Here is a 115,343-nt window from a genome sequence, read left to right on the forward strand (position 1 = left end):
AAAGGGATCAAACTGGAAGGGGCCCGGGTCGTGGTCCAGGGATTCGGTAATGCAGGCAGCTTCCTCGCAAAGTTCATGCATGATGCAGGCGCCAAAATAATCGGAATCTCCGATGCATACGGCGGTCTGCATGATGAGGAAGGATTGGATATTGATTATCTGTTGGATAGGAGGGACAGTTTTGGTACAGTCACCAAATTGTTCAATAACACAATCACAAATCAGGAATTACTTGAACTTGATTGTGACATCCTTGTCCCAGCCGCGATTGAAAATCAAATTACTGAACATAATGCACATAAAATCCGTGCAAGCATCGTCGTCGAGGCAGCAAACGGACCGACGACTTTGGATGCAACAAAAATCCTGACTGAAAGAGGGATATTGCTTGTACCTGATGTTCTTGCTTCATCAGGAGGTGTGACAGTATCGTACTTCGAGTGGGTTCAAAACAACCAGGGATATTACTGGACTGAAGAAGAAGTGGAAGAAAAACTGGAGAAGATACTGGTCCATTCATTCAACAATGTCTACGAAACCTCACAGACAAGACGGGTCGACATGAGACTGGCCGCCTACATGGTCGGCGTAAGAAAAATGGCCGAAGCCTGCCGCTTCAGGGGATGGATTTGATTTTAATAACCTTACAAAAAAGGATGGGGCGTCCCATTCTTTTTTTGATCTTAAATTTCTATTTTGTGATAACCAATCAGTTGCTTTGACCAATTACTGAAATTAATCCATAATGTTCATGGAGAATGTTTTTTATATTTGAGAACAAATACTATATTTTATAAATGAATGATTTTGTTTGACAGTCCCAGCTGTTGATTGGTGTAGAAGACGCAGACTCCTATGAGAAAAGCGGAAGGGCTTTTGGTCAGAGGCGGGTGGCATAAGACGAATCGGCGACGAAGGCGTTCTTTTCCTTCTTGGTCGGTTTGGCTTATGACATGGGCCTCTAAGCCCTGCAGCCAGGCAGTTATAAGTTATATCTCTTCAATGCGGGAGGCTCACGGGCTACCCGCGGAAATCGTAGTCTTCCACGGAAATCAACAGCGGTAATGAACAGACAAAGATATTTAGCAAGGAGTGCCTGAAGTTGAGAAACGAAGAATGTATCATCGTCGGCGGAGGACCATGCGGTTTATCAACGGCGATACACCTTAAACAACAAGGAATCGACCCCCTTATCATTGAAAAAGGAAACATCGTAAACGCAATATATAACTACCCTACGCATCAGACTTTCTTTTCTTCTAGTGAAAAGCTTGAGATCGGCGATGTGCCTTTCGTCATCGAAGAGCATAAACCCCGGCGTAATCAAGCACTTGTTTATTATCGCGAAGTGGCAAAAAGGAAAGATGTAAGAATCAATCGTTTTGAATTAGTCAACAAAGTCGAGAAGAAAGACGGCGGCTTCATCATCAGCACCTCCAAAGAAACGTACCGGGCAAAATACGTCATCATCGCCACAGGTTATTATGACAACCCGAATTATATGGGGATCCCGGGTGAAGATAAGGAAAAAGTCTTTCATTATTTCAAAGAAGCTCATCCTTTTTTTGACACCGACACTGTCGTGATAGGCGGAAAAAATTCAGCGGTGGATGCAGCCTTGGAGTTGAACAAAGCAGGGTCAAGAGTGACGGTGCTTTACCGGGGAAGCGAATACTCAAAAAGTGTTAAACCATGGATCCTTCCAAACTTCGATGCACTTGTGAGGAATGGGGAAGTCAAAATGGAATTCAATGCACATCTGGAAGAAATCACGGATGATGCAGTCCTCTATACGGTGAAAGGGGAAAAGAAAGAGATCAAGAATGATTTCGTCTTTGCCATGACCGGATATCACCCGGATCACAGCTTTCTTACCAAGATGGGTATATCCATCGACCGGGAGAGCGGCCGTCCGGCATTCGATCCTGATACAATGGAAACAAATGTAGAAGGTGTATATATAGCCGGAGTGATTGCGGCAGGTAATAATGCGAACGAAATATTTATAGAAAACGGCCGGCACCACGGCGGTCTGATTGCACAATCCATAATAGAGAAACAGAAATAATAAGAGGCTGGGACATAAGTGATATAGCCTAAGGAAAACCCGAATGAATTTGCTTTCTAACTGGCAAATTCAATCGGGTTTTTAGTTTACATGTTGAGTTAAGTAATAGTGCTTTCCAGCGGTTGATTGGAGTGAAAGACGAAGACTCCTGCGAGAAGCGAAGTCTTGCACGGAAATCATTAGCGGTGTTTAAGCATGCTATAAAATGTTCGTCTTTAGACGGTGTTAGCAGGATTTTGTCCGCCTCTTTTGTTTATTAGTTCTTGAAAATACGCTCCATTTCTTGAAAGTCATCTGTTTGAGACAAAGCAACCATCAGCTTTATCCGTGCTTTTTGACCGTTCAGGCCGTTAGAGAATATGACCCCTTTTTCTTTTAATTGCTTTCCCCCGCCCTCATATCCATATACATCCTGGGCGATGCCGTTGAAGCACCTTGAAACAAGGACTACAGGGATACGGCTGTTCAAAAGCTCAATGATACCGGGGACAGCTTCCGGTGGGAGATTACCCTGTCCGAGGGCCTCGATGACCACACCGTCGAACTTGAGGTCCTTTATTGCACCAAGAAGACTTGAATCCATACCTGCGTAAGCTTTGATTAGGGTAACTTTTTTTGTGATGTCACATACTTTATAGCTTTCGGAAGAGGTCGGCTGATGGTGAAATAAGATGCCTCTCTTAGTTACGATCCCGATCGGACCATATTGAGGGCTTTGAAAGGTCGAGACGTTGCTTGTGTGTGTTTTCGTCACATTCTTCGCCGAATGGATTTCATCATTCAATACAACCAGGACACCTTTATTTTTTGATAGGGGATCGGCTGCCACCCGGACGGATGAAATAAGATTATAAAGACCATCTGCACCGATTTCATTACTTGATCTCATGGCTCCGGTCACCACGATCGACACGGGAAGGGAAATGGTCAAATCAAGAAAATAAGCCGTTTCCTCAAGAGTGTCCGTCCCGTGTGTAATCACGACACCGTCGAATTCCTGATTTTTATATTCTGCTTCTATCAAACGTTTTATTTCATGCATATGTTCCGTTGTGATATGCGGAGAAGGAAGATGGAAGGCTTCGATTACGCGGACGTCAGCTAAATTTGCCACCATTGAGGTTTGGACAGACAATGGATTTTCCCTGCCCGGGATAACGGACCCCGTATCTTTATCTTCCATCATGGAGATGGTTCCACCCGTATGTATGACAAGCACATTTCTTTTCATGCATCTTTCCTCCTTGGATTTTGTTATTTTCTTTCCTACTTTAACATGATACGATTAAGAAAACTGAAAGAAAAGAGGACTTTTACTATGCTGGTGGTTTTATCAGCGGGAATAGCACCGGGCCTTGCTCTTCTGAGTTATTTTTATTTACGCGATGAGTATGAAGCTGAACCGGTTGCGCTAGTCTTTAAAACATTCATATACGGTGTCTTGATTACTTTTCCAATCATGTTTCTACAGTATGTATTAAAAGTGGAAGGGTTTGTCGATTCAAACTGGCTGAATGCCTATATTTCTTCTGGACTGCTGGAAGAATTTTTTAAATGGTTCATCCTCATGGTCGCCATTTTTCAACATGTTCATTTTAATGACCCGTATGACGGGATCATATATGGAGCAAGTGTTTCACTTGGGTTTGCAACAGTTGAAAACATATTATTCCTGTTGGCAAACGGGGTTGAATACGCATTCGGAAGAGCGCTCATGCCAGTCTCCAGCCATGCTCTCTTCGGTGTATTGATGGGTTATTATCTCGGCAAGGCCAAGTTTTCAATAAAGGACAACCGGCAGAAATGGCTGGTGATCTCGGTGATGGTCCCGCTTGCATTGCACGGGACATATAATTATATCTTTTTGTCTGAGAAGAACTGGATTTATTATATGATTCCATTCATGTTGTTCCTTTGGTGGCTTGGACTGAAGAAAGTCAAACATGCACACCGCCTGACTGCCAAAAAATACTCTCATTCAGAGTTGAAGAAAGAAATTCTTTAAAAGTGTTTTAGTCTAAGTAAAACCCGAACTAATTTGCGATAGATAGGGCAAATTAGTTCGGGTTTTTATTGTTTAAAGTGCATTTAGAGTTTAGCCCTTTCAAGTGAATGATTGGAGTGCAGGGCGAAGACTCATGTGGAAAGCGAAGTCTTGCACGAAAATCATTAACGGTAAAAAGAACTTCTACTGATAATGTACGTCTTTATATGGTAGCTTTTCAGTTCTGTCACAACCTCTTTTTGGGCGGAATCTATTTGTAAGTCGCTGCAAGGTCTGTCTTTGGTGCTTCTTTGCGTTTCACTTCATCAATTTTGTTGACGAACATCTGAAACACTTTTCTTTTTTCATCAAGCTCTCTTATGTATTCCTTGAGTTCACTGTATTTTTCTTCGAATGGCTTGTGATACATTTCCCGGATATTCTCGATGATTTCTTCATTCACAGTGGACTGGATGACCTGTTTGGTGATTCCGTATTTATAGGAATAGACCTTTAATTCTTTTTTCACCTCATCGTAATCCGTATTGATTTGGTCCAGTACTTCCGAAATGTCTTCTTTCCATTCATCCAGTGATTTGGCTAAATAATCTTCCATAATTGCCTCCCCCTTTATAAAAGACTCGAATGGTCCTTCCATTTATTATAACTCAGGCTGTTTACATCCCTTTTGCCGGAACATTACATTGTCTTTTCAAGAAAGGGGATTTTTTATTTTCATCTTGTATAAAATGGATGGCTCTACAAAAACTAGGGTTAATGTTAATTGAAGATATGGAGGTTAATGAATGATGAATAGCCGCATCAAATGGTTATGTACAACTGTCGTCATGGTGCTTGTCTGTTCTCTTTTAATGATTTCATCTGAAGGGGAGAAAGCGGACGCTTTTACAAATCAAGTCATTCAGCATGGAGCTACGGGTGATGATGTAATTGAGCTTCAATCCAGGCTTCAGTATATTGGCTACTACAATGGTAAAATCGATGGAGTTTTTGGCTGGGGCACTTATTGGGCATTAAGGAATTTCCAATATGAATTCGGCCTTCCAATCGATGGGTTAGCCGGTGCTGAAACGAAAGCAAAATTAGTGAAAGCATCAAAGTATAACGAGCAATTCGTAAAACAGCAGATAAACAAAGGGAATAAATTCAGTCACTACGGCGGCACGGATATGAGCAAGCAGAAAGGTGCAGGAGGTGGCGGAAAGACTTCACAGCCCCAGAAGCAGACTCCATCCAAACCGACGGCTGCAAACACACCGAATGGATATTCTCAAAATGATATCCAGATCTTGGCGAATGCCGTCTATGGCGAAGCCCGCGGGGAGCCATATGAAGGACAGGTGGCTGTAGCAGCGGTCATTTTAAATCGCATCGACAGTCCATCATTTCCGAATACAGCAGCAGGTGTGATCTTTGAGCCAGGTGCTTTCACTGCCGTTGCTGACGGACAGATCTACCTGACTCCTAATGAAAAAGCGAAGGAAGCAGTTCTGGATGCCATTAACGGATGGGATCCATCTTCAAATGCACTGTATTATTTTAACCCTGTTACCGCAACGAGTGATTGGATCTGGTCGAGACCGCAAATCAAGCAGATAGGGAAACATATATTCTGTAAATAACGAGGTGAAGGATATTGATACGCACTATTTTAATAGCTATACTCGTCATCGGCGTCGCTGGAACGGCCTTTTGGGGGTACCAGGAGCATCAGGAAAAAAATGCAATCCTGATCAACTCAGAAAACAACTATCAGCGTGCATTTCATGAACTTACTTATCAGGTTGATCTGCTGCACGATAAGATAGGAACAACTCTTGCCATGAATTCCAGAAAATCGCTGTCACCTGCCCTTGCAGATGTCTGGCGTCTTACATCCCAGGCGCATAGTGATGTGGGTCAATTACCATTAACCTTACTGCCATTTAATAAAACCGAAGAATTTTTGAGCAAAATAGGAGATTTCAGTTACCGTGTGGCGGTGAGGGACCTGGATGATAAACCGTTGACAGATAAGGAATACGCTTCATTAGAGAACCTTTACAAACAAAGTGCCGACATCCAGAAGGAATTAAGGAGGGTGCAGCATCTTGTCATCAAGAATAATCTACGATGGATGGATGTAGAGATGGCACTTGCTTCTGGCAAGGAAAAAGCCGATAACACGATCATTGACGGCTTTAAGACGGTGGAGAAGAATGTATCGGGATATGATGAAGCAAGCTTTGGATCCACTACATTTGTAAACAGTCAAAAAAGAGATGAGAATTTCAGAAAGCTAAAAGGCGAAGAAATTTCTAAGAAAGAAGCGGAGGCAATTTTAAGGAAGTATTCCGGAATCGATAAATCAAAGGAAGCTAAAGTTGCAAGCAGCGGCAAGGGATCGGAGTTCAAATTTTATAGTGTCTCCATTGGGAATGGAAAGACAGACGCGAGTATGGATATAACACAAAAAGGGGGGTATCCCATCTGGTATATCAATAACCGTGAAGTAAAAGAGGCGAAGATCAGTTTGAATAAAGCTTCTGAACAGGCAACTAAATTCCTTAAAGAAAACAAGTTCGAAAAGTTGGAGCTGTTCGAAAGTGTCCAATACGACAAACTGGGCGTATTCACCTATGTGACTCTCCTTGATGGTGTGAGGATTTACCCTGATGCAATCAAAGTGAAAGTAGCACTAGATAACGGACAAATCGTAGGGTTTGCCGCTGAGGAATATCTGAGGAACAATCACAGCCGTGAAATTCCAGAACCCGGTATCACCCTGGAAGAAGCAAAAACAAAGACAAACCCGAACTTGAAAGTCATGGAAGAAAGACAGGCTGTCATCATCAACGACTTGAACGAAGAAGTACTGTGCTATGAATTTCTTGGAATGCTCGGAAATGACACTTACAGAATCTTCATCAATGCCGACACTGGCGAAGAAGAGAAAGTGGAAAAGCTCAAAAATGCAGAACCGATTTATGAAGAAGTTGTATAAAATGAATGGGCGGTATCCTTAAATAGGGTACCGTCTTATTAATGGCAATCAACCCATGCGGATTCACGATTGCCTAAATTACAAAAAAAGTATGGAAAGGAAGTATTTTACGTGACATAATATAGGTACATCATATCAGTAGCGGGAAAGTGAGAGTAATGCGCAATGATCAAAGCCGGAACAATACTGCAGCTTGAACCTATTCATAACGATACACCCGAGAAGTACCGATGCAGGGTGGTCGAGTCGGAAGAAGACGGGATCTTCATTGATTACCCTATACATACTAAAACCGGAAAGACCATATTCATGATGAATGGCACCCAGCTTAAAGCAAGTTTCGTCTACAATGAACAGACCGTTCTAATGTTCGAGTCGGAAGTCCTGGGCAGGAAAATTTCAAAAATCCCCATGGTACATATTCACTATCCTGGTGAGGACAAACTGGTGAAAGTACAAAGGAGACAATATGTACGCGTCGAAACCAATGCGGATATCTCCCTTTATTACGGTGATGAGTACCATCCTGCTGTCACAGAGGATATCAGTGCAGGCGGTTGTGCGGTCAGGATGAACGGAATAGAAATTGAACAGGGTGCACGCATCTCGATGATCATCGTTTTGACGATGCAAACCGGGGAATGCCACTACCTCGAAATAATGGGAAGCCTTATCCGTGTATGGGAGCGGAACAATAAAAAAATTGCAAGTATACAGTTCTTGAACTTGTCAGAAACCCAGAGGCAGGTCATCATGAGATTTTGTTTTGAAAAGCAGCTGGAACTCAGAAAAAAAGGTCTCCTTGAATAAAATTCCATCATTTACACATACTTTCTCATAAAGGATTCAATATCTTGAATGACGTGCAGATTAAGAAAAGGGTGTAATTGATGAGGGCAATAGAAAGAATATTGATAAAGCTGGCTATCATACATTTTATTTTACTTCTGGCCATCCAATTTGTTTTTCACGAACTTAATATACTGCCGGAACTTCATAAGATCGTATTTTATGAAGGGGTGGAGAAAATGGAATATAGTGAAATAGTGGAAACCATATCAAACAGCAGAAGCAGGTGAAAAGTGCCTGCTGTTTTTTGTTATTAAGAGAATTGTAACCCTTTAAAAGAGAAAGTTCTTATTATGTTTGCACGATTTTATGATAGAATAGGGAAGAAATTATATGGAATTTAAGTAGGTGGATGTTTTATGAAATTACGGATTGCCATAGACGGCCCTGCGGCTGCGGGGAAGAGTACCGTCGCTAAAATTGTAGCAGGAAAGCTATCTTATCTTTATATAGATACGGGAGCCATGTACCGTTCCCTGACGTATAAAGCAATAAAGTCGAATGTGGATGTGCATGATCAGACAGAACTGACTAAACTGCTCAAAATGACTAAAATTGAATTGGAACCTTCTGAAAAAGGTCAGCTTGTATTTCTTGACGGGGAAAATGTAACGGAAGAAATCCGTCAATCAGAAGTCACAAATTCAGTTTCGCATATAGCAGTTCATCAGCAAGTCAGAGAAGAAATGGTTAAAAGACAGCAGGAACTTGCCAGTGAGGGCGGCGTGGTAATGGATGGAAGGGATATCGGCACTCATGTCATCCCAGACGCAGAAGTGAAAATATTCCTGCTCGCGAGCGTTGAGGAAAGAGCCCAAAGACGTCACGAGGAAAATGTCTCGAAAGGGTATGCGTCAGATTTAGAGAAATTGAAAGAAGAAATCGCATTGAGGGATAAAATTGATTCAGAGCGGGAAGTTGCCCCATTGAAAAAAGCAGAGGACGCCATTGAAATAGACACGACCTCCTTATCGATCAATGAAGTCGTCGACCGCATCATGTCTCTTGTGGAAAGGAAAGGGTAGACGTGAATCTTTATTCATTTGCCAAAGGTTTAGTAAAATCCATTCTTTCGCCGCTTTACCGCATTGAAGTCGTCGGCCTGGAGCATTTCCCGAAAGAAGGCGGAGTGCTGCTCTGTGCAAACCATATTGACAATCTGGATCCCCCCGTCGTCGGGATCACCGCGCCAAGGCCTGTCTCATTCATGGCAAAGGAGGAGCTCTTTAGGGTTCCGGTCCTCGGGAAAATCCTCCCCGGGGTTCATGCTTTTCCAGTAAAGAGGGGCATGAGTGACCGTGAAGCCCTGCGAAAAGGATTGAAAATATTGAAAGAGGGAAATGTTTTAGGATTGTTCCCGGAGGGTACTAGAAGTAAAACAGGGGAGATCGGTAAAGGTCTTGCCGGCGCCGGATTTTTTGCATTGCGATCCGACGCAAAAGTGGTACCCTGTGCAATCATCGGTCCTTACAAGCCGTTCAGAAAACTCAAAGTGGTATACGGACCGCCCGTCCCGATGGAGGAAATCAAGGAACAGAAACTCAATGCTGAGAAAACAACGGACATCATCATGGAGCATATTGCCAGCCTTATGAAATGATCGACCGGACTTTCTTGCTTGACAAATAGTTCTATTTATTAGAAGTTAATAGAAAGAATAATTTATTTAAATTGTGTAAAAATTCACAAAAATAAAATCTTTGCAGTCATGGATTAAGGAGGAGTACATAATGGAAGACATGAATGGAATTGAAGTGAAAAATCTCGAGATTGGTGAAAAAGTCAAAGGAACCGTTACCAAGGTCGAAGAAAAACAAGTCCTTGTTGATGTTAAAGATAGTAAGGTGGATGGCATCATTCCAATTAGTGAACTCTCAAGCCTTCACATTGAAAAAGCATCTGATGTAGTGAGTGAAGGGGATGTACTGGAGTTAATCGTGACAAAAGTGGAAGAGGAACTGCTTGTCCTTTCCAAGCGTAAAGTCGATGCTGAAAAAGCATGGGAAGAAATGAAAGGCCGCTTTGAAGCCGGAGAAGTATTTGAAGCCGAAGTAAAAGACGTCGTTAAAGGCGGTCTGGTCGTCGATCTTGGAGTCAGGGGATTTGTCCCGGCATCATTGGTGGAAGATCACTATGTGGAAGATTTCTCAGACTACAAGGATAAGGTCCTTACATTCAAGATTGTGGAATTGGATCAGGATAAGAACCGTCTGATCCTGTCTCATCGCGCAGTGGTTGAAGCTGAAAAACAAGAACAGAAGAAACAGCTTCTTACCGACATCGAATCCGGTGCGGTCCTCGAGGGTACTGTTCAGCGAATCACTGATTTCGGCGCATTCGTTGATATCGGCGGAGTTGACGGCCTGGTGCATATTTCCCAGCTGTCCCACGAACACGTAGAGAAGCCGTCGGACGTGGTGACTGAAGGACAAAAAGTCCAGGTGAAAGTACTGAGTGTGGATCGTGATAATGAAAGAATTTCATTATCGATTAAAGAAACACTTCCTGGGCCTTGGAGTGATATTTCTGAAAAAGCCCCTAAAGGAAGCGTACTGGACGGAGTAGTCAAACGATTGGTATCCTACGGTGCATTTGTAGAGGTATTTCCGGGTGTTGAAGGATTGGTGCATATTTCGCAAATTTCCCATAAACATATCGGTACGCCTCATGAAGTATTAAAAGAGGACCAATCGGTTAAAGTAAAAGTATTGGATGTCAACGAATCTGAACAACGACTTTCTCTTAGCATAAAAGCTTTGGAAGAGAAAGAAGAAGAAGTGACAGATTATGAAATGCCTGAAGAAAATACAGGCTTCCAATTAGGTGAAATGATTGGAGATAAATTAAAGGATCTTAAATAAAAATGGTGATGGACTTTGACTAGAGCTCAACGAAAACGGGATCATATTAATTATGCCCTTACAACAGGGCAACAGAATAAGACGGGCTTTGAAGACATAAAGTTTGTTCATCAAAGCCTTCCGGATGCAACCCTTGATGATACCCGTCTCCAGTCCCGAATTGGCGAACTTTCTTTAAGTTCGCCAATTTTTGTGAATGCCATGACAGGCGGAGGCGGGGAATATACATCAAAAATCAATGCTGAGTTATCTCTGTTGGCCAGGGAAACCGGGATTGGACTGGCTGTAGGTTCACAAATGTCTGCTTTGAAGGACCCGTCTGAACGAAAAACGTATGAAATAGTAAGAAAGAACAATCCTGACGGCATCATATTTGCCAACCTTGGCAGTGAAGCGTCAGTACAGCAGGCAATCGATGCAGTGGAGATGATTGAAGCAGATGCCCTTCAAGTTCATCTGAACGTCATTCAGGAATTGACTATGCCCGAAGGAGACCGTGATTTTAAGGGGGCGCTTGAACGAATTCACACGATTGCCGATCGGTTAAGTGTCCCGGTCATCGTGAAAGAAACTGGATTTGGGATCAGTAAGGAAGCTGCAATGACTCTTTCAGGTACTTCCATTTCGGCTATAGATGTCGGGGGTTACGGCGGAACGAACTTTTCTAAAATTGAAAATCAACGCCGGCAAAGGATGCTGAGTTATTTTGATGACTGGGGTATACCAACGGCTGCATCCATTGCTGAAGCCCATTCGGTTTCCGGTCTCCCGATTCTTGCTTCGGGAGGTATTCGGAACAGCCTGGAAATTGTAAAAGCCTTGAGTCTGGGTGCCTGCTCTGTCGGAATGGCCGGAGCCATTTTGAAGTGCATCGTGGATAAGGGTCTTGAGGCCACGATAGAAGAAGTAAATGATCTTCACACTGATATACAATACCTTATGTGTGCATTAGGCTGCATGAGGACTGAAGACTTGCAAAAGGTGCCTCTTATTTTAACAGGAGAGTTGTATCATTGGCTGGCCGTAAGGGGATTGGATCCCGAAAAGTATAGTAATCGACAATTCAATGCTTGATGAAATTGTCTGGGACAAAAGAATATAATCTAAGTAAACCCGAATTAATTTGCATGAGATGAGGCAAATTAATTCGGGTTTTTTATTTGTTCTTTGGATATCTCAGGAGTTTGCTCATCCCAGCGGTTGGAGTGCAAGATGAAGACTCCTATCAGAAATGCGGAAGGGCTTTGCCAGAGGCGTGTGGCATAAGGCGAATCGGCCTGGAAGGCGTTCTTTGCCTTCTTTGCCGGTTTGACTTATGAATGTGCCTCTAAGCCATGCAGCTAGACAGTTGCCCCACTTGTCAAAGGAGGCTCACGGGCTACCCGCGGAAAGCGAAGTCTTGCACGGAAAGCATTAGCGTTGTTTAAAGCCCTCTAAATGTTCGTATATTTTACCTCTGCCTCTTCCTTGATTCGGCAGGGCTTTCCATCCCTGTTGCTCCTTTATTCTGAAGCTCCTGATCCCGGTCGGATTCAACCCGTCCACTTTGCTTTAATTTCTTTTCCTGACGATCTTTTCCCATATCAAACACCTCCTTTTCTTATTTTTTCAAGATTAAATTGAAACATACATGAATGATTTACATAAAGATTTTCCATAATGTAGATAATAGGAGGGAATGGGACATGGAGGGAATAATATTTCTTTGGGTTGCATGGGGATTATGGATCTACACGACTTTCATTATGGAAAAGAATGAAAAAGGCCGATTTCTATTCTCCTTCTATTTGTTGTGCTTGATTTGCTTGTTTCCGTATAGATTTTCCATATTATCGTATGAAGTACATGCAGACTATCTATTTTTGGCATTACTGGCGCTCATCTATATGCGCCGCCTGGGTCTGAGGCAGAAACTTTATATGCTGATTTGTATTTTGACCATAGCCATGTCATATGCAGGGGTAGGGCTTGTTGCCATTTATGATCCCGTCCTTATGATCATCGACCCTTATGTAATTGCTGCATTATTATCCATGAGTCTTGGGTTTATTTTTTACAGTTCCATAAATAAGATGAGAAATCTGTTCCTTTCTGTGATTTCGGGAACGTTGACAGGGGAAATATTCTTATCGGTCACGCTGCATAATATAGGGTTCAGCAAAATGATCGGTGATTATCTTTATATGGATACAGCGGCTTATATGGCATTGATGACCATCACCTGGAAGGCCGTTCATTCATTGAATGCCCTGATGAGCAGTAAACTATCATCCAATAAAGGGGAAATCAAAAATATATGAATGATTACGTAAACCCCGTCATTTTCGGGGTAGTCATCGGCACGTTAACCAGAATCTATATGCTCCGGACCGACTATAGGCAATACCCGACGTATTTGCACGGGAAGATCATACATATTGCACTCGGCTTCATCGCCGCAGGGCTTGGAACAATTGCGGTTCCTGCATTACTGGAAGAGAATTTCACGGCTATCACATTTTTGACAGTGGCTGCATCACAATTTCGTGACGTCAGGAATATGGAAAGGAATACATTGACTGAGTTGGATGCCTATGAGCTTGTACCAAGGGGGGCTACCTATATCGAAGGGATTGCGGTAGCATTTGAAAGCAGGAACTATCTGGTGATATTCACTTCCTTAATCGCTACTTTGGCCTATATAGTATTTAACTTTTATGCTGCCTTGGCAGTCAGTGTGGTCTGTATGTTAATCTCGCATAAATTAATGGCCGGGGGCAAGCTGAAAGATATCGTCCATATTGAATTCGTCCAACCGCATTTTGATGGTGCGGGACTATACGTGGATAATATTTATATCATGAATATAGGTCTTAAAGTCAGGCAGGAAGAAATCATGCGCTATGGAATGGGGTTCGTACTGAATCCTAAATCATTCGATGCAAGATCCACGATTGCAAACCTGGGGCAAAGGCAGGCCATCCTTCATGATGTGTCCACTTCATTGGGTATCTTTAAAGATTCGGGGACCCCTGCACTCACTCCTCTGGCTAAAAGAGATCTCGATGATGGAAGGGTGGCGGTGTTTGTCCTTCCTCAACATAAAGATGTGGAGAAAGCCATCGCGATCCTGGGGCAGGTTCCGACACTGGAAAATGCGATCAGGATGCCATCTGAGTCAAAAGCCATTCGAAAGGGGAGAGAAGCAGATTGAGTACCACCATTCAAAAATTCATCTTAGCCGCTGTGACAACCTCTCCTGATAGAATTCCCAGCGGAACAGCAGTATTTCATTGCAAAACGGACGAGGAACTGCAGAAGATCTGCGCTAACCTCGAAGCCATATTAGACGGGATTGCACATGAATTGGATACCGGCCTGTTTATCATTGTGAAACATTGATTGCCAGTTCATTCTTTTACTGATAAAATGTTAAAGTTAGGGGACTGACCCATAAGGGGGAATACAGCTTATGGGCCAGTCTTTATTATTAATAATTGAACCATTTGAAACAGTGGAAATGAAAAGGCTTAAAGGATAATGAATGAACCATAAGTCTATTCAAGAAAGGGTGAATAAAGTGTCCAAACCAGTTGTTGCAATCGTAGGGCGTCCGAATGTTGGTAAGTCCACGATTTTTAATAGGATTGTCGGCGAGAGAATATCGATAGTGGAAGATGTGCCCGGTGTTACAAGGGATCGTATATACAGTTCTGCTGAGTGGCTGACTCATGAATTTAATATTATAGATACCGGCGGAATCGAATTAGGCAATGAGCCGTTTCTTGATCAAATCAGGCAGCAGGCAGAGATTGCGATCGATGAAGCGGATGTCATCATATTCCTTACGAATGGCCGTGAAGGAGTAACCGCAGCCGATGAAATCGTAGCGAAGATACTATATCGTTCAAACAAGCCTGTAGTGCTTGGTGTCAATAAGATCGATAACCCGGAAATGCGTGAAATGGTGTATGATTTCTATTCCCTTGGATTCGGAGAACCTTTCCCGATTTCAGGTTCACACGGACTCGGGCTGGGGGATCTGCTGGACGAAGCCGCAAAGCATTTCAAAAAAGATGACGGGGACGAATACGGAGAAGAAGTCATTAAATTCTCCTTGATCGGCCGTCCCAATGTCGGTAAGTCTTCCCTCGTAAATGCACTACTCGGTGAAGAGCGGGTCATCGTCAGCAATGTGGCTGGTACGACAAGGGATGCGATTGATTCATCTTACACGTTTGATGGACAAGAGTATGTCATCATCGATACTGCCGGAATGCGGAAAAAAGGAAAAGTATATGAAACGACTGAAAAATACAGTGTGCTGAGGGCTTTGAGAGCGATTGAACGTTCCGACGTTGTATTGGTCGTGATAGACGGTGAAGAAGGAATCATCGAGCAGGATAAAAAAATTGCAGGATATGCACATGATGCAGGACGTGCAGTGGTAATCGTCGTCAATAAGTGGGATGCAGTTGAAAAAGATGAAAAAACGATGAACAAATGGGAACAGAACATCCGTGACCACTTCCAGTTCCTTGACTATGCACCGATCATCTTCTTATCTGCAAAAACAAAGAAGAGAATCCATACGCTTCTTCCTGTCATCAATGTGGCGAGTGAAAACCATGCATTGCGTGTACAATCCAGTGTCCTGAATGAAGTAGTAATGGATGCGGTGGCAATGAATCCAACACCGACCGATAATGGCAAAAGACTCCGTATCTACTATGCAACTCAGGTGGCAGTGAAGCCGCCGACATTTGTTGTGTTTGTGAATGACCCGGAATTAATGCATTTTTCATATGAACGATTCTTGGAAAACAGAATCCGTGATGCATTTGGATTTGAAGGAACTCCTATTCGTATTATCGCTCGTGCCAGAAAATAATAAGGTAGGTGTATCAAATGAAAAACTCTGAAAAAGTGACGGTCATTGGTGCAGGAAGCTGGGGGACGGCCCTTGCCATGGTATTGGCAGACAACGGGCTTGAAGTAAGGCTATGGGGACATAAAGCAGATCAAATCCAGGAAATCAACGAACATCATACAAATCATAAGTACCTAAAGGATGTGAAACTTCCTGAGAGTATCATCGGCTATGCAGATATGAAGGAATCTCTTGATGGTATCCAGACGGTTATTTTAGCGGTTCCCACCAAAGCGATCAGACAGGTGCTGGGCCAGATCCAGGAAGTGCAGGCGAATCCTTTGACGGTTGTGCATGTGAGTAAGGGGATCGAGCCCGACAGCCTTCTGCGCATATCAGAAATCATCGAGGATGAAATGAATCCGGATAACCTGCGCTCTGTCGTCGTCCTTTCCGGACCGAGTCATGCGGAAGAAGTGAGTCTAAGGCACCCGACGACCGTGACGGTATCAGCAAAGGATATGAAATACGCAGAAGAAGTCCAGGATCTTTTCATGAACCAGAATTTTAGAGTGTACACAAATCCCGATATGCTTGGTGTTGAAATTGGAGGCGCATTGAAGAATATTATTGCTCTTGCTGCCGGCATCACCGATGGCTTGGGGTATGGAGATAATGCGAAGGCAGCCCTCATCACCAGGGGGCTCGCTGAAATCGCCCGCTTAGGCACAAAAATGGGTGCCAACCCGCTCACCTTCTCCGGTTTGACAGGTATTGGTGATTTAATTGTTACATGCACAAGTGTTCATTCGAGAAACTGGAGGGCAGGTAATATGCTCGGTAAGGGGCATAAACTCCAGGAAGTGCTTGATAATATGGGCATGGTGGTGGAAGGCGTCCGTACAACGAAAGCAGGACATCAGCTTGCCCAAAAATTCGAAGTGAAAATGCCGATCACGAATGCACTGTACGACGTATTGTTCAATAATGTAGAAGCGAAAGAAGCGGTCGATCATTTAATGTCACGAGGAAAGACAAATGAAATGGAAGATTTGGTGAATATTCTGGGCGAACGCTCATAGACCGATAAAAATCTTGCAAGAATAGGCATTAGAGGATGCGAAAGGTTCTTACCGTGCATACACTGTGATGAATATATACAGCTTTGCCTATGGATGGGTAGGTCTCTTTCAGTCTTAAGAGCAGCTCATGACTTTGGCTCGGCCTTTGGCCCGGGTCCGGAGATCATGGGTCGCTCTTCTTTTATGTGCGTTCATCTTTCGTACATTTTATTGAACAAATGCCGTTTCGGATTTGACTTGTGATATAATACATTCGATAACAGGAGGGATGTACCATGACTTCTATGATGAAAATGTGGATTTCATTTGCTTCAATGGGATCTATGTTCCTTGCAATCATAATGATTTATTTCAGCCGGTATAAAATTAAACCGAAATTCATTCGCTTTATTACTGCTTTTGTGGCTTACATACTGATGATAGCAGGCGGACTCATGATGATTTATATTGTATTCAGCGGACCAACCTACTAGCTTAAGAAAGGAAGTTTTGCAGATTGAAACGTATAGTTTTAACCGGAATGATCCTTGTGCTCACTATGACCGTCCTTTCCGGCTGTCTTTACCCTGAAAAAGAGCTCAATCAGAATCAGATCCCTTATGATGCACAGGTGAAAGCTGTTCAAGAAGCAGTGGAGCAATACCAGGACGCCAATAGCGGGCTGCTCCCGATCAAGACAAGGGATAAGGATACCCCGATCTATCAAAAATATCCGATTGATTTCAGGAAGTTATCCCCACAATACTTATCAGAGATTCCTGGAAATGCATTTGAGAACGGGGGGATCTTTCAATATGTCCTGCTGGATGTAGAAGAAAATCCAACCGTGAAGATATTCGATCTACGAATGGCGGAAAAAATAAGGGAAATCAAAATCAGAATCAACGCCCAGGGCTATCCCCCTTTTAAAGAACAGGTGGCCCACAACGTTTATAAATTGAATTATGAAGAAATAGGAATGGATAAAGAAGTATATGTCGACAGCCCCTATTCAAATAAGAAGCTTCCGCTTGTGATAAATGGGAGCGGGGAGATTTTCGTGGATTATTCGATGGATTTATATGAAAAGCTTCAATCCACGAACAAAACAATTCAAGAAGGAACCGATATCCGTACTCTGCTGACAGAGGACTCCTTGTTTGTTCCAGCCTATTCCCTTCCTTATACCATTGATGAAAAGAATGAACCTGTCTTTATGACAAAATAGGCATAACCCTTTTCCTGCAAAATATATTGTAGGAGAAGGGTTATTATTTTATGTCATCCTTTGTAGGGAGTTTTCATCAACTTCAACTGAACATAATTGCTGCGACATAATAAATTTAATTCTTAGTCATAAGGAGGTAAAAAAATCATATTAATAGTCATAAGTCATTAGGACAACATCATAAATATAGAATGTGAGGCAGAATACACGGATGAAACATCCCTGGAATATAAGATGGGAGGGAATCTCTTGGAAAGAGTCGATCTATTCAAAGACATTGCTGAAAGAACAGGCGGAGATATTTATTTAGGTGTGGTGGGAGCAGTAAGAACAGGTAAATCAACCTTCATCAAGAAGTTTATGGAGCTTGTTGTCCTTCCTAATATTGCAAGTGAAACAGAACGTGCAAGAGCGCAGGACGAACTGCCGCAAAGTGCTGCAGGAAAGACGATCATGACGACAGAACCGAAATTCGTCCCTAACCAGGCAGTATCGGTGCATGTGGACGAGGGGCTTGAAGTGAATGTGAGATTGGTAGATTGTGTAGGTTACACGGTGCCGGGGGCGAAAGGATACGAGGATGAAAATGGTCCCAGAATGATCAATACACCTTGGTACGAAGAGCCTATCCCGTTTCATGAAGCAGCCGAAATCGGTACCAGAAAAGTAATACAGGAGCATTCAACGATCGGCGTGGTGGTCACCACTGATGGTTCGATCGGGGAAATAGGAAGAAGCGACTATATCGAAGCTGAGGAAAGAGTCATCGAGGAACTGAAGGAAGTCGGTAAACCCTTCATTATGGTGATCAACTCCGCTAGGCCGCATGCGACAGAGACAGAAGAGCTGAGAGTGAAGCTGCAGGAAAAATATGACATACCAGTCCTTGCGATGAGTGTGGAAAGTATGAGGGATTCAGATGTACTGAATGTTCTTCGTGAAGCTTTGTTTGAATTCCCGGTATTAGAAGTGAATGTGAATTTACCGAGCTGGGTGATGGTGCTGAAAGAAGAACATTGGCTGAGACAGACCTATCAGGAAGCTGTTAAAGAAACGGTCAAGGATATTAAACGTCTTCGTGACGTGGACCGGGTCGTCCATTATTTCAGCGAATATGAGCATATTGAACGTGCCGGACTTGCAGGAATCGATATGGGTCAGGGTGTAGCCGAGATCGATTTATATGCACCGGATGAACTGTATGATGAAGTGCTGAAAGAAATTGTAGGCGTTGAAATCCGAGGCAAGGATCACCTGCTTGAATTGATGCAGGATTTCGCACATGCCAAAGCAGAATATGACCAGATTTCAGATGCGCTGAGAATGGTTAAACAGACAGGTTACGGAATCGCTGCGCCTTCTCTGAACGACATGAGTCTGGATGAACCGGAAATCATACGTCAGGGATCAAGATTCGGTGTAAGCCTCAAGGCCGTTGCACCTTCCATCCACATGATCAAAGTGGATGTTCAATCAAAATTCGAGCCGATCATCGGCACCGAAAAACAAAGTGAAGAACTCGTCCGGTACCTGATGCAGGATTTTGAAGACGATCCACTTTCGATTTGGAACTCCGATATATTCGGAAGAAGCCTGAGCTCCATCGTAAGAGAAGGCATCTCAGCCAAACTGTCGCTAATGCCTGAAAATGCCCGTTACAAACTGAAAGACACACTGGAAAGAATCATCAACGAAGGCTCCGGCGGCCTCATAGCCATCATCCTATAACCTTTCTGGACTCTCTTAGGAGGGTCTTTTTTTGTGTGAGAATTTTTTTGAAACAAGGGTTTTAGTCGAAAGACAAATAGTTATGTTTGAATTCTGTTGATTAGTGGTAACAACATTGACTACACGGAGTGGATTGTAGCGGAAGGCATTTGACTCCGACGGGAAATAGAGGAAAAGTCGAGACTTGTCCAGCTCCAGGGCTTAGAGGCACATGTCATAAGTCAAACCGGCCAAGAAGGCAAAGAACGCCTTCGTGACCGATTCGCCTTATGCCACACGCCTCTGACCGAAGCCCTTCCGCTTTTCTAATCCGTAGGTGGAACGCCGAGGAGGCTCGACTTCCTCCCCGCGGAAAGCAAATGCCTGCAGCGGAAAGGAACGGTCAATGTTCAAACTCCCATTTTTCATGTTTTTTTGTCCGATAGTAAAAGAGAATGTTTAACCGCCCAAAAGAATGGGAACTGTTTAAGAGCAATGTATAGAGGAAGCGCTTAAGAATCTTCAAGAAATAGCAATATAAAGGCAAAAAGAGGGGATTCTATTACATTTATGTATCAAATAAGAAAAGATTCCCATTAATTCTTGAATTATTCTTGCTAAGCACAATCTATTGTGATAATCTTTTAACAGAATTGTTGTTGAATATTGATTCAGCAACGTTTTCAAGCGTTTTTCTGTACTTTATGTATAGAATCCGCTAAAGTTGTTTACTAATGATATTAAAGTAAATGAATCATGACTGAGACATTTCCTTGGGAGGAGGTGAATGGCATGAACAAGACAGAATTAATCAATGCTGTTGCAGAAGCTGCTGAGCTATCTAAGAAGGACGCTACTAAAGCGGTTGACGCTGTTTTCGATACAATTCAAGAATCACTTGCAAACGGTGATAAAGTACAATTAATCGGATTCGGTAACTTCGAAGTACGTGAGCGTGCAGCCCGTAAAGGTCGCAACCCACAAACAGGTGAAGAAATCGAAATCTCAGCTAGCAAAGTACCTGCTTTCAAACCAGGTAAAGCGCTTAAAGAAGCTGTAAAATAATTACATACTTTGAGCGTTACGAAAGGGCCGCATAAGATGCGGCCCTTTTTTCTTTGAAAAACCTAAACTTCTAAAGCACTAAGCTTTGATGAGATTATTGGCTTATGCTAATATTAACAATGTTAGTTTATTTCTTTAGGTGATAGTAGGAGGACAGCATAATGGCAGAAGTCAACCATAGCCAGATAGAAGAAGCAGTGCGTTTAATACTTGAAGCAATAGGAGAAAATCCTAATAGAGAAGGACTTTTGGATACACCTAAGCGCGTCGCAAAAATGTATGCAGAGGTTTTTTCAGGAATAGATCACGATCCCAAGGAATATTTTGAAACTATTTTCAGTGAGGACCACGAAGAATTAGTCCTTGTCAAAGATATACCGTTTTATTCAATGTGTGAACATCATTTAGTGCCTTTCTACGGACGTGCACATGTTGCCTATATTCCACGGAATGGAAGAGTCACGGGTCTGAGCAAGCTTGCCAGGGCAGTGGAATCTGTCGCAAGGAGACCTCAGCTGCAAGAAAGGATCACTTCAACGGTTGCCGATTCCATCATGGAAACCCTTGAACCATACGGTGTCATGGTTGTCGTGGAAGCGGAACATATGTGCATGACAATGAGAGGGGTCAAGAAACCAGGCTCCAGTACAGTGACGACCGCGGTGCGGGGAACATTTAAAGAGGATTCACAAGCGCGGAACGAAGTGCTTTCATTTATCAAGAAGTAAAAGTACAGGAGTGGGATTAATGAATTCTAATGATTATGTTGTCATTAAGGCTAGTGAAGACGGCGTAAATGTAATCGGTCTTACCAGGGGCACGGACACACGCTTCCACCATTCAGAAAAGCTTGATAAAGGCGAAGTGATGATTGCTCAATTCACTGATCATACATCTGCCATCAAGGTAAGAGGGAAAGCAACGATCCTTACCAGTTATGGGGAAGTTGAAAGTGAAAATAAAAAATAGCATCTGATATGAGGGACGAACAAAGAACCATTATTCTTAGTCGTCCCCTTTGTTATATGAGAGTAAGGGAAGAAGAAATTTGAATGTAATCAGATTTGTTGATGCACGAAATACATAGAACACTTATGGGATCTTCGGCGATTCACTATTTGTGAACGTTTTATGGTATAATATTTATTGCTGAAAATTATCATGTGAAACATAGTAGAAATGGGGAAATAGGGTATGAAATTCACTGATTACAATCATCAAGCGAATATCATTCATCAATACATAGAAGACCAGCTTCACCATTCATATCTAAAGGAGTATATCGATCAGCCGCATATTGATCGTAAACGCATCAATTATTTGCTCCTTCCATTTTTGAATGAACAAAGGATGGTCACTCAACAGGAAATGAAGTGGATTTCTACTGCTATGTTTTTGCATATTGCCCTTGAGACACATGAGAAAGTAACAATTTCTGAACGGGATTCTCTTAAAGAGAGACAATTGACTGTACTTGCCGGAGTATACTTCAGCAGCCTTTATTACAGGACACTTGCTGAAACAGGGGATCTGGGGTTGATCGAGGCATTATCGAATGCGATCAAGAAAATAAATGAATGTAAAATATCAATGTACAATGAAGAGTGTTCTTCCGTAGATGAGTTGACGGAATATATAAGAATTATTGAAACTTCGATACCTGCTCATTTCTATGAGTTTTTCAATCAGAAGGACTGGATTCCCCTTCTTTCTGACACATTTTTATATAACCGTCTCATTCAAGAACGCCTGGCATTGATCAATTCAAAAGAAACCATCTTTACGGGTGCTCTTGCTTCAATACTAAGAGAATCCGAAGAACCGGTGGACCGGAGTCTCTTATTGTCAGCCGTCGACCATGCAATGGACAAGGTTCAAAAAGACATAGAAGTTCAATTACACGAAAAGAAGCCGGGTACTCCTGCTGCCAGAGAGTTGTTTGTGGAATTTCTTCCTTTCAATGAGTCTATTGCTACTACGAAATTATATGCGGAAGAAGGGTAAATGTTATGCAACAATCAAAAGAACAGAAGGTTCATGGTGTCTTTGAGAAAATCTACTCAAACTATGACAAGATGAACTCGGTAATCAGTTTCCAACAGCATAAAAAATGGCGCAAAGAGACGATGAAGCATATGAAGGTTAAAGAAGGAGCATCTGCTTTGGATGTATGCTGCGGGACGGCAGATTGGACGCTTGCACTCGGTGAGCAGGCGGGCATGAAAGGAAAAGTATTCGGATTGGATTTCAGCCAGAATATGCTGTCCATCGGAGAGGAAAAAGTAAAGTCATCTCCGCTGAATAATATTGAGCTTATCCATGGAAATGCCATGGAATTGCCATTTGAAGATAATACTTTCGATTACGTGACGATCGGATTCGGGTTAAGAAATGTTCCGGATTACCTGCAAGTGTTAAAAGAAATGAACCGTGTGTTGAAGCCTGGTGGAATGGCTGTCTGCCTTGAAACTTCACAGCCGACCATGTTTGGGTTCCGACAGCTCTACTATATGTATTTCAGATTCATCATGCCTGTCTTTGGAAGGATATTCGCAAAGAGCTTTTCTGAATATTCCTGGCTCCAGGAATCTGCAAGGGATTTTCCTGGAATGAAAGAACTGGCAGAATTGTTTGAAGAAGCCGGCTTTAAAGATATATATTTCAAGCCTTACAGCGGCGGAGTGGCTGCCATGCACGTTGGATATAAGTGATAGATAAACGCAAATTAGTAAACTGGGTGGATTAACTATGAAGCTAAACAGGATATATTCCTTTCTTAAAACAGACATAGACCAGATCGAAAAGGAACTTGAAACAGCAATCGAATCGGATTCCCGACTTTTGAATCAGGCATCCCTTCATCTTTTGCAGGCGGGCGGCAAACGGATCCGGCCCGTTTTTGTACTGCTTTCCGCGAAATTCGGAGAGTACGATATCGACTCAGTGAAAAATGCTGCCGTAGCCCTGGAGCTTATTCACATGGCTTCACTTGTTCATGATGATGTAATCGACGATGCAGAGCTGAGGAGAGGCAAGCCGACGATAAAGTCCCAGTGGGATAACAGGATAGCCATGTATACTGGAGATTATATTTTTGCCCGCGGCCTGGAATATATGACGAATATAAAGAATCCTGAAGCACATCAAATCCTTTCTCATACCATTGTGGAACTATGTAAAGGCGAAATAGCTCAGATAAAGGATAAATACCGCTGCGATCAAAATTTAAGGGATTATTTACTGAGGATAAAACGGAAGACCGCCTTATTGATAGCGGTCAGTTGTCAACTGGGTGCCATTGCATCCGGTGCTCCTGAAGAAGTACATAGAAGATTGTTCCGCTTTGGATATCATGTCGGGATGAGCTATCAAATTACAGATGACATACTGGATTTAACCGCAAGCGAAGAGGAACTCGGAAAACCTGCAGGCAGTGACTTATGGCAGGGGAATATCACACTTCCTGTTCTTTATGCCATGGAAGATCCTGCTCTTAGATCAGAAATAGAACGTGTCTCTGAAAACACTTCTGCTGAAGCAATGAAAAAAGTGATTGCTTCAATCCTTGCTTCGGATGCAATTGAACGGTCCCACCGTGTCAGCAGGATGTACCTTGATAAGGCGCTGGAAGATTTGGAGCATCTGCCTCAGAACCGGGTCAAGAAGACACTTAAGAATGTCGCAAACTTTATCGGAAAAAGAAAATATTGAGAAAATTTAAAATGGAAACGTTGCCAAAACCCCTGAACAGTGTTAATATTTTTCGTGGGACGTCCTCGGACAGACTATACATACATAATTAGGAGTGGGGAAGATGGAAAAAACGTTTTTAATGGTAAAGCCTGACGGCGTACAAAGAGGGTTAATCGGTGATATCGTTTCACGTTTCGAGAAAAAGGGCTTCCAATTAGTCGGAGCTAAGCTTATGAGCATCTCTACTGAGCTTGCTGAAGAACACTATGGTGAACATAAAGAAAGACCTTTCTTTGGAGAATTAGTCGACTTTATCACTTCCGGACCTGTATTTGCAATGGTATGGCAAGGGGAAAATGTCATCTCCACAGCACGCGGTATGATGGGGGCCACAAACCCTAAAGATGCAGCTACAGGAACGATCCGCGGAGACTTTGGCCTTACAGTAGGGAAGAACATCATCCATGGTTCTGACTCTCCTGAAAGCGCAGTCAGAGAAATCGGCTTATTCTTCAAAGAAGAAGAGCTTGTAGAATACAGCAAACTAATGAACGAATGGATCTACTGATCCCGGTTCCATAGGTACTCGAAAAGACAGGTCTGTGATGGCTTGTCTTTTTATTTTGGAAACATATTAAAATTCTGCGTCTTCGTTCGATATATCTAATATACATGAGTTTAGCTGCAGAAAGAGTGAATGGGAATATGGTAAACGATTATGGGGATTTTGTTCAGGCAATAAAAAGAAAGACCGCAATAGATCTGTCTCTTTATAAAGAAGCCCAAATGAAAAGGAGACTGACTGCTCTCTATGAAAAAAAGGGATACTCGAGCTTTCACGATTACTACAAATTAATCAGCTCGGATGAAAAGCAGATGGCGGAATTCCTCGACAGGATGACGATCAACGTATCGGAATTTTATCGGAATTATAAAAGATGGGAAGTTCTTGAAACCAATATCCTTCCCCGGCTCATTAAAGGCAAGAGGACATTGAAAGTATGGAGTGCTGCTTGTTCCACGGGGGAAGAACCCTATACACTGGCAATGCTTCTCTCTAAGTACCTGCCGCTGACAAGCCTTGACATCCTGGCGACAGATCTGGACGGGAATGCCCTGCAGCGGGCCAGGCACGCCATCTATCCCGAACGCTCGCTTGCTGAAGTGCCTCCTGAGATCAAACAAAAATATTTTACTGCCGAAGGCTCTCTTTACAAGGTGGATGACCGGATTAAGCAGGCCGTCACCTTTAAAAAGCAAAACCTCCTGGCTGATCCTTTTGATGCAGAATTCGATTTGATTGTGTGCAGGAATGTAATGATTTATTTCACTGAAGAAGCGAAAGACAGTTTGTATAAAAAGTTCAACGCTTCACTGATTAAAGAAGGGGTATTTTTCGTTGGGAGCACCGAACAGATTTTCAATCCCGGCCAATACGGATTTCAATCCGAAGATACATTTTTTTATAAAAAAGTCTGATTTAATGAACGGTGAAACAGAGGCTGCAGCAGCAATGCAGACAGCTTCGTATTTCATCGTTCTTTTTTGCATGACTCTAAACTTGCTGATTGGAAAGCGAGAGGAAATTTCAAAGTGCTGGCAAGGGGTGAAATGTTCAAATTTTTTAAACATAGTACTAGGAATGAATATTGAACTTATGTTATATTGGTACATAATTCTTTAACGAGTTGAAGGGGGAAAGTGTTATGAGATATTTAACATCAGGAGAATCTCATGGACCGCAATTGACAACAATCATCGAAGGCCTGCCTGCCGGGATGCCGCTGGAAGCGGAGGACATCAACGAAGATCTGGCAAGAAGGCAGAAAGGATATGGGCGCGGACGGAGAATGCAGATAGAGAAAGACCGCGTTTCAATCGTCGGTGGTGTAAGACACGGGTATACACTTGGATCCCCTTTGGGACTGGTAGTCGAGAATAAGGACTGGACTCATTGGACGAAGGTGATGGGAATTGAACCGCTGTCCCCGGGTGAAGAAGACGAAGTAAAAAGAAAAATTTCACGTCCAAGACCCGGCCATGCCGACCTGGTCGGAGGGATGAAATATGGACACCGTGATCTCAGGAACGTTCTGGAAAGATCTTCAGCCAGGGAAACGACCGTGCGGGTAGCTGCCGGATCCGTTGCGAAAAAGTTATTGAATCTCCTAGGTATCGAAGTTGTGGGATATGTTCTGGAAATAGGCGGTATAAAAGCAGAAAACATTAAATACGATTCCATAAATGATTTAAAAGAAAGATCTGAAAAATCTCCTGTCCGCTGCCTGGATAATGAAGCGGCTGACAAAATGATGAATCTGATAGATGAAGCAAAGCAAAATGGGGATTCCATCGGGGGAGTTGTTGAAGTGATCGTAGAGGGCATGCCGCAAGGTGTCGGAAGTTATGTTCATTACGATCGAAAGCTGGATGCAAAACTGGCACGTGCCATCATGAGCATCAATGCATTCAAAGGAGTTGAATTCGGGCTCGGATTTGAAATGGCGAGAAAACCGGGAAGCGAAGTTCATGATGAGATCCTTTGGAGCGAGGAAAAAGGCTACTACAGGAGGACGAACCGCCTTGGCGGTTTTGAAGGCGGGATGACAACCGGGATGCCGATTCATATCAAAGGTGTGATGAAACCCATCCCAACCCTCTACAAACCGCTGCAAAGCGTGGATATCGATACGAAAGAGCCGTTCAAAGCAAGTATCGAGCGATCTGACAGCTGTGCCGTCCCTGCAGCGAGTGTCGTAGCAGAAGCGGTAGTGGCATGGGAACTTGCAGAAGCCATTGCAGACCAGTTCAACAGTGATCAATTTGAAAAGCTTCAAAGGGATGTTGAGAATCTTAGAAACGAATCGAAGGAATTTTAAAATGGAAAGAATAACAGTGAAAACTCCTTCCAAGTCATATGATGTTTTTCTTGGAAATACGATGACACAGAATATCATCGATTTTATTTCCTCCAACTACCCTGGTGTTTCAACCATTTGGATCATTGCGGACATTGAAGTCCATTCTCTTTATGGAAAACAATTTGCCAATGAGCTGGAGCGGGTATTTCCGGTGACTGTCTTTGAGGCACCATCCGGCGAACAGGCTAAAAGCTTCAAAGTATACGAAGAAGCCATTTCACACGGTCTCCGGAATCATGTGGACAGGAATGCTCTCGTCATTGCGTTTGGAGGCGGTGCGATTGGTGATTTTGCAGGATTCACAGCCTCCACTTTCATGAGGGGCATCCCGTTTATCTCTGTACCTACAACGATACTGGCTCATGATAGTGCGGTTGGCGGGAAAGTGGCAATCAATCATCCATTGGGAAAAAATATGGTCGGTCAGTTTTATCAGCCTGATGGTGTATTCTTTGACTTGGATTATCTCAAGAGCCTGCCTGCCGAAGAGGTGCGGTCGGGTTATGCGGAAGTGATCAAACACGCTTTCTTGTCAGATGCAGATTTCCTGAGGGAACTTTATTCAAATTTCACATCGGTGAGCGAGCTGCGGGAAGAGTATATACTGCAATGTCTTCTCAGAGGGATCAAAGTAAAGGCGGAAATTGTTTCTCAAGACGAAAGAGAACATGGGATCAGGGCATTCCTGAATTTCGGACATACGTATGGACACGCTGTGGAAAGCGCCAGCGGATATGGAAATCGGACACATGGGGAATCGGTCATGATCGGGATGATTTATGCTTTGTACCTAAGTGGAAAATATTGCAGCTTGTCCTTCGATCTGAAGGAATTCGTCAATTGGATCATATCGATCGGATATGATTTGACGGTCCCAGATCATATTACATTCACACAACTTTTGAATAAGATGAAGAACGATAAAAAATCAAAAGACGGCATGCCGGTTTTTGTACTGTTAAAGGAAATTGGTGAGCCGGTTCTTGTGACTGTTCCTGAAGAAGGCCTGATCGCTGCAGATACTTTTATCCGCGGCTTATATAAATGGGCAGTAGAAAAGGATAAAAGGGAGAGTGAGAATGATGATGAGGGGAATCCGGGGAGCAACAACCGTTGAAGAGAATAGCGAAAAGGAAATTCTCCTTTCAACTCACGAGCTGCTGGGTGAAATGATCGCAAGTAACAGGATTGATCCCGACAAGGTGGCATCCGTTTTCATTTCGGCCACTGCAGATATTACAAGAGCATTTCCTGCCAAAGCGTTAAGGGAATTTGACGACTGGAAATATGTACCCGTGATGTGTATGCAGGAGTTGGATGTGCCGGGAGGACTGGAACGCTGTATCCGGCTGATGATCCACTATAATACGGGATGCCCCCAAAAAGATATTAAGCACATATATTTGAAGAAGGCCGTTTCGTTAAGGCCGGACTTGAGTGAATAAAGAATGGAATAATAATTAATAGTCAATTGACTCACGGATTGAAAGGAAGTTTTGTATATGCAATGGAAATCACAGTTACACAATCTCAAAGCATATCAGCCCGGGAAAACGATGGAAGACGTCAAAGAGCAATACAGTCTTGAGAAAGTGGTAAAGCTCGCATCGAATGAGAATCCTTACGGCTGTTCTCCTCAAATACAGAATTTCATCTATGATTATGCATCTTCACACGCCATCTATCCTGATGGTTACGCAAAGCGGTTACGCATGAAAGTCGCCGGCCATTTATCGGTGGAGCCCGGGCAGCTCATCTTCGGGAATGGTTCCGATGAAGTGATTCAAATCATATCCAGGGCTCTCTTGGACCCTTCGAAAAGCACCGTGATGGCTGCACCTACATTTCCGCAGTATAAACATAATGCCATTGTCGAAGGAGCAGAGGTAAGGGAAGTCCCTCTGGACGAAGAAGGCAGGCATCAGCTCTCCAAGATGCTGGACAGCATTGACGGGACTACTGCTGTCGTCTGGTTGTGTTCGCCGAATAATCCTACCGGTGAGTATATCCGTAAAGAAGAACTTCTGCATTTCCTTGACCAGGTTCCCTCAGACGTCCTGGTCGTTTTGGATGAAGCATACTATGAATATGTCACTGCTGGGGATTATTATGATTCAATCAGCCTCATTGAATCTTATCCTCAATTGGTTGTAACCCGGACCTTTTCAAAAGCATACGGGCTGGCAGGATTCAGGGTCGGCTATGGAGTTGGAAGCAGAGACGTCATAGGGAAATTGGAACCGGTCAGGGAGCCATTCAATAACAACTCCCTTGGTCAGGGGGCGGCGGCGGAGGCCATGGAAGACCAGGCTTTCATCGAGCAATGCAGAGAAAAGAACCGTGAAGGACTCCAGCAATTTTATGAGTTTTGTGAAAGCACCGGACTGAAATATATGAAATCCCAGGCGAATTTTATCCTGATTGATTTCGGACTGAGCGGCGATGAAGTATTTCAATACTTGATGAGCAAAGGTTACATTGTCCGGTCCGGCGGTGCATTGGGCTATCCTCAATCAGTGCGGATTACAGTCGGCTCCCGTGAACAAAACGAAGAATTAATCTCATTGATGAAAGAGTTTCTTGCGGTTATAAAACAATCCTGATAATTGAATGGACTCCAGCCGGAGGGTCAGCACGATTGACCTGTCCGGCTTTTTTTCCAACGTTTTCAGTCAGGATAAAGGGAGAGAATGGGAATGGAAGGCAATGTATTAATTGTAGGAATGGGACTTATCGGCGGCTCGCTTGCCCTGTGCATAAAGGAAGAGCATCCCCATGCAACGATCATTGGATACGATGTGAATCAAAAAGAATTGCGACTTGCAAAAACACTCGGTGTCATTGATGAAATGGCGCAGACCTTTGAGCAGGCTGCTGAGAAAGCGGATCTTATCATCATCTCGACACCGGTGACCCAAACGGAAAAGATAATGAAAGTCTTACATAATACGAATCTGAAACAGGGTGTCATCATTACCGATACGGGAAGTACAAAGGGACAAATCATGAAAGCAGCACGCCCGCTGAGTGAAAAGGGGATTCCCTTCATTGGAGGTCACCCGATGGCGGGATCCCATAAAAGCGGCGTGAGTGCAGCTAAGAAAATTCTGTTTGAGAATGCCTTCTATATGTTTACCCCTTCTGAGAATACAGAAGACCATGAGATTCAATCGCTTGAGAAGTGGCTGGGCGGCACACGTGCAAAATTCCTTATCGTCCCTCCGAAAGAGCACGATGAACTTACAGGGATGATCAGCCACTTTCCACATATCATCGCCGCTTCACTTGTGCACCAGGCGAAGGATTCTTCACAGGAACACCCATATTTAAGAAGGCTTGCTGCAGGCGGTTTCAGGGATATTACCAGAATCGCTTCTTCCAGCCCGGTGATGTGGAAAGACATCACCATGCAGAATAGTCAGGTCTTGATGGACATCCTGGAAAAGTGGAAAATAGAAATGGAAGAAGTCATCCATATGGTCAAAGAAAAGGATGCGGAAGTATTATATCGATATTTTTATGAGGCGAAGGTTTTCCGGGACGAGCTTCCGGTCCTGGCCAAAGGAGCCATACCGGCCTTTTATGATTTGTATATAGACGTCCCGGATTACCCGGGGGTCATTTCTGAAGTGACGGCCTATTTAGCAGAGGAAAAAATCAGTTTGACAAATATCCGTATCCTGGAAACCAGGGAGGATGTATACGGAGTTTTGGTTATCAGCTTCCAAACCATAGAAGACAGGGAAAGAGCAGTGTTTTGTCTTAAAGAAAAAACAGCATACGAATTGTTTATCGATTAGGCTCTTTTCGTATACTTTGTTGCTTCACAACCAAGAAAATACCGGAACTTTGGTATTTTCGAGTTGTCCGTCCGTCTCTTGTTGAAGGTTGAGTTCGAAAAGAGTACGTCCACAAGCTGCAATAAGGTTATAAGCCTATTTACGAAAAGCAACAATCTTTTAGAAAACAGCCATCGATTAAGGAGGAAAACCATGGACACACGTAAATTAACAAAACCATCACACGGTCTAAATGGCGAACTGCAAGTACCTGGGGATAAATCCATTTCCCATCGGGCTGTCATGTTCGGTTCTGTTGCAGAAGGTGAAACGAGGATCCATAATTTTTTAATGGGGGAAGATTGCTTAAGCACAATCGCATGCTTCAAGAGGCTGGGCGTGAAAATTGATATACAGGGTGACGAAGTACTCGTGGAAGGGAAGGGCTGGGACTCATTAACCGAGCCATCTGAAGTACTTGACACGGGTAATTCAGGGACCACGACCAGGCTGATGATGGGTCTGCTCGCAGGCAGGCCGTTTCATTCTGTCATGCTCGGCGATGAATCAATTGCGAAACGGCCCATGAAAAGGGTTACGGACCCGCTGAAGCTTTTTGGGACAAAGATCGATGGGCGTGAGGAAGGGAATTTCACCCCATTATCAATCCGGGGAGGCAGCTTGAAAGCAATCCGATACACTCTGCCCGTGGCAAGTGCGCAGGTGAAGTCCGCCATCCTGCTGGCAGGGCTTCAGGCAGAGGGTGTGACAGAGGTCATCGAACCCGAGAGAACAAGGGATCACACTGAGAAAATGATCATCGAATTCGGTGGTGAAATAGACAGGGAAGGCGATACCATCAAATTGCGGGGCGGACAGCAGTTGAAAGGGACAAGTGTATACGTGCCTGGTGACATTTCCAGTGCTGCGTTCTTTATGACAGCCGCTGCGATTGTACCCGGCAGCCGGGTAATGTTAAAGAATACAGGCCTGAATGAGACCAGAACCGGCATCATCGAGGTGATGCAAAGAATGGGCGCGAAAATGGATATAACTGAAAAAACTGGAGCGGGTGAAAGAATCGGGGATATCCTGGTCGAATTCTCGGAACTCCAGGGTACAGAAATCGGCGGTGAACTGATACCCGCCCTGATAGATGAAATCCCGGTCATTGCCCTCTTGGCAACCCAGGCACAGGGTACAACTATCATCAAAGACGCAGAAGAACTCAAGGTGAAAGAAACAAACAGAATCGACGCCGTCGTGAATGAGCTTAAGAAGCTTGGTGCGGATATAGAAGCTACGGAGGACGGGATGATCATCAAAGGGAAGAAATCCCTCCAAGGTGCAGAAGTTGATTCATGGGGGGACCACCGGATTGGGATGACGCTGGCGGTAGCCTCATTAATTACTGAATCCCCTGTATTTCTGGGAAATTCGGAAGCAATCAACATATCTTATCCGGACTTCTTTGATCACCTCGGGAAGTTAACTGATTAATCTTGTTTAAGGAAGAAGACTTGTTCTTCTTCCTTAAAATTATGTCAATGAGTCATTTCCCTTCTCCTTTATACATAGCTTGTCTATAAAGGAAGGTGGAAAGATGAGTAAGTATATCATTGAAGATGCCCTGTATGCCACTGATGAATCGAGCCGCAGAGTATCTTTCCTGGTGGAAGATGACAAGATAGCCGCGATTCGTGAAAAATTTTCTTATTACAGTCACATACGATTGAATATCTCACCTTTCATAATGACACCGTCTCATGTGATATGTGACACAAACCTCCCTGTTGACCTTGATTTTTCCTCATTCAAAACATATTTTTTGGACCACTTTATCTCAAAAGGCTGTGCAACGATCCTTACATCCTTTACCATTTCCTACGAATTTGAATTTCTGGGGAAACTGGAGGAGCGCAAAACGTCCCTTTTAAGCAGCCCGCTTGATTATACCATCGGACTTTCTGCTCCCGCACATTTGATCACACCTGAAGTAATCCGTTTATGTAAACGTAACCGGGTACCTGTCATATGGGTGGAAGTGGATGACATGGAAGCATTCCGATCAATCAAATGGGGATGGGTTAAAGGATTGCTCTATGATTATCGTATTACTTTTGTCCCCTTTTTTACGACAAATCTGGACAAAAAGCAAAAGATGAAGCATCTTAGAATGTGGCAAAAAACGATGAGTTCCGAGAATATCCCTCATTTTTCTGATGAAATGAAGCAGAAAGTCCCGATGTCTATATCACAATTGAAAAAAATTGGCATGTATCCACATAGAGGAAATTTTCTCCCTGGTGGAGAAATAAGTTATAACCTCTATATGAAAAAAGAAATGGACCAGTCACCTGACGATAGTTTGTTTCATTATGAAAGTCACGTTTTAAAATGTACAATGAATAGAGGGAAGTACCATTTTTTAAACGGCCGAACCTACTTTCATCCTGGTGCAGGTAAAGAGCTTAAGATCCAAACACCGGGTTTCTTCACCTGACAGGACCAGGTAACGACCTGAATGTACTAACATAGCTCGATAGAAAGGAAATAAATATGTCTCATAGTGAAAAAATGTTGACTTCTTTGGAAGAAGGTAATTTAGATGAAGCAAAAAAACACTTTAACGAAACACTGAAGTTTGGAAGTCATGAAGAAAAATTCAGCTTGGCTGAAGAGCTCCATCACTTGGGGTTTTTGAATGAAGCAAAGGAGCTTTATGAAAATTTACTCTTATATTATCCGGATGAGGGCGAACTGATCATAGAACTTGCGGAAGTCCTGGTCGAAATGGACAAGGAGGAAGAGGCGATAGAGCTTCTTTCACATATAGAAGAAGATGACAGTTCGTATCCCCGTGCATTGCTACTGATGGCTGATTTGTATCAGATGCAGGGTTTATTCGAAGTAAGTGAACAGAAGCTCCTTCAAGCCAAAGGCCTGCTGCCCGATGAACCTGTCATTCTATTTGGGTTAGGTGAATTATATGCGGAAACAGGCAGGTTCTTGGAAGCGATCAGATACTACACCCAGCTTGTTGATAAAGGCATCACCGAAATTGGCGGAACTTATATTCACCAGCGGCTCGCTGAAGCTTACAGTGTGGGGGGCTCCTTTGAAGAAGCCCTGGGCCATTATGAAAAAGCCATAGAAGAGCATTTGGAAATCAATACGCTTTTCGGTTTCGCTTTTACTGCATACCAGGCCGGATACTATGAAACAGCCATCGAAAAGCTTGTCTCCGTCAAGGAGCTGGATCCTGATTATCACTCGGTATATTTACTCCTTGCAAAGGCTTATGAGCATGAGGAAGAGCTCGATAAAAGCCTGGAGACGATAAGGGAAGGAATCAAGCAGGACGAGTTTAATAAAGAATTGAGTTTGTTCGGGGGAAAAATATCCCTTAAGCTTGGGTTGGATGAACAAGCAGAAGCATACCTCAGGAACTCACTGGCGCTCGACCCGGGATATCTGGAGGCGGCGCTGCTTATTAATAAGTTATTCTTCACCCAGGACCGCTTCGATGATGTGCTGGAAATTGCCGCGATGCTGGCCGCCGAGGGTGAGGAAGAACCACAGCTGGCTTGGGATCTTGCGAAGGCATATGAAGGGCTTGAACAATATAATGATGCATTAAAACAATACCGGGCTGCATATACTTATTTTAAGAATCACGAAGACTTCCTGATCGAATACGGACAATTCCTGATGGAGGAAGGTCTCAGGAAGGAAGCACTCGAAATTTATAACAGGCTGCTGGATATGGATCCTTCCAATGACGAATGGCAGGATCTCATCGAAAGACTGCAAGAATGATAATCAGCATGTGGGACACACGGTTAAGCTGTCGGAAAGTGCATTCATTCAGACTTTAAAAGAAATTAATATGGTACACGGACCTTAATTTTAATCTGGATTTCGCAGAGGAGGGAAACCAATGACCACCCCTGTTTCTGTCAACGAGAAGAAAGAATTTATCCGCTGGTTTTTAAATCGTTATCAATTGAAAAGAAGAGAATGCGTCTGGATATTGAATTATTTGATGAGCCACGATCAATTAATGAAAAAGGTTCACTTTGTAGAAGAGTCGCAATATTGTCCCAGAGGCCTGGTCATGTCGACACATTGTGTGGAGGATGTACCTTTCCGATTCTATAAGGAAAATATCATGACGACAGATGCTGAAAAATCATTTCATGATATCCGATTGAATAAAGATGAAGATATTTATATTCAATTGAATTTCAGTAAAGCGAATTCCAGTTATCAGTTTGCAGCTGTATTGGAAGAAAATCCTTTTATGCCTAAGTATCTGCTTATCAATGAAAAAGACCGGCTGCTGGCAGAACAATTCCTGGAAGATAGTCTCCATTCATTTCAGAAAAACAGGCTGCTTCAAGCGATCGATTCCGCATTGGACAGCGGAGATAAAGAAAGGTTCACTGCATTAACGGCAGAATTGAATAATCTCGTGAAAAAAGAATGAGGGTTTCCCTCATTCTTTTTTTCTGTGCGCCCGGCATGGGTGCAGTCTATAGGGTGTAAGTCCCGAGCCATGAAGGCAGTAGTAGTGGTTAGCTTAACGCAAGGGTGTCCGCGGTGACGCGGAATCTGAAGGAAGCGAGCGGCAAACCTCCGGTCTGAGGAACACGAACTTCATATAAGGCTAGGTACCATTGGATGAGTTTGCAGAACAAAACAAAGTCCTTACTGCCGAAGGTGGTACAGAGTAAATGAAGCAGATAGATGGAGGGAAAGACTGTACTCTTACCCGGGGAGGTCTGATTGGAAAGCCAAGTACACTTGGTAACCTATCTAGCAATAGATAGCTGAACAATCAGAAGTCAGCAGAGGTCATAGTACCTTACCGGCTCGAGACGGTAAGGGAAGGACTGAACAATTAGGAAGAACGAGAACTAGGCATACAATTCCTGTGTAGAAGCAGACAATCCGAAAGGACTTACTTGAAGGAGGAAGTGGTGAATCCACAGGGGACTTCATGAGGGTGGAGCAGGAATAACATAATTAGATTTCTACGTTCACGTCGAAAGGAAATATCACATGTTAATGAATCTGATTCTATCACGGGAAAACTTAATAGAAGCACTTAAACGTGTGGAAAAGAACAAAGGAAGTCACGGCATAGATGGAATGTCCGTAAAATCCCTACGAAGACATCTTTATGAGAACTGGGACACCCTTTGTGATTCTTTAAGGAAAGGTACCTATCAACCTAACCCAGTACGTCGAGTCGAAATCCCGAAACCGAACGGTGGAGTAAGGTTACTTGGAATACCTACCGTGATAGATCGTTTCATCCAACAGGCAATCGCCCAAGTTTTAACTCCGCTTTTTGACCCAACCTTCTCGGAACATAGTTATGGGTTTAGGCCAAGCCGAAGAGGCCATGACGCTGTTCGTAAAGCAAGGGGATATATAAGTGAAGGTTATAGATGGGTGATTGACATGGACTTGGAGAAGTTCTTTGACAAAGTGAATCATGACAAGTTGATGGGGATATTGGCAAGCAGAATCCAAGACCGATTGGTCTTGAAGCTAATTCGAAAATATCTCCAAGCAGGAATCATGATAAATGGTGTAGTCTACGATGCAGAAGAAGGAACACCACAAGGAGGTCCCCTGAGCCCTCTTCTTTCGAATATCCTTTTGGATAAGCTTGATAAAGAGCTAGAAAGGAGAGGTCACAAGTTTGTCCGCTACGCCGATGATTGTAATATTTACATGAAATCGAAGAAAGCTGGAGAACGAGTGATGAACTCCATTACATGCTTCATTGAGCAGAAATTAAAACTCAAAGTAAACAGAGGGAAATCAGCGGTTGACCGCCCGTGGAAACGAAAGTTCCTTGGCTTTAGCTTTACGGTTAATAAGAAACCGAAGGTTCGAATAGCCAACGAAAGTGTTAAGAGGCTAAAAGCTAAAATACGAAAGTTAACATCTCGTTCTAAACCAATCCCCATGGAAGTTAGAATTGAGAAATTGAATCAATTTCTAACGGGATGGTGTGGATATTTTGCATTAGCTGATACACCAAGTAAATTCAAAGGATTTGATGAGTGGATTAGAAGAAGACTCCGTATGATTGAATGGAAACAATGGAAGAACCCGAAGACAAGAGTAAGAAAACTCAAAAGTCTTGGCGTTCCAGACCATAAGGCATACGAATGGGGAAATTCCAGAAAGAAATTTTGGAGAATTGCCTCAAGTCCAATCTTACACAAAACCCTCGATAACTCTTACTGGAGAAATCGAGGGCTCAAAAGTCTATATCAAAGATATGAATTTCTACGTCAAACTTAATTGAACCGCCGTATACCGAACGGTATGTACGGTGGTGTGAGAGGTCGGGGGTTAGTCACCCCCTCCTACTCGATTTGGGGTCATACCTGCCATAATATTGTACATACTACAGAATAAGAGAATTTTCCTTTTATTGAAGGCACACAAAATGATATGATGGGAGGTATGAAAGAAAAGAAAAAGTGAGGGAATTTGATGAATTGGAATGTAAAAGATATTGAAGTCTTTGAAACTGAGAAAGAATACATAGATACCGCTGTGATTCCTGTTGTCCCGATTGATTTTTCACCGGAAATAAAAACGTCGGCTGCACAGACTGAATTTATTTCGCTTTTGACGTTTCACTTGGAAAGGCAGTTCAAAGGGCGCATGATCATGACTCCGGCATTCACTTATCTGATGGGCAGGACCGAAGAAAAGACAGGTGAGCTGCAGGAATGGGGGAGCCGCCTGAAAGACAGCGGGGTGAAACATGTTTTCTTCCTCACTTCAGACAGCAGTTGGAAAAAATCAGAGCAGCAGTTAAATGACCAATTGATATGGGTTCCGTCCATTCCGCTCGAACATCTGGACGAACAGTATAAGCACTCGATCATGGAAGATCAGGTGAAACAACTCCTGAACATAATTGTACAAAAATGGCAAAAAAATTCATAAAAACTTCACATTGTATCCATCTTTTAGTTTATTGAGTTATTGACCTTGTAATAAGTTTAATATATCATAGTTATGTCCTAGTTTTATATTTGTGCGAAATATGTCCGATGGACTTACCTTACGCGATAGAGGGGGGAAAAGGATGAGCAAGCAACGTGTATCTAGACGTCAATTCCTTAACTATACACTTACGGGTGTAGGCGGTTTCATGGCTGCCGGAATGCTAATGCCGATGGTTCGATTCGCTGTCGATCCAGTACTGAAGACAGAAGCAGCCGGAGACTTCATAGCGACGAAACAAAAAGTTTCAGAATTAACAAATGAGCCTGTTCGTGTCGATTATTCTTATGAACAGAAAGATGCGTGGTACACATCAGAAGTAACTCAGACTGCTTGGGTCTATAAGAACAAGGAAGGGAAAATTGTTGCTCTTTCACCGGTATGTAAGCATCTTGGATGTACGGTCAACTGGGGTGGAGACAAGAATAATCCAGAAAAGTTCTATTGCCCTTGCCATGGCGGGATGTATGAAAAGAATGGTAAGAATATTCCCGGTACACCGCCGACAGCACCGTTGGATACATATCCGACAAAAGAAAAAGACGGTATTTTATACCTTGGACAACCTGAACCAAATAAATATGTTAAGTAAGGGGGCGTAATCTGTGCTGAACAAAATCTATGACTGGGTTGACGAGCGTTTGGACATTACGCCTTTGTGGCGGGATATCGCGGATCACGAAGTTCCCGAACACGTAAACCCTGCGCACCATTTTTCTGCGTTTGTTTACTGTTTTGGCGGTCTGACATTCTTCGTAACCGTGATTCAAATCCTTTCAGGTATGTTCCTGACAATGTACTATGTACCTGATATCAAAAACGCTTGGGAATCTGTATATTATCTGCAAAATGAAGTAGCCTTCGGACAAATTGTCCGCGGGATGCACCACTGGGGAGCAAGCTTGGTAATCGTAATGATGTTCTTACATACACTGCGAGTATTCTTCCAAGGTGCATACAAGAAACCTCGTGAATTAAACTGGGTTGTTGGAGTACTTATCTTCTTTGTCATGCTGGGCCTTGGTTTCACGGGTTATTTATTACCGTGGGATATGAAAGCGCTATTTGCGACAAAGGTAGGTCTTGAGATAGCCGGTGCAACACCGTTTATCGGAGATCAGGTGAAAATGCTCCTGGCTGGAGATGCTCATATTGTCGGTGCACAGACATTGACTCGTTTCTTCGCCATTCACGTTTTCTTCCTGCCTGCTGCTCTACTTGGATTGATGGGAGCCCACTTCCTGATGATCCGTAAGCAAGGTATTTCTGGACCGCTATAAGATTCGATTGAATAAAAAACCTGAAAAACCTATTTAAAGGAGGGGGACACTATGCATCGAGGAAAAGGGATGAAGTTTGTAGGTGATTCTCGTGTACCTGTAAACAAGAAACCGAATATTCCTAAAGATTATTCGGAGTTCCCTGGGAAAACAGAAGCTTTCTGGCCGAACTTCTTACTTAAAGAATGGCTTGTAGGGGCAGTTTTCCTGATCGGTTACCTATGCTTGACGATCGCGCATCCGTCACCGCTGGAACGTATTGCCGATCCGACTGATACTGGGTATATTCCATTACCTGACTGGTATTTCTTATTCTTATACCAATTACTTAAATATACGTATGCATCCGGACCTTATAACGTAATCGGAGCGTTCGTAATTCCTGGTATTGCTTTTGGTGCGCTTCTTCTTGCACCATTCATTGACAGAGGACCTGAACGCCGTCCTGTGAAGCGTCCATTTGCTACCGGATTTATGTTATTGGCTCTTGCCGCTACGTATTTCCTGACTTGGGAATCTGTCGCTACCCATGACTGGGAAGCAGCAAAAGAACAAGGTAAGATTGTGGCAGAAGCTGAGATCGATAAAGAATCCGAAGGTTACAAAATCTTCTCAGATGAGAAAAACAGCTGTATCACTTGTCATGGAGAGAACATGACAGGAGGGGCTGCGGCACCTTCTTTGGTTGGCACCGGGTTATCACCGGATGAAATCAAAGACATCGCCAAAAACGGTAAACCGCCCGGCATGCCGGCAGGTTTATTCAAAGGAACGGATGAAGAGCTGGATAAACTGGCTGAATTCATTTCCGGTCTGAAAGCAGAATAGTATTAAAAAAGAGCCAGCAGTCGTTGGCTCTTTTTTTCTACGTAGAAATGTACCGAGAAAGGAGCAGCAATATGATTTCCTGGCTTTATCCCATATTGCGGGACAAAACATTTTTATGGATGCTTTTCATCGTCAATCTGCTTGGTACCATATACGGGTACATATGGTACATCCCGCAGTTAAAGAACACACCCGGGCAGTTTATGATCTTTGTACCTGACAGCCCTACGGCAAGCCTCTTTTTTTGCTTTGTACTTGCAGCATTTTTAATGAAGAAAAACTGGCCGATCTTCGAAGTTCTTGCCATAATCACATTATTTAAGTATGGAGTCTGGGCGGTTGTGATGAATCTGCTTACACTTTGGCTAAGCGGTGAGCTTCCCTGGGAAGGATACATGCTGATGGCTTCACATGGAGCCATGGCGGTACAGGGAATCCTGTATTCATCATTTTACCGCGTGAAAGCATGGCATATAGCGCTCGGGGCTTTATGGACTTTACATAATGATATTATTGATTATGTATACATGCAATTCCCTGTTTACTCCAAATTGTTCCTTTATATCCAAGACATCGGATACTTCACTTTCTGGTTGAGTATATGTTCAATCCTGCTTGCCTGGTATTTTACCCAAAAGACGCCGCGTTCCAGCATCACTCTCTGATATTTAATCGTTTTTTGGTCTACTCTTGTCCACCCGTTCATAGACTTTATTAGTAGTTTTAGGGGGGACAAGTATGAAATACATGAAAGCAATATTTATCATATTTTTATTCTTCTCAATACCACAGCCATCTCTAGCAGATCACGCTCCGTCTCCGGTGAATGAACTTGATGATATTGCCGACCAGGCACTTCAATTGACGAAGGCAGGGAAATATGAGGAAGCAAAGCATCTTCTGAACTATTTCTCAGAAGAATTTGCTGCCGCGAGCATGCATCAATCGTTTTCAATGGATGAATTAAGGATCTTGACGATTTCACATAACCTTGCATTAGAGGCCATCAACCAGGCAGATGCTGGGATCGAACAAAAAGTAAACGCGGTAACGAAGTTCAGACTGGTCATGGATGCGTTATCCAGCCATTATCAGCCATTATGGGTGGAAATGGAGGATCCGATCATGGAAGCCTTCAAAGGCGTGAAGACAGCTGCAGAAAATGGTAACAGCGAGCAATATCATTCAGAACTGAATATGTTCCTCGCCAAATATAATATCATCCAGCCAAGCATTAAGCTTGACATACCTGTCGAGCAGGCACAGGCACTGGATGCGAGAATTACGTACATCGACCAATACCGGCAGAAAATCCTTGAAAGCACGGAAGCGACTGCAGAATTGACGAACCTTCAGACGGACCTTGAACACCTGTTTGAAAACAAAAAAGAAGATGAAGCCGATCCTTCTCTGTGGTGGGTGATTATTTCAACAGGAAGTATCATTGTCTCTACATTATCTTATGTAGGTTGGAGAAAATATAAAGGTCAAAGGGAATCACGTGAATCAGAACGTCAAAAAAATTGACATAGCTAATATCGCAATATAAAATCTAGTTATCTGAACATCTGGAGGTTTTCGTAATGGGTTTTCTTGTATACTTCTTACTCATTGCCCTCATTCCGATCTGGGCGCAAATGCGTGTGAAAAGTACATTTAAAAAATACTCGAGAGTTGCTACGACATCGGGTATGACAGGAAGGGAAATGGCGAGAAAGATACTTGATGAAAATGGTCTGTTTGATGTGAAAGTAGTGGAAGGCAGGGGCTTCCTCAGCGATCACTATAATCCTGTGACTAAAACGGTCGCACTATCACCCGATAATTACCATGGGCATTCAGTTGCAGGTGCAGCTGTTGCAGCTCACGAAGTGGGCCACGCCATCCAGGACGCTGAAAGTTATGCGTTCCTTCGTTTCCGTCATGCTTTGGTGCCGGTTGCCAATATCGGATCTAACATGTCATGGATTTTCCTGCTGATCGGTATGTTCACTCAAATGACCGGGATGTTCCTTCTGGGTATCATCCTGATGGCAGCAGGTGTGGTCTTTCAATTAATCACCCTGCCAGTTGAATTCAATGCATCTTCCCGTGCGATGAATCAAATTGTTTCTTTGGGACTGATCCGCAATGAAGAGGAACGTCATGCCAAGAAAGTATTGAATGCAGCGGCAATGACATATGTAGCGGCAGCTGCTGTAGCGGTAATTGAATTGTTAAGGCTCGTATTGATTTTCACTGGGATGCAAGGTGAGGATTAATCACTCACATAAAGAAAGCCAGGCTGGATGCCTGGCTTTTTTGATGCTTCTTATCAATCATGGAGAGGATTTTTGTCAGCATCCAGCGTAAATCCTTCACCGAGTACGTCATGAACAACCGTAACGGATACAAAAGCATGAGGATCCACGGACGTAATGATATTCTTCAACCGGACGATTTCATTTTTCCCCACGACACAATAAAGGACCTCTCTGTCTTGTTTTGTGAATGAGCCGTGTCCCCTTAATACAGTGACGCCGCGGTCCATCTTTTCATTGATCACAGCAGCGATTGCTTCATGGTGGTCGGAGATGATCATCGCCCCGCGTGCTGAGTATGCACCTTCCTGCATAAAATCAATCACCTTCGCAGCGACAAATACTGCAACAAGTGTATACATTGCCTGCCTGTAATCCAAATACGTGATGAGGGAAGCAATGATGACCACTGCATCAAAAATGAACATCGTTTTCCCCATGCTCCATCCAACATATTTATGAACCACTCTGGCGATTATATCAACCCCGCCCGTTGTGCCGCCATATCTGAAAATGATCCCCAAGCCTATGCCAATGAAGACACCGGCAAACAGAGCGACAAGAAATAAGTCATCCTCAAGATGAATTTCCATCTGATACCGCTGAAAAATCCATAAGAATACAGATAAGCTTACCGTTCCTATAACCGTATAATAAAAGGCCTTTCTTCCAAGCAGCTTCCAGCCTAAAAAGAACAGGGGAATATTAAGTGCAAGGTTAGAATAAGAAGGATCGATATGAAATAAGAAATAAAGAATCAAAGTAATCCCGGTGAATCCTCCTTCAGCAAGTTCATTCTGCATATTGAAATGAACCAGTCCGAACGCGAAGATCGCTGCACCTAAAAGTATGAAAAATACATTTTTAAAGCGTAAACCAAGCATCCTTGTTGTCCCTCCTTCGATGGGAAGTGTCTCATAACAGAGACATTATATAGGATGGGGATTATTGTGGCAATCCTTTAAACGAATAATTTGTAAATGTGATAAGATTTAGCTAACATGATAAAAGATGATGAAGGAGTGTGTCTTTTAATATGGCAAATGAAAAATCAATGATACAGCTTCAAAAAGAAGTTGATCAATACATAAGTCAGTTCAAAGAAGGTTATTTCAGCCCCCTGGCTATGATGGCCAGATTAACAGAAGAGATGGGCGAACTTGCGCGCGAAATTAACCATTATTATGGTGAAAAGCCCAAGAAACATACAGAAAAAGAAAAAACGGTTGAAGAAGAGCTCGGTGATGTATTATTTGTCCTCATCTGTCTGGCTAATTCTTTGGATATCTCCTTGGAGGAAGCTCATGATCGGGTCATGAATAAGTTTAACACCCGCGATAAAGATCGCTGGACAAGAAAGGAAGGCGGTGGCGAAAATGGAACAAATTAATGTGGTTATTGCCGGTCCAAGGGGCAGAATGGGAAAAGAGGCAGTTGAATTGGTTCAAGATACACCTCAATTTGCATTGATGAGCGTTATAGATCATAAAGGGGAAGCAAATGTTGACGTTCCTGTCTTTAAAGACATAAAGGAATGTTTTGAGTCATCGATCCCCCATGTCTTAATTGACTTAACGACACCTGAAGTCGGCTATCATCATACGAAGACCGCACTTGAATATGGGGTCAGACCGGTTGTCGGAACCACAGGCTTCACCCAGGAAGAATTAATCGAGTTGAGGCAGTTAGCGGAATCAAAGGAACTCGGATGCATCATCGCTCCGAATTTTGCCATCGGGGCCGTCTTGATGATGAAGTTTTCCCAGATGGCAGCTAAGTACTTTGAGGATATTGAAATCATCGAACTTCATCATGATCAAAAACTTGACGCGCCGTCAGGTACAGCCGTGAAGACTGCGGAGATGATCAAAGAAGTACGTGAAGCGAAAGTGCAGGGCCATCCCGACGAAAAGGAAACCCTAAAAGGTGCTAGGGGAGCGGATATTGACGGAATGCATATCCATAGTGTCAGACTTCCCGGCTTGATTGCCCATCAGCAGGTCATGTTTGGAGCGGAGGGGCAGACCCTCACCATACGGCATGATTCATATAACAGAGCAAGCTTCATGTCGGGGGTGAAGGTATCTGTCGAAACTGTCATGAAGCTGGATACACTCGTGTATGGGTTGGAAAATATTCTGGAGTAAAGGGTGAAGCAAATGAATATCGCTTTGATTGCTCATGATAAAAAAAAGGATGACTTGATCCGCTTCGTTTTAGCATACAAGCCGATTATAGAGAAACACTCATTGTTTGCTACAGGTACGACAGGAAAGAGAATATCAGAAGAAACCGGATTATCCGTCCATCGTTTCCGCTCAGGTCCTCTGGGTGGAGATCAGGAGATAGGAGCTTATATAGCGAATGACAAAATGGATCTCATCCTGTTTTTCCGGGATCCATTGACAGCGCAGCCTCATGAACCTGATGTTTCAGCTCTTATAAGACTATGCGACGTATATTCTGTTCCATTGGCGACGAATATGGGAACAGCTGAAGTATTGGTTAAAGGGCTTGAAAGAGGGGATATTGAATGGAGAGGCGTCAAAAAGGAAAGGGAGGATTAGAGTGGCAGACGAACGAGTAGATATCCTTGCCTTTGGCGCCCATGCCGATGACGTGGAAATAGGGATGGGCGGAACACTGGCTAAATATGCAGAAGCCGGTAAAAGAATCGTCATATGTGATTTGACTGAAGCGGAGCTTTCTTCAAACGGTTCAGTTTCAATAAGGAAAAAGGAAGCACTGGCTGCGGCCGGCCATCTTGGTGTAATGGAGAGAGTGACACTGGATATACCGGACAGGGGCATCCTGCTTACCGATATACATATATCAAAAGTCGTTGAGGTCATAAGGAAATATAAACCGAAAGCGGTATTTGCTCCTTTTGAGGAAGACCGGCATCCCGATCATGGAAATGCTTCCAGGCTTGTAAGGGAGGCTTATTTTTCTTCGGGTATACGAAAATACAATCCATCTTCTCCGGTTCATAAACCTGCCAAGCTTTACTTTTATATGATCAATGGTTTTCATAAACCTCATTTTGTCATTGATATCGAGAAACATATAGAAGCGAAGCTGCAAAGCCTCCGAGCTTATGAGAGTCAATTCACAAAGGGGAAAGACGGTGTTGCCACCCCCCTGACAGATGATTACATAGAAGCGGTGGAAGCAAGGGAGAGAATGATGGGAAAAGACGCCGGAGTCCGTTATGCTGAAGGATTCTTCTCCTATAATACCCTTCTGCTGCATCAAGACTTGATAGGAGATTAAGTATGAAATTAAGAATTGGAATCACATGTTACCCTACGGTTGGGGGATCTGGAGTAGTGGCTACGGAACTTGGAAAGCTGCTCGCGGAAAAAGGCCATGAAATTCATTTCATCACTTCCAGCATCCCTTTCAGAATCAACAAAATGTACCATAATATATATTTTCACCAGGTTGAGGTCAATCAGTATTCAGTCTTTCAATACCCTCCATATGATATAGCGCTTGCCAATAAGATGGCTGAAATCATTAAGCGTGAAAATCTTGATATCCTGCATGTACATTATGCGATTCCTCATGCAGTGTGTGCCATATTGGGGAAACAGATGGCTGACAGGGACGTGAAAATTGTCACGACACTCCACGGGACGGACATAACCGTACTCGGCTATGATCCGTCACTGACAGGGGCCATTCGGTTCGGTATTGAGAAATCGGATGTCGTTACGGCTGTCTCGAACGCACTCGTCGACCAGACACATGATTTGATCCATCCTGATAAGGAGATTAAAACGGTTTATAATTTCATCGATGAACGGGTGTACAGGCCAGTTGATTCAAGTGAATTGCGTAAAGAATACGGTATAGCCCAAGGTGAGAAGGTCATCATCCACGTCTCTAACTTCAGGGGAGTCAAAAGGGTAGGAGATGTTGTAGCCTCATTCAACCTTATCCAGAAAGAAATTCCGGCAAAACTGCTCCTGGTAGGCGACGGCCCGGAAATGACCGTCGTATGCAGGCAAGTGAAAGAATTAGGTCTGAATGACCGGGTGTTGTTCCTGGGGAAACAGGATAATCTCGAAGAACTTTACTCGATAAGCCACCTGAAGCTGCTGCTTTCCGAGAAAGAGAGTTTCGGTCTCGTCGCCCTTGAAGCCATGGCGTGCGGTGTTCCTGCGATCGGTACGGAAACCGGGGGCATCCCGGAAGTGATTGAAGAAGGTTTCAACGGTTATATCTGCAAAGTGGGTGATGTAGAAGAAATTTCATCGAAAGCGATCGGCCTGCTGAGTAATGGAGAACTGCATCGTACTCTTTCTGATAATGCGCTTGAGACAGCAAGGACAAAATTCCATTCCAAGAAAATCCTGGGGCAATATGAGCAGATATACAGGGAATTAGTATAGATATTTCAATCACGTTTTTAGAGAGAAGAAGGTGTTAACATGCTGCCGAAGATATTTCAGGATGCAATCCCCCTTTTAAAGAAAATTGAACAGGCGGGCTATCAGGCCTTTTTCGTAGGAGGGTCCGTAAGGGATTACCTTCTTGGCAGGCCGATCAATGATGTGGACATTGCAACATCGGCATTTCCCGATGAAATAAAATCAATCTTCCCGCGAACAGCAGATATCGGTATCGAGCACGGGACAATTTTGGTCATCGAGAAGGAAAATGAATACGAAATCACCACATTCAGGACTGAATCAGGGTATGGCGATTTCAGGCGCCCTGATCGAGTCAAATTCATCCGGTCGCTTGAAGCTGATCTCATGCGGAGGGATTTTACCATGAACAGCATGGCTATGGATGCGGATGGTGTCATTTATGACCCATTTGATGGCCGGGACGATATCAAACAGAAATTAATCAGGACAGTGGGAGAGCCTGCAGAAAGGTTCTCCGAAGATGCCTTACGGATGCTGAGGGGTGTGCGTTTTGTGAGCCAACTCGGTTTTGAGCTTGAAACCGGCACCCGGAAGGCATTGACGGCATACTCGAATCTGCTGTCCCATATCGCCATCGAGCGGAAAACGATAGAATTTGAAAAGACCCTCAGCGGGGATTACAGGGATAAAGCGCTGGAGATTCTTATCGAGTCTGCTCTATATAAACAACTGCCGGGTCTTTCTGAAGAATCTGAAGCCATCCGTAAAATAGCCGGTCTTCCATTGGTGAAAAGATTGAGTACCGATCAAATGTGGCTGCTTTTAACAGCTGGTATGGATATTGATCCTTCTGTCTTCTTGAAAATGTGGAGGCTTCCTTCCAAGGTGGTCAAGGAACGCAATAAGGAGAAGGATATTTTATCCAGAAGAATAAAAGAAGGCTGGACGAGGGAGCTGCTCTTCCGTTCAGGTTTGGAGAGAGCGGTCAATGTTGAAAAAGTATACAACTGCATCCATTCTTTGAATTCATCCACTGAATCATTACAGGAAAAATATAAAGCACTTCCTATAAAGGATCGCAAGGAACTGAAAGTCACAGGAAATGATCTTATGAATTGGTCCGAAAAAGCCGGTGGTCCCTGGGTCAAGGAAACTCTCGAGGGTATCGAAAAGGCAATACTGAATGAAGAAATACCAAATGATCATGACACGATAAGGAGGTGGCTGGAAACATGCAATCCATCAGAAAAAAACTGATTCAGGCATTTTCAGAATCCAATGGTGAATTTCTATCAGGACAGGCTCTGGCTGAAATTGCAGGATGTTCCCGAACCGCAATATGGAAACACATCGAAGAGTTGAGAAAAGAAGGATTTAAATTGGAGGCTGTCAGGAAAAAAGGTTATCGGATCATTGATACCCCGGACAGTGTCACTGAAAACAAGATCCGCCTGGGCCTTAACACCAAGACTTTGGGACAAGCCATCCATTACGAGGAATCGGTGCCCAGTACCCAAAAGATTGCACACGATTTAGCAGGCAGCGGGGCGGTGGAAGGTACGCTTGTCATCGCTGATGAACAAACTGCCGGAAGGGGGAGGCTCATGCGTGAATGGCATTCTTCATCCGGAAACGGCATCTGGATGAGTCTGATCATGAAACCTCATCTCCCGCCGCAAAAAGCGCCGCAATTCACATTGATTACCGCTGTGGCAGTAGTGCAGGCGATTGAAGAAGTAACGGGCATGCATCCTCAAATCAAGTGGCCGAATGATATCCTGATAGATGGGAAGAAAGTTACCGGGATACTGACTGAGCTGCAGGCAGAGTCAGATAAAATAAACTCCATCATCATCGGGATCGGGATGAATGTGAATCATTCGATTGATCATTTTCCTGATGAAATCCGCCAGATTGCCACATCGCTCGCAATTGAAAAAGGGGCGCGGCTGTCCAGGGCTAAACTGGTGCAGACCGTACTCGAAAAAATGGAATCATTGTATTCACTCTATATGAAGGAAGGTTTCATACCGATCAAACTTCTGTGGGAAAGCTACGCCGTCTCGATTGGAAAGAGAATCAGGGCGCGCACGATCAATGGTACAATTGAGGGAACTGCTTTAGGAATCACTGAAGAAGGCGTACTGAAAATAGAAGATGGCGAAGGGACTATTCATAGAATCTATTCAGCGGATATCGAAGTGAATATTTAAAGGTCATCATACGGGATGAGTGAAGAAATATCTTCATACCATCCCGTTTTTTTATGTTATAATTTTGAATGGGCAGTATCGAAAGAACTGCACCCTTACAAAAGCAAGAAACATAATACTGAATAATATCTGCCTTGATCCAAATTGGACTGGGACAGAGGGTCGAAACAACAAATATAGACACTTGGGATCCTTCTGTCATTTTCAGAAGGTTTTTTTATTAGGCTGAAACAGGCCTTAGTGTTTATGAAAGTGCTTTCATATTTGTTTCGTCACCTCTGACTGCAAAGAAGGAGGAAGAAAATGAAACAGACAACTGATTTTTCAAAAATGAAACGGGAAAACGAGAAACTCACGATGCTGACGGCTTATGATTATCCAAGTGCGAAGCTGGCTGAAGAAGCAGGCATTGATTTGCTTTTGGTCGGTGACTCCCTCGGGATGGTGGTTTTAGGTTATGATTCAACAATTCCTGTCACCGTGGAGGATATGATCCATCATACGAAAGCTGTGAGAAGAGGGGCGCCCAGCACGTTCATCGTCACGGATATGCCTTTTATGACTTATCACCTTTCCAGGGAGGAAACATTGCGTACTGCGGCGCGAATCCTCCAAGATAGCGGTGCGAATGCCGTCAAGGTAGAAGGTGCCGGGGTCGTGATCGATCGGATCAAAGCGATGACGGAGGCCGGAATTCCTGTGATGGCACACTTAGGATTGACTCCTCAATCTGTAGGTGTCCTGGGAGGATACAAAGTACAGGGCAAGACTGCCCATACAGCTCAGATGCTGCTTGAAGATGCGAAAAAGTGCGAAGAAGCCGGGGCATTCTCCATTGTCCTTGAATGCGTACCCAGACAGCTGGCAAAAGAGGTAACAGATGCAGTCGGCATCCCTGTCATCGGGATCGGTGCAGGCAGCGGCACGGACGGCCAGGTCCTGGTCTTTCATGATCTCATCACGTATGGTGTCGGCAGGGTTCCGAAGTTCGTCAAACAATACAGCAACGTCGCTGAAACGATCAATGCCAGCATCGTTAACTATATAGAAGATGTAAAGGAAGGATCCTTCCCTGAAGAACAGCATTCTTTCACAATGAAGGAAGAGGAATTGCAAATGCTTTACGGGGGTAGTAAAAAGTGAAGATCATTACAAGCATGAATATACTGCGCCAAGAAATTCAAAAGCATAAAGATTCAGTCGGCTCCATCGGTTTTGTACCAACGATGGGATTCCTCCACGAAGGCCACCTCACCCTCGCAGATGAGGCAAGAAAACAAAATGAGGTTGTGGTCTTGAGCATTTTTGTGAATCCATTGCAGTTCGGTCCGGACGAAGATTTCGATCGGTATCCGAGGGATATTGACCGTGACCGGGAACTCGCAGAAAATGCAGGCGTAGACATCTTATTCATTCCGGACGCTAAAGAAATGTATCCTGATGAATTATCCGTCACCATGACAGTGCATAAGCGCATTGATGTGCTTTGCGGAAAGAAACGGGAGGGTCACTTTGACGGAGTCGTCACCATTTTGGCGAAGCTGTTTCATTTAGTACAGCCGTCAAGAGCCTATTTCGGCCTGAAGGATGCACAGCAGATTGCTGTAGTGGAAGGTATGGTTGAAGATTACTTCTTCCCTGTGGAAATCGTGAGGGTCCCTACAGTGAGGGAAGAGGACGGTCTTGCAAAGAGCTCACGTAATGTCTATCTGTCTGAAAGTGAACGAAAGGAAGCACCGGTCCTTTATAAGAGTCTTAAAGAAGCGGCGCAGATGATCGAGTCCGGGAAAATGAGTGTGGACGCTGTCGTTTTAAAGGTGAGGGACATCCTTCAAAATGAGACCTCAGGAAAAGTCGAATATGTGGAAGCTTATTCTTTTCCACAGCTCTCCCCTGTAGACGATTTGACAGGCGAAGTGATCATAGCAGTTGCAGTACAATTCGAGAAAGCAAGGTTAATTGATAACATCATCATTTTATTGAATGAAGAGGGGAAATCAGCATGTTTAGAACAATGATGAATGGTAAAATTCACAGAGCACGTGTGACAGAAGCAAACCTGGATTATGTAGGCAGCATCACAATCGATCAAGATATCCTTGATAAAGTGGATATGATGGCAAATGAAAAAGTCCAGATCGTCAACAACAACAATGGTGCAAGACTTGAGACTTATATCATACCGGGGGAAAGGGGAAGCGGCGTCATATGCCTGAACGGAGCAGCGGCCAGGCTTGTCCAAAAAGGGGATGTCGTCATCATCATTTCCTATAAACTGATAGCAGAAGAACAGGTGAAAAGCCATGTCCCTAAAGTGGCGATCATGAACGAAAACAACCAAATCGTTGAAATGATCGGCACCGAACCCGAAGCAACGGTATATTCATAACTTGGAAGTGTCCGGACAAAAGTGTTTGAGCTTCAATAAAAACGAACTAACTTGAATTTAAGACTTCAAGTTAGTTCGTTTTTATTTGATCCAATTTACATTCAGTAAGGCGCCGATTCCAGCGGTTAAGGACGAAAACTTAGTCTAGAAGAATAGCGTTGTTTCTCTTTTGGTTTTAGGTGTAGGTTGAAGTAAAAGACCTGAGATTTTTACTCAGAGGCAGATAGATAAAAGAAAAAAATCACCAATATCAGCGTGCCAATTCACAGTAAAGATTATTAACTTCTTGTCGAATTCTAATCTTCTGTTCCTATTAAGAAAAGAGAGGCTCAAGACCGAATAAATTAAGTTACAACCCATTTTTTTAGAATGAAATTGAATAAACTTATCCTTATATAAAACCGTTTGCAGCGTTTCACGGAAATCAATAGCGGTGATAAGGAAATCAAGTAAGTTGATAAGTCAAAATCGCTTCTCTATGTAGGGTTGTCATAAAATTTAACCAATATCTCTTGGAATCAACCTCTTGAGGGAGCAGATTTATTTATTATATCCAGGACTCATTTGTTAAATGATTAACCCATCATGAGATCATGAGCCTTCTGAAATAAATTGTGGTACACTTATCTAGAAATCATAGATTATTATCGAAGATGGAAATATAAAGGCAGTGAAATAACATGTACCCATTCAAATTAGTTGTAGTGGATCTTGAAACTACAGGGAACTCTCCCCGCAAAGGAGAGAAAATCATACAGATATCGGCAGTGATCATCGAAAATGGGAATATCACCGATCAATTCACCTCATTCGTTTCCCCCGGCAAGTCCATTCCTCCATTCATAGAGGAGCTTACGGGAATTAATGACGAAATGGTCAGCGGTGCACCTATGTTTGATGAGATTGCACCCAAAATCCTGGAAATATTAGATAACGGTGTGTTTGTCGCTCACAATGTAACATTCGACCTTTCTTTTTTACAGGCAGAACTTGAAGAGGCGGGCTATAACCCTTTTGCAGGCCCTGCTTTTGATACAGTTGAACTGGCCAAAATTGCTATGCCTTCAGCTGACAGCTTCAAGCTTACAGAGCTTTCAAATACACTCTCATTGAGCCATGTCAGACCGCATCAGGCTGACAGCGATGCCTATGTTACGGCTGAGATTCTGCTTCATTTCATTCAAGAACTCCATGGTCTCCCGCTTGTTACCCTTGAGAAGCTTAGGACGCTTTCAGTGCACCTCAAAAGTGACTTGTCTTTACTCTTTGATGAAATCGTTTCTCAAAAGCAAAGGCATGTCGAGGATCTCGAGTTTGGACTTGAGGTATACAGGGGTATTGCCCTTCGAACAAAAAGTGATCCTGGATCATGTTCCGATAGCTTTCATGAAATTGAATTTGATATTACGAAAAGCATGGAAAAGCATGTTTCTTCATATGAGAAAAGAAATGTACAAATTCAGATGATGAATGAAGTAAAGGAATCATTCGCTGAAGGTAAGCACCTCGTGATCGAAGCAGGTACGGGTGTCGGGAAGTCACTGGGATATTTATGGCCATCACTGCATTTTGCCAAACAGTCTGGTGAAAGAGTGGTGATCAGCACTTTTACCACCCAGCTGCAGGAACAATTGCTGCAAAAGGAAATTAAGCTTCTCGAAACAATCAGTCCATTCACGTTTCAGACAGTATTGTTGAAAGGGAAGAATCACTACATAAACTTATTCAAATTTGAACAATCACTCAGGGAAGAGGATCCCCAATATGACGTCATATTGACGAAGATGCAGATCCTGGTATGGCTGACGGGGACTGAAACCGGTGATGTCGATGAACTGAACCTTACCTCAGGCGGGCAGTTATTTTGGAACAGGCTGCGGCATGACGGGTGGCATCTTCCTCACAGTAAAGATCCCTGGGTCACGAAAGACTTTTATCTGAATGCGAGAAAACGTGCCCAGACGGCAGATATCATCATCACAAACCATTCGATGCTGCTTTCGGATATCATCAATCACGGGAATCTGATACCCGCCTTTGATTATTTAGTCATCGATGAAGCACATCATTTGGAAAAATCGGCCAGACAGCATTTGGGAATCGTGTTGGATTATCTCTCTATTAAATTCACGACTTCACAGCTCGGGACTCTTGAACAGAATCAATTATTCGAAAGACTATCCAGTCTTATGAATGCATACAAAATAGAAGGCAATCGTCATTTATTTGAAATTGATGCTTTAGTGCATCAATTTTATCAGGACCTTGAAGAAGCTATGTCTGTCCTTGCGAATGTATTCGTCAAGCATGCCAAGAAAAGAACTGGTGCCCAGAAAATACAGCTTAGAATTTCAGATGAGATGAAAAAAAGCAGGAACTGGCAGCCTGTCCATATGGCGATGGAACGGGTCATTTCAGGGATGAAGACGATAGAAAGGGAATTTCAGGATATCCTCGATTCAATAAAAAAGAAAAAGATAAAACTAAAAGACAGTGAAAAAGCGTTGGTTGAAGAGTTCTACAGCTTTTTAGTCGAATGGGATGATCTTCATCAACATTTCCGCACGGTGTTCCTTAAAGAAATGACGGATTATGTATTGTGGCTCGACGGTGATACCCGCTCGCTCCCGAACAGTCTGATCATTCAGGCCCAGCCGGTCACAGTGGCGCGGAACTTAAAGGAAGAGCTTTTTACAAAAAAGAAGAGTATTGTATTGACCTCTGCGACATTGACTGTCAGTGAATCGTTCCATTACTTCCTGAATGAAGTAGGGCTGAACACGGAGGAAATTAAACAGCTTAAGCTATCTTCCCCCTTTGATTATGCCGGGTCAGCCACTTTATTCATACCGAATGATGTACCTGAGATTCAGCAAGTTTCAAATGAAGAGTATATCGAATCCATCAGTTCTCATTTAATTGGAGTGGCCGAGGCCACTAAAGGCAGGATGCTCATTCTTTTCACTTCTTATGATATGCTGAGAAAAACGTACGAACTAATGAAGGAAAGCGGCTTGCTTGAAGATTATATCCTTATGGCCCAGGGAATCACTTCGGGGAGCAGGACAAGGCTGACGAAAAATTTCCAGCGGTTCGATAAAGCGATCCTGTTCGGCACCAGTTCTTTCTGGGAAGGGGTGGATATCCCCGGGGAAGATCTTTCATGCCTTGCACTGGTGAGACTTCCATTTTCACCGCCGGACGAACCTGTGATCCAGGCTAAATCTGAACTTCTGAAAGCACAGGGGAAAAATCCTTTTTCAGCTCATTCACTGCCTGAAGCAATTATCCGCTTCAAGCAGGGTGTGGGAAGATTGATAAGAAGAAGCAGCGACAGAGGTGTCATCATCGTGTATGACCGCCGAATTAAGACGACCCGCTACGGCAATGCTTTCATCGAATCAATTCCTTCCATGAATGTAAAAGAAGGAGATCTATACGATTTGATTGAGCTGATAGAAGATTGGTTGTAAAAAAATTGGAGACGAACCTGCCCCTATTTCAGGAGCGGGTTCGTCTTATTGTAGAATGCTTTTATTCTTCCGGTCCCTCCGTTCTGGTTAAATTCCATCCTTTAACGCAAAATAGAGGATAGATGAAAACTGGAGGCATGAATTATGAAAGGGGTAATATCCGCACTACTGCTGTTTCTTTTATTTTCACCGCCCGTTCACGGAATAAAAGTACCGGAATTGGACCTTAACCTGGCAGAAAATGAATACGCGATCAGCTTTCTTCCTTTAAAAAGCGGAGAGGTGGCCGTCCTTCATTTAGCTGCAGGTGACAATTATTTGATTAACACCGGTCCCCGCAGCCAAGTGAGAGAACTTTACTACTATCTGGATCAAATCAACATTAATGAAATAAAAGCGGTCATCATCACAGAGCAAGCTGAAATCTATGAGGATACACTTTTGAAACTCAGGAAGAAATATTCAATTGCTGAAATCATGGCAGGAGCCTCCTTTTCTGAACCGCTTATGGAAGCTGAAATGGCCGGATTGAAAAGTTTGAAAGAAGGGGATCGTTATCGGTTGTCTCCGGAACTGGATCTAGAAGTGATCCATGACGGCAATGAAAAACAGGAAGGACTTGATTTCTCGCTTACTTTCTTCAATCACCGCTTCCTTTGGCTGAGTTCACAGTCCAAGCATGCAGAAGGGGTATTCATGACCAAGCCTTTAAAAAATGTGAACATTGTCAAGATACCGCTCCACTCAAAGACAGAATGCATTTCAGACCCGCTCATCAAGCATATCGATCCCCAGACTGCACTTCTGTATCGTTCGAAAGAGAAATTGCTGAATGGTGACCTCCTTGAGGCAATCAATGAAGCGTGGATCGACCTCTACCTTACCGGCCAGCACGGCTTGATCACGATAAAATTCAACAAAAGTAATTATGAAGTACTTACCTTTGAACAAGATGACGGTGCATTCAAAGAAAAACCCAATGAAAGCTGATCCCAGGGTCAGCTTTCGATGAAAAACTATAGGGATAAAGTTTTTTGTGTTTCTGTCTACCATATCCGGCGGGAATGTTGTTATAATGTCTGTAGTGTTTAGTAAGGAGAAGAGATCATGACGGCTATGCACAACATCTTGGGAAGCGGCTGATGTGTAGAAGGAGGGTAATGCATTGGAGAGCAAAATTGAAATTCTTTCCACAGTTAAGATTTCGTACACAGACGATTTATATAAAGTAGTGGATGCCTTGAACAGGACATTGAAAAAAGATGATTACATGTTTGGTCTGGCCCTGGATCCCGAAGATCAAAGTCAGGCTGTACTGACCATTTATCGTACATAAAGAGGGTTGTAAATGAAAAAGTGGATTACAATTATTATCACTGCAGCGGTCATTCTTATTGGTATTTCGTCCATTCTTCTCTATCACAGTGCCCGAGGGCCGGTAAAGAAAGAATTTGATGAAGCGTCCACACGGGTGCTGAATGAGACAGCAATGGAAAAAATCGAGAAAACAACGATATATCACGGAGCAAAATCTTACACCGTGGTCACCGGAGAAGATAAAAATGATGAAAAAACGGTTGCATTCGTTCCTAAGAAAAAAGGGGAAATAATCGTAAGAAAATGGGCTGATGGTATTACGAAAGAACAGGCAATTAATAAACTAAAAGATGAAAAGCAGCCTGAAGAAATATTATCCGTACGATTAGGTCATGAATCCGTAGGCCCTGTATGGGAGATCACATACTTGGATAAACAGAAGAATTTAAACTATTTTTATCTTCTATTCTCTAACGGGGAATGGTGGAAAAAGATAGAAAACCTATAAGTTATTAGGAGGAACCCATCGATGAAAGTATCTTTAGCGAAAAGAGTGAGTGCACTAACACCTTCTACTACCTTGGCGATCACAGCGAAAGCGAAGGAAATGAAAGCCCAGGGTATCGATGTAATCGGTTTGGGAGCAGGTGAACCTGACTTTAATACACCGAAGCATATCATCCAGGCTGCATATGATTCACTGATAGAAGGACATACAAAATATACGCCTTCAGGTGGTACTGCCCAGCTGAAAGAAGCTGTAATCAGCAAATTCAAGCAAGATCAGAACCTGACTTACAAACCTGCAGAAATCATCGTGACAAGCGGTGCGAAGCATGCACTTTATACTTTATTTCAAGTATTGCTGGACGATGGGGATGAAGTAATCATTCCAACTCCTTATTGGGTAAGTTACCCTGAACAAGTTAAGCTTGCGGGAGGAAACCCTGTCATTGTGGAAGGAAAACAGGAAAACTCTTATAAAATCACACCTGAGCAATTGTCAGAGTCGATTACGGAAAGAACAAAAGCGGTCATCATCAATTCCCCAAGCAATCCAACCGGCATGATTTACTCTGCTGAAGAGTTGAAGGCGATCGGTCAAATCTGTTTAGAAAAAAATATCCTCATTGTTTCTGATGAAATTTATGAAAAGCTCGTTTATGACGGAAATACTCATACTTCCATTGCAGAGATTTCCGAAGAACTCAAGGAGCAGACAATCGTCATAAACGGTGTTTCAAAATCACATTCGATGACAGGCTGGAGAATCGGTTATGCTGCGGGGAATGAAACAGTCATCAAGGCAATGACGAATCTGGCAAGCCATTCAACATCGAACCCGACGACCACTTCCCAATATGGTGCCGTAGCAGCGTACATGGGAGATCAACAACCCGTGGAGGACATGAGAAAATCATTTGAGGAGCGATTGAATATCGTCTTCGAAAAGCTGAACAATATACCTGGGTTTGACTGCATCAAGCCTCAAGGTGCTTTTTATCTGTTTCCGAACGTAAAGGAAGCAGCACGCATCACTGGTTATGATAGTGTTGATCTTTTTGTTCAAGCGCTGTTAGAAGATGCAAAAGTTGCCGTCATCCCTGGTTCGGGCTTTGGTTCTGAGGATAATATCCGCTTATCCTATGCAACCAGCCTTGAATCCATGGAGCAGGCAATTGAAAGAATACATGAATTCGTTGTAAAGAAAAGTCAATAACACAACTGGGGCAGGTCGTATTTCACGTTCTGCCCTTTGCATTGGTATAAGTCTGATTCAGCCTATCTATTGCGACAATGTATCTCGAACTGTATAATATAGTACGATACATATAGCGTGTTAGTTTTTTTTGGAGGGAAAAAATCGTGAAAACAACAATTTCTCAAGTAAGTAAGTTTGTTGGTGAAGAGGTTACGATAGGTGCCTGGCTTGCCAACAAACGTTCAAGTGGTAAAATTGCATTCCTTCAGCTCCGTGATGGAACTGGATTCATTCAGGGAGTTGTAGTTAAAAGCGAAGTCGAAGAAGAAATTTTTCAAAAAGCAAAATCTCTGACTCAAGAAACGTCTTTATATGTGACAGGAGTTGTATCTGAAGATTCCCGTTCACCTTTTGGTTATGAATTACAGGTGAAATCAGTGGAGGTCATCCATGAAGCGGTGGATTATCCAATCACACCAAAAGAGCATGGTACTGAATTCCTTATGGACCACCGTCATTTATGGCTTCGTTCCCGCAAGCAGCATGCAGTGATGAAAATCCGTAATGAAATCATCAGGGCTACGTATGAATTCTTCAATCAAGAAGGGTTTGTCAAAGTCGACCCGCCAATCCTTACAGGCAGTGCTCCTGAAGGAACGACGGAATTGTTTGCAACAAAGTACTTTGACGAAGATGCCTATCTTTCTCAAAGTGGACAACTATATATGGAAGCAGCTGCCATGGCTCTTGGAAAAGTATTTTCTTTCGGGCCGACATTCAGGGCTGAAAAATCCAAAACGCGCCGTCATCTTATCGAGTTCTGGATGATTGAACCTGAAATGGCTTTCTACGATTTTAAAGACAATCTGGAAGTTCAGGAACAATATGTTTCTTATATCGTCCAATCTGTCCTTGAAAACTGTAAGCTTGAGTTGGACCGTTTGGGAAGAGATACGTCCAAATTGGAACAAATCAAAGCACCATTCCCAAGAATCACTTATGATGACGCGGTCAAGTTACTGCACGAAAAAGGATTCGACGATATCGAATGGGGAGATGATTTCGGGGCACCGCATGAGACAGCGATTGCTGAAACCTATGATAAACCTGTATTCATCACTCATTACCCGACATCCTTGAAGCCGTTTTACATGCAGCCCGACCCGGATCGTGATGATGTAGTGCTTTGTGCAGACCTTATCGCTCCTGAAGGCTACGGGGAAATCATCGGAGGTTCTGAACGGATCCACGATGCAGAACTAATGAAAAAGCGCATCGAAGAACATGAATTGGCGTCAGATGCATATAAGTGGTATCTGGAGCTGAGGGAATACGGTTCTGTCCCTCACTCAGGATTCGGTCTTGGACTTGAACGCACAGTAGCATGGATCAGCGGAGTGGAACACGTAAGAGAAACAATCCCATTCCCACGCCTCCTAAACCGTCTGTACCCATAAGAACTAAAAACAAAGCTGACTCTATTTGCAGTAATGCAAATCATAGTCAGCTTTTTCTCTTTTGCTTTTTATTCATGAATGACGAATATTTAGCATGGATTTGATTTGTATCCAGCTTTTGATTGGAGTGCAGGACGCAGACTCCTGCGGGAAAAGTAGCTAATGTGAGACCCCGCAGGAACGAAGTGACGAGGAGGCTCACGGGCTACCCGCGGAAAGCGGAGTCCTGCACGGAAATCAAAAGCGGTATTCAATGTACCTTAAGTGTTAAATAATTCTTCTGAACACATCCATATCGACATAGATAATAAGCATGATATACTTAAAGGTGAGGTGTGCCGTATATGGATTATAAACAACTAATGGTGTCCTGGATCGAAGAAGGGACACTGAATATCCCGCAATTATTACTGACAAATTATCATACCCTCGGATTAAATGAATCCGAATTTGTCCTGCTTCTTCATATCTACGGACAAATTGAAAAAGGGAACAGCTTTCCGACACCGGAGGATCTTTCGGAACATATGAGCATTTCTGCAGAATACTGTTCCTCCATCTTGAGAAAACTGATACAGCAGCAATTCCTGACGATTGATGAAGGATCTTCACCTGACGGGATCCTTTTCGAAAAATACTCGCTTGCCCCTTTATGGGAGAAGCTTGCTGACTTTGTCATCCAAACTTCGAAGATGAAACAGATGCAAAAATCAATGGAAGAAGAAGCTGACATCTATTCTATTTTCGAACAGGAATTCGGCCGTCCGCTTTCACCGCTTGAATGTGAGACACTCAGTATGTGGCTTGACCAGGATGAACATAATTCCACGATCATCAAGGCTGCACTCCGGGAAGCGGTCATTTCCGGAAAGCTGAATTTCAGATACATCGACAGGATTCTATTTGAGTGGAAAAAGAACGGTGTCAAAACGATAGAAGATGCACGCAGTCAAAGTCAAAAGTTCAGGCCGCATCAGAAACCACAGACTCAAAATGACGCTGCGGCGCCTAAGAGGAAGTCAGTACCTTTTTATAATTGGCTGGAACAATAATGTATACGTACAAAGGGACTGCACCCAAACTGGGGACAGTCCCTTTAATCGTGTATACTGAATGATAGTGCATAGTATGAGAGTGAGGAGAAGATAAAAGTGCTGAATAAAAAACAGATACATATTTGCCTGGATGAAATGAGAAAAATGTTTCCCGACGCGCATTGCGAACTGCGCCATGAAAACCCCTTCGAGTTAGTGATTGCCGTACTGCTTTCCGCTCAATGTACAGATGCGTTAGTGAATAAAGTAACGAAAGGGCTTTTTGAAAAATACAAGACACCACATGATTACCTTGAAGTCACGCTTGAAGAACTGCAGCAGGACATTCGCTCCATCGGACTTTACCGAAATAAAGCGAAGAACATACAGAAATTGTGTGAAATTCTTTTAAAGGAATATGGCGGGGAAGTACCAAAAGAACATTCAGAACTGGTCAAACTGCCGGGGGTAGGGAGGAAGACAGCCAATGTTGTCGTGTCTGTAGCCTTCGGGGAACCTGCGCTTGCAGTCGATACTCATGTAGAGAGGGTTAGTAAGAGGCTGGGTATCTGCAGATGGAAGGACAGTGTACTTGAAGTAGAGAAGACGTTGATGGGAAAGATCCCCAGAGATGAATGGTCTGAAACCCACCATCGCTTAATTTTCTTCGGAAGATACCATTGCAAGGCACAATCGCCTCAGTGTGATGTATGTCCACTCCTAGACTTATGCCGTGAGGGACAGAAGCGCATGAAGAAAAAGGAGAAGATATGACAGCCGTACGCATGATTCTCCCTGTGAAATTGTCTGATCACTTTTTCTTTGAGAAAAATGAAGTGGTATTAAATCCTGACCGATATTTGGAAGAAGGGAATTTTTTTGCTCAGGAAATACTATTTTACAGTGGGGAAGAGCGGAATGATTTTCCCTGGGATCATGAGGAACATTCAGTAAGTGAAGTTTTGGCCGCCTGGAATGAAGTGCAGGGGATGCTGAAGGAACGCTTCAAATCACGTGATGCCACTGCACAGATTGCCATGAAAAAAGGCATTGCTTTATTTTATATGATTCTGTTTTGGGGTAACTCCCATCCTGTAGTATTAAATGGATGGAAGTTGCAAATAAAGGATCTCTCTCTTAAACCGGTAAATATTGAAGAGAGACTGTCATTCATCAAGGAAAACCCTCACCTTTATCATTCCTATGTGCAGCTGGCAAGTTTATTTCAGGAACAACATAAACAGTTTGAGAAGGACAGGGCGATGCGCCATTTAAATAAGTACAAAAAATAAGGCAGCCGGGAATCTCCCGGCTGCCTTTCCTTTATTTCTATTGATTGAATAAACCAGGGGACGATTCGGTAGAAGTACCGCCGTCATTTCCAGTTCCGCCGGTTCCGTCTCCTTCACCAGTACCGCCGTCACCGCCGCCGGTACCACCTGTGCCGTCTCCTTCACCAGTACCGCCGTCACCGCCGCCGGTACCACCTGTGCCATCTCCTTCACCGGTTCCGCCGTCACCGCCGCCGGTACCATCTCCACCAGTACCGTCACCGCCTTGGTCATTTCCAGTTCCGTTGTCATCTTGACCATTGCCCGGACCATTTTCGTTTTCTTGGCCATCTTCATTTCCCTGGCCGTTTTCATTCTCTTTTTTATCATCTTTTTTATCTTCTTTTTCCCCTTTTACGTTTACATCCACGGTTGCAGGGTCACTTCGCTCGTCGCCTTTAATGGCAACCACTTCGAAAGTAAAGGTACCGGAGGATGTGATGTTTTCCACGTTCAGGCCGTTTTTATCTGTGGTCGTAAGCGTTTGTTTGTCAGCTCCATTTATCAATACGGAAACTTCAAATGTAACGCCGTCTTTTTTCTTCTTATCATAATCCCATGCAAGGGTGATCGTCTTGTCTTTTTTATTGTATTTGCCTTTCAGGCCTGTCGGAGCATCAAGTTTATCGTATTCTTTTGAAACCTTTGTCGGCTCGGTTCCTTTTACGAATAGCTCCGTGATGATCTTATCATCAGGCGTGTAGTCACTAGGCAGTCTTGCCGGATTGCTTCCTTCTTCGACCTGAACTTCCACAACACTGTCAGGTTTCTTGAAGTCGGCTGTGTCTACACCTTCATGAACATACCCCATCAAATCTTTGACGATAAATTGTGCAATGTGGCGGTCTGCCGGACTTAATGAATTTTTATTCTGCTGATCAAATCCTGTCCACACTGCTGCCGTATAATTGGTTGTATAACCGACAAACCATGAATCCGGAGCGTGTGATTTCGGAATATTGTTAGCTTCACGCGTCTTTTGATCATAGTTGGTTGTACCGGATTTTCCTGCCATCGGAAGTCCAGGGACTTTTGCATACGCCCCTGTTCCCCTTGGATGATCGATTACGCTCTTCAGCATATCTGAAATCATATAGGCTGTATATTCCTTCATTGCAGGTTTCGGTTTATCATCATGCTTAATTTCTGTTTCTCCGTCCCGGAGGACGACTTTTTTAACTGCATGAGGCTTGTTATACACACCCTCATTTCCGAATGCTGCATATGCACCGGCCATCTGTACAGAATTCATACCTGGTGAAACGGCACCGATTGATGCGGATTCATAGTAATGGTCGAAATCAAGTCCAAGTCCGTTTACGAATTCCTCGGCTTTTTCTTCACCGACTTCCTGGAATGCTTTGAGGGCCGTTACGTTTCGTGAATCCCATAACGCTTCTCTTATCGTTATGGGACCTTTATGCTGCATGTCGTAGTTGTTGATTTCAGCCCCATTTGAGTATTTATAAGGTTCATCCTTCAAGATGTGATATGTCGACCATTTCAGGTTTTCGACTGCAGGGCCGTAATCAAGCAGAGGCTTGATCGTCGAGCCGGGCTGTCGTTTTGTATCGATGGCATAATTGAAGCCCCTCTGGACGGATTCTTCAGTGTTCCGGCCGCCGCCGATTGCGCGGATCTCACCGGATTGGGTATCCATCAGTGTAATCCCTGCCTGCATGAGGGCGTCCTCTTTGTCAGGGTAGGCAAAGTCGATTGCTTCACCCGCAAGGATCTGCTCGACACGCTTTTGTGCATTGGTATCCAGGGTAGTATAGATCTTCAATCCATCAGAGAATAGGTTGAAGTCTCCCATTTTTTCGACCTCATCGATGACTGCATCGACGTAAGCAGGGTATTTATTTCCGTTTTCAGCTGCCAATTCCTCTTCGGAAACCAATCCTTCTGTAATCGGGATTTTTTGGGCTTCCTCTTTTTCTTTTTCACTGATCTTTCCATGCTGGGCCATGAGGGACAGCACAATATTCCTTCTTTTTTCAGCTTTTTCAGGATGTTTGAATGGGTTGTAATTGTTGGGACTCTGAGGCAGTCCGGCAATCAGGGCTGCTTCATGGAGCTTGATGTCATTAATTTCCTTGCCATAGTAATAGTCTGCTGCAGTCGCCATGCCGTGGATCCCTCCGGACATGTAGACCTTGTTGAAATACATCTCGAAAATTTCTTCCTTGGTGTATTCCTGCTCGAGTTTGAGGGCGAGCCATGCTTCCTGGGCTTTTCTTTTCAGTGTCTTATCAGGGCTCAGGAATGAACCTTTGATCACCTGCTGGGTTATCGTAGAGGCACCTTCCGAACCGAATCCGCCGGTGACATTGGCGATGACGGCACCTCCAAGCCGGATCAGGTCTATCCCGTTATGCTTATAGAAGCGGTTATCCTCTGTTGCAAGGACTGCATCCTGCATAACCTGCGGAATTTCATCAAAGTTGGCATATTCCCTGTTTTCCTTCCCGACAGTCGTGATCAACTCGCCGTTCATATCATAGATTTCTGATGCAACCGGGTCTTTAAGCAATTTTTCATCCAGCTTTGGGGCACTGGATGCGTAATATGCAAATAATCCTGCACCAGCCAACATACCGATGATGCCTATAATAAATAATGAAATGATTACACGTTTCACCATAGAGCCTTTTTTGGTTTTATTCGGTTTAGACTTCTGCTGGGCTAGACGCTTCTCTTCTCTTGACTTGTATTGACCAGCCATTTTGTTTCCTCGCTTTCAATCTTCTGTCTTTTTAGTATTGTCTAAGTTTTTATTTCTACTACCCATTATGAGATAAACTATAGATTATCTCATAATGGTCTATCTAAAAATATAACTGATGGACTATTTTTAAATAATCAACCCGGGGATGCAGTCCCAATGGGATCCTGAACCCGCTTTCTTCGATTTCTTCTTTCCTGATTGATTTCCTGCCACCGTCTTTCATCCGGTCCCAATAAACCTTCAATGGCTGAAAAGGGAGGAAAAATACTTCTTCCGACAGTGAAAACCTCAGCAATACGAAGGTGATGCCGTCCTGCTCATGAACACTGTCCATGTGAGTGATTTGGTGTTCATGAAAATTTTGAAGGGGGAAGGAAGTTTTATTTTTCGTTTGCTTCGCTTCAAAATCAATATATCTGCCTTTATAGACCCCGTTGTAATCAGTGGTTGACGGCTGTTTGAAATAAGCTTCCTTGATGACGGCTGCACTCCTTGCCGGATAATGGACATCCACTATTTGGACCGGAGTGGGTTTTTTATGGATGACAGCTGATCTGTGGACCAGATAATATTCGTTGGTTTCATTGATATCTTCTTCCAGTGTCATCCCGCGGTTACTGTAGGAAACCTGTTTGATTTTCGGTTTTTTAGCAGATGATTTCGAATCAGTATATTTTTTTCCATTGGGATAATGGAATTTCATGGGAATACACCTCGCAGACTAAACTATATCATAACAGAAACCACTCCATTTTGTGTGAATAATTGATTACAAATTCCTTAAGATATGACTAAAGGAGAATAAAGAAAATGGATGAATTCACTAATACCTATCGCTTTTTACCCTATATTTCAGAATTTAAACGTGACCGGGACTGGATTGATTTTTTACAAGGGTTAGTCGATTATTACAATCAAGATAATATTACAAGAACCATCGCTTATCAAAACTTTTTCCTCCTCCATCCCGAAATCAAATGGGCTTTTCTCGCATCGATGGTCTCAAGAAACGCAGGGTGGAATATGACCGATTTAGAAGGAAGGACATTTAAGGCGCTGCTGAATCCCGAAACCAGGAAGACTCTCTTTATGACATATGAACGAGCGAATTGGGCCATTTTTCAGGATGCATTCCCCCAACTTCTTATCTATCATTATTCGACGTTAAATGAAGAGAAAATGTTTCATCTTTTAAAAGAATTTCATGTGTCTGAATTTATCCAGGGAGAATGGGAACATTTTTGGGAGCGCAGGGATGGGACGAAGCTTGTCCAATCTCAAATTATTAATGAGCAAAACCTTATACAGAAGCCGGTGATCGCTCATCCTGTTTATAAAGAGAAGGTGTTCCGCTCAGGTCTTTTCTTTATTGAGGACCATCTCCATTTTTGCTCTGTCGTGTTCCCGAACAGAAACGGCGATCTCTTCGGGGCAAGTGTGCATGATTTCAGGAATGTGGATGACCGGATCAAGTTGGGGAACATCCTTTATCGAATATTGTTTCATGAAAAATATCATCCAGCATTTTATGATTTTGCCATCAATGTAACGCCAACGGGATCGAGAAGGGATTATGAAGTTTTTTGCGCACCTTACCTGGCGAGGACAAATACCCCCTCGCTCCCGGAGGTGTATGATAAAGTCACTCACCATTGGGGCATCCAGGAAGACTGGTCGAGCGCCGCTAAGTTGAGGAAGTCTTGGTATAGTGAGCCTGAAATGCCTGAGGAACCCCTGTTGACTAAATGGTTTTTCCGGAAGCAAGGACAAATGAAGAGGGTAGCGCGTCTGAAATCATTGTTTAAGAAAAAGAAAAAAACTGCCGGCAATGATTGATCCGGCAGTTTTTTCTTATGAGAGGCTGTACGTTCCGCCTGCGCTTTTGTATCATCCAGCTCCGGAGCTTAGAGGCACAGGTCATAAGGCAAACCGTCCAAGAAGGCAAAGAACGCCTTCACAGCCCATTCATCTTATGCTTGTCGGGGCTGAGCGAGCCGCCTCCGCTTTTGTTAAGTAGAAGGCCTGTTTTCGCCTTCTAGTTTTGGGTTTCCTTTTGATGCTTTGGTTTGATGCTGATTGGATTCAGTCGGCTGTTTTGTGTTTTTGTTGTTTTGAGTTTTCATTATGAACACCTCCGCTTATATTATTTGAGCTCTCATCAGTTTTATTCAGAGGCTGTCGAAAAATAATCATGCGGTTGTCCTAAATGCACTTTCTTTGACGAAACGCTTCTAGTTTTGTCAGGGGTGAAGGGAATGATTTAAAAAAGGAGAATACTTTACCTAAATCCAAAATGCCGGGGGGAAGAAATATGCTTCCAAAAGAAGATATTATGTTAAAGTTAGCTGAAATTGAGGAAAGCCTGAATCAGCTCGAACAGAGCGTGTATGACCGGGTATCAATGGAAGAGCAGGCCGAAAAATCGAAGCTGGCTGAAAAAATTGAAGAGCTCGAGGGGCGGATGGCAGCCGCGGAGAGCAGGGCGGAAACCTTCCTTAATAGGAGAGAACATTCGTTTATGACCAGAAAGCTTGAATTATCGTATAAGACATCATAAACTTACTATTATAAGTAGCATTTAATTGCTACTTTTATTTTTGTCTTACCTGCCTGGAGGTTTACTATGAAAGAGTTAATTTCTGTGACTGAAGATTTGATTGCTTTAGTCGAAAAGATGATGGATGAATACAAAAGTCGCCGGGAAACAGGGGAGAAGGGTGACTTCTATAAGGAAGTCAAGCCTTTTGCAGATGAAGTCAAAGACCGGAATGACAGGTGGAAGGAACTTTCTCTCAGCTGGATCGAAACGGAGCGGCCGAAGTATCTACACCCGCCTCAGGTCTCCAATACTTATGACAATATTGAAATGCTGTCTGTGCATTGTTTCTTTCCTGAGTCGAGTTATAACAGATTTGTCAGCCATCATCAATCCGTTCGTTATGTACTTCAAACCATTCTGGATAATCTGGTTGATGAATAAAAGGTTGGATTTTCTACACCGCTAATGATTTCCGTGCAAGACTTCGCTTTCCGCGGGTAGCCCGTGAGCCTCCTCGGCAAGCCTGCGGGAAGAAAAGCCCCGCAGCTAGACAAGTCTCACATCAGCTACTCTTCCCGCACGAGTCTTCGTCTTGCATTCCAATCAATCGCTGGAAAAATTAAAAAAAGAAAATAAAAATGCAAATAAAAAAAGCCAAACGTATTCATCAGATCGAGGAAGAATACGTTTGGCTTTTATTAGATAGGAATACATTTACCTCAGTCTCAGGACCAATCAATAATAACTTATAATGAGGGAATGGCGTGACCATAGCTCAGATTGATTTCCCTTACGAGTTCTTTATAGTTTTGCAGAGAAATTTCGTTTGAAATGTATAGTTTTTTTGTTAACATGAGGAGCTCCATGCCATCGGCTGACTGCTGCTGTTTTTGACTCTCAAACTGTTTTAACAATTCACTAAAGTTCATATGAATTCCTCCCGATAATTTCAAGTTATTATCACTCTTCATTCATTATCCTAACATAGAAAACGTTTTCTTTAAGTTATTAGAATAATGTAACTTCCGACATTTTTTGTGGTCTTTGTCGAAAGCTCTTTTCGCATACTTTGTTGCTTTACACACAAGAAAATACCGGAACTTGGGTATTTTCTGATGTCTGTACACCTGTCGTATAAACTTGAATTCGAAAAGAGCACGTCCACAAGCAACATTCAGGCTACTAGCCAATTTCCGAAAAGCAACAATCTTTTAGAAAACAGCCTTGTCGAAAGAAATTGACTTGTTTTTTCACCGTATGACCCAGACTTTCATATTGTGTAGTAACCGAAAAAATGGGAGGGGGCTAAGTATGAATTCATATCGATATCAACCTCGTTATCAGACACCGTATTTTCCTTATCCAAATCCACATCAGGCGGCCAATCAATATATGGTGCCTTTACCAAACTTGCCAATCCAGGGAGAAGGTCAGTACTATACTTCGCCAGTTCAATATTCACCGGAATCTGTGCGTCCGAACGCTCAAATGTACCAGACAGGTTATACGAATCCATATTTTGAAAATCCTCTTCAGCATGAAGAATATAATCCCTATCAGATGAAAGCGATGCAGCAGCAGGGATACGCTAATCCATATCCAAAGGCTTCCTTTATGGCGAAACCTTCCAAATCCGGAGTGGGCAGCATCATGAACTCTTTCAAGTCCCAGGATGGCTCATTCGATTTTAACAAAGCGATGAATACTGCAGGACAGATGATGGGCGCAGTAAACCAAGTCTCTTCACTTGTGAAAGGACTTGGCGGTATATTCAAGATATAAAAATATAACAAAAAGAGCAGCTGAACCAGGCTGCTCTTTATTTCTTCAGTCATTTAATTTAATCAATGCTGATTCTTTTCCCGGATTGCTTCTCCACTTTTATTTGCAGTAATCCGTCCTTGTAAGAAGCTTTAACATTTTTTTCATTTACGACTGATGGAAACGGGATGGTGCGGCTGCTTCTGTTCATCGTTTGTTTTCTTTTAATTACTTGGCTTTTTGTATTCTCCTCAGAATATAGCTCCATATTCATTACAGTGATGGTCACAAAGTTAGGGAATACCTCCAGGTTTATTTGTTCTTTTTTAACTCCAGGCAATTCTGCCGTAATCAGGTAATAGTCATCATTTTCTTTAAAATCAACAGGAAAGGAATTAAAAGGGTTCGAGGCAGAGGTGAAGAAGTCATCAATACTCTGCAGCATGCCCCTCATGGGTTTTTCATGAAAGAATTCATTCATTGACTGCATCAGATCTCCAAACCCTTTTTTCTTGGAAGGGTCGTTTGAAAAATGGCTGTGCATGGAAGGTATCTCCTTTCGGTCAGATCTTTTCATATTAATGTATGAACTGATCGTGCATTTGTGCCTATCTCACCCTTGTTTAAAAACCTGTCACCCGAGGAAAAGTAATAAGAAATTCCACAAAGGGGGAAATGGTATGCAAAAGCAGCACATTGGAGGGTTCGACCTGGCTTATCAAGACCGGGGTGAAGGGAAGGAGACAGTGATCCTGCTTCATGGATTCTGCGGAAGTTCTTCATATTGGGAGGAAGTGGTTCCTTTACTTGACTCCTGCCGGGTAATAACAGTCGATCTCAGAGGACACGGCCAATCAGGTATAAGCGACTCAGCATTCACTATTGAAGATATGGCGAAAGACATCCATTATTTCATGGATCAAAAGCAATTGGAAAATGTCTATTTATTCGGTCATTCGCTTGGCGGTTATATCACGCTCGCCTTTGCAGAGTTATATAAGGAAAAATTAAAAGGATACGGGCTCATCCATTCCACCGCTCTTGCCGACAGTGAGGCAGCAAAGAAAAATAGGCTGTCCTCCATCGAAAAGATCAAAAAAGAGGGGATGCATTCATTTGTGGATGATCTCGTCCCGAATCTTTTCAACCCTGAAAGACAAGTGGAATTAAAAGAAAAAATACAGACTGCTAAAGAGATAGGATATGAAACCAGCCCGATAGGTGCCATTCAAACCCTTAAAGCAATGAGGAACAGAACAGATCGATCGGACGTTGTGAAAAACAGCGATCTCCCTATCCTTCTTATAGCGGGAGAACATGACGGGGTCATACCGAAAGAAAAAGTATTCATCCAGGAAGCACCGCATATTCAGACTGAAACGCTTCCCGGCTCAGGCCACATGGGCCTCTTCGAAGAACCGGAAAAACTTACGTATATCTTAAAAGAATTTATTGTTAATTCCCAATAAAGACTAATTTGTTCCAGCAGTTGATTGGAGTGCAAGACGAAGACTCCTGCGGGAGATGTGGCCAATGTGAGACATGTCCAGCTGCAGGGCTTAGAGGCACATGTCATAAGCCAACTCGCCCAAGAAGGCAAAGAACGCCTTCGTGGTCAATTCGTCTTATGCCACCCGCCTCTCTTCAAAGCCCCTCCGCTTTTCTTCTCGGAGACTCACGGGTCACCCGCGGAAAGCGTAGTCTTGCACGGAAATCAACTGCGGCGTTATATAGGGTGAAAATGATAAGGGCGAAGAGATTCGTCATTTTTTATTTTTACATTCGAACATAGATTCGCTAAAATGGTCTTTAGAGGTGAAGAAGATGTTTAAGAAAAACAACCTTCAGGAACTAATAGAGAAATTCAAAAAAGACGACCAATTCAACAAACAAATCATACATTGGCATACAATAGATGAAAAACCTGCAAAGTATACAGAAATCCCTGGTATGATCGATGAAAGGATAAAGACAGCCCTGAAAGGGAGAGGGATCGAAAAGCTGTACAGCCATCAGCGTGATGCATTCCGGCTGGCGATGGAAGGGAAAAGCTTTACAGCCGTAACGCCGACCGCTTCAGGTAAGACCCTTTGCTATAACCTGCCCGTCCTGCAAACGATCATGGACGACCCGAATGCCAGGGCGCTCTATATTTTTCCGACGAAAGCCCTTGCTCAGGATCAGAAAAGCGAGCTGAATGAAATCATCTCTGAATCCGGTGCCTCCATCAATAGTTATACATACGACGGGGACACAGCGGCAAATATTAGGCAAAAAGTAAGAAAAGCCGGTCATATCGTCATCACGAACCCAGACATGCTGCATTCCGCAATCCTTCCTCATCATACAAAATGGGTCTCACTATTTGAAAACCTTAAATATGTAATAATTGATGAACTCCATATCTACAGGGGGGTATTCGGATCTCACGTGAGCAATGTAATCAGAAGGCTGAAGAGAATCTGCCGGTTTTATGGCGCTTCCCCTATATTCATCTGCACTTCTGCAACGATTGCTAATCCTAAAGAATTGTCCGAGCATCTGACGGGATCTGAAATGGAGCTGATTGATAATAATGGTGCACCAAGTGCAAAAAAGCATTTTGTCTTTTATAACCCGCCGATTGTAAATAAGCCGTTGAATATCAGACGAAGTGCCACTCTTGAGGTGAGGAGGATTGCAGGTGAACTGTTAAGGAATAAGATTCAGACCATTGTTTTCGCCCGCAGCCGGGTACGGGTGGAAATCATCCTTACCTATTTGCAGGAGTTGGTGAAGAGCCAGTTAGGTGCAAAATCGATTCGCGGATACAGAGGGGGTTATCTTCCCACTCAGAGGAGGGAAATAGAAAAAGGCCTTAGGTCGGGGGATATTTATGGAGTTGTCAGTACCAATGCTCTTGAGTTGGGTGTTGACATCGGCCAGCTTCAAGTGTGTATCATGACGGGTTATCCCGGCACGATTGCCAGTGCGTGGCAGCAGGCGGGGAGAGCCGGCAGGAGACACGGCGAATCACTCGTGATCATGGTTGCAAGCTCGAGCCCGCTCGATCAGTTCATCATTGATCATCCGGACTACTTCTTTAAGCAAACACCCGAAACAGCCAGAATCAACCCTGATAACTTGATCATCCTGATCGATCATCTTAAATGTGCAGCCTATGAACTTCCCTTTAAAGAAGGGGAACAATTCGGCCCGCATGATGTGGAGGATATTCTTGAATTTCTGGCGGAAGAGAAGCTGCTGCATAAGAATGGGGATAAATGGTATTGGATGAACGATGTTTTCCCAGCCCATAATATCAGCCTTCGATCTGCTTCTCAGGAAAATGTCATCATCATTGATCAAACCGATATTGCAGCGGTCAAAGTCATCGGGGAAATGGACCGGTTTTCTGCCATGACGCTTCTTCATGATGAGGCCATCTATCTGCACCAGGGAATTCAATATCAGGTGGAAAAACTGGATTGGGAGGAAAAGAAGGCATTTGTACGGGAAGTGGACGTCGACTACTTTACCGATGCCAACTTAGCCGTGCAGCTCAGGGTATTGGAAACAGATAAGGAAAGGAACACGGGGGCTTGCGAAACGGCATATGGTGATGTGACAGTCCAGGCCATGGCGACCATTTTCAAGAAGATCAAGTTCGATACTCACGAAAATATAGGTTCCGGGCCAATCCATCTGCCTGAGGAAGAACTACACACCAATTCGAGCTGGATATCGCTGAATGACAGTTCTTCATTTACACAGGAACGTCTTGAGGAAGGATTGATCGGTGCAGCTCAGAGTTTAAAGTCCATCATTCCGCTTTACGTCATGTGTGATCCGAGCGATATTTTTGTGGTGCCGCAGGTGAAAGCCGCGCATAATGACAAACCGACGGTCTTCATCTATGATCGCTATCCAGGGGGAATCGGCTTAAGTGAAAAAGTATACGAACAAATTGAGCAGATTCTTTCAGAAGCAAAAAGACTGATCGAAAACTGTCCGTGTCAAACGGGCTGCCCGTCCTGCATAGGGACGGAACATTCCATGAAAACGGCAAAAGCAGATACATTGAAGCTTCTTGCTTTATTCCATGGTGAAAACAGGGAGAGGGATTAAGTGTCTCTTAAAAATAAACTTAACAGAATGAAAAAACATATTGTCAGGGAAGAACCGGAAAAAGGGAAGGACACCGCATTTAAAAGTGATATCACCAGTACAGATCTGCCCTTTAAAGAAATATGGAAAGAACATGGTACCACAATGTACTTTGTGGACGATGACTTTTGCCTAGTCAGGGAAAAAAGATACCCTCTTCAATATCAGCACGGAAAATATAAGTTCCAAGATCTTTTAAAGGCAGTTGACGCATGGCAGAATTTCAGCGGCACTCATCCATTATCATGTAAAGGACTTTCTCCCGGGGACCTGTTTTTCTTTGATACAGAAACGACCGGTTTGGGAGGGGGAGTCGGCAATACGATTTTCCTTCTCGGACATGGCAGGGTAGAAGGGGATGAAGTGGTTGTCACCCAGCACTTCCTTCCACGTCCAGGCAGCGAAATCCCACTTTATCACAGCTTCTTGAAGACAGTGGATTATAATGCTCTTGTCACCTATAACGGCAAGGCCTTTGATTGGCCGCAGGTCAGGACCAGGCACACGCTGATCAAAGAGCATGTGCCTAAACTCCCGTCATTCGGACACTTCGATCTATATCACGGCTCCAGAAGGCTTTTTAAGCATAAAATGGAGTCGGTAAAACTGATTAATGTGGAAAGAAAAGTACTGGGGTTTGAAAGAGTGGATGATGTACCCGGATACCTTGCACCGATGATTTATTTTGACTTTATTGAAAGAAAGGATCCACAAGGTATCTTGAGAGTCATGGAACATAATGAACTCGACATTCTCTCGTTGATCAGCTTATACACCCATTTGACTTTTCAGCTGCTCGAGGTATCAGAGGATTCCACGGAGCAGGAAACCTTCGAGGCAGGAAGATGGCTTGAATATACAGGAAATGCGGATATGGCGAAAGAGCGGTTCGAACATATCGTGAACGACAGAGAAGAAACACACCATGATTCCATTCATCATCTTGCGTTCCACTATAAAAAAGAAAAGGATTTTGATAAGGCGGCATCATTATGGGAAGGAATAGTAAGGAAGTGTCCGCTCAGGATGAAAGCAGTCGTGCTTGAAGAATTGGCAAAAATCTATGAACATAAACACAGGGACTATGTGTCGGCCCTAAAGAAGTGCCGGGAACTTGAAACGGTTTTAAATGAATTTTGCAAGGACGAAGGGGTAAAGGAAAAAAGGCTGCAAAAGCTTTATACCAGGATAAACCGCATTACTTTAAAGGCTGACAGGAAGAATTTATCTTGACTTGTAACTCTTTCATTAAACTAGTAAAATATCGAAAAAATATGGTTCATTCTTCTTATTTATATATTGAGAATTTTCACAAGTAGATGTAAAATGAATAATTGTGTGGAAATTATTTATGTTTAGATAGGATGATGAAAATGTACCGTGCAATATTAGTTTTATTCTTTGTCGTCATAGGTTTAACTGCATTTTTCTTTTCGAACTACTCCGAGACTTTATACAGCTTCATGTAACGGGAAACAAAGGATCACATTCTTTGCTAAATGAGCGTATTCCCAAATATTTAAAAATAGGTATTTTCATTAGTACATGTTCTCCACCCCTTTCATAGGCTATTAATGTATCGAAAACATGATGAAAGGAGAACATGACTATGTTTTGTAGACCAAGACCTAGACCCTGCAACGTGCTTCCTGCAGTTGTGCACCCAACAAAAAACTGCGTAAACCAAACGTTCACCACTTATGAGGTGCCGCATATCCATCCGCAGCATACAACTACAGTAAACAATATCCAATATCAGCACAAACATTACTTCCCTCAAACCCAATCCGCAGTGGACAGTGTGACCAATCAGCAATTCAATTGCGGAGGAGGGCAAGGAGGACCAGGATTTGGCCCAGGTGGACCTGGAGGACCAGGATTTGGACCGCGCCCGCGTCCGCCGTTCGGACCATACTGATGAAATGGTAATTCAATAAGCAATGCAATTGATTCAGGTGACTTCAACGATTCTTGTTTGATATGGGAATGTGTTGAAGTCGCCGTTCTTATTTTCAGATGAGATAAAAAAGGATTACATTCAGATAATATGATACAATAGACTGTAAAGATTGGGGCAGACTATTATAGATCCCGATAGTGTGCCTGCTAAAAGGAGTTTTGCTTCTTGAGCAAAGTCGCATGCCTGACAGGTTATAAATCCTTTGAGCTGGGAATATTCAAGCAAGACGATAAAGCAGTTCACTACATAAAACAGGCACTAAAAAAAGAATTACTTTCCCTTCTTGACGAGGGACTTGAATGGGTGACGATCAGCGGTCAGCTGGGTGTGGAATTATGGGGTGCCGAAGTCGTTTTCGACCTTCAGGATGAATACCCTGACTTGAAACTGGCCGTACTGACACCATTCTTGAATCAGGAAGAAAACTGGAATGAAAACAATAAGGAATATTATGAAATGATACTCAGTCAGGCGGATTTCGTTGATTCAGTATCCAAAGAACCATATAAAAGTCCGCAGCAATTCAGAAACCGCAATCTTTTGTTCTTGAATAAGACCCAGGCTTTGATTATACTATTCGACGAAGAAAAAGAGGGCTCACCTAAATATTTTTATGAAGAAGCCCTGCGGCATAAGGAAAGTAATCCTGCATTCGAAATCAGGACCATCTCATTTCAGGATTTACAATGGGTAGTGGAAGAAGAGCAGTGGAAAACCGATTAAGTGACTATTGATAGCCACAGCAGGACCCTGCTTTCTTAAAATGATTGACAAAATGAAGGTAATTTGAAAAAATGAAAAAGATTAATATAGAGGTGAATATGATGATCTCAGATAAAGTAAAGTTAACGGCTAAAGATATTCTGGAAAAAGAATTTAAAAGCGGTATGCGGGGGTATAAGCCCGAGGACGTGGATAAGTTCCTTGATTTGATTATAAAAGACTATGAAACCTTTCATCAGGAAATAGAAGAACTTCAACAGGAAAATCTGCGTCTGAAGAAGCAAGTAGAAGGTGCAAATAAGCGTCCTGCGGCTCAGCCTCAAGCATCCGGCACTACTAACTTCGATATTCTCAAGCGGTTATCCAATCTTGAGAAGCATGTGTTCGGGAATAAGCTTTACGATTGATCGAATGACATTTATTGACTGTTGAAATAGTCAAGATAATACTTTATAATTAGTTAGTACTGATCCTTAATAGCGTTTGGGTAATCGCTGCAGCTTACTGCTGTAGAGGAAAGTCCATGCTCGCACGGTGCTGAGATGCCCGTAGTGTTCGTGCCTAGCCAATTCATAAGCTAGGGCAGCTCAGGTTTCTGAGTTGACGGCAGGGAAAATACCTACGTCCTTTTCGGATATGGTATGACTACCTTGAAAGTGCCACAGTGACGAAGTCCTGTTAGAAATGGCAGGAGTGGAACGAGGTAAACCCCACGAGCGAGAAACCCAAATTTGGTAGGGGAACCCTTTTGGAGGAAACGAACGAAGAAAGGGACAAAGGCAAGTCCTTTGTAGATAGATGATTACCACCTTAGTACGAGATGACAAGTCGCTTGCAGTACAAAGGAACAAAACATGGCTTACAGAGCGCTGTTTCAGGAGAAGACAATTTTTTGACTACTACAAACCCAAGTGACTGATCCATTCAGGTATACAATACCTTTGGCATCAGTCCTTTTTGTTTTTTAGCCTGTATTTAAATGGCTGAATAGCAGACTATAAATAGAATAATTGGAACATACTAAGTAATTGAATTGAGACGGACGAGGTGTATTGAATGGGTACATATACATTGATTGCCACTGCGGCCATGGGACTGGAAGCAATTGTGGCAAGAGAAGTGAAGGACTTGGGATATGATTGCCAAGTAGAGAATGGAAAGGTCCTTTTCAAAGGGGACGAAACAGCGATAGCGAGAGCCAATATGTGGCTTCGAACTGCAGACCGGATCAAGATCCTGGTGGGGGAGTTCAAGGCATATTCATTCGATGAACTTTTCGAGAATACCAAAAGCCTTTCCTGGGAGAAATACTTGCCGGAAGACGCGGAATTCCCTGTGCAGGGGAAGTCTGTCAAATCCAAGCTTTACAGTGTTCCCGATTGTCAGGCGATTGTGAAGAAAGCCATCGTCGAAAGACTAAGAAAAGCATATAAACGCACATCCTGGCTGGATGAAACAGGACCGCTGTATAAGATCGAAGTGGCGATCCATAAAGACAAAGCCAGCATTACGCTGGATACAAGCGGCCAAGGCCTTCACAAAAGAGGGTACAGAATCGGACAGGGGGAGGCTCCCCTTAAGGAAACCCTTGCCGCTGCCCTGATTAAATTGACAACATGGAACCCTGACCGTCCTTTCCTTGATCCGTTTTGCGGATCCGGTACAATTCCCATCGAAGCGGCCCTTATCGGACAGAATATCGCGCCCGGGTTCAATAGGGAGTTTTTATCAGAGAAATGGTCTTTCATACCGGCTGACATATGGGATAAGGTCCGTATGGAAGCGGAGGATCTCGCCAATTATGACCAGCCGCTTGAAATAATCGGAACGGATATCGACCACAGGATGGTCAATGTTTCCAAAGAAAATGCCATGGAGGCCGGACTCGGGGATTTGGTGAAGTTCAAACAGATGCAAGTCAGGGATTTCACAACCGATCTTGAGTATGGTGTGGCAGTCGGAAACCCTCCATATGGTGAAAGACTTGGCGAAAGACCTGAGGTTGAAAAGATGTACAAAGAAATGGGAGAGGCATTCGAAAAACTTGATACCTGGTCTGTCTATATGCTCACTTCCCATGAAGATTTCGAACGGTTCTACGGCAAGCCTGCCACTAAGAAACGCAAACTCTTCAATGGATTCATCCGGACCGATTACTATCAGTATTGGGGACCGCGTCCGCCAAGAAAAGAAAATCCTGAATAAATGAATATGAATAAATCCGGCTCTTCCTGCGTATACTAGTGCTATCATTTTTAGGGGAGTGAAAAGAGGATGGAACATTCTCTGACGGATTATCACAAGATTTATCAGGCACTTGAGGGTTCTTTGTCATCCATTGTTTATGAACAAGAGGGGACAGAAAGTTTACAAGAGACCCTGATGAACGCAAAGATGAATTTAAACAGAGCTTTTCAATACGAACTGCTTAGACAAAACAGAATATACGATTAAAACAGGGACGCTCCATACAAATGGCAATTTCCCCTTTGTATGGAACGTCCTTTTTTTGGGTGATCAGGGAAATGGGATCATGTCATACACTTCAATTCCATTGCACGGTAAATCAACAAACAAGATAAATCAAAATAATAGATTAGCAGTAAAGCGGGATGCAGGAGGACATAATGAAAAGAAAACTACCTTTCGAATTATCAAAAGAACAATCCTTTTACGAAGCACTCTCAGATTGGATCGGTGATGTATTCTACGACATCCTGCCTGATAAAGGATTCGATCTCCGAGATGAACAAGTGTTTATGGCATTTCAACTAAATAAGGCATATAAAGAAAAACAAGTCATGTTTGCGGAGGCAGGCGTCGGAACAGGCAAGACATTGGTATATTTGCTGTACGCTTTGTCCTATGCGAGATATACAGGCAAGCCTGCCATCATTGCGTGTGCGGATGAAACCCTGATTGAACAGCTTGTAAAAAAAGACGGTGACATTGAAAAGCTGGAAAAGGCGCTTGAATTGAATATAGATGTCAGACTGGCCAAATCAAGGGAGCAATATCTCTGTATAAAAAAACTGGAGGAAAAGCTCTCCTTTAATGAAGGTTTCCATGACATCTGGGAAGGTCTCCCTGAATTTGTGCATGAGAATAACTCAATGAACAAATTCACTCATTATGGAGACCGTAAAGAGTATGCCCACCTGCCTGATGAGGAATGGAATGAAATCGGATGGGATTCTCTTCAGGATTGCATGTCATGCGTATACCGCCACCGCTGCGGACAGACCCTTCACAGAGAGCATTATCGCAAATCGGCCGACCTGATCGTATGTTCCCATGACTTCTATATGGAACATATCTGGACAAAGGATTCCCGTAAAAGGGAAGGGCAGCTGCCGCTGCTCCCTGAGGCAAGCTCGGTTGTCTTTGACGAAGGGCACCTGTTGGAATTTGCTTCTCAGAAGGCGATGACCTACAGGATGAGGATGGAGACTTTGGAAAGCCTGCTGGAAAAATTATCTGCGTCCGACATGAGGGAGTCTACCCTTTACCAGATAGAAGATATCATGATGGCGAATGAAAGATGGTTTACATTATTAGAGCAGGAAGCATGGGCTGAGAGTGGTACCGCAAGACAATATATCACTCGATCGGCTGATATTTTAAAGCAGGGAAGGCAATTAACAGAAAGTATCGAAAGCCTTCTGAATGAATTGGTATTCGAATCTGAAATGTATGTGATGGATGAGTACTTATTGAAGGTTGTAGAGGAATATCTGGAACAGATTCAATACTCATTAAAGTTATTCCTGGAAGACGAAAAAGGAATTTATTGGCTGGAGGCGACGGAGGAAGAGCATACATTTGTCGTAATGCCGCGACTGGTGGAAGAAATACTCAGTACGAAAGTGTTCTCTCAAAATATCCCGTTCATCTTCTCATCAGCCACATTATCGTATAATAGTGATTTTTCATATGTTGCTAAGTCGCTGGGCATCAGGGAATTTGAAAAATTCTCAGTTGATTCCCCTTATGATTACGGGGAGATGATGAAAATGTTCATAGCTGATCATCTTCCAGGGGATGAAGCGAAATTTCAATATGCGATTGATCAGATTGCAGAAAACGAAGGGAAGTCGCTTCTGTTATTCTCTTCAAAAGAAGAAATGGATTCTTTCAGGTCTTATTTAAACAAAGAATCCGATCAGGAATGGAAGGTCATTTTTGAAGGAGATAAAGAGATAAGCCATACTGTAGAGGAATTCCAGCATGACCACTCTTCTGTCCTTTGTTCGTATCATCTTTGGGAGGGCCTTGATGTACCGGGGGATGCCCTGTCACAGGTCGTGATCGTTTCACTGCCTTTCCCGCCGAAAGACCCTGTATTTGATGCCAAACGAAATCATGCCGGGGACCCTGCCGGGGAAGTTGACATCCCGTATATGCTCCTTCGCACGAGACAAGGAATCGGCCGCCTCATCCGTACAAATGAAGACAGGGGAAAGGTTCATATTTTATTAAATGAGGAAGATACAGCCTTCAAACAAGTCCTTCAAACGATTCTTCCTGTGGAAGCAGAAAAAATGAAAGTCTAACGTATATGAACGTTGGATCAAAGTATTTAATTAAAAATAAAACCCGAACTGATTTGCAGGCAGAAAGGCAAATCAGTTCGGGTTTTTTGTCCCGGTATCTTTATTTTATCTGTTTAATGAATAGAGATACATACATACGAAGACTAATATGATCAAAGCAACGATGGACATAAAGATGATCACAACATGAGCAGAGGTGAATGTTTGTGTATTAATATGTTTTCTCACCCGATAATAATTAATGGTTGATCCGACAATCAGGAACAAGCCCACTATAATGCTTATACCGCTGATAAGAACGGTTATGAGCTCTTGGAAGTCATTTTCACCGCTTGAAGAGCTGTGAAGGCTTGTTGTTAAAAAGCCAATCCCCAGAATGGCTATAGATGTTCGGATCCATGCCAGATACGTACGCTCATTCGCTAAATGCTGCTGAATGTATTTTGACTCATTCGTTTCTTTCAACCTGCATCATCTCGTTTCTGCTAACTAAAGTTTCCTCTTATCATTCCCTTCTTTCATCATGGAGAAAACAAAAAGGATGATTTCTATTGTACCTTACCATTCCAGGCATGCATTCCGCCTTCAACGTTCACTACATCAAAACCCTGATATTCAAGAAAGCGATATGCTTGGCTGCTCCTCCCGCCCGATTGGCAGATGATAAAGTATTGTTTTTTCTTATCCAATTCATTCATCCTGAATTCCAAAAGTCCAAGGGGGATATTCATAACATCGGGTATTTTCCCTGCCCTGAGCTCGGCTGCCTCTCTTACATCAATAATATGTGCTGTTTCACTATTTTCGATTTTCTTTTGCAATTCATCCGTTGAGATACTTTTCATTGTCATTTTCCTTTCTGCACAATTTTATTCGGACCATGCACTCATTCCGCCTCTGACGTTTGTTACCGAATGAAACCCTGCTGAAGATAAGATCTTGCATGCTTTCGTGCTTCTCATCCCGCTTTGACAGATGACGATTATTTCCTTATCCTTCGGGAGCTTGTTCAAATTCCTTTGCAGGGTATTAATAGGAATATTTTTAAAGCCTTTTATATGTCTTCCCTTAAATTCAGCAGGAGTCCTCACATCTATAAATTGCTTTGAAGGATCCCCCAGTTGTTTTTTCAGCTCAGAAGTAGTGAGCTGCCTGGTGTTTTTCCCTGATTTCATCTGCATTACATATAAAAGGATCAATGCTGCCATTATTAACAAACCAATAAACTCCATAAAGACACCTCTTCCAGTAAGTATAAGCTCATTTTATACCCCTATAGGTATATTGTCAATAGTAAAAGAGTGTGAACTATTTGTTCATATTAAGAAAGTGTTTTTTGATTTTTCACAGCATCTTATTTGATTTCTTTTAGAAGTATTTGTCAGAAAAATATGATAAAATAGAGAGGATGTTTATTAAGGGGGATTTAAGATGAGAGAAGAACTAGTAGAAATGAAAGACAGCTTTCTCGACTATGTCAAAAAAATGACTGCGTATAACGAAGCACTCGGCCTTTTGTTCTGGGATTTAAGGACAGGTGCTCCCAAAAATGGAGTGGAGCAGCGTTCAGAAGTCATCGGGATGCTGTCATCTGAATTATTTGCCATGTCCACTTCGAATGATATGGCTGCTTATCTCGCCAAGCTGTCTCCAAACAAGGATGAGCTTGATGAAATGACACAAAAACTGCTAGAGGAGTGCCAGAAAGAATATGACCGGAATAAAAAAATCCCGGCGTCTGAATACAAAGAATATGTTGTTCTTCAGTCAAAAGCAGAAAATATTTGGGAAGACGCAAAATCCAAAGCGGACTTCGACATGTTACAGCCATATTTAGAGAAACTCGTATCTTACACGAAGAGGTTCATCACCTATTGGGGGTATGAGAATAATAAATATGATACCCTCCTTGATATGTATGAACCCGGTGTCACTGTGGAAATCCTTGACAGGGTGTTCGGGGAATTGAGGGACAAAATCGTTCCACTGGTACATAGAATATCAGAATCAGAAAATAAACCGAAAACGGATTTCTTATTTGAGCACTTCCCAAAGGAAAAGCAAAAGGATTTCAGTTTGAAGATACTTGCTCAAATGGGGTATGACTTCAATTCCGGAAGGCTTGATGAAACCGTTCATCCATTCGCGATCGGTTTGAATCCCGGGGACGTAAGGGTTACAACAAAATACGACGAAAAAGACTGGCGTACGGCTGTATTTGGGACGATTCACGAAGGGGGACATGCCCTTTACGAACAGAATATATCTGGAGATTTGACCGGGACGCCATTATGCTCCGGTACGTCGATGGGGATACATGAATCACAGTCATTATTTTATGAAAATTTCGTGGGGAGAAATTATTCGTTCTGGAAACAGAATTATGATTTGCTAAAACAATATGCCGATGGACAATTCGATTCAGTGGATCTTGACCAGTTTTATCAAGCGATCAATGAATCAAAGCCTTCATTGATTAGGATCGAAGCAGACGAACTGACATATGCTCTGCATATCATCATCCGCTACGAAATCGAAAAAGGCTTGTTCAACGACGAAATTGAAGTGAAAGATCTGCCTGAAATCTGGAACCAGAAGTACGAAGAATACCTTGGAATCAAGCCTGCACATAATGGTGAAGGCGTGCTCCAGGATGTTCACTGGGCAGGCGGCAGCTTCGGATACTTCCCTTCATATGCATTGGGATATATGTATGCGGCCCAATTTAAAAAAGCAATGGAGAAAGACATTCCCGACTTTGATGAAATGCTCGAAAAAGGCGATCTGTCACTTATCAAAGAGTGGCTGACCGATCATGTTCATCAGTGGGGGAAAATGAGAAAGCCGCTTGAAATCCTTGAAGAGGTGACTGGCGAAGGATTGAATGCTTCTTATCTGGCAGATTATCTGATAGATAAGTATACAAAAGTTTATTCACTTTAATAAAAAACAAAAACGACCGCTTTCCAAATACGGAAGTGGTCGTTTTGTTACCATCTTTTACCAAACCCTGAACCCTTTTGAAGGCGGCGGTCCATTCTGGAACATATCCATGAAAGGTACTGTATAAGCAATCAGAATGAGAGCTGCCAGCACCGTGAGCCAGATTTTCCAATTCTCGAGGACCATCGGTGTTTTTTCAGCAGTACCTGCCACTTCCCCAATAGGGAATTCTTCTTCTCCCTTTGGTGCAAAGAAAGCCAGGTTAATGAAGATGTATAACACAAGAATGATTCCGATGAAGAGAATCGTTCCTCCGACAGCCTGGGCAACCTGATAGGGAATCCAGTCAAGTGCCTGCGGGGCATCTCCATAGGTAGAGAAAGAAGATCGTCTTGGTGCCCCCAATAAACCGACTGCGTGCATGGCACCGGACATGATGCTCATACCCGTCGACCATACGACAGCCTGCACAATGGCCATTTTATTCATTGCTTTAGTCAATACACGTCCAGTCAAGTGAGGGACCAGCCAGTAAGAAATCCCGAAGAATGTCAGCACCACTGAAGTGGCGAGTGTCAAATGAAAATGCCCTGTTACCCAGATCGTATTATGGACAACCTGGTTCATCTGGTTGGAAGCGTTGATCAATCCACCTGCACCTGCAGGGATGAAAGCGACCATGCCGATGAAAGGGACTGTAAATCGTGCATCTCCCCAAGGAAGCTTCTTAAACCAGCCGAACAGCCCTGACCCGCCCTTTGAACGTCCATACATCTCAAACGTTGCAAATAGTGAGAAAGCAGTCATCAATGAAGGGATGACAACCATGAACGTGAGAACGACCTGAAGGAATTTCCAGAATGCGTCAATACCCGGTTCTACCAGCTGGTGGTGAAAGCCGACAGGTATCGAGAATAGTAGAAATAGCACAAAAGAAAGTCTGGCCAGTGCATCGGAGAAGATTTTCCCCCCTATGATTTTCGGGATGATGACGTACCATGCCATATAGGCGGGCAGTAACCAGAAATACACGAGAGGATGGCCGAAGTACCAGAATAACGTCCTGCTGATCAGTACATCGACTCTATCCACAAGACCGAGTGACCACGGCAGCAGCTGAAATAAAACAGTGCCTGCGACACCTAAAGTAGCTACTATCCAAAGGACCATATTGATAACGGCCATGAAAGTAAGCAGCGGACTCGGCTCGCCTTTATGCTCTTTTCTCCACTGTACATACTTCATGATCATTCCGGTGCCGCCTAACCAACTTCCGACCACGACAAATGTCAAACCGAGATAAAATATCCAATGAGCTTTTAGCGGAGCATAAAACGTATAAAGGACAGTTGCTTCGTTTAAAAGGATCATCACTGCCGACATCACTGTCCCGATCAGCATCACCCAGAAACCGAGCCAGCCGAACAGACGTGACGTGTTTGAATAAGTTCCGGAAGTCCTTGAAATGGCAGCATGCTGAAATCCAAGGATAAAGAACGTGGTCAATACCAGGCCGAGCAATACGCCGTGTACGGTAAGGACCTGATAATAGCCGATTCCTGCAGGCAGGGTGAAGGTTCCGGAACGGACCAGTACTTGTAACAGACCAGCCAGTCCACCGAGTGCAAGTGCAATGAAACCTACATATATATGTGCCATCGCAAGTTTTCCATCTCTGCGGTCAATTCTTATAAAACGATCTGACATTTCAGTCCACCACCTTAATCATGGATTTCATTGTATGATGACCAACGCCGCAGTACTCGTTGCAAACGACTAAAAATTCGCCGGTCTTATCCAATGTTGTTGTATATTCACTGATGTATCCAGGTTCAAGCATCATGTTAATATTTGTGCCCGCAACTTCAAACCCATGGATGACGTCTTTGGTTGTTGCAATGATTTTCAATCTGGACCCTTTGGGCACTTCTACTTCCCCGGGGTTGTATAAGAAAGTGGAGGCCACAAGGACCAGTTCGTAATCCCACTCTTTCCCTTCGACTTTCTTTAATCCGGGTTTATCGAAAGGTGCAATCACGTCCACTTGTTCAGGGTTGATATAGGCCTTGGCACTCGGAGGCTGATGCCCCTGGTGAAAAGCGCTGATCCCCAAAATGATTAAAAAGATAATAAGAGAGCCGGTTCCGAGGGTCAACCACCATTTTTCATATCGATGCATATGCATGTTCAATCACTCCTTCTTCTTTAAAAACGATTAATGAATAGTAAGAATACACCGATCCATGAAAGCAAAAGGAACCCTCCAAGCAGCAGGACAGAAGTCAGGGTCCCTTTAAGGCTTGACGAATCTTCCACTTTGGTTTTTGTTTTCCTGTTCAATTCAGGATTTGGCATCATGTTCACTCCTTTCACCTTTAGAGGTGATGTTCTGAATTAACTCAATCATAATCCCTGCGCATCACGTCCATCTGTGATAAATATCACACCAATCAGGGATAATTGTGAAATAAATGTGAAGTTCGTCACATGTCATTTCAGCCATTAAGCTAAAAAGGGAATATTCTCCTGTTCCAGTTAAAAAAGCTCTGCATAAACTGAACTATCATGATTTTTTAGGGGGAAGGAAAAAATGGAGAAGTATTATTGTAATAGATGCTGTCAATTGTATACCTGCAAACAACTGTGTTCAGTTTGTGGTTCGATGGCAGAAACAAAGATTCATATTAATGTGCACTGTCAGGGAAACAAAGAAAAAGGGGCCCGTCCGGATGATTGAGAAATTGTGTTAAAATAGAGAAGATTAAAAATTGACAGGAGTGTGGGGAATGTATTTGCCATCTTTTTCGCTTAATAATAAAACTGCAGTCATCACCGGCGCAGGCCGGGGGATAGGAAGGGCATTGAGCATCGGTCTTGCGGAAGCCGGAGCGGATGTGGTCCTTTTATCGAGAACGAGGACTGATTTGGAAGAGACAGCATCAATGGTTCAGGCAGCGGGACGCGAAGCTTATGTCATCCCTGTGGATGTGACATCCCGGGAAGAAATCAAGAGGGCTGTGCAATACATAGAAGATCAAGGGTTGAAGATTGATATTTTAATCAATAACGCTGGGATGAATATCAGGTCCAATGCTTTTGAGGTGACGGATGATGAATGGAAAATGATCATGGATACCAATTTGAAATCTGCCTTTATGATGAGTCAGGAAATCGGGTCTCATATGAAAGAAAACGGAAAGGGGAAGATCATTAACATCTCTTCCGTGGCAGGTCATGTGGCCCTGCGGACCGGGGTTGTGTATGCTTCTACCAAAGCTGCGATGATTCAGATGACAAAAGTTCTGGCATTTGAATGGGGCAAACATAACATTAATGTCAACAGTATCGGCCCCTGGTATTTTAAAACGCCTTTGACCGAGGAACTCCTTAAAAATAAGGAATATATAGACGACATCCTAGCCGTGACGCCATTGAATAGGGTAGGCGAACTTCAGGAATTGGTCGGACCTGCTGTGTTCTTGTCCTCGGACGCAGGTAATTACATAACAGGACAAACACTGTTTGTTGACGGGGGAATGACCATTCAGGGTTTTTAAGAGGGTGATTGGTTGATGGCAGCCGGGTCGCGGGGACAGGCACCGCGACCCGCTTTTTTGTGGGAAATATCTTGAATTTAACAAGGATTTCACTCTATACGGGTATATTTCGATAAAGGAAATCGGGGTTCTTATACTGTGAAGAGGCCGTCAGCCTGTCATTGAGGGTATATCTTGGCTAGGAATTATTTTTATTATCAAAAACGGACAGTTTATTATCAAAAATGATAATATATTATCAAAAAATCACATTATATTATCAAAAACGTCTGATCGACCTCCTTTAAACCCGCTGGTGTATAACTTTCTGCAGCCCCCTGCTGTAGCCCCGTGCAATTGAGTAACAACTGCTCCAAATTCTGCTGTACTCCGGCCAAAAAAAAGCGGTCTGCTCATGTCCGCTTTTTCCCCTTTCCTTATGGAACCGTCACCAAAAGAACATGGAAACGACCTGCATCCTTAACAGTCAAAGGCAGCTGTATGACCGGGTTATTCCCTATTATACCTGCTTTTCCTGTCATGACAGTCGGTGTTGTAATATCCACATTATGACCGCTGTGTGCAATCGAGGTCGCGAGATTCCCCACAATCATATTTCCTAATTCTCCCGCAAACGACTCCAGCATTTCACCAGTCAGCGGCATTCCGAACATAGAGGCTGCCAGGGATTGAAAGTTTTTTTCATTCCCGTCAATGACGAATCTTCCCTGGACATCTCCGGTCATTCCTATCGAAACGCTGAAATGCTGGTGGTCATACGGCTCTTTTAGCAAGGTCGGTTCATCATGGGTTACGCTTAATGGGACCACACCTTTTAGGGCAGTCATGAAATGATGCAATAGATCGGTAATGCTGCTGGTTAGCTTCATGTCGAAACCTCCGGAAATTTGTCAGAATTATTATATCATATTACCTAGTATAAAAGACTTAAAAACTTTCAGGTGTCGTAAACTTCTCCTTCGGACTGAAAAAGAATAACTATACATGTTCTTTCACGTTTTGGTAATGCTATCCTTACATGGAAATGTGATAAGGAGAATGGTTGTAATGCCTAAAATAGTGAGTGTTGAAACAGAAATCCCGCCTTATAAAATTACTCAATCCGAAGCAGCGGATTTTGCCCGGAATTTATTTTCAGGAAGCTTTAAGGATATAGACCGCCTGCTGCCTATCTTTGAAAATGGCGAGATAGAAAGCAGGTATTTTGTCGGTGACCTTGATTGGTTTTCCAAATCTCATTCCTTTCAGGAAAAGAATGATTTGTTTATCCGTTTTGCTGTGGAGATGGGAAGCAGGGCAATTGAAAAATGCATCATTAATAATGAGGTCAACTATGAAGAAATCGATGCCATATTCACGATATGCACAACCGGTCTTGCCACACCGAGTATAGAAGCAAGGATCATGAACGTCCTGCCCTTTCCATCCCATGTCAAACGCATACCGATCTGGGGATTGGGGTGCGCTGGAGGAGCGGCTGGCCTGTCACGGGCATATGAATACTGCCTTGCTTTTCCAAAGGCGAATGTGTTGGTGCTTTCCATTGAATTATGCTCATTAACGTTTCAGCATGGTGACCGTTCCAAAAGTAATTTAGTCGGGACTTCATTATTTGCAGATGGGGTGGCGTGTACCCTCGTTTGCGGAGATGAAAGCACTGCGCTGAATGAAATAGTACGCCCGCTGCCTTCAATATTTGCCACACAATCAACCACGTTGAAGAATTCACTCGATGTCATGGGCTGGAATATTAAAAATGAGGGTCTTTATGTCGTGTTTTCAAAAGATATCCCAACACTGGTCACAAACTGGCTGAGACCGAATGTGGAAGAATTCATTCATTCACAGGGGATCAAAATGGAAGAAATCAAACACTTTGTGGCTCACCCCGGGGGAAAGAAAGTGATCGAGGCGTATCAGGAAGCATTGGGATTCGATGATCACATGACCCGCCATGCGCTGAAAATACTAAAGAAGTACGGCAATATGTCCTCGGTGACGATCTATTATGTCCTGAAGGAATTTTTGCAAGATGATTGCAAGAGAGGCGATATCGGCCTTGGAACAGCATTAGGACCGGGCTTCAGCTCGGAATTAGTATTGATGAGGTGGGATTGATGATATTTTTTATCCTTTTCTTTCTAGTTCTGGCTGTGCAGCGGGTGGTGGAATTGATCATTGCCCGTAAAAATGAAAAATGGATGAAAAAAAGGGGAGCGAAGGAGTACGGACAAAATCATTACAGGGGCATGGTGATGATCCATACAGCTTTCTTTGTATCCCTTTTAATTGAAGCGGGTATCTTTCATTCAGGGATTCACCCTCAGTGGAAATACCTGCTTGCAGGGTTCATACTCACCCAGGCAGGGAGGATATGGGTCATTTCATCGCTGGGGAGATATTGGAATACGAAAATAATCGTCCTCCCCGATACCGAGGTGGTGGCGACAGGGCCATATAAGTTTTTCAGGCATCCCAATTATCTTATTGTAACGGTTGAGTTGGCCATCATCCCCCTTTTATTCAATGCATATTGGACACTGATCATTTTTGCCGTCCTCAATCAGCTGATCCTCCTAACGAGGATACCGGTGGAGGAAGAGGCACTGACCCGGCAAACGAATTACAAACATGTCCATTTATCGACTCCTGGATGGATAGGCACAGAAAAGAAAGAAAAATAAAATTTCTTATTGAAAATGATTATCGTTTTTGATAGGATGTAAATGAAGATGAAAATTATTCTCAGTTGCATGTCCCGAAACTAAAAATAAGGTGGCGAATGAAATGGTATGGTTTCTAATAATGATGACAGTGGTTACATATGGATTCCTAATGAAATTTGTCTTGTCTAATGTGATGAAGGATCGACAGCCTGTTCAAAAACCTGCATCTGAACAAACCAAAACCCGACCCTTCGCATCACCAAATCTTATACCGACACAATCAACAAGATAAGTCTCCTTCAATCGAAGGAGGCTTTTTATTTTCTCCAAATAGAGAATCCCTGAATAGGATATTAATAAGTTTCTTAGGTCTCTTCAATAAACGAAAAGCAAACCATAGAGAAATCGGGGTAAATACGATAAAATAAAAGCGTTATCATCTTTTGAAATAGAAAGGACCTTACACATGAGCCGCACTGATCAGCAAAGCACCAATTTACATACAATCCTGCATAAGCTGGCAGGATATGATGAAATATTCCGCAGTAAAGGGGATGAGGAACGTTCCCAGAAGGTAGAAAGACTGGCGGAAAAAATTCACAGGCAGGAATTCATACTTGCTTTTTGCGGGCATTTCTCTGCCGGAAAATCAACTATGATCAACTATCTGATGGGTGATGAAATACTCCCTTCGAGTCCCATCCCCACCAGTGCCAATCTGGTGAAAGTTCATCAATCTAATGAAGACTATGCAAAGATTCACTATCATACAGGCAAACCAGTCTTATTTAAGGCGCCATACGAATACTCGAAAATCAAAGAATTCTGCAGGAACGGGGAAGATGTATACTCGGTTGAAATAGGCAGAAAGAAAACGACCCTCCCTGAGGGGGTCTCAGTCCTTGATACCCCGGGCGTGGACAGTACGGATGACGCCCACAGGCTGTCCACCGAATCTGCCGTCCATTTAGCGGATGCGGTATTTTATGTCATGGATTATAATCATGTCCAATCGCAGGTGAACTTCCAATTCACTAAAGAATTAAAGCGTCATGGAGTGAATTTATATCTGGTGGTCAATCAGATTGATAAACATCAGGAGGAAGAACTGCCTTTCCAGAAGTTCAAAGAGGCTGTCAGGGATTCCTTTGCCAGCTGGGGGGTCAATCCGGACGGCATCTTCTATACCAGTCTTAAGAAATCTGACCATGAACATAATCAAATAGCAGAACTGCGGGAGTTCATCAATAAACAGGTCGTGGATAAAGAGTCACTGATCGAAGAATCCGCCCAGTCAGCCCTCTCACAACTTGTACATGAACATATCGGATGGTATGAAGATCAGCAGACCCAGGTTGAAGAAGAGGGGAAAAAACATGTCACAGATGAAGAGTGGGCAGACAAAGACGCGCTTTTAATGGAAGAAGCAAAGCTTCTGGACGAACTATCAGATAACGACGTCAGCGAATTGAGACAGTCTTTCGAAGAAGAAAGAAGCACAGTCCTTAAGAATGCATACCTTATGCCTTTTGAAACAAGGGACCTTGCGAAAGAATTCCTTGAAAGCCGGCAGCCGGACTTTAAAGTCGGATTCCTGTTCAGCAGACAAAAAACAGAAGATGAAAAGGAACGCAGGGCCAAAATCTTTAAAGAAGAAGTGAACAGCAGGATCGAAACCCAGTTGGAGTGGCATTTGAAGACACTCGGAAAATCGTTCATGAAGAAGAAAAATGTTGTTTCAACTTCCCTTTTGGATGGCTGGGAGACGCTGTCCCTCAAAGTGGATGAGCAATATTTAAATGCGTTGATCAAACCGGGGGCAAAGGTGACAGGGGATTACGTCCTTCAGTATTGCGATAATCTCTCAGAAGAATTAAAGAGGGATGCGAGAAAAAGAACGAATGATTGGCTTGAAGGCTTCCTGAAACACTTGAAAGAAGATTCGGAAAGCAAACAAAGAAGCCTGCAAGATGAGCTGCAGGCAATCCGTCAAAAAACAGTATATGTGCATAAATGGGCCCTCTTGGAAGAGGAGAAGTTCCAGCAGATAGAAAAGCTGGAAGGGATTTCGGATTCCGATAAACAAGATGGCAAGATTCTGGGCTGGGTGAATGACTGGAAAGCAAAAGAAGAAGAGTTCATAGAAGCAGACGAACTGGAAGAAAACCCTCTTGAGCCTGCAAGCGAAAGTTTAAGCAATGATGAACAGAATGACGTGCACTCCCGAGAAGTAAAGAATACTCAGGTTTCTGTGGAGGATGCAATCGACAGGCTGGACCGAATGACCCGCGTGTTCGGCAACCTGCATGGGTTCAGTAAGATTGCAGAAATATTGGAGGGCAAGCGTGAGAGACTTGCCAATCAGACATTTACGATTGCTTTATTCGGAGCCTTCAGTGCAGGGAAGTCATCCTTTGCCAATGCGCTCCTCGGCAAAAAAGTATTACCGGTCAGTCCGAACCCGACTACTGCATCCATCAATCGGATTAAGCCGGTAACGGATCAGTATCTTCATGAGACGGCAGTAGTGCAAATTAAATCCGAATCTCAACTCTATCAGGACCTGTCACATTCCTTATCCTTTTTTGACAAACGAATTGAAACTTTAGAGGATGCCTTGGAAATCATCCCCGGACTTCTAAATGAAACGGGAGGAGACGCGAAAGTAAAAATCCACCTGTCTTTCCTTTCGGCGTTTTATAATGGATATGAAGAATTCAAGAACCGCTTAGGCAGGGAAATCACAGTCGATTTAGATGATTATAAAGGATACGTAGCAGATGAAAACAAATCCTGCTTTGTTGAGTCGATCGACCTGTACTATGATTGCGAGATTACGAGGAAGGGCATCACATTGGTTGATACCCCTGGTGCGGACTCAATTAACGCACGTCATACCGGGGTGGCATTTGAATACATCAAAAACGCTGATGCCATCCTATTTGTGACCTATTATAACCACGCTTTCGCACGTGCAGACCGTGAATTCCTCATTCAGTTGGGGCGCGTAAAAGACACATTCGAACTCGATAAAATGTTCTTTATCGTCAACGCAATCGACCTCGCCAAGGATGAAGAAGAAAAGGAAGAAGTCATATCCTATGTCGGGGAGCAGCTCATTCAGTATGGTATCCGCTTCCCGAGAATTTTTGGAGTCTCATCCCTTCAGGCACTGGAGGATAAAGAGAACCCTTCCAATGGGATGACCTTTTTCAAAGACGCATTCAATTCCTTCATACAGGAAGAGCTCGTCAGCATGAGTGTGGATTCAGCAATTAGTGAATGGGAAAAAGGAATCAAGCGTTTCAAGCATTATATCGATACGGCATCGAGTGATCAATCTTTGAAACAGCAAAAAATCGAGGAATTGCATCAGACGAAAGCTGAAGTAAATGAACTTCTTGAAAAAATGACAGCCGCAGCTATCCAGCAGGAAACAGACCAGGAATTGGATGAATTGATTTATTATTTAAAACAGCGGGTATTTTTCCGGATTTCCGACTTCTTTAAGGAGGCGTTTCACTCAGGCTTGTTCATGAATGAAACGAACGATTCAAAAGCACTGCAGAACGGATTAAAGGAGTTCATAACGAGTGTAGGTTTTGATTTATCGCAGGAATTGAGAGCCACTTCCTTGAGGATTCAACAATTCATCGGTAAGCAGCTTGATTCCCATTGGGACCAAATAGAGTCCAATATACTTGAATCGGAAAAAGAAATCCTGCTTTCTTCTCCGGTATTCAGGAATGGTGAAGCCATCGAATTTCAACAGGCTTTTAAAGACATCGATCTCGAGCATTTCAAAGGGGCTTTCTCCACTTTCAGGAATGCTAAACAATTCCTCGAAAAAGGCGGAAAAAAAGAAATTCAGGAAGAGCTCGTGAAGAGGCTTCATGGACCTGCGGATGACTACCTGAAAAATGAAAAAGAAAAGATGAAATCCTGGAGTCAGCAGGATATAAATGTAAGGTTCAAGAATTTAAAAGAGGAAGCAAAATCGCAGACATTTGAACAGATCGATTCAAATATCGAAGCGTTGAGTACCACCCAGGATATTGAAAAACTCAGAAGAGAGTGGAAGTCGCTGATTGTCCAGCCCTAAAAAGATTTAAAAGGAAAAGGGGGAAGCCGCTTGAAAGTTAATCCATTTCATTGTTGTGCCACCTGTATCCATATTACTGCCAGCAAACAGTTGAACGCAAGGAAGACTTCCTATTTTTGCTCCCGTCTTGGTTATGAGACCAGGACGGACTATCGATTTTCCTGCTGGGAACCGAAGGAAGCTGTAAAGGATCTGATGAAAAAGAGGGGGATATCATGATGATGAATGTCCGGAGCGTAGATTGGCTGAAGGAACACTTGCCCGATCGAAAAGTGAGAGTGATTGATTGCAGCTTTTCATTAGGGGACTCGTCAGCTGGTAAAACCACTTATTTGAAAGGGCATATTCCGGGTGCGGTTTATTTTGATCTTGAAAAAGACTTATCCGGTCATGTGAAAGAGCATGGAGGGCGGCATCCACTGCCAAATATGAAAAACTTCCTGAGAAAAATAGAAAATGCCGGCATCGATAACGATACGGTCATCGTAGCCTATGATCAGGAAGAAGGGGCTTTTGCCAGCAGGTGCTGGTGGATGTTCCGCTATATTGGCCATGAAGAAATCTTCGTATTGAATGGTGGATATAAAGCATGGAAGGAAGAGGGATGTGAATCAGAGACATCTGTTCCTGACTATGAAACGAAAAGTTATACTCCTTCATTCAACGAAGAAATGCTTGCTTCCCTAGAGGAAGTGAAAGGGATATCTAATCGGGAAATTCCAGGAATCTTACTTGATTCCCGCAGTGAGGAGCGTTACTTAGGTAAAGAAGAACCGATTGACCGGATACCGGGGCATATTCCGGGAGCAGTCAATATACCCTGGACAGAGGGAGTGAAGAAAGGTCACTTCCTGGAGGAAGCCAATGACCGGCGATTTGCAAAACTTGACAGAAATACGCCAATCGTTGTTTATTGCGGGTCGGGAGTGACTGCCACGCCAAACGTCCTCGCGTTATTGGAAGCGGGATTCAGCGATGTCAAGCTGTATGCCGGGAGCTACAGTGATTGGGTCTCCTACGACCATCATAAAGTGGAAACAAATCGGACGAGCCTGTGAATGCAGGATTGTTTTTTTATTGTCCAGCTGTGGCGGCTAGAGACTGGAGGTCATAAGCCAAATCGGCCAAAAAGGCAAAGAACGCCTTCCTGTCCGGTTCGTCTTATGCCACCCGCCTCTGAGCAAAGCCCCTCTGCTTTTCTTATTGTCCAGCTCCGGCGGCTAGGAGCTCGAGGTCATAAGCTAAACTTACCAAAAAGGCAAAGAGCGCCTTTCCTGTAAGTTCATCTTATGCTTGTCGCTCCTGATCGAGCCGCCTCCGCTTTTCGATTGTCCAGCTGCGGGGCTTAGAGGCACATGTCATAAGCCAAACCGGCCAAAAAGGCAAAGAACGCCTTCCTGTCCGGTTCGTCTTATGCCACCCGCCTCTGAGCAAAGCCCCTCCGCTTTTCTAATTCCCAGTGGGGTGAGGGCTGAAATATGTTATACTTTTAATGGATTGTATATTTAAGAAACCGTGAGATTGCGGACAAAATAGATAGAGTCAGGAGTGTATGTAATGAAAAGAGATGAACACTTATTATTGATTGATGGAATGGCGCTCTTATTCCGTTCGTTTTTTGCAACAGCCGTGACCGGCCAGTTTATGATGAATTCAAAAGGGCTTCCGACCAACGGTGTACAGGGATTTATGAAGCACCTGCTGATGGCAGCAGACCATGTTAAGCCTAGCCATATCCTGGTATGCTGGGACATGGGAAGTAAAACATTCCGCAATGAGGTATATACAGACTATAAAGCCAATCGAAATGCCCCTCCGGTTGAGCTCATCCCACAATTTGATCTGGCAAAGGAAGTGGCGGAAGGCTTCAACCTTGCTAACGTCGGGGTTCCCGGTTATGAAGCGGATGACTGCATCGGGACACTTGCAAAGGCACACCATAAGGAACGCAGGGTGACTGTACTGAGCGGTGATCAGGATCTGCTTCAACTGCTTGATGATGGAATCGAAATCATGCTCTTGAAAAAAGGGTTTGGAAATTATCAAACCTACACGAAGGAGCTGTTTGTAGAAGAACGCGGAATAACACCAGAGCAGTTCATAGATGTCAAAGCGCTGATGGGAGACTCCAGTGACGGATATCCGGGTGTGAAAGGCATAGGAGAAAAAACAGCCATTAAACTCATTCAGGAGCATGATGACATTTCAGGAATTTTAAGCAATCTCGATAAACTGACACCTTCCCAGCGCAAGAAAATTGAAAGTGATCTGGATATGCTCCATATCTCAAGGAAGCTTGCCGAAATACATTGTGAGGTCCCGCTGCCGCTGACAATAGAAAATGCCGTGTGGAGCCGCGTGCCGCATACTTCAATGTCATATATTGAAGAACTTGAGCTGAAGGTGCTTAGAAGATTCTTATTGAGCGCAGATTCATTGATTGCAACAAGCTAAACAATCAAAAAGTCAGGTTTTAGGCAGCCTGACTTTTTTCTTTGATTTACTTTGTTACTTTCTATTCAGTTTTTTTGCTGCATTTTCTAATTTGCTTTTTGGTTCCCCGGCGAATTCCATATCGGAAGCATTGCCCTGAGGATTTACACTGGATGCAGTATTTCCTTTATTCTTATTGTTGTTTTTGCTCATTTCTACGCCTCCTGAATCGTGATGATTACATGATTATTTTGCGTTCTGTCCCTTGAATTATCCCATGCAAACATGAATTTTTGGACAGACTAAGGGAAAGGGAGGTGTATAGCGATGAATAAAGGTGTACTGACAGCCTTACTGAGCATCTTGCTCGCTCAGGGCTTCAAGATTCCCCTTCATTATATAAAAAGGAAAGAATGGAAACCGGAATTGTTTTTTCAAACAGGAGGTATGCCCAGCTCCCACAGTGCGGGGGTCGCTTCGCTGACCACTTTCATTGCGTTGAAAAAGGGAGTGAAAACGATTGATTTCGCACTCTCCTTTATCTTTGGACTGATTGTCATGTATGATGCCCAGGGCATTAGACGGCAGACCGGAGAATTGACGCTGAAAGTGAACAGTCTGGATGAACTGGTCAGAAAAGCGCACGAAAAAGAATCAGTGGAATTTGAAGAAAAGAAGCCCAAGCGCCTGAAAGAAATGCTCGGCCATCAGCCTCAGGAAGTTGTGGGAGGCGCGCTGCTGGGTTTGGTGATGGGATCTTTAGGTTTTCTGCTGTCAAAAAAAGATAGGCAGAGAAAAAGATTTTTTGTAAGATGAAAGAAGACAACGCTGTAATTAGGGTGAGGGGACAAGTGAAAAAAACAACAGAAGATTTTCTCATTGATTTGGAAAACAGGGGATTTAAATTCCAGGAAGATGCAATCGGTTTTATTTATTTCGGTAAAAAATATACAGATGCACCGGATGAACTTGTCAACAGTGCAATTGAAATCACGCTGAAGGCACAAAAAAAGTTTGATTCAAGCTTTTATATGTCTATATTGGAACGTCTGCATTCACAAAAGATAACTTCCAGGAAAGAAGCCCTTAAATGGATGGTCCATCAAGGACTCGCTTAAGAATTAAACAAGGACTTGCTTACAAATTAAGCAAGAACTTGCGTAAACATTAAGCAAGGACTTTCATGAGCAAAATGGCAAGGGTTGAATAAGAAAAATAAAACAAAAAGGAGTGCCATGCGGCCTCCTTTTTGATTAGATGAATGATCATCCATTTAAGTGAATGGCTTTCCTGGCAAGTTCATCAGCCATTTTGTTTTCTTTACTCGGCACCCATTTGATGAAAAACAATGGAATCTGATCTGCCAGCCGTAAAATATCCAGCAGAATCGATTTGTATAATGGGCTTTTGACAAATTCTTTTTCAACGGCATGCACCAATGCCTGTGAATCACTGCGGACCCAGACTGTGTCCGCCTGATTTTCAATGCAGATTTCCAGTGCTTTCTTGCAGGCGGTGAATTCCGCCAGGTGATTATCCATATCCCCGAGAGGAAATGAAAAATGCTGAACCTGTCCATTCTGTTTAATGACGATGCCGGCGCCGCTTGGACCTGGATTACCAGCACTTGCTCCATCGATATTCACTTCAAACAACAGGCGGTCACTCCTTCAAATAGAAATTAGTTGATATCTTTCGGGAATCGTTTGGCAATATAACCAAAGGGTGTGTCCAGTATGGAAATCAGCCATTTCAATAAATAGGTTGTTATGAATATCTCCATCCAGATATCGAACGGGAACGTACCCAGGAAAGCAATACTGGTAAATACAAGAGTATCCAATAATTGACTGATCATGGTACTTCCATTATTGCGTATCCAAAATTGCCTGTCTCCCGGGAACTTTTTCTTCAAATAGGAGAAGATATATACATCAGTGAATTGGCTCACCAGGTATGCAGCAAGGCTGCCGGCTGCAATTCTCGGTATCAGGCCGAAAATGGTGGACAGGGCTCCCTGTGCAATATCTTCCGGGTGGGGTTGAAATATAAGGGCCATCTGCATAATAATAGTCATAATGATCAACGTAAAGAAGCCGAGCCAAACTGCTTTTTGTGCTTCTTTTTTTCCATAGCGTTCATTTAAAATGTCAGTCACCAGGAAAGCTGAACCGTACATGGCATTACCCAAAGTAGCAGTGAGACCGAATATCTCGATCGTTTTAACGACTTGAAGATTGGCAAGTATTGTTGATAGGCCAATCCAGACAAATAACCCGGTACGCCCGAACATTCTATACATAATTAATAACAGGGAAAAAGTAATAATAACAAATAAAAGACCAAACCAGATATTAAACATGGAAATCCTCCTTTTTACAAACAATACTCTACATTATACAAATAAAAGAAACGATGAACAATATCAGACCAATACAGAAGAGAGTGATCAGGTTGAAGATGAAGCTAAAGTACAAATATGCGAGTAAAACAGCCACTGATATATGGTTTGAATCCACATGGTTCCCCAGGAAGGAAACAATGATCCATGTTGATGATTTAATGAAGACGGGGAGGGTCACCGACCTGGAAATCATCGATGAAATGGAAAATTCGTGGACAAGAAAAGAGTTTATCAAATTAAATCAAGAATTGGACAAAGAACCCCAAAACATCACCGTCTACTTTGATGGGGGATTTGATAAAAGTGCAGCACTGTCGGGGATCGGAATGGTCGTTTATTATGAAAAAGGTGATGAACGTTTCAGGATTCGTAAGAACGGGAAACTTGAAGAACTGGAAAATAATAATGAAGCCGAATATGCAGCACTCCATAATGCCCTTCTGCTTCTTGAAGAGATAGGAGTCAAAAATGCCCCCTGTACAATAAAGGGGGATTCGCAGGTAGTACTGAAGCAGCTTGAAGGGGACTGGCCATGCTTTGACGAGGCATTAAACAGATGGCTCGACCGGATAGAAGGGCAGATTGAAAAGCTGAACTTGAAGGTTACAATCGATGTATTAGACAGGAATGATAACAAAGAGGCCGATAAACTTGCCAATCAGGCTTTATTGGATAAGCAGGTACACAGTCATAAAAGGATAGAATAATTTCATTGACTAACATATATTCTATAAATAAAACTAACGTTAAGATGGTAAATGTCTAGGAGTGATGGTATGGACCGCAGACAAGCAGTTGATAAAGTGGATGAACTGATTGACACCTATTGCAGAGACTGCCTGCTAAAAGCATTTTTTCGCAAAGAATCCGGAAAAGCACGTGCACATCGATTTTGTATCAAGGAATGTACAGTAGGGGAACAGATCAAGCATTACGGGGAAAAGTTACAGTGAAAAAAATCACCGATAGAAAAGGAAAAGCGGACGATTTTTAAATCGTCCGCTTTTTTTAGCATATATGTGTGATTATAATTTGACTACGTTAGCAGCTTGAGGTCCGCGGTTGCCTTCAACAATTTCGAAAGAAACTTCTTGACCTTCTTCTAAAGATTTGAAACCTTCGCCTTGGATTGCTGAGAAATGTACGAATACATCGTCTCCGCCTTCTACTTCAATAAAGCCAAAACCTTTTTCGTTGTTAAACCATTTTACTTTACCATTTTGCATATTCTTCTAATCCTCCTAAATCAATCAAGCACTTATGGTGCTCATGGAAAATATTTATCATGAAATGTTGATTTCCACTGCTGAAGCACTAAAAATCGTTCCACTTCAATGATGTCTTTACTATACAATATGAGGATTTTAGAGTCAACATTTCGGAAATGCATTTTGCAGAAATTTTTAAAAAACTTAACTGGATGGGCTAGGAATACCATATTGAATAGATCTATACTCCTGCATTACCTGATTATAATTGCCCATAGGGTGATCCAGCACTGCTTGCTGAATGGAGTATCCGGGTTGTATTCATGCTCTTCTTATAGTAAACTTTTATTGATATTTATGGGAATTTGGAGGGTGCAGAATGCCTACACCAAGCATGGAAGACTATTTGGAACAAATTTATATGTTAATCGAAAATAAAGGGTATGCAAGAGTATCGGACATTGCAGAAGCCTTAACCGTACACCCTTCATCAGTGACGAAAATGGTGCAGAAATTAGATAAAGATGACTACCTGATTTATGAAAAATATCGTGGGCTCGTACTGACTCCAAAAGGTAATAAAATAGGAAAACGCTTAGTTTACAGGCATGAACTGCTTGAGCAATTCCTAAGGGTAATCGGTGTTAAGGAAGAACATATTTACGAAGACGTAGAAGGAATCGAACATCATCTCAGCTGGGATTCAATAGACAGGATCGGTGACCTGGTCCAGTTTTTCGAAGAAGAAGAGAAAAGACTTGAAGACTTGCGAGACGTACAAAGCCGAAGTGAATAAGAAAGTGCCGGCAAGCGGAAGACTTTCATAACGAAATGTAAAATTCAAAACTATAAAAAAGGGCTGCCCGATAAAAATCAGGAGCAGCCCTTTTACATATTTATGTTATATCAAAATATAGTCGGATATTCGTCAAATCCTTTGTTTGCTGTGTCCGAAGAGTAGATTTCGTACTCTCCCCATTCATTTTCATGAATTTCGACACCTTTTAGAATACCTTCAGTAGCTTCCAGTACTGCTTTTTGATAAGAAATGATCCTTCCCCCCGAGGTTTGAAAACTTATGATATCCCCGTGGTAATTACGCTGGACCTTCGTGATTTCCTCCATCTTCTGCCCCCCTTCCTCCATCGTTTTCACTAGTAGTATGGACAAATCTGTTCCAGTTCATAAGGAATATGCGCTGAATTGAAAAGATAAATAGGGAAAAAAGAAGGATTTTACCGTTTATAATAAGAAATAGAGTAAGAGAATAATCAGACAGAGGTGTTAGAATGAACAAATCTGAATGGCACTCAAATGCCAGAACGCGGTGGGATGAGAATGCCGGTAATTGGCACTCTCGAAGCAGGGAAAACTGGACGACAGGGAGCCGTAAAAGTGTGATACCGTTCTTCCTTAAATCAGTAGATAGAGGAAAGAAAACCGGTGACCTGGGATGCGGGGACGGATATGGCTCCCATCTGCTTAATGAGAATGGATATAAGGTGACAGGAATGGATTTTTCTGAAAACATGGTGGAAATTGCACGAAGGCTTGAACGTGAAGGTCTGCAATTTGTGCAGGGAGACCTGACATCACTTCCATTCAAGGATAATGAATTTGATGCAGTCATGGCCATCAATTCCATTGAATGGACGGCATCTCCGGTTCTTGCACTAGATGAACTTGACAGAGTCACAGACAACGAAGGATATATATGCATCGGGCTCCTTGGCCCTACCGCACATCCAAGGGAAAATTCCTTCCCCCGCCTCCGCGGCGAAGAAGCGATATGCAACACGATGATGCCCTGGGAATTGGAAAGGCTGGCCGAACAAAAAGGCTGGAAGAAAATCGATGAAGAATGGGTATATAAAAAAGGTGTCGATGCAAACTTGACGGCATCACTTCCGAATGAATTAAGACAGGCACTAACTTTCATGACGCTGTTTATGTTTAAACGTTCATCATCATGATTGGGTGATTTTTTTAGTGCATACTAAGGTAACGGACATACCGGCTTTCTTATCGTAAGAGGAAAGAATACTAATGATAGATAAAAGGTGGATACGATGACTTTGACAACGAAGAAATTGAAAACAGATATCGAAATCGCACAGGATTCTGCTCTCCAGCCAATCCTTGAAGTCGCACGGAAAATCGGTTTGGGTGACGAAGATCTGGAGATGTACGGGAAGTATAAAGGTAAAGTCTCTTTTGATGCAATACATAACCTGAACAAACTAAAGGACGGGAAGTTAATATTGGTCACTTCCATCAACCCGACCCCTGCCGGTGAAGGAAAATCGACTGTTACGGTCGGACTGGGGGATGCACTTAATCAGTTGGATAAAAAGGCGATGATCGCCTTGAGGGAGCCTTCTTTGGGACCGGTCATGGGTATGAAAGGAGGCGCGACAGGCGGAGGATATGCACAGGTACTTCCGATGGATGAGATCAACCTGCATTTTACAGGTGACATCCACAGTATCACAACCGCTAATAATGCCCTTGCGGCAATAATCGATAATCATATACATCAGGGAAATGAATTGAATATCGATCCTAGGAGAATCGTGTGGAAGCGTGCCCTCGATATGAATGACCGCGCTTTAAGGAACATTGTAATCGGTCTCGGAGGCACTGTACAGGGTGTACCGAGAGAAGATGGATTCGATATCACAGTGGCTTCTGAAATCATGGCAGTGTTATGTCTTTCCAAAGATCTCGATGAACTGAAAAATAGATTGGGCAGGATGGTTGTAGCTTATAATGTTAACAAAATGCCAGTCACTGTCAAAGACTTGCAGGTGGAGGGAGCACTGACATTATTACTGAAGGATGCCTTGAAACCTAACTTGGTGCAGACCATCGAGCATACTCCTGCACTTATCCATGGCGGGCCATTTGCAAATATTGCCCATGGATGCAACAGTGTCATTGCCACCAGGACTGCTTTGAAACTTTCGGATTATGTGGTGACAGAATCAGGGTTCGGTGCAGACCTAGGTGCCGAGAAATTCCTTAATATTAAGACACGTGCAGCAGGCATCTCCCCCGATGCAGTGGTTCTTGTGGCTACAATCCGGGCCTTGAAAATGCACGGCGGCCAGAGTAAGGATGAGTTGAACTCTGAAAATCTGGAAGCCTTGAACCAGGGGCTTTCCAACTTGAAAAAACATATGGAAACCCTTGATGAGTTCAATGTTTCTTATGTAGTAGCGATCAATCGGTTCATTTCAGATACAGCAAGCGAGATTGAGGCACTGAATACATGGTGTGAAAAAGAGGGAGTACCGGTATCCCTGACTGATGTATGGGCAGAAGGGGGCAGTGGAGGACTTGACCTGGCTCAAAAAGTATTATCTGTTATTGAACATAATGATAAGGAATTCACTCCCCTCTATTCATTGACCGATTCACTTCAAAATAAGATTGAGTGTATAGCAGGTAAAGTTTACGGAGCCGGAGAAGTGGATTTCTCTGTGAAAGCAAAAAAGCAGCTTGAAGAATTTGAAAAAAACGGCTGGGGAAACCTGCCTGTATGCATGGCGAAGACGCAATATTCCTTATCGGACGACCCAAGAAGGCTTGGGCGGCCGGAAGATTTCACGATAACGATCAGGGAGTTGAAACCAAAGATCGGTGCAGGATTCATCGTTGCTTTGACGGGTGAAGTCATGACAATGCCCGGGCTGCCAAAACAACCGGCTGCTTTGAAAATGGATGTTGATGAGAACGGAAAAGCCACGGGGCTTTTCTGATTAGATAAAATGTACTGGGGAGGAGGCGATTGGTATGTTTGATCCCACGGCTTTTGATAACTTAAAGGTGGTTGTTGAAGGTGAAGTGTACGACTTTGATCTGTCAGGAGAGATTTCCATCCTCGACCGGAAGGACCTATTCGATTTTGCTCATTATGAACGAACTTATATCATCCAGTATTCCCGGCCTGACTTATCAAGTTCCATAATTCTCGAACTTAAAGCGGATATGGGGCATTTTTTGGCTGAGAGAAATGGCATCCGGTCAAAGAATAAGGCCGGAGCGGCTATCCGGTTCATTTATTCCGGAAAAGAAGAATTGCATGACCATAAGGATGAACTGGAGGCTGTATGGGGGCCGGATAAAGAGTGGGAATGGATTGATATGCACTCCTCCGTCCACCCTTCAAATGTCCAGGGCGTTCTCAGCTTTAATAGAGTCATAACAGAAGAAATGGTGGATGATGTTATCCACATGGTTTCTTTTTCGATTGAGACGCTTGATATCCTTAAGTGAAGTGACATTTAGAAAAAGATCTGTAACTAAGGGGGCTGTATCGATGAAAATCGCTTGGGTGACCGATAGTACTGCTTATATTGAAGATCTATCCAAATGTGAGGAACAAGATGTGTATGTTGTGCCGATGAATATACTTATCGGTGAGAAAGAATATAAGGATGGGATCGATTTATCTCCACAAGACCTTTTTGAGAAATTAAAAGAAGAAGGGGCAGAGGTGAAAACATCACAGCCTTCCATAGGGACGTTCAAGGAATTATATGAGAAGCTTTCCGGCAGATATGATCATATTTTTTCCATTCACGTTTCTTCTCACTTCAGCGGTACGATGTCTTCTGCTTATCAGGCAGCCGAATTGTTGAAAGATACTGTTCCTTCCATTACGTGCATTGATTCAAAGACGCTGACATACCCATTGACAGAGCTCCTTGAATATGGACAATCCCTTCATAACGAAGGGGCTTCAATTGAAGATATCAAGGAATCAATTGAAGAAAAGGTTAAGACCCGGGAAGTATATGTCATGGTGGGAAGTCTTGAACAACTGCATAAGAGTGGAAGGATGAGCGGTTTATCCTTCTTCCTTGGAAGTATGCTAAAGATCAAACCCATCCTTGCGATTTCAGATGGGAAACTGGAAGTGAAAGAAAAAGTCAGGAATATCAATAAAGGCCTGGATAGGATGAGCGGCCTGCTTGGTGACGCGACTCAGCATAAGAACATCAGGAAAGTATCCATTCTGCACGGCTTAAATCACGACGAGGCACTTGAATGGATGAAAGAACTTAAAGCCAGCCACCCGCAAGTTGAATTCGGGGCGTATCCCCTGGGAGCGGTCATCGATGTCCACGCAGGAGCCAACACAATAGGTATCAGCTGGTCAGAAGAAAAAAACCGATAATGAAAACATGGAGATGATGCATGAGTGTAAAAGCTTATATATCATCTCTTTAATCGTTTCGCTCCGTTTTTTGTTACAATAGGAAAGAAAGGGGATGATGAAGTGGGCCGGGACGAAATAGATAAACTGATCCAAGCATTAAAGCATGAATACAAAGATGAATCTTCAGGTCATGACTGGCATCATCTTGAACGTGTGAGAAAAAATGCCCTGCTTATTGCAGAAAGGGAAAATATAACAGATACATATATCATCGAATTGGCCGCCCTGCTTCACGATGTTCCTGATGATAAGCTTAATGCTACAGAGGAAGAGGGGAAGAGAAAACTTGATGGGTACGTATCCATGCTCTCTTTAAAAGAAGAAGAGAAGGAAGAGCTATACGACATCATTTTCTCGATTTCCTACAAAGGCGGAAATGAAAAACCGCTGACTTCCATAAAGTCGATGATTGTAAGGGACGCAGACAGGCTGGACGCCATAGGAGCAATCGGCATTGCCAGGACATTTGCATATGGCGGGAAGAAAGGCCAGGTATTATATGACCCAGATATAGAAGAAAGGTCAGTGATGACCCTTCAGGAATACCGGACGGGAAAAAGTTCGGGCATCCATCATTTTCACGAGAAATTATTGAAATTGAAAAACTTGATGTGCACGGAAACCGGGAAGGTCCTTGCTGAAGATCGTCATGACTTCATGCTCCACTTCCTGAAGCAATTCAACAAAGAATGGAATGGTCGAGAATGAGAATGTTAACAGCTGAGAACCTGTCAAAATCATACGGAGAGAAAACGTTGTTTGACAGTATCTCGTTTTCTATAATTGAAAAGGAAAGAGTCGGCCTGATAGGTGTCAACGGCACAGGTAAATCAAGTCTCCTCAAGTTGATAGCCGGGATTGAAGAATATGATTCTGGTGAAATTACATCACCCGGAGATTATCATATTGCTTATTTGCCGCAGGAACCTGAGATAGACAGTGATTTGAGCGTCATTGGCCAGGTTTTTAGCGGAGAAGCAAAAATAATCAAAGCCATGCGGGAATATGAAACCGCCCTCCTCGAAATGGAACAGGACCCTGAAAGCAGCACATTGCAGGAGAGATTATTTGAAGCACAGAAGAGGATGGATATCCTCCATGCATGGGAGGCAAATGCCAATGCAAAAGCCATCCTGACCAAATTGGGCATTTATGATTTTTCCAAAAAAATGAGTGAACTGTCGGGAGGGCAAAAGAAAAGAGTTGCACTTGCGGGTGTTCTTATCGAGACCCCTGACCTCCTCATACTGGATGAACCTACAAACCATCTTGACTATCAGTCCATTAAATGGCTGGAAGATTACTTATCAAAATATAAAGGCTCCGTACTGCTTGTGACGCATGACAGGTATTTCCTTGATCGTGTCACAAACCGGACGTTCGAATTGGACGGAGGCAAACTTTATTCTTATACCGGGAATTATGCTTCCTTCATAGAAGCGAAGGCGTCAAGGCAGGAAAACGAACGCCTTATTTCCGAGAAGCAGCAAAACCTGTACCGCCGTGAACTGCAATGGATGAGAAGGGGTGCTAAAGCAAGGACAACAAAGCAGAAAGCAAGAATCCAGCGTTTCGAAAATCTGCAGGATAATATGCCGTCAGGCCCTGACAATTCTCAAGTGGAAATTGCAATCGGCGGGAACCGCCTCGGCAAGCAGGTATTCGAATTGAAGCAGGCAGCGAAAACCTTTGATGACAAGGTGATTTTGAAAGACTTCAATTACTTAATCAAGCCCGGTGACAGAATCGGGGTCGTTGGTAAGAATGGTAGCGGAAAGTCCACTTTTCTTAATATTCTCTCAGGGGCGGACGACCTGGATACCGGAGAGCTGATTACAGGGCAAACCGTTAAAATAGCTTACTATACCCAGGGGCATGAAGAATTGGATGAAAACATGAGGATGATTGAATATATCCGGGAAGCCGGGGAATTCATCACCACGGATAAGGGGGAAAGGATCTCAGTAACCTCCATGCTTGAGCGATTCCTTTTCCCGATGAGTACTCACGGTACCCTTATCCGCAAGCTTTCGGGCGGGGAGAAGCGGAGGCTGTTCCTTCTGAAATTACTGATGGAAAAGCCGAATGTCCTCCTGCTTGATGAACCTACCAATGATCTGGATACAGAAACACTGACAGTCCTTGAAGATTATATAAATGACTTTTCAGGTGTCGTAGTGACTGTATCCCATGATCGGTATTTCCTGGACAAAACGGCCAGTCAATTGCTCGTCTTTAACGGGGGAGGAGACATCGGCACCTACTTTGGGGAGTATACAGAGTATTTAGAGGAAGCTGAAGCAGAAGTGAGAAAGTCGGCAGCAGAAGAGAAAAAACTGGAGCCTGCACCAAAGCTGACAACTCAGCAGCCGGAGAAGGATAAAAAAAGGCTTTCCTATATGGAAAAGCGTGAATGGGATGAAATTGAAGGGAAGATTGCTTTCCTTGAGGAGAAACTGGAAAGCGTTCAGGAAGAGCTTGATCGTGCAGGCAGCAATTTTGAGCGGGCACAGGAATTGATGAATGAAAGCCAGCAATTGAACGACGAGCTGGAACACTTGATTGAAAGATGGAGCTATCTATCTGAATTTGCTGATTAAGCGCTTTGGTTTTTACAGAATATCAACTATGTTATGATGAAATAAAATAGAGATGGCAGAAAGGTGGTTAATCGTGAAAATAGTATCGATTGAACCTACGCCCAGCCCGAATACGATGAAGATCCTTTTGGATAGGGAACTCGAAGCTGGGAAAAGTAATAATTACAAAAAAGATCAGGCTGAAGGTGCACCTTCGATTATTAAAGACATCCTTCTTATAGACGGAATCAAAGGAGTTTATCATGTGGCAGATTTCCTTGCCGTTGAGAGAAATGCGAAGTTCGATTGGCAGGAGCTCCTTCCGAAGGTGAGAAAAGCATTCGGTGAAGAGACTCATGAGGAATCGGCCGAATCCCGGATGGAAGAGCACTTTGGTGAAGTGAATGTCTCTGTGCAGGTGTTTAAAGGCATTCCCATGCAGGTGAAAGTAACAGATGGAGAAACGGAGAAACGGTTTTCTCTTCCTGAGCAGTTTATGAAAGCACTGTCAGATGCCCAGCAGGACGGGGACAATGTTGTTTTGCTTCGGAAGTGGAAGGAACATGGTGTAAGATATGGCGAACTGGACGATATCGGCAGCGATGTTATAGAAGAATTGACGGCTGCATATCCAGCTTCAAGACTGGAAAGCCTCGCAGAACAGGCAGTCGAATCAAAATCTGAAGTACAGCCTGTCCGCCGGAATAAACACAAAATCACACTGGAGGACCTGGGAGCGCCTGATTGGCAAACCAGGTATCAAAAGCTTGAAGCGATGGATGATCCTTCACTTGAAGATCTGCCTGTCCTTGAAAAGGCACTTGAGGATGAGAAGGTGTCGATCCGGCGTTTGGCTGTGGTCTATTTAGGAATGATCGAGGACGAGAGGGTATTGCCTTATTTATACAGGGGCCTCGAAGATAAATCAGTTTCGGTCCGCCGTACTGCAGGTGACTGTTTATCTGATCTCGGATTCAAACAGGCTATGCCGCAGATGGTGAGAGCACTGCAAGATAAGAGCAAATTGGTGAGATGGCGTGCTGCAATGTTTCTTTATGAAGAAGGCGATGAATCAGCACTTCCAGGTTTAAAAGAAGCAGAAAACGACCCGGAATTCGAAGTGAAGCTGCAAGTGAAAATGGCGATTGAACGCATTGAAGGCGGAGAAGAAGCCAAAGGTTCTGTTTGGAAACAAATGACCGAAGCACGGATGCAGGACTGATATAAGTCTGGGATGAAAACATAATGGGGGGAATTTAAACATGTCAATGGCTTATGAAGAATACATGAGACAACTGGTGAAACCAATGAGACAGGAACTTGTCCAGGCGGGATTCAAGGAGCTTGGCGATGAAGAAGCAGTTGAGCAGTTTATGGAGAGTGCAGAAGGAACGACCCTGGTAGTCGTGAATTCAGTCTGCGGATGTGCAGCGGGACTTGCAAGACCCGCGGCCACACAGTCCGTCCTGAATCATGAGAAAGCTCCCGATCAGCTTGTAACAGTGTTTGCCGGCCAGGATAAGGAAGCAACAATGAAAATGAGAGAATACTTCGAAGGATATGAACCTTCATCCCCATCTATGGCATTGCTGAAAGGGAAAGAAGTGGTTCATTTCATTCCAAGAGAAGAAATTGAAGATCATGATATCGCAGACATCATTTCAAACTTGACTTCTGCATTTGACAAATATTGCTGACGAATACTTGGGGAACTCAAAAAGGGTTCCCCATTTCTGTGTTATCATTTATAGAAAATGAATCATAAAGGAGATAACCGAATTGTTTGTAACAACATGCGGGAGAGCGAACGAGAAAGTCATCGGAAAAGCACTTCAGATTGCTTCCGATTTGAAGATTCCGTATATTGACCGGGGAAAAAAATCACTGAGCCACCATATGGACAGACTGGGCAGGGACTGCTTGGTGGCAGGTAAAGAGCGCCTGGAGCTTCATGAAAGGGAAAAGAGTGGAGAACCCTTCTTCTTTCATCCTAACTCTGCATCATTCCGGATCAAGAGATTAATGAGGGGTGAAAGGGATCCCCTTGTGGAAGCGGCACGCCTTGAGGAAGGGATGAGTTTTCTCGATTGTACACTTGGGCTTGCTTCAGACAGTATCATCGCAAGTCATATAATCGGAACTGACGGAAGGGTGAAAGGGATAGAGGCAAATGAGTATATCGCCTATATCATTTCTGAAGGATTGAAAAACTGGGTATCCCCCCTTGAAGATCTGAACGAAGCGATGAAAAGGGTAGAAGTCTGCTATGGCAATTTCGAAGAGAAATTGATTGACTGCGGGGACAAATCGATGGATGTGGTCTACTTTGATCCCATGTTCGAGGAAGCACTCACAGATTCAACAGGCATCAATCCGATCAGAAACTGGGCCGCCTATACGCCATTGACGGCAGAAGTGATAGAAGAGGCAAAGCGTGTTGCCCGTAAGAGAATCGTCATGAAAAACCACTACCAGTCACCACTATTCGACCAACACGGATTCCAAGTCATCAAAAGACCCTCAGCCAAATTCCATTTTGGAGTCATTGAGCTGGGTTGAGAGGCTGTGGGCAGGGGATGGTTTAGTATGAGGTGCTTCCAGCAGTTGTTTGGAGTGCAAGACGAAGACTCCTGCGGAAGAAGTGGCTAATAAGAAAAGCGGAAGGGCTTCGTTCAGAGGCGGGTGGCATAAGATGAACCGGCCGGGAAGGCGTTCCTTGCTTTCTTGGACGGTTTGGGTTATGACATGAGCCTCTAAGCCCTGCAGCTAGACAAGTGAGACCCCGCACAAAGCCGAGGAGGCTCACATGTCACCCGCGGAAAGCGAAGTCTTGCACGGAAATCAACTGCGTCGGCAAGCATTTCAAACAAAAAGACAGGCATCAACATTGCCTGTCTGCTTTTTTACATCAGTCAGTGAACCCAAGAACCACAAAATACCCCAATAACAATAAATAACCAATATTAATCATAATTCCAGTATCCATTCTAGTGCTCCTCCTTACGAAATATCCTCATTAATATACTACCACAGAAATATTTTTATATCCTACAAAAAAATGAAACCTTTTTCACTTTTTAAACGTAAAAAATAGTATAATAATAGAAGCAATACATAGGAAGGGACGTTATCTATGTCAACTTGGCTCAAAAAGTCGTTTTTTGTTCTAATATCGATCCTTACATTTGGACTGGTCTCACCCTCACAGGCATTCCTGAATGAGGAAGGTCATGCACTTGCCAAAACCAGCGGAAAACCATCCTCGGTTGAAAGCTCGGAAGAAGAAGTCCATCAAGAAGAAACGGTTCTGACAAGAGAAGATTTTATGGACCAGATGATGGAGAAGGCAGAGGAAAATTCATACTTGAAATTCGGAGCTAAGATTAAGCCATCTATTGAAGATGAATTCAAGAGCGTCATCCTTCCAAAGATGGAACGCGCAATCGAGCAGACCGCTTCACAGTATGAAGAAGATTTATCATTCCTCGTCATCTCAGAAGTTCCTCATTATGCAAAAACAGAGAAAATCTTTCATATTTACGATAACAGATCGGGAGAAGATGTCATCCGTTTTCACGTAAGAAAAGATCATCCTCCCAAAGACGGCTATTATTTCAATTTCCACTACCATACGGTTCATGATGATTTCCAGACCCATCATGATTTAGGAAGCATTTATTGGGATAAAAACACTCCACCTCAGTGGATGAGCGTTTCATAGAACGAATGTACATAAAGAGGCTGAGACAAAAGAACTTTTGCCTAAGTAAAACCCGAACTAGTTTGCCTATTCAATGGCTGATTAGTTCGGGCTTTTTGTTAGAATATACTTTTAGCTAGTTAGTTCTTTCCAGCGGTTGATTGGAGTTCAAGACGAAGACTCCCGCAGGAACGCAGTGACGAGGAGGCTCACGGGCTACCCGCGGAAAGCGAAGTCTTGCACGGAAATCATTAGCGGTATAAAGAAACTATACTGATATTGTCATTTTTTTTAGTTTAGTCCCAGCCTTCTTTAATGGCTAAAAACAGAGATACCTGGTAAATTGGAAGGATTCTTTCGTAAAAGATCATTTAATAGTATGGTAGAATAGTAAGTAGAACTGTCGTCAATGGAGGTTCTTTTACATGAAACGAGCAGCTATCATTCTCTTCCTGGTCGTCGCTTCCCTTATCGTTTGGAAGCAGACACAGGCAAATTACAGCGGTATTCTATTAAAGCATTCATCCATAAAAACTGCCATGAATTTAAATTCAGAAGAACAGCTGGAGAATATTGTCCTGCTCCCGGAAACAGATTTTGATAAAAGTGAAGCCAGGGGCATCATCCGCAGACTTGATCATATTCCCAGCCATTTACTCAGCGCGGTCGATAATCAAGAGATAAAAGTCCGTTTGTTCGAAAGGAATTTAACGGATTTTTCTACTACCAGTCACTTAAAAGGAGTGACGCCGAGAGGGTATTCAAATAAGGATACGACCTGGGACGATGTACCCGGGATAGGCGGTTCCAAGCTCGTCCTCGTGAAGATCGGACATAGCGAAAAAGGAAAAGGACATGATTCGGTGAACCTGGAATTACATGAACTTGCCCACAGCATTGATCGATATGTTATCAACGATCCCTACTCGGATATGGCGTTTACTCATATATGGAAAAAAGAGGCTCCTCTTTTGTTTCCTGGTCAATCTTACTTCATTGATTACCAGGAAGAGTATTTTGCTGAAACATTTGCTTTATATTACTTAAGCAATGATTCAAGGAATCTATTGAAAAGAAAAGCTCCATCTACGTATCAATATTTTAAGTCATTGGGTTGACTCTCAATGATGATCGAGTACACAATTAAGCAGAAGGAATATCCTTCTGCTATACATAACGAAATTACTATTCAGCGAAGGGGCAATGATGATGAAACACGGTGAACATGCATATCTGGATATGTGCCGTCATGTATTGGACAACGGCTTTAGAAAAGAGGACCGGACAGGGACCGGCACTCTATCAGTCTTCGGCTATCAAATGAGGTTTGACTTATCCAAAGGATTTCCGCTTCTGACTACCAAACGGGTGCCTTTCCGACTGGTGGCAAGTGAATTGCTGTGGTTCATAAAAGGGGATACAAATATCCGTTATTTGCTGCAGTACAATAACAATATCTGGAATGAGTGGGCTTTTAAGAACTGGGTGGAGAGCAGTGAGTATTCAGGCCCGGACATGAAGGATTTTGGATTAAGAAGCCAGGAAGATGAGGAATTCAATAAACTATACCAAAGGGAAATGGAACAGTTCAAAGAGCGTATCCTTAATGATGATGAGTTTGCAAAGAAATTTGGAGACCTGGGACCGGTTTACGGCAAGCAATGGAGGGCATGGGAAACGACTTCAGGCGGGGCAATTGATCAGTTGAAAGACTTGATCGAACAGATTAAGACCAATCCTGACTCAAGACGTTTGATTTTATCCAGCTGGTCGCCGGAGTTCGTCCCGATGATGGGACTGCCGCCTTGTCATACCCTGTTTCAATTTTACGTCGCGGATGGTAAATTGAGCTGTCAGCTTTACCAGCGCAGCGGGGATATCTTCCTCGGAATCCCTTTCAATATTGCAAGCTATGCACTGTTGACCCACTTGATTGCACATGAATGCGGCCTTTCGGTCGGGGACTTTGTCCATACGATTGGGGATGCGCATATCTATACCAATCATATTGATCAAATCACCACTCAGCTTGACCGTGAACCAAGGGCGTTTCCAAAGCTTTCACTGAACAGCGATGTCAAATCGGTGTTTGATTTTGAAATGGAAGACATCGAATTGGAAGGATACGACCCTCACCCATCCATAAAAGCACCGGTTGCTGTTTAATCATATACAGCTCCAATCTTAATATTGGAATTGAAAGGGGATAAATAATGATTTCATTTATCGTAGCGATGGACTCAAAATCAGCAATCGGAAAGAACAATGAACTTCCCTGGCACCTGCCGGCTGATCTGGCTTTCTTTAAAAAAACGACAATGGGAAAACCGATCATCATGGGGAGAAAAACCTTTGAATCAATCGGCAGGCCTCTCCCTGGAAGAGAGAATATTGTGGTCACAAGAGATAAAGACTATGTGGCCGAAGGATGTAATATTATACATGAGTTGGAGAAGATAACTGAAAATGATGAGAGTAAGGATGAAGAAATCTTTGTGATTGGCGGAGCCGAGATTTTTAATGAAATGCTACCTTATGCAGACCGTCTTTACATTACCAGAATAGAGGAAGAATTCGATGGTGACACTTTCTTTCCTCCCTTTAATAAAGAGGAATGGAAACTGAAAAGCAAGGAAAAAGGCCCTAAAGATGACAAAAACCCTTATGATTATTTCTTTATGACATATGACCGGAAATAAATGACGAACGCAATCAAAAAGGTAGCACCCATGTCCTTGGGAGCTACCTCTTTTTGTTTTAAACATAAAGCAAAATACAGAAATACATACAGCCGCTTCCTGCAAGGACAAATAAATGCCAGATTGCATGGTTATAAGGAAGCTTATTCCATACATAGAAGATGGCACCGATCGAATACAGGATGCCCCCGGCTAACAGTAGGGAGAACCCAGCCCCGGAAAGACTGAAATAAAGCGGCTTTACGGCGATGATGACAAGCCATCCCATAACAAGATAGAAAAGGGTGGAGACCACCTGATACCGGTCGACGAAATAGCATTTGAATACCACTCCCGCCACGGCAAGCCCCCACACAATCCCGAAAAGGGTCCAGCCAAGAGCTCCCCTTACACTCACAAGCATGAACGGTGTATATGTCCCTGCAATTAAGATATAAATAGCAGAGTGATCAAGAACGGCGAACAGGTTCTTGGCCTTCGATGGTTTAAAGCTGTGAAGCAGGGTGGAAAATAAATAAAGAAGGATCATCGATGCCCCGAATATGGAAAAGCTGACTATATGCCATGGCGTACCTCTGTCTATGGATATGATGATCAGCATGACCAATGCCGGGATGCTCAATATAAATCCGATGCCATGGGTGATGGCATTGGCAAGTTCCTCTTTCCAATTTGAATAATCAAAGTCATATGTCAAAAGAAAACACCCTTTCCGACGAACAGTAATTGTTGTGTATTTATCGTAATCCTCTTTCCCGAAATCTGCAACCATTTTGCGGGAGATATTGTTTTTACGGGCGGTTTAGGTTACTCTCTTTTTAAGAAAAGAGAAGTTGAATTCGCTAAAAGGAGCAACAAATATTGCAGAGGTGACAAATCTATGTGTGGAAGGTTTTCTCTTACGACGCCGCTTGAAGAATTAGTAAACCAGTTTTTGATTGATGAATTCATCAAAGAAACTTCACCGAGATACAATGTGGCCCCGTCACAGAAAGTACTGTCGCTTATTTCAAAGAACGGTGTAAGAAAGGCAGGTGAAACGTTGTGGGGCCTTGTTCCGGGCTGGGCAAACACGAATAAATGGAAACCATTGATCAATGCGCGCAGTGAAACATTATTGGATAAACCAAGTTTTCGCTCATTGGTGCACAAAAGGAGAATGGTCATTTTTTCGGATGGGTTTTATGAATGGAAAAAAGGGGAAGGTGGCAAAATCCCTGTGCGTTTCCTTCTTAAGAGTGAGGAACCATTTGTTTTTGCCGGACTATGGGACAGGACAACTGATGGAAGGGTCACATCAACCATCCTTACGACAAAGGCAAATGAAGTGGTCAACCCCGTCCATGACAGGATGCCGGTCATACTGAAGAATAATGATGATATTGAAAAATGGCTGGATACAGACAAATATCGCTTTGAAGAAGCTTCACCCTTATTAAGGTCGTATCCCGGGGAAGAAATGAAGAGCTATGAGGTTTCGATGATTGTGAATTCGCCCAAAAACGATAGTAAAGAATGTATCACCCCTGCTTGAACACAATTTTTTTCAGTTTTGCAAAATTAGACATTATATGCGCTTCATCCTGAGGTATAATAAGAATACAA

General features: G+C 43.2%; 124 protein-coding genes and 1 other RNA gene (1 of these 125 only partly in view). 103 read left to right on the top strand and 22 right to left on the bottom strand.

What is annotated here, in order from left to right:
• Both ACKA06_RS09135 and ACKA06_RS09140 read left to right on the top strand, forming a co-directional pair.
• Positions 1–633: the 3' portion of a Glu/Leu/Phe/Val family dehydrogenase gene (locus tag ACKA06_RS09135; protein ID WP_032087862.1), read on the top strand. Its footprint begins 645 nt before the window's first position; only the last 633 of its 1,278 coding nucleotides appear in the window; its start codon lies off the left edge, out of view; the stop codon is at positions 631–633.
• A gap of 469 nt (positions 634–1,102) precedes the next feature.
• On the top strand, positions 1,103–2,068 hold the full coding sequence (locus ACKA06_RS09140; protein ID WP_032087863.1) for a YpdA family putative bacillithiol disulfide reductase: 966 nt from the start codon (positions 1,103–1,105) through the stop codon (positions 2,066–2,068).
• A gap of 256 nt (positions 2,069–2,324) precedes the next feature.
• On the opposite strand, the gene ACKA06_RS09145 is transcribed toward ACKA06_RS09140, so the two are convergent.
• Positions 2,325–3,299 carry an asparaginase gene (locus ACKA06_RS09145; RefSeq protein ID WP_032087864.1) on the bottom strand — a complete coding sequence of 325 codons (975 nt, stop codon included), beginning with the start codon at positions 3,297–3,299 and terminating at the stop codon, positions 2,325–2,327.
• Positions 3,300–3,386: 87 nt separating this feature from the next.
• On the opposite strand from ACKA06_RS09145, the gene prsW reads away from it, so the two are divergent.
• Entirely contained in the window at positions 3,387–4,073 is a 687-nt protein-coding gene (gene prsW / locus ACKA06_RS09150; protein WP_411159468.1) for a glutamic-type intramembrane protease PrsW, read from the top strand.
• Positions 4,074–4,323: 250 nt separating this feature from the next.
• Here the strand turns inward: prsW and ACKA06_RS09155 are convergent, their stop codons facing one another.
• On the bottom strand, positions 4,324–4,668 hold the full coding sequence (locus tag ACKA06_RS09155) for a hypothetical protein (protein WP_032087866.1): 345 nt from the start codon (positions 4,666–4,668) through the stop codon (positions 4,324–4,326).
• 232 nt (positions 4,669–4,900) lie between these two features.
• Between ACKA06_RS09155 and sleB the strand changes: the two genes are divergently transcribed.
• The 8 genes from sleB to fni all read left to right on the top strand — a co-directional run bounded on the left by sleB (position 4,901) and on the right by fni (position 11,840).
• Entirely contained in the window at positions 4,901–5,695 is a 795-nt protein-coding gene (gene sleB / locus ACKA06_RS09160) for a spore cortex-lytic enzyme (protein WP_231938015.1), read from the top strand.
• A 14-nt stretch (positions 5,696–5,709) separates the two neighbouring features.
• Positions 5,710–7,056 carry a germination protein YpeB gene (gene ypeB / locus ACKA06_RS09165; RefSeq protein ID WP_058297649.1) on the top strand — a complete coding sequence of 449 codons (1,347 nt, stop codon included), beginning with the start codon at positions 5,710–5,712 and terminating at the stop codon, positions 7,054–7,056.
• Between the two features lie 165 nt (positions 7,057–7,221).
• A complete protein-coding gene (locus ACKA06_RS09170) occupies positions 7,222–7,866 on the top strand; it encodes a flagellar brake protein (protein ID WP_058297648.1) in 645 nt (214 codons plus the stop codon).
• 80 nt (positions 7,867–7,946) lie between these two features.
• On the top strand, positions 7,947–8,135 hold the full coding sequence (locus ACKA06_RS09175) for a YpfB family protein (protein ID WP_032087869.1): 189 nt from the start codon (positions 7,947–7,949) through the stop codon (positions 8,133–8,135).
• A 129-nt stretch (positions 8,136–8,264) separates the two neighbouring features.
• Complete coding sequence (gene cmk, locus ACKA06_RS09180) at positions 8,265–8,930, top strand: (d)CMP kinase (RefSeq protein ID WP_032087870.1); 666 nt, start codon at positions 8,265–8,267, stop codon at positions 8,928–8,930.
• Positions 8,931–8,932: 2 nt separating this feature from the next.
• Entirely contained in the window at positions 8,933–9,505 is a 573-nt protein-coding gene (locus tag ACKA06_RS09185) for a lysophospholipid acyltransferase family protein (RefSeq protein WP_032087871.1), read from the top strand.
• A 127-nt stretch (positions 9,506–9,632) separates the two neighbouring features.
• Positions 9,633–10,766, top strand: coding sequence for a 30S ribosomal protein S1 (gene rpsA / locus ACKA06_RS09190; RefSeq protein WP_032087945.1), 1,134 nt, complete (start codon positions 9,633–9,635; stop codon positions 10,764–10,766).
• Positions 10,767–10,781: 15 nt separating this feature from the next.
• Positions 10,782–11,840, top strand: coding sequence for a type 2 isopentenyl-diphosphate Delta-isomerase (fni, locus tag ACKA06_RS09195; protein WP_411159469.1), 1,059 nt, complete (start codon positions 10,782–10,784; stop codon positions 11,838–11,840).
• Between the two features lie 376 nt (positions 11,841–12,216).
• Here fni and ACKA06_RS09200 read toward each other — a convergent pair whose 3' ends face one another.
• A complete protein-coding gene (locus tag ACKA06_RS09200) occupies positions 12,217–12,348 on the bottom strand; it encodes a YpzI family protein (protein ID WP_064564042.1) in 132 nt (43 codons plus the stop codon).
• Between the two features lie 103 nt (positions 12,349–12,451).
• Here ACKA06_RS09200 and ACKA06_RS09205 point away from each other — a divergent pair, with 103 nt between their 5' ends.
• The 8 genes from ACKA06_RS09205 (at position 12,452) to spoIVA (ending at position 19,632) form a co-directional block, all read left to right on the top strand.
• A complete protein-coding gene (locus ACKA06_RS09205; protein ID WP_064564040.1) occupies positions 12,452–13,066 on the top strand; it encodes a YphA family membrane protein in 615 nt (204 codons plus the stop codon).
• Positions 13,063–13,959 carry a YIEGIA family protein gene (locus tag ACKA06_RS09210; RefSeq protein WP_032087874.1) on the top strand — a complete coding sequence of 299 codons (897 nt, stop codon included), beginning with the start codon at positions 13,063–13,065 and terminating at the stop codon, positions 13,957–13,959. Before ACKA06_RS09205 ends, ACKA06_RS09210 begins: the two co-directional genes overlap by 4 nt.
• The gene (locus tag ACKA06_RS09215) at positions 13,956–14,147 is read left to right on the top strand and encodes a capping complex subunit for YIEGIA (RefSeq protein ID WP_052011530.1); all 192 of its coding nucleotides are present in this window, start codon (positions 13,956–13,958) and stop codon (positions 14,145–14,147) included. Before ACKA06_RS09210 ends, ACKA06_RS09215 begins: the two co-directional genes overlap by 4 nt.
• Before the next feature lie 178 nt (positions 14,148–14,325).
• Positions 14,326–15,636: a ribosome biogenesis GTPase Der gene (gene der, locus ACKA06_RS09220; protein ID WP_032087947.1), complete on the top strand. Its 1,311-nt coding sequence runs from the start codon at positions 14,326–14,328 to the stop codon at positions 15,634–15,636.
• A 17-nt stretch (positions 15,637–15,653) separates the two neighbouring features.
• On the top strand, positions 15,654–16,697 hold the full coding sequence (locus tag ACKA06_RS09225; protein ID WP_058297645.1) for an NAD(P)H-dependent glycerol-3-phosphate dehydrogenase: 1,044 nt from the start codon (positions 15,654–15,656) through the stop codon (positions 16,695–16,697).
• A gap of 275 nt (positions 16,698–16,972) precedes the next feature.
• Entirely contained in the window at positions 16,973–17,170 is a 198-nt protein-coding gene (locus ACKA06_RS09230; RefSeq protein ID WP_032087876.1) for a DUF2768 domain-containing protein, read from the top strand.
• Between the two features lie 47 nt (positions 17,171–17,217).
• Positions 17,218–17,904 (top strand): hypothetical protein, encoded by a 687-nt coding sequence (locus ACKA06_RS09235; protein ID WP_074439973.1) that lies wholly within the window; start codon positions 17,218–17,220, stop codon positions 17,902–17,904.
• A gap of 249 nt (positions 17,905–18,153) precedes the next feature.
• On the top strand, positions 18,154–19,632 hold the full coding sequence (gene spoIVA / locus ACKA06_RS09240; protein WP_032087877.1) for a stage IV sporulation protein A: 1,479 nt from the start codon (positions 18,154–18,156) through the stop codon (positions 19,630–19,632).
• Positions 19,633–19,899: 267 nt separating this feature from the next.
• Here the strand turns inward: spoIVA and ACKA06_RS09245 are convergent, their stop codons facing one another.
• Positions 19,900–20,040, bottom strand: coding sequence for a hypothetical protein (locus tag ACKA06_RS09245; protein WP_411159470.1), 141 nt, complete (start codon positions 20,038–20,040; stop codon positions 19,900–19,902).
• 363 nt (positions 20,041–20,403) lie between these two features.
• Between ACKA06_RS09245 and ACKA06_RS09250 the strand changes: the two genes are divergently transcribed.
• The 25 genes from ACKA06_RS09250 to ACKA06_RS09370 all read left to right on the top strand — a co-directional run bounded on the left by ACKA06_RS09250 (position 20,404) and on the right by ACKA06_RS09370 (position 42,479).
• Complete coding sequence (locus ACKA06_RS09250) at positions 20,404–20,676, top strand: HU family DNA-binding protein (RefSeq protein WP_032087878.1); 273 nt, start codon at positions 20,404–20,406, stop codon at positions 20,674–20,676.
• A 161-nt stretch (positions 20,677–20,837) separates the two neighbouring features.
• A complete protein-coding gene (gene folE / locus ACKA06_RS09255; protein ID WP_064564036.1) occupies positions 20,838–21,404 on the top strand; it encodes a GTP cyclohydrolase I FolE in 567 nt (188 codons plus the stop codon).
• 19 nt (positions 21,405–21,423) lie between these two features.
• Positions 21,424–21,645, top strand: coding sequence for a trp RNA-binding attenuation protein MtrB (gene mtrB / locus ACKA06_RS09260; protein WP_032087880.1), 222 nt, complete (start codon positions 21,424–21,426; stop codon positions 21,643–21,645).
• 225 nt (positions 21,646–21,870) lie between these two features.
• Positions 21,871–22,680: a heptaprenyl diphosphate synthase component 1 gene (locus ACKA06_RS09265; protein ID WP_411159471.1), complete on the top strand. Its 810-nt coding sequence runs from the start codon at positions 21,871–21,873 to the stop codon at positions 22,678–22,680.
• Between the two features lie 5 nt (positions 22,681–22,685).
• The gene (locus ACKA06_RS09270; RefSeq protein WP_032087881.1) at positions 22,686–23,387 is read left to right on the top strand and encodes a demethylmenaquinone methyltransferase; all 702 of its coding nucleotides are present in this window, start codon (positions 22,686–22,688) and stop codon (positions 23,385–23,387) included.
• Between the two features lie 37 nt (positions 23,388–23,424).
• Positions 23,425–24,387, top strand: coding sequence for a heptaprenyl diphosphate synthase component II (gene hepT / locus ACKA06_RS09275; protein WP_197671257.1), 963 nt, complete (start codon positions 23,425–23,427; stop codon positions 24,385–24,387).
• A gap of 103 nt (positions 24,388–24,490) precedes the next feature.
• The gene (gene ndk, locus ACKA06_RS09280) at positions 24,491–24,937 is read left to right on the top strand and encodes a nucleoside-diphosphate kinase (RefSeq protein WP_032087883.1); all 447 of its coding nucleotides are present in this window, start codon (positions 24,491–24,493) and stop codon (positions 24,935–24,937) included.
• Positions 24,938–25,074: 137 nt separating this feature from the next.
• Positions 25,075–25,848, top strand: coding sequence for a CheR family methyltransferase (locus ACKA06_RS09285; RefSeq protein WP_411159472.1), 774 nt, complete (start codon positions 25,075–25,077; stop codon positions 25,846–25,848).
• A 227-nt stretch (positions 25,849–26,075) separates the two neighbouring features.
• Entirely contained in the window at positions 26,076–27,248 is a 1,173-nt protein-coding gene (gene aroC, locus ACKA06_RS09290; protein WP_411159473.1) for a chorismate synthase, read from the top strand.
• A 1-nt stretch (position 27,249) separates the two neighbouring features.
• A complete protein-coding gene (gene aroB, locus ACKA06_RS09295) occupies positions 27,250–28,407 on the top strand; it encodes a 3-dehydroquinate synthase (protein ID WP_411159474.1) in 1,158 nt (385 codons plus the stop codon).
• Positions 28,370–28,735 (top strand): chorismate mutase, encoded by a 366-nt coding sequence (aroH, locus tag ACKA06_RS09300; RefSeq protein WP_032087887.1) that lies wholly within the window; start codon positions 28,370–28,372, stop codon positions 28,733–28,735. The genes aroB and aroH overlap by 38 nt, the downstream gene beginning before the upstream one ends.
• 57 nt (positions 28,736–28,792) lie before the next feature.
• On the top strand, positions 28,793–29,893 hold the full coding sequence (gene hisC, locus ACKA06_RS09305) for a histidinol-phosphate transaminase (protein WP_032087888.1): 1,101 nt from the start codon (positions 28,793–28,795) through the stop codon (positions 29,891–29,893).
• 93 nt (positions 29,894–29,986) lie between these two features.
• Positions 29,987–31,090: a prephenate dehydrogenase gene (locus ACKA06_RS09310; protein ID WP_411159475.1), complete on the top strand. Its 1,104-nt coding sequence runs from the start codon at positions 29,987–29,989 to the stop codon at positions 31,088–31,090.
• A gap of 192 nt (positions 31,091–31,282) precedes the next feature.
• Positions 31,283–32,569, top strand: a complete 1,287-nt coding sequence (gene aroA / locus ACKA06_RS09315) for a 3-phosphoshikimate 1-carboxyvinyltransferase (protein WP_411159476.1) — start codon at positions 31,283–31,285, stop codon at positions 32,567–32,569.
• Positions 32,570–32,672: 103 nt separating this feature from the next.
• The gene (locus ACKA06_RS09320) at positions 32,673–33,572 is read left to right on the top strand and encodes a hypothetical protein (RefSeq protein WP_411159477.1); all 900 of its coding nucleotides are present in this window, start codon (positions 32,673–32,675) and stop codon (positions 33,570–33,572) included.
• A gap of 56 nt (positions 33,573–33,628) precedes the next feature.
• The gene (locus tag ACKA06_RS09325) at positions 33,629–34,888 is read left to right on the top strand and encodes a tetratricopeptide repeat protein (protein ID WP_411159478.1); all 1,260 of its coding nucleotides are present in this window, start codon (positions 33,629–33,631) and stop codon (positions 34,886–34,888) included.
• Positions 34,889–35,009: 121 nt separating this feature from the next.
• A complete protein-coding gene (locus ACKA06_RS09330) occupies positions 35,010–35,558 on the top strand; it encodes a ReoY family proteolytic degradation factor (protein ID WP_032087893.1) in 549 nt (182 codons plus the stop codon).
• A 575-nt stretch (positions 35,559–36,133) separates the two neighbouring features.
• Positions 36,134–37,393 carry a group II intron reverse transcriptase/maturase gene (gene ltrA / locus ACKA06_RS09335; protein WP_032087113.1) on the top strand — a complete coding sequence of 420 codons (1,260 nt, stop codon included), beginning with the start codon at positions 36,134–36,136 and terminating at the stop codon, positions 37,391–37,393.
• 195 nt (positions 37,394–37,588) lie between these two features.
• Positions 37,589–38,050, top strand: coding sequence for a YpiF family protein (locus ACKA06_RS09340; protein ID WP_197671251.1), 462 nt, complete (start codon positions 37,589–37,591; stop codon positions 38,048–38,050).
• Between the two features lie 142 nt (positions 38,051–38,192).
• The gene (locus tag ACKA06_RS09345) at positions 38,193–38,702 is read left to right on the top strand and encodes a QcrA and Rieske domain-containing protein (RefSeq protein ID WP_032087895.1); all 510 of its coding nucleotides are present in this window, start codon (positions 38,193–38,195) and stop codon (positions 38,700–38,702) included.
• 13 nt (positions 38,703–38,715) lie between these two features.
• Positions 38,716–39,390: a menaquinol-cytochrome c reductase cytochrome b subunit gene (qcrB, locus tag ACKA06_RS09350; protein ID WP_032087896.1), complete on the top strand. Its 675-nt coding sequence runs from the start codon at positions 38,716–38,718 to the stop codon at positions 39,388–39,390.
• Positions 39,391–39,441: 51 nt separating this feature from the next.
• A complete protein-coding gene (locus ACKA06_RS09355) occupies positions 39,442–40,218 on the top strand; it encodes a menaquinol-cytochrome c reductase cytochrome b/c subunit (RefSeq protein WP_032087897.1) in 777 nt (258 codons plus the stop codon).
• A gap of 74 nt (positions 40,219–40,292) precedes the next feature.
• Positions 40,293–40,883 (top strand): lipoprotein heptaprenylglyceryl N-acetyltransferase LhaT, encoded by a 591-nt coding sequence (lhaT, locus tag ACKA06_RS09360; RefSeq protein ID WP_456153944.1) that lies wholly within the window; start codon positions 40,293–40,295, stop codon positions 40,881–40,883.
• Between the two features lie 73 nt (positions 40,884–40,956).
• Positions 40,957–41,745 (top strand): sporulation protein YpjB, encoded by a 789-nt coding sequence (ypjB, locus tag ACKA06_RS09365; RefSeq protein WP_098151202.1) that lies wholly within the window; start codon positions 40,957–40,959, stop codon positions 41,743–41,745.
• A 56-nt stretch (positions 41,746–41,801) separates the two neighbouring features.
• Positions 41,802–42,479 (top strand): zinc metallopeptidase, encoded by a 678-nt coding sequence (locus tag ACKA06_RS09370; protein WP_032087899.1) that lies wholly within the window; start codon positions 41,802–41,804, stop codon positions 42,477–42,479.
• 53 nt (positions 42,480–42,532) lie between these two features.
• On the opposite strand, the gene ACKA06_RS09375 is transcribed toward ACKA06_RS09370, so the two are convergent.
• Positions 42,533–43,402, bottom strand: coding sequence for a YitT family protein (locus ACKA06_RS09375; RefSeq protein WP_411159480.1), 870 nt, complete (start codon positions 43,400–43,402; stop codon positions 42,533–42,535).
• A 170-nt stretch (positions 43,403–43,572) separates the two neighbouring features.
• Between ACKA06_RS09375 and ACKA06_RS09380 the strand changes: the two genes are divergently transcribed.
• The 19 genes from ACKA06_RS09380 (at position 43,573) to ACKA06_RS09470 (ending at position 61,774) form a co-directional block, all read left to right on the top strand.
• Complete coding sequence (locus ACKA06_RS09380; RefSeq protein WP_411159537.1) at positions 43,573–43,908, top strand: nucleotide pyrophosphohydrolase; 336 nt, start codon at positions 43,573–43,575, stop codon at positions 43,906–43,908.
• On the top strand, positions 43,895–44,665 hold the full coding sequence (gene dapB / locus ACKA06_RS09385; RefSeq protein WP_032087902.1) for a 4-hydroxy-tetrahydrodipicolinate reductase: 771 nt from the start codon (positions 43,895–43,897) through the stop codon (positions 44,663–44,665). Before ACKA06_RS09380 ends, dapB begins: the two co-directional genes overlap by 14 nt.
• A 12-nt stretch (positions 44,666–44,677) precedes the next feature.
• On the top strand, positions 44,678–45,085 hold the full coding sequence (mgsA, locus tag ACKA06_RS09390) for a methylglyoxal synthase (protein ID WP_032087903.1): 408 nt from the start codon (positions 44,678–44,680) through the stop codon (positions 45,083–45,085).
• A 1-nt stretch (position 45,086) separates the two neighbouring features.
• Positions 45,087–45,791, top strand: a complete 705-nt coding sequence (gene bshB1, locus ACKA06_RS09395; RefSeq protein WP_032087904.1) for a bacillithiol biosynthesis deacetylase BshB1 — start codon at positions 45,087–45,089, stop codon at positions 45,789–45,791.
• Between the two features lie 2 nt (positions 45,792–45,793).
• Positions 45,794–46,915, top strand: a complete 1,122-nt coding sequence (gene bshA / locus ACKA06_RS09400; protein ID WP_032087905.1) for an N-acetyl-alpha-D-glucosaminyl L-malate synthase BshA — start codon at positions 45,794–45,796, stop codon at positions 46,913–46,915.
• A gap of 39 nt (positions 46,916–46,954) precedes the next feature.
• Positions 46,955–48,154: a CCA tRNA nucleotidyltransferase gene (locus ACKA06_RS09405; protein WP_411159481.1), complete on the top strand. Its 1,200-nt coding sequence runs from the start codon at positions 46,955–46,957 to the stop codon at positions 48,152–48,154.
• The gene (locus tag ACKA06_RS09410; RefSeq protein ID WP_082641623.1) at positions 48,130–49,110 is read left to right on the top strand and encodes a biotin--[acetyl-CoA-carboxylase] ligase; all 981 of its coding nucleotides are present in this window, start codon (positions 48,130–48,132) and stop codon (positions 49,108–49,110) included. The genes ACKA06_RS09405 and ACKA06_RS09410 overlap by 25 nt, the downstream gene beginning before the upstream one ends.
• A gap of 303 nt (positions 49,111–49,413) precedes the next feature.
• Positions 49,414–50,253, top strand: a complete 840-nt coding sequence (gene panB / locus ACKA06_RS09415) for a 3-methyl-2-oxobutanoate hydroxymethyltransferase (RefSeq protein ID WP_197671246.1) — start codon at positions 49,414–49,416, stop codon at positions 50,251–50,253.
• Positions 50,250–51,128, top strand: a complete 879-nt coding sequence (panC, locus tag ACKA06_RS09420) for a pantoate--beta-alanine ligase (protein ID WP_032087909.1) — start codon at positions 50,250–50,252, stop codon at positions 51,126–51,128. Before panB ends, panC begins: the two co-directional genes overlap by 4 nt.
• Positions 51,113–51,499: an aspartate 1-decarboxylase gene (panD, locus tag ACKA06_RS09425; RefSeq protein WP_032087910.1), complete on the top strand. Its 387-nt coding sequence runs from the start codon at positions 51,113–51,115 to the stop codon at positions 51,497–51,499. The genes panC and panD overlap by 16 nt, the downstream gene beginning before the upstream one ends.
• A 680-nt stretch (positions 51,500–52,179) precedes the next feature.
• Positions 52,180–54,972: an ATP-dependent DNA helicase DinG gene (gene dinG / locus ACKA06_RS09430; RefSeq protein ID WP_411159482.1), complete on the top strand. Its 2,793-nt coding sequence runs from the start codon at positions 52,180–52,182 to the stop codon at positions 54,970–54,972.
• Between the two features lie 144 nt (positions 54,973–55,116).
• Complete coding sequence (locus ACKA06_RS09435; protein WP_032087912.1) at positions 55,117–55,962, top strand: ComEC/Rec2 family competence protein; 846 nt, start codon at positions 55,117–55,119, stop codon at positions 55,960–55,962.
• A 175-nt stretch (positions 55,963–56,137) separates the two neighbouring features.
• On the top strand, positions 56,138–56,308 hold the full coding sequence (locus ACKA06_RS09440; RefSeq protein ID WP_071618651.1) for a YpmA family protein: 171 nt from the start codon (positions 56,138–56,140) through the stop codon (positions 56,306–56,308).
• A 12-nt stretch (positions 56,309–56,320) separates the two neighbouring features.
• Positions 56,321–56,797: a cell wall elongation regulator TseB-like domain-containing protein gene (locus tag ACKA06_RS09445; protein ID WP_032087913.1), complete on the top strand. Its 477-nt coding sequence runs from the start codon at positions 56,321–56,323 to the stop codon at positions 56,795–56,797.
• Between the two features lie 21 nt (positions 56,798–56,818).
• Positions 56,819–58,009 (top strand): pyridoxal phosphate-dependent aminotransferase, encoded by a 1,191-nt coding sequence (locus tag ACKA06_RS09450; RefSeq protein WP_032087914.1) that lies wholly within the window; start codon positions 56,819–56,821, stop codon positions 58,007–58,009.
• Positions 58,010–58,155: 146 nt separating this feature from the next.
• The gene (asnS, locus tag ACKA06_RS09455; protein ID WP_098151203.1) at positions 58,156–59,448 is read left to right on the top strand and encodes an asparagine--tRNA ligase; all 1,293 of its coding nucleotides are present in this window, start codon (positions 58,156–58,158) and stop codon (positions 59,446–59,448) included.
• Between the two features lie 344 nt (positions 59,449–59,792).
• Positions 59,793–60,500, top strand: coding sequence for a DnaD domain-containing protein (locus ACKA06_RS09460; RefSeq protein ID WP_032087917.1), 708 nt, complete (start codon positions 59,793–59,795; stop codon positions 60,498–60,500).
• Between the two features lie 99 nt (positions 60,501–60,599).
• Positions 60,600–61,256 carry an endonuclease III gene (gene nth / locus ACKA06_RS09465; protein WP_032087918.1) on the top strand — a complete coding sequence of 219 codons (657 nt, stop codon included), beginning with the start codon at positions 60,600–60,602 and terminating at the stop codon, positions 61,254–61,256.
• Positions 61,253–61,774 (top strand): YpoC family protein, encoded by a 522-nt coding sequence (locus ACKA06_RS09470; protein ID WP_411159483.1) that lies wholly within the window; start codon positions 61,253–61,255, stop codon positions 61,772–61,774. Before nth ends, ACKA06_RS09470 begins: the two co-directional genes overlap by 4 nt.
• A gap of 37 nt (positions 61,775–61,811) precedes the next feature.
• Here ACKA06_RS09470 and ACKA06_RS09475 read toward each other — a convergent pair whose 3' ends face one another.
• Both ACKA06_RS09475 and recU read right to left on the bottom strand, forming a co-directional pair.
• On the bottom strand, positions 61,812–64,538 hold the full coding sequence (locus ACKA06_RS09475) for a transglycosylase domain-containing protein (protein ID WP_411159484.1): 2,727 nt from the start codon (positions 64,536–64,538) through the stop codon (positions 61,812–61,814).
• Positions 64,539–64,641: 103 nt separating this feature from the next.
• Positions 64,642–65,244: a Holliday junction resolvase RecU gene (gene recU, locus ACKA06_RS09480; protein ID WP_032087954.1), complete on the bottom strand. Its 603-nt coding sequence runs from the start codon at positions 65,242–65,244 to the stop codon at positions 64,642–64,644.
• Positions 65,245–65,351: 107 nt separating this feature from the next.
• On the opposite strand from recU, the gene ACKA06_RS09485 reads away from it, so the two are divergent.
• From ACKA06_RS09485 to ACKA06_RS09495, 3 genes are all read left to right on the top strand, one after another.
• Positions 65,352–66,377 carry a DUF2515 family protein gene (locus tag ACKA06_RS09485; protein WP_052011539.1) on the top strand — a complete coding sequence of 342 codons (1,026 nt, stop codon included), beginning with the start codon at positions 65,352–65,354 and terminating at the stop codon, positions 66,375–66,377.
• Between the two features lie 475 nt (positions 66,378–66,852).
• Positions 66,853–67,098 (top strand): hypothetical protein, encoded by a 246-nt coding sequence (locus ACKA06_RS09490; protein ID WP_032087955.1) that lies wholly within the window; start codon positions 66,853–66,855, stop codon positions 67,096–67,098.
• 66 nt (positions 67,099–67,164) lie between these two features.
• A complete protein-coding gene (locus tag ACKA06_RS09495; RefSeq protein WP_032087956.1) occupies positions 67,165–67,521 on the top strand; it encodes a YppE family protein in 357 nt (118 codons plus the stop codon).
• A 305-nt stretch (positions 67,522–67,826) separates the two neighbouring features.
• Here the strand turns inward: ACKA06_RS09495 and yppF are convergent, their stop codons facing one another.
• Entirely contained in the window at positions 67,827–68,009 is a 183-nt protein-coding gene (yppF, locus tag ACKA06_RS09500) for a YppF family protein (protein ID WP_032087957.1), read from the bottom strand.
• Between the two features lie 382 nt (positions 68,010–68,391).
• Between yppF and ACKA06_RS09505 the strand changes: the two genes are divergently transcribed.
• On the top strand, positions 68,392–68,862 hold the full coding sequence (locus tag ACKA06_RS09505) for a YppG family protein (RefSeq protein WP_052011540.1): 471 nt from the start codon (positions 68,392–68,394) through the stop codon (positions 68,860–68,862).
• Positions 68,863–68,920: 58 nt separating this feature from the next.
• On the opposite strand, the gene ACKA06_RS09510 is transcribed toward ACKA06_RS09505, so the two are convergent.
• Positions 68,921–69,385 carry an Hsp20/alpha crystallin family protein gene (locus tag ACKA06_RS09510; RefSeq protein WP_032087958.1) on the bottom strand — a complete coding sequence of 155 codons (465 nt, stop codon included), beginning with the start codon at positions 69,383–69,385 and terminating at the stop codon, positions 68,921–68,923.
• Between the two features lie 136 nt (positions 69,386–69,521).
• Between ACKA06_RS09510 and ACKA06_RS09515 the strand changes: the two genes are divergently transcribed.
• From ACKA06_RS09515 to ACKA06_RS09555, 9 genes are all read left to right on the top strand, one after another.
• On the top strand, positions 69,522–70,310 hold the full coding sequence (locus ACKA06_RS09515) for an alpha/beta fold hydrolase (protein ID WP_411159485.1): 789 nt from the start codon (positions 69,522–69,524) through the stop codon (positions 70,308–70,310).
• Between the two features lie 355 nt (positions 70,311–70,665).
• Positions 70,666–72,948: a DEAD/DEAH box helicase gene (locus ACKA06_RS09520; RefSeq protein ID WP_058297615.1), complete on the top strand. Its 2,283-nt coding sequence runs from the start codon at positions 70,666–70,668 to the stop codon at positions 72,946–72,948.
• Positions 72,949–74,220 carry a ribonuclease H-like domain-containing protein gene (locus ACKA06_RS09525; protein ID WP_197671239.1) on the top strand — a complete coding sequence of 424 codons (1,272 nt, stop codon included), beginning with the start codon at positions 72,949–72,951 and terminating at the stop codon, positions 74,218–74,220.
• Between the two features lie 376 nt (positions 74,221–74,596).
• Positions 74,597–74,905: a CotD family spore coat protein gene (locus ACKA06_RS09530; protein ID WP_074439948.1), complete on the top strand. Its 309-nt coding sequence runs from the start codon at positions 74,597–74,599 to the stop codon at positions 74,903–74,905.
• 207 nt (positions 74,906–75,112) lie between these two features.
• Positions 75,113–75,670: an SLOG family protein gene (locus ACKA06_RS09535; protein WP_064563987.1), complete on the top strand. Its 558-nt coding sequence runs from the start codon at positions 75,113–75,115 to the stop codon at positions 75,668–75,670.
• Between the two features lie 101 nt (positions 75,671–75,771).
• Entirely contained in the window at positions 75,772–76,077 is a 306-nt protein-coding gene (gpsB, locus tag ACKA06_RS09540) for a cell division regulator GpsB (RefSeq protein WP_032088380.1), read from the top strand.
• 72 nt (positions 76,078–76,149) lie between these two features.
• Positions 76,150–76,537: RNase P RNA component class B (rnpB, locus tag ACKA06_RS09545), an RNA gene on the top strand.
• A 189-nt stretch (positions 76,538–76,726) separates the two neighbouring features.
• Entirely contained in the window at positions 76,727–77,875 is a 1,149-nt protein-coding gene (locus ACKA06_RS09550) for a THUMP domain-containing class I SAM-dependent RNA methyltransferase (RefSeq protein ID WP_058297612.1), read from the top strand.
• A gap of 422 nt (positions 77,876–78,297) precedes the next feature.
• Complete coding sequence (locus tag ACKA06_RS09555) at positions 78,298–80,223, top strand: ATP-dependent DNA helicase (protein ID WP_411159486.1); 1,926 nt, start codon at positions 78,298–78,300, stop codon at positions 80,221–80,223.
• A 105-nt stretch (positions 80,224–80,328) separates the two neighbouring features.
• On the opposite strand, the gene ACKA06_RS09560 is transcribed toward ACKA06_RS09555, so the two are convergent.
• The 3 genes from ACKA06_RS09560 to ACKA06_RS09570 form a co-directional block, all read right to left on the bottom strand.
• The gene (locus ACKA06_RS09560) at positions 80,329–80,688 is read right to left on the bottom strand and encodes a YidH family protein (protein ID WP_032087966.1); all 360 of its coding nucleotides are present in this window, start codon (positions 80,686–80,688) and stop codon (positions 80,329–80,331) included.
• Between the two features lie 83 nt (positions 80,689–80,771).
• Entirely contained in the window at positions 80,772–81,068 is a 297-nt protein-coding gene (locus tag ACKA06_RS09565; RefSeq protein ID WP_032087967.1) for a rhodanese-like domain-containing protein, read from the bottom strand.
• 24 nt (positions 81,069–81,092) lie between these two features.
• Entirely contained in the window at positions 81,093–81,455 is a 363-nt protein-coding gene (locus ACKA06_RS09570) for a rhodanese-like domain-containing protein (RefSeq protein ID WP_411159487.1), read from the bottom strand.
• Positions 81,456–81,654: 199 nt separating this feature from the next.
• Here ACKA06_RS09570 and ACKA06_RS09575 point away from each other — a divergent pair, with 199 nt between their 5' ends.
• Positions 81,655–83,166, top strand: a complete 1,512-nt coding sequence (locus tag ACKA06_RS09575) for a carboxypeptidase M32 (RefSeq protein WP_411159488.1) — start codon at positions 81,655–81,657, stop codon at positions 83,164–83,166.
• 57 nt (positions 83,167–83,223) lie between these two features.
• Here the strand turns inward: ACKA06_RS09575 and ACKA06_RS09580 are convergent, their stop codons facing one another.
• The 3 genes from ACKA06_RS09580 to ACKA06_RS09590 are packed head-to-tail and all read right to left on the bottom strand — an operon-like array spanning position 83,224 to position 85,521.
• Positions 83,224–84,873, bottom strand: a complete 1,650-nt coding sequence (locus ACKA06_RS09580) for a b(o/a)3-type cytochrome-c oxidase subunit 1 (RefSeq protein WP_197671235.1) — start codon at positions 84,871–84,873, stop codon at positions 83,224–83,226.
• Between the two features lies 1 nt (position 84,874).
• Positions 84,875–85,351, bottom strand: a complete 477-nt coding sequence (locus ACKA06_RS09585; RefSeq protein WP_032087971.1) for a cytochrome c oxidase subunit II — start codon at positions 85,349–85,351, stop codon at positions 84,875–84,877.
• A 20-nt stretch (positions 85,352–85,371) separates the two neighbouring features.
• Positions 85,372–85,521 (bottom strand): hypothetical protein, encoded by a 150-nt coding sequence (locus tag ACKA06_RS09590; protein WP_032087972.1) that lies wholly within the window; start codon positions 85,519–85,521, stop codon positions 85,372–85,374.
• Between the two features lie 431 nt (positions 85,522–85,952).
• Between ACKA06_RS09590 and ACKA06_RS09595 the strand changes: the two genes are divergently transcribed.
• Positions 85,953–86,723, top strand: a complete 771-nt coding sequence (locus tag ACKA06_RS09595) for an SDR family NAD(P)-dependent oxidoreductase (protein WP_411159489.1) — start codon at positions 85,953–85,955, stop codon at positions 86,721–86,723.
• 416 nt (positions 86,724–87,139) lie between these two features.
• Here ACKA06_RS09595 and ACKA06_RS09600 read toward each other — a convergent pair whose 3' ends face one another.
• Complete coding sequence (locus tag ACKA06_RS09600) at positions 87,140–87,592, bottom strand: chemotaxis protein CheX (protein ID WP_032087974.1); 453 nt, start codon at positions 87,590–87,592, stop codon at positions 87,140–87,142.
• A 178-nt stretch (positions 87,593–87,770) separates the two neighbouring features.
• Here ACKA06_RS09600 and ACKA06_RS09605 point away from each other — a divergent pair, with 178 nt between their 5' ends.
• From ACKA06_RS09605 to ACKA06_RS09630, 6 genes are all read left to right on the top strand, one after another.
• A complete protein-coding gene (locus ACKA06_RS09605; protein WP_064563970.1) occupies positions 87,771–88,841 on the top strand; it encodes a type III polyketide synthase in 1,071 nt (356 codons plus the stop codon).
• The gene (locus ACKA06_RS09610) at positions 88,841–89,407 is read left to right on the top strand and encodes an isoprenylcysteine carboxyl methyltransferase family protein (RefSeq protein ID WP_318293549.1); all 567 of its coding nucleotides are present in this window, start codon (positions 88,841–88,843) and stop codon (positions 89,405–89,407) included. Before ACKA06_RS09605 ends, ACKA06_RS09610 begins: the two co-directional genes overlap by 1 nt.
• A gap of 448 nt (positions 89,408–89,855) precedes the next feature.
• Positions 89,856–93,491 (top strand): dynamin family protein, encoded by a 3,636-nt coding sequence (locus ACKA06_RS09615; protein ID WP_411159490.1) that lies wholly within the window; start codon positions 89,856–89,858, stop codon positions 93,489–93,491.
• 30 nt (positions 93,492–93,521) lie between these two features.
• The gene (locus tag ACKA06_RS09620) at positions 93,522–93,710 is read left to right on the top strand and encodes a hypothetical protein (RefSeq protein ID WP_032087977.1); all 189 of its coding nucleotides are present in this window, start codon (positions 93,522–93,524) and stop codon (positions 93,708–93,710) included.
• Complete coding sequence (locus ACKA06_RS09625) at positions 93,707–94,549, top strand: sulfurtransferase (RefSeq protein ID WP_411159491.1); 843 nt, start codon at positions 93,707–93,709, stop codon at positions 94,547–94,549. Before ACKA06_RS09620 ends, ACKA06_RS09625 begins: the two co-directional genes overlap by 4 nt.
• Positions 94,550–95,048: 499 nt before the next feature.
• On the top strand, positions 95,049–95,945 hold the full coding sequence (locus ACKA06_RS09630) for a 5'-3' exonuclease (RefSeq protein WP_032087979.1): 897 nt from the start codon (positions 95,049–95,051) through the stop codon (positions 95,943–95,945).
• Between the two features lie 54 nt (positions 95,946–95,999).
• Here the strand turns inward: ACKA06_RS09630 and ACKA06_RS09635 are convergent, their stop codons facing one another.
• Positions 96,000–96,137 carry a spore protein gene (locus ACKA06_RS09635; RefSeq protein WP_032087980.1) on the bottom strand — a complete coding sequence of 46 codons (138 nt, stop codon included), beginning with the start codon at positions 96,135–96,137 and terminating at the stop codon, positions 96,000–96,002.
• A 114-nt stretch (positions 96,138–96,251) separates the two neighbouring features.
• Between ACKA06_RS09635 and ACKA06_RS09640 the strand changes: the two genes are divergently transcribed.
• Together ACKA06_RS09640 and ACKA06_RS09645 are read left to right on the top strand one after the other, a co-directional pair.
• Complete coding sequence (locus tag ACKA06_RS09640; RefSeq protein ID WP_032087981.1) at positions 96,252–96,740, top strand: divergent PAP2 family protein; 489 nt, start codon at positions 96,252–96,254, stop codon at positions 96,738–96,740.
• 35 nt (positions 96,741–96,775) lie between these two features.
• Positions 96,776–97,042: a DUF6123 family protein gene (locus tag ACKA06_RS09645; protein ID WP_032088382.1), complete on the top strand. Its 267-nt coding sequence runs from the start codon at positions 96,776–96,778 to the stop codon at positions 97,040–97,042.
• 147 nt (positions 97,043–97,189) lie between these two features.
• Here the strand turns inward: ACKA06_RS09645 and ACKA06_RS09650 are convergent, their stop codons facing one another.
• Positions 97,190–97,579, bottom strand: a complete 390-nt coding sequence (locus tag ACKA06_RS09650; RefSeq protein WP_032087982.1) for a reverse transcriptase-like protein — start codon at positions 97,577–97,579, stop codon at positions 97,190–97,192.
• A gap of 26 nt (positions 97,580–97,605) precedes the next feature.
• Complete coding sequence (locus ACKA06_RS09655; protein ID WP_032087983.1) at positions 97,606–98,286, bottom strand: queuosine precursor transporter; 681 nt, start codon at positions 98,284–98,286, stop codon at positions 97,606–97,608.
• Between the two features lie 98 nt (positions 98,287–98,384).
• Between ACKA06_RS09655 and ACKA06_RS09660 the strand changes: the two genes are divergently transcribed.
• Positions 98,385–99,035, top strand: a complete 651-nt coding sequence (locus ACKA06_RS09660) for a reverse transcriptase-like protein (RefSeq protein WP_231938014.1) — start codon at positions 98,385–98,387, stop codon at positions 99,033–99,035.
• A gap of 69 nt (positions 99,036–99,104) precedes the next feature.
• A complete protein-coding gene (locus ACKA06_RS09665) occupies positions 99,105–99,281 on the top strand; it encodes a zinc-finger domain-containing protein (RefSeq protein WP_064563964.1) in 177 nt (58 codons plus the stop codon).
• Between the two features lie 72 nt (positions 99,282–99,353).
• Here the strand turns inward: ACKA06_RS09665 and cspD are convergent, their stop codons facing one another.
• Entirely contained in the window at positions 99,354–99,554 is a 201-nt protein-coding gene (gene cspD / locus ACKA06_RS09670; protein ID WP_007084796.1) for a cold-shock protein CspD, read from the bottom strand.
• Between the two features lie 361 nt (positions 99,555–99,915).
• Here cspD and mntR point away from each other — a divergent pair, with 361 nt between their 5' ends.
• Complete coding sequence (gene mntR, locus ACKA06_RS09675) at positions 99,916–100,332, top strand: transcriptional regulator MntR (protein ID WP_032087985.1); 417 nt, start codon at positions 99,916–99,918, stop codon at positions 100,330–100,332.
• Between the two features lie 110 nt (positions 100,333–100,442).
• Here the strand turns inward: mntR and ACKA06_RS09680 are convergent, their stop codons facing one another.
• Entirely contained in the window at positions 100,443–100,661 is a 219-nt protein-coding gene (locus ACKA06_RS09680) for a DUF3892 domain-containing protein (protein WP_411159492.1), read from the bottom strand.
• Positions 100,662–100,825: 164 nt separating this feature from the next.
• Between ACKA06_RS09680 and ACKA06_RS09685 the strand changes: the two genes are divergently transcribed.
• The 13 genes from ACKA06_RS09685 (at position 100,826) to ACKA06_RS09745 (ending at position 113,738) form a co-directional block, all read left to right on the top strand.
• Entirely contained in the window at positions 100,826–101,509 is a 684-nt protein-coding gene (locus ACKA06_RS09685) for a class I SAM-dependent methyltransferase (RefSeq protein WP_058297598.1), read from the top strand.
• A gap of 96 nt (positions 101,510–101,605) precedes the next feature.
• Positions 101,606–103,297 carry a formate--tetrahydrofolate ligase gene (locus ACKA06_RS09690; protein WP_411159493.1) on the top strand — a complete coding sequence of 564 codons (1,692 nt, stop codon included), beginning with the start codon at positions 101,606–101,608 and terminating at the stop codon, positions 103,295–103,297.
• A 34-nt stretch (positions 103,298–103,331) separates the two neighbouring features.
• Complete coding sequence (locus ACKA06_RS09695; RefSeq protein WP_052011542.1) at positions 103,332–103,814, top strand: hypothetical protein; 483 nt, start codon at positions 103,332–103,334, stop codon at positions 103,812–103,814.
• 43 nt (positions 103,815–103,857) lie between these two features.
• Positions 103,858–104,718 carry a DegV family protein gene (locus ACKA06_RS09700; RefSeq protein WP_411159494.1) on the top strand — a complete coding sequence of 287 codons (861 nt, stop codon included), beginning with the start codon at positions 103,858–103,860 and terminating at the stop codon, positions 104,716–104,718.
• A gap of 102 nt (positions 104,719–104,820) precedes the next feature.
• Complete coding sequence (locus ACKA06_RS09705) at positions 104,821–105,468, top strand: HD domain-containing protein (protein ID WP_321203322.1); 648 nt, start codon at positions 104,821–104,823, stop codon at positions 105,466–105,468.
• Positions 105,465–107,360, top strand: coding sequence for an ABC-F family ATP-binding cassette domain-containing protein (locus ACKA06_RS09710; RefSeq protein WP_032087991.1), 1,896 nt, complete (start codon positions 105,465–105,467; stop codon positions 107,358–107,360). The genes ACKA06_RS09705 and ACKA06_RS09710 overlap by 4 nt, the downstream gene beginning before the upstream one ends.
• Positions 107,361–107,433: 73 nt before the next feature.
• Positions 107,434–108,561 carry a virulence factor gene (locus ACKA06_RS09715; RefSeq protein ID WP_198258888.1) on the top strand — a complete coding sequence of 376 codons (1,128 nt, stop codon included), beginning with the start codon at positions 107,434–107,436 and terminating at the stop codon, positions 108,559–108,561.
• 40 nt (positions 108,562–108,601) lie between these two features.
• The gene (locus ACKA06_RS09720) at positions 108,602–109,036 is read left to right on the top strand and encodes a BrxA/BrxB family bacilliredoxin (RefSeq protein ID WP_032087993.1); all 435 of its coding nucleotides are present in this window, start codon (positions 108,602–108,604) and stop codon (positions 109,034–109,036) included.
• Between the two features lie 82 nt (positions 109,037–109,118).
• Positions 109,119–109,898, top strand: a complete 780-nt coding sequence (locus ACKA06_RS09725) for a class I SAM-dependent methyltransferase (RefSeq protein WP_198258887.1) — start codon at positions 109,119–109,121, stop codon at positions 109,896–109,898.
• Positions 109,899–110,472: 574 nt separating this feature from the next.
• The gene (locus ACKA06_RS09730) at positions 110,473–111,060 is read left to right on the top strand and encodes a YpjP family protein (RefSeq protein ID WP_032087995.1); all 588 of its coding nucleotides are present in this window, start codon (positions 110,473–110,475) and stop codon (positions 111,058–111,060) included.
• A 404-nt stretch (positions 111,061–111,464) separates the two neighbouring features.
• Positions 111,465–112,157, top strand: coding sequence for an anthrax toxin lethal factor-related metalloendopeptidase (locus tag ACKA06_RS09735; protein ID WP_411159495.1), 693 nt, complete (start codon positions 111,465–111,467; stop codon positions 112,155–112,157).
• Between the two features lie 91 nt (positions 112,158–112,248).
• Positions 112,249–113,205 carry a thymidylate synthase gene (locus tag ACKA06_RS09740; protein ID WP_411159496.1) on the top strand — a complete coding sequence of 319 codons (957 nt, stop codon included), beginning with the start codon at positions 112,249–112,251 and terminating at the stop codon, positions 113,203–113,205.
• Positions 113,206–113,252: 47 nt separating this feature from the next.
• A complete protein-coding gene (locus tag ACKA06_RS09745) occupies positions 113,253–113,738 on the top strand; it encodes a dihydrofolate reductase (RefSeq protein WP_232353999.1) in 486 nt (161 codons plus the stop codon).
• A 58-nt stretch (positions 113,739–113,796) separates the two neighbouring features.
• On the opposite strand, the gene trhA is transcribed toward ACKA06_RS09745, so the two are convergent.
• On the bottom strand, positions 113,797–114,435 hold the full coding sequence (gene trhA, locus ACKA06_RS09750) for a PAQR family membrane homeostasis protein TrhA (protein ID WP_032087999.1): 639 nt from the start codon (positions 114,433–114,435) through the stop codon (positions 113,797–113,799).
• Between the two features lie 183 nt (positions 114,436–114,618).
• Here trhA and ACKA06_RS09755 point away from each other — a divergent pair, with 183 nt between their 5' ends.
• Positions 114,619–115,272, top strand: a complete 654-nt coding sequence (locus tag ACKA06_RS09755; RefSeq protein WP_032088000.1) for an SOS response-associated peptidase — start codon at positions 114,619–114,621, stop codon at positions 115,270–115,272.
• Positions 115,273–115,343: the final 71 nt, after the last annotated feature.

It is taken from the genome of Rossellomorea oryzaecorticis (genome assembly GCF_045897515.1).
Lineage (GTDB): Bacteria > Bacillota > Bacilli > Bacillales > Bacillaceae_B > Rossellomorea > Rossellomorea enclensis.

Coding starts and splice junctions, on each gene's coding strand:
- ACKA06_RS09145 (WP_032087864.1), bottom strand. CDS start 3,299: ATGAAAAGAAATGTGCTTGTCATACATACGGGTGGAACCATCTCCATG.
- prsW (WP_411159468.1), top strand. CDS start 3,387: ATGCTGGTGGTTTTATCAGCGGGAATAGCACCGGGCCTTGCTCTTCTG.
- ACKA06_RS09155 (WP_032087866.1), bottom strand. CDS start 4,668: ATGGAAGATTATTTAGCCAAATCACTGGATGAATGGAAAGAAGACATT.
- sleB (WP_231938015.1), top strand. CDS start 4,901: ATGGTGCTTGTCTGTTCTCTTTTAATGATTTCATCTGAAGGGGAGAAA.
- ACKA06_RS09170 (WP_058297648.1), top strand. CDS start 7,222: ATGATCAAAGCCGGAACAATACTGCAGCTTGAACCTATTCATAACGAT.
- ACKA06_RS09175 (WP_032087869.1), top strand. CDS start 7,947: ATGAGGGCAATAGAAAGAATATTGATAAAGCTGGCTATCATACATTTT.
- cmk (WP_032087870.1), top strand. CDS start 8,265: ATGAAATTACGGATTGCCATAGACGGCCCTGCGGCTGCGGGGAAGAGT.
- ACKA06_RS09200 (WP_064564042.1), bottom strand. CDS start 12,348: ATGGGAAAAGATCGTCAGGAAAAGAAATTAAAGCAAAGTGGACGGGTT.
- ACKA06_RS09205 (WP_064564040.1), top strand. CDS start 12,452: ATGGAGGGAATAATATTTCTTTGGGTTGCATGGGGATTATGGATCTAC.
- ACKA06_RS09210 (WP_032087874.1), top strand. CDS start 13,063: ATGAATGATTACGTAAACCCCGTCATTTTCGGGGTAGTCATCGGCACG.
- ACKA06_RS09225 (WP_058297645.1), top strand. CDS start 15,654: ATGAAAAACTCTGAAAAAGTGACGGTCATTGGTGCAGGAAGCTGGGGG.
- ACKA06_RS09230 (WP_032087876.1), top strand. CDS start 16,973: ATGACTTCTATGATGAAAATGTGGATTTCATTTGCTTCAATGGGATCT.
- ACKA06_RS09235 (WP_074439973.1), top strand. CDS start 17,218: ATGATCCTTGTGCTCACTATGACCGTCCTTTCCGGCTGTCTTTACCCT.
- ACKA06_RS09245 (WP_411159470.1), bottom strand. CDS start 20,040: ATGAAAAATGGGAGTTTGAACATTGACCGTTCCTTTCCGCTGCAGGCA.
- ACKA06_RS09250 (WP_032087878.1), top strand. CDS start 20,404: ATGAACAAGACAGAATTAATCAATGCTGTTGCAGAAGCTGCTGAGCTA.
- folE (WP_064564036.1), top strand. CDS start 20,838: ATGGCAGAAGTCAACCATAGCCAGATAGAAGAAGCAGTGCGTTTAATA.
- mtrB (WP_032087880.1), top strand. CDS start 21,424: ATGAATTCTAATGATTATGTTGTCATTAAGGCTAGTGAAGACGGCGTA.
- ACKA06_RS09265 (WP_411159471.1), top strand. CDS start 21,871: ATGAAATTCACTGATTACAATCATCAAGCGAATATCATTCATCAATAC.
- ACKA06_RS09270 (WP_032087881.1), top strand. CDS start 22,686: ATGCAACAATCAAAAGAACAGAAGGTTCATGGTGTCTTTGAGAAAATC.
- hepT (WP_197671257.1), top strand. CDS start 23,425: ATGAAGCTAAACAGGATATATTCCTTTCTTAAAACAGACATAGACCAG.
- ndk (WP_032087883.1), top strand. CDS start 24,491: ATGGAAAAAACGTTTTTAATGGTAAAGCCTGACGGCGTACAAAGAGGG.
- ACKA06_RS09285 (WP_411159472.1), top strand. CDS start 25,075: ATGGTAAACGATTATGGGGATTTTGTTCAGGCAATAAAAAGAAAGACC.
- aroC (WP_411159473.1), top strand. CDS start 26,076: ATGAGATATTTAACATCAGGAGAATCTCATGGACCGCAATTGACAACA.
- aroB (WP_411159474.1), top strand. CDS start 27,250: ATGGAAAGAATAACAGTGAAAACTCCTTCCAAGTCATATGATGTTTTT.
- aroH (WP_032087887.1), top strand. CDS start 28,370: ATGATGATGAGGGGAATCCGGGGAGCAACAACCGTTGAAGAGAATAGC.
- hisC (WP_032087888.1), top strand. CDS start 28,793: ATGCAATGGAAATCACAGTTACACAATCTCAAAGCATATCAGCCCGGG.
- ACKA06_RS09310 (WP_411159475.1), top strand. CDS start 29,987: ATGGAAGGCAATGTATTAATTGTAGGAATGGGACTTATCGGCGGCTCG.
- aroA (WP_411159476.1), top strand. CDS start 31,283: ATGGACACACGTAAATTAACAAAACCATCACACGGTCTAAATGGCGAA.
- ACKA06_RS09320 (WP_411159477.1), top strand. CDS start 32,673: ATGAGTAAGTATATCATTGAAGATGCCCTGTATGCCACTGATGAATCG.
- ACKA06_RS09325 (WP_411159478.1), top strand. CDS start 33,629: ATGTCTCATAGTGAAAAAATGTTGACTTCTTTGGAAGAAGGTAATTTA.
- ACKA06_RS09330 (WP_032087893.1), top strand. CDS start 35,010: ATGACCACCCCTGTTTCTGTCAACGAGAAGAAAGAATTTATCCGCTGG.
- ltrA (WP_032087113.1), top strand. CDS start 36,134: ATGTTAATGAATCTGATTCTATCACGGGAAAACTTAATAGAAGCACTT.
- ACKA06_RS09340 (WP_197671251.1), top strand. CDS start 37,589: ATGAATTGGAATGTAAAAGATATTGAAGTCTTTGAAACTGAGAAAGAA.
- ACKA06_RS09345 (WP_032087895.1), top strand. CDS start 38,193: ATGAGCAAGCAACGTGTATCTAGACGTCAATTCCTTAACTATACACTT.
- ACKA06_RS09355 (WP_032087897.1), top strand. CDS start 39,442: ATGCATCGAGGAAAAGGGATGAAGTTTGTAGGTGATTCTCGTGTACCT.
- ypjB (WP_098151202.1), top strand. CDS start 40,957: ATGAAATACATGAAAGCAATATTTATCATATTTTTATTCTTCTCAATA.
- ACKA06_RS09370 (WP_032087899.1), top strand. CDS start 41,802: ATGGGTTTTCTTGTATACTTCTTACTCATTGCCCTCATTCCGATCTGG.
- ACKA06_RS09375 (WP_411159480.1), bottom strand. CDS start 43,402: ATGCTTGGTTTACGCTTTAAAAATGTATTTTTCATACTTTTAGGTGCA.
- ACKA06_RS09380 (WP_411159537.1), top strand. CDS start 43,573: ATGATACAGCTTCAAAAAGAAGTTGATCAATACATAAGTCAGTTCAAA.
- dapB (WP_032087902.1), top strand. CDS start 43,895: ATGGAACAAATTAATGTGGTTATTGCCGGTCCAAGGGGCAGAATGGGA.
- mgsA (WP_032087903.1), top strand. CDS start 44,678: ATGAATATCGCTTTGATTGCTCATGATAAAAAAAAGGATGACTTGATC.
- bshA (WP_032087905.1), top strand. CDS start 45,794: ATGAAATTAAGAATTGGAATCACATGTTACCCTACGGTTGGGGGATCT.
- ACKA06_RS09405 (WP_411159481.1), top strand. CDS start 46,955: ATGCTGCCGAAGATATTTCAGGATGCAATCCCCCTTTTAAAGAAAATT.
- ACKA06_RS09410 (WP_082641623.1), top strand. CDS start 48,130: ATGCAATCCATCAGAAAAAAACTGATTCAGGCATTTTCAGAATCCAAT.
- panB (WP_197671246.1), top strand. CDS start 49,414: ATGAAACAGACAACTGATTTTTCAAAAATGAAACGGGAAAACGAGAAA.
- panD (WP_032087910.1), top strand. CDS start 51,113: ATGTTTAGAACAATGATGAATGGTAAAATTCACAGAGCACGTGTGACA.
- dinG (WP_411159482.1), top strand. CDS start 52,180: ATGTACCCATTCAAATTAGTTGTAGTGGATCTTGAAACTACAGGGAAC.
- ACKA06_RS09435 (WP_032087912.1), top strand. CDS start 55,117: ATGAAAGGGGTAATATCCGCACTACTGCTGTTTCTTTTATTTTCACCG.
- ACKA06_RS09445 (WP_032087913.1), top strand. CDS start 56,321: ATGAAAAAGTGGATTACAATTATTATCACTGCAGCGGTCATTCTTATT.
- ACKA06_RS09450 (WP_032087914.1), top strand. CDS start 56,819: ATGAAAGTATCTTTAGCGAAAAGAGTGAGTGCACTAACACCTTCTACT.
- ACKA06_RS09460 (WP_032087917.1), top strand. CDS start 59,793: ATGGATTATAAACAACTAATGGTGTCCTGGATCGAAGAAGGGACACTG.
- ACKA06_RS09470 (WP_411159483.1), top strand. CDS start 61,253: ATGACAGCCGTACGCATGATTCTCCCTGTGAAATTGTCTGATCACTTT.
- ACKA06_RS09475 (WP_411159484.1), bottom strand. CDS start 64,538: ATGGCTGGTCAATACAAGTCAAGAGAAGAGAAGCGTCTAGCCCAGCAG.
- recU (WP_032087954.1), bottom strand. CDS start 65,244: ATGAAATTCCATTATCCCAATGGAAAAAAATATACTGATTCGAAATCA.
- ACKA06_RS09485 (WP_052011539.1), top strand. CDS start 65,352: ATGGATGAATTCACTAATACCTATCGCTTTTTACCCTATATTTCAGAA.
- ACKA06_RS09490 (WP_032087955.1), top strand. CDS start 66,853: ATGCTTCCAAAAGAAGATATTATGTTAAAGTTAGCTGAAATTGAGGAA.
- ACKA06_RS09495 (WP_032087956.1), top strand. CDS start 67,165: ATGAAAGAGTTAATTTCTGTGACTGAAGATTTGATTGCTTTAGTCGAA.
- yppF (WP_032087957.1), bottom strand. CDS start 68,009: ATGAACTTTAGTGAATTGTTAAAACAGTTTGAGAGTCAAAAACAGCAG.
- ACKA06_RS09505 (WP_052011540.1), top strand. CDS start 68,392: ATGAATTCATATCGATATCAACCTCGTTATCAGACACCGTATTTTCCT.
- ACKA06_RS09510 (WP_032087958.1), bottom strand. CDS start 69,385: ATGCACAGCCATTTTTCAAACGACCCTTCCAAGAAAAAAGGGTTTGGA.
- ACKA06_RS09515 (WP_411159485.1), top strand. CDS start 69,522: ATGCAAAAGCAGCACATTGGAGGGTTCGACCTGGCTTATCAAGACCGG.
- ACKA06_RS09520 (WP_058297615.1), top strand. CDS start 70,666: ATGTTTAAGAAAAACAACCTTCAGGAACTAATAGAGAAATTCAAAAAA.
- ACKA06_RS09530 (WP_074439948.1), top strand. CDS start 74,597: ATGTTTTGTAGACCAAGACCTAGACCCTGCAACGTGCTTCCTGCAGTT.
- gpsB (WP_032088380.1), top strand. CDS start 75,772: ATGATCTCAGATAAAGTAAAGTTAACGGCTAAAGATATTCTGGAAAAA.
- ACKA06_RS09550 (WP_058297612.1), top strand. CDS start 76,727: ATGGGTACATATACATTGATTGCCACTGCGGCCATGGGACTGGAAGCA.
- ACKA06_RS09555 (WP_411159486.1), top strand. CDS start 78,298: ATGAAAAGAAAACTACCTTTCGAATTATCAAAAGAACAATCCTTTTAC.
- ACKA06_RS09565 (WP_032087967.1), bottom strand. CDS start 81,068: ATGAAAAGTATCTCAACGGATGAATTGCAAAAGAAAATCGAAAATAGT.
- ACKA06_RS09570 (WP_411159487.1), bottom strand. CDS start 81,455: ATGGAGTTTATTGGTTTGTTAATAATGGCAGCATTGATCCTTTTATAT.
- ACKA06_RS09575 (WP_411159488.1), top strand. CDS start 81,655: ATGAGAGAAGAACTAGTAGAAATGAAAGACAGCTTTCTCGACTATGTC.
- ACKA06_RS09580 (WP_197671235.1), bottom strand. CDS start 84,873: ATGTCAGATCGTTTTATAAGAATTGACCGCAGAGATGGAAAACTTGCG.
- ACKA06_RS09585 (WP_032087971.1), bottom strand. CDS start 85,351: ATGCATATGCATCGATATGAAAAATGGTGGTTGACCCTCGGAACCGGC.
- ACKA06_RS09590 (WP_032087972.1), bottom strand. CDS start 85,521: ATGCCAAATCCTGAATTGAACAGGAAAACAAAAACCAAAGTGGAAGAT.
- ACKA06_RS09595 (WP_411159489.1), top strand. CDS start 85,953: ATGTATTTGCCATCTTTTTCGCTTAATAATAAAACTGCAGTCATCACC.
- ACKA06_RS09600 (WP_032087974.1), bottom strand. CDS start 87,592: ATGAAGCTAACCAGCAGCATTACCGATCTATTGCATCATTTCATGACT.
- ACKA06_RS09605 (WP_064563970.1), top strand. CDS start 87,771: ATGCCTAAAATAGTGAGTGTTGAAACAGAAATCCCGCCTTATAAAATT.
- ACKA06_RS09610 (WP_318293549.1), top strand. CDS start 88,841: ATGATATTTTTTATCCTTTTCTTTCTAGTTCTGGCTGTGCAGCGGGTG.
- ACKA06_RS09615 (WP_411159490.1), top strand. CDS start 89,856: ATGAGCCGCACTGATCAGCAAAGCACCAATTTACATACAATCCTGCAT.
- ACKA06_RS09625 (WP_411159491.1), top strand. CDS start 93,707: ATGATGATGAATGTCCGGAGCGTAGATTGGCTGAAGGAACACTTGCCC.
- ACKA06_RS09630 (WP_032087979.1), top strand. CDS start 95,049: ATGAAAAGAGATGAACACTTATTATTGATTGATGGAATGGCGCTCTTA.
- ACKA06_RS09635 (WP_032087980.1), bottom strand. CDS start 96,137: ATGAGCAAAAACAACAATAAGAATAAAGGAAATACTGCATCCAGTGTA.
- ACKA06_RS09640 (WP_032087981.1), top strand. CDS start 96,252: ATGAATAAAGGTGTACTGACAGCCTTACTGAGCATCTTGCTCGCTCAG.
- ACKA06_RS09655 (WP_032087983.1), bottom strand. CDS start 98,286: ATGTTTAATATCTGGTTTGGTCTTTTATTTGTTATTATTACTTTTTCC.
- ACKA06_RS09660 (WP_231938014.1), top strand. CDS start 98,385: ATGAAGCTAAAGTACAAATATGCGAGTAAAACAGCCACTGATATATGG.
- ACKA06_RS09665 (WP_064563964.1), top strand. CDS start 99,105: ATGGACCGCAGACAAGCAGTTGATAAAGTGGATGAACTGATTGACACC.
- cspD (WP_007084796.1), bottom strand. CDS start 99,554: ATGCAAAATGGTAAAGTAAAATGGTTTAACAACGAAAAAGGTTTTGGC.
- mntR (WP_032087985.1), top strand. CDS start 99,916: ATGCCTACACCAAGCATGGAAGACTATTTGGAACAAATTTATATGTTA.
- ACKA06_RS09680 (WP_411159492.1), bottom strand. CDS start 100,661: ATGGAGGAAATCACGAAGGTCCAGCGTAATTACCACGGGGATATCATA.
- ACKA06_RS09685 (WP_058297598.1), top strand. CDS start 100,826: ATGAACAAATCTGAATGGCACTCAAATGCCAGAACGCGGTGGGATGAG.
- ACKA06_RS09690 (WP_411159493.1), top strand. CDS start 101,606: ATGACTTTGACAACGAAGAAATTGAAAACAGATATCGAAATCGCACAG.
- ACKA06_RS09695 (WP_052011542.1), top strand. CDS start 103,332: ATGTTTGATCCCACGGCTTTTGATAACTTAAAGGTGGTTGTTGAAGGT.
- ACKA06_RS09700 (WP_411159494.1), top strand. CDS start 103,858: ATGAAAATCGCTTGGGTGACCGATAGTACTGCTTATATTGAAGATCTA.
- ACKA06_RS09710 (WP_032087991.1), top strand. CDS start 105,465: ATGAGAATGTTAACAGCTGAGAACCTGTCAAAATCATACGGAGAGAAA.
- ACKA06_RS09720 (WP_032087993.1), top strand. CDS start 108,602: ATGTCAATGGCTTATGAAGAATACATGAGACAACTGGTGAAACCAATG.
- ACKA06_RS09730 (WP_032087995.1), top strand. CDS start 110,473: ATGTCAACTTGGCTCAAAAAGTCGTTTTTTGTTCTAATATCGATCCTT.
- ACKA06_RS09735 (WP_411159495.1), top strand. CDS start 111,465: ATGAAACGAGCAGCTATCATTCTCTTCCTGGTCGTCGCTTCCCTTATC.
- ACKA06_RS09740 (WP_411159496.1), top strand. CDS start 112,249: ATGAAACACGGTGAACATGCATATCTGGATATGTGCCGTCATGTATTG.
- ACKA06_RS09745 (WP_232353999.1), top strand. CDS start 113,253: ATGATTTCATTTATCGTAGCGATGGACTCAAAATCAGCAATCGGAAAG.
- ACKA06_RS09755 (WP_032088000.1), top strand. CDS start 114,619: ATGTGTGGAAGGTTTTCTCTTACGACGCCGCTTGAAGAATTAGTAAAC.